General features: G+C 62.7%; 98 protein-coding genes, 1 tRNA gene and 2 riboswitches (2 of these 101 cut by a window edge). Of the genes, 47 read left to right on the top strand and 52 right to left on the bottom strand.

Annotated elements, in window-relative coordinates:
* The 3 genes in view from RAS12_RS26695 to pyrF are tightly spaced (at most 49 nt apart) and all read left to right on the top strand, a layout consistent with a single transcriptional unit that may run on beyond the window.
* Positions 1-364, top strand: the 3' portion of a protein-coding gene (locus tag RAS12_RS26695; protein WP_306943135.1) for a diacylglycerol kinase. 35 nt of this gene lie to the left of the window's left edge; 364 of the gene's 399 nt are visible here — the last part of the coding sequence; the start codon falls outside the window, past its left edge; its stop codon occupies positions 362-364.
* Between the two features lie 49 nt (positions 365-413).
* On the top strand, positions 414-1,733 hold the full coding sequence (locus tag RAS12_RS26690) for an NAD(P)/FAD-dependent oxidoreductase (RefSeq protein ID WP_306943133.1): 1,320 nt from the start codon (positions 414-416) through the stop codon (positions 1,731-1,733).
* Positions 1,734-1,740: 7 nt separating this feature from the next.
* Complete coding sequence (gene pyrF, locus RAS12_RS26685; RefSeq protein WP_306943132.1) at positions 1,741-2,559, top strand: orotidine-5'-phosphate decarboxylase; 819 nt, start codon at positions 1,741-1,743, stop codon at positions 2,557-2,559.
* Between the two features lie 75 nt (positions 2,560-2,634).
* Here the strand turns inward: pyrF and RAS12_RS26680 are convergent, their stop codons facing one another.
* The 6 genes from RAS12_RS26680 to ribBA form a co-directional block, all read right to left on the bottom strand.
* On the bottom strand, positions 2,635-3,201 hold the full coding sequence (locus tag RAS12_RS26680; protein ID WP_306943131.1) for a CinA family protein: 567 nt from the start codon (positions 3,199-3,201) through the stop codon (positions 2,635-2,637).
* The gene (locus RAS12_RS26675; RefSeq protein WP_306951632.1) at positions 3,198-3,704 is read right to left on the bottom strand and encodes a phosphatidylglycerophosphatase A family protein; all 507 of its coding nucleotides are present in this window, start codon (positions 3,702-3,704) and stop codon (positions 3,198-3,200) included. The genes RAS12_RS26680 and RAS12_RS26675 overlap by 4 nt, the downstream gene beginning before the upstream one ends.
* A gap of 66 nt (positions 3,705-3,770) precedes the next feature.
* Positions 3,771-4,736, bottom strand: a complete 966-nt coding sequence (gene thiL, locus RAS12_RS26670; protein ID WP_306943129.1) for a thiamine-phosphate kinase — start codon at positions 4,734-4,736, stop codon at positions 3,771-3,773.
* Positions 4,737-4,873: 137 nt separating this feature from the next.
* Positions 4,874-5,383 (bottom strand): transcription antitermination factor NusB, encoded by a 510-nt coding sequence (gene nusB, locus RAS12_RS26665; RefSeq protein ID WP_306943127.1) that lies wholly within the window; start codon positions 5,381-5,383, stop codon positions 4,874-4,876.
* Positions 5,352-5,885 carry a 6,7-dimethyl-8-ribityllumazine synthase gene (gene ribH, locus RAS12_RS26660; RefSeq protein WP_306943125.1) on the bottom strand — a complete coding sequence of 178 codons (534 nt, stop codon included), beginning with the start codon at positions 5,883-5,885 and terminating at the stop codon, positions 5,352-5,354. Before ribH ends, nusB begins: the two co-directional genes overlap by 32 nt.
* 10 nt (positions 5,886-5,895) lie before the next feature.
* Positions 5,896-7,071, bottom strand: a complete 1,176-nt coding sequence (ribBA, locus tag RAS12_RS26655) for a bifunctional 3,4-dihydroxy-2-butanone-4-phosphate synthase/GTP cyclohydrolase II (protein WP_306943124.1) — start codon at positions 7,069-7,071, stop codon at positions 5,896-5,898.
* A 227-nt stretch (positions 7,072-7,298) separates the two neighbouring features.
* Between ribBA and RAS12_RS26650 the strand changes: the two genes are divergently transcribed.
* The 7 genes from RAS12_RS26650 (at position 7,299) to RAS12_RS26620 (ending at position 14,488) form a co-directional block, all read left to right on the top strand.
* A complete protein-coding gene (locus RAS12_RS26650; RefSeq protein ID WP_306943122.1) occupies positions 7,299-8,126 on the top strand; it encodes an HAD-IIB family hydrolase in 828 nt (275 codons plus the stop codon).
* Positions 8,127-8,139: 13 nt separating this feature from the next.
* Positions 8,140-8,958, top strand: a complete 819-nt coding sequence (locus tag RAS12_RS26645) for an IclR family transcriptional regulator (protein ID WP_306943120.1) — start codon at positions 8,140-8,142, stop codon at positions 8,956-8,958.
* A 156-nt stretch (positions 8,959-9,114) separates the two neighbouring features.
* Positions 9,115-10,113: a phosphate/phosphite/phosphonate ABC transporter substrate-binding protein gene (gene phnD / locus RAS12_RS26640; protein ID WP_306943118.1), complete on the top strand. Its 999-nt coding sequence runs from the start codon at positions 9,115-9,117 to the stop codon at positions 10,111-10,113.
* 6 nt (positions 10,114-10,119) lie between these two features.
* A complete protein-coding gene (phnC, locus tag RAS12_RS26635; RefSeq protein WP_306943115.1) occupies positions 10,120-10,890 on the top strand; it encodes a phosphonate ABC transporter ATP-binding protein in 771 nt (256 codons plus the stop codon).
* On the top strand, positions 10,887-11,771 hold the full coding sequence (gene phnE / locus RAS12_RS26630; RefSeq protein WP_306943113.1) for a phosphonate ABC transporter, permease protein PhnE: 885 nt from the start codon (positions 10,887-10,889) through the stop codon (positions 11,769-11,771). Before phnC ends, phnE (RAS12_RS26630) begins: the two co-directional genes overlap by 4 nt.
* Positions 11,768-12,592 (top strand): phosphonate ABC transporter, permease protein PhnE, encoded by an 825-nt coding sequence (gene phnE / locus RAS12_RS26625; RefSeq protein ID WP_306943111.1) that lies wholly within the window; start codon positions 11,768-11,770, stop codon positions 12,590-12,592. The genes phnE (RAS12_RS26630) and phnE (RAS12_RS26625) overlap by 4 nt, the downstream gene beginning before the upstream one ends.
* Positions 12,593-12,829: 237 nt before the next feature.
* Positions 12,830-14,488 (top strand): CYTH and CHAD domain-containing protein, encoded by a 1,659-nt coding sequence (locus RAS12_RS26620; protein WP_306943109.1) that lies wholly within the window; start codon positions 12,830-12,832, stop codon positions 14,486-14,488.
* Positions 14,489-14,558: 70 nt separating this feature from the next.
* Here the strand turns inward: RAS12_RS26620 and ftsY are convergent, their stop codons facing one another.
* Positions 14,559-15,608 carry a signal recognition particle-docking protein FtsY gene (gene ftsY, locus RAS12_RS26615; RefSeq protein WP_306951631.1) on the bottom strand — a complete coding sequence of 350 codons (1,050 nt, stop codon included), beginning with the start codon at positions 15,606-15,608 and terminating at the stop codon, positions 14,559-14,561.
* A gap of 436 nt (positions 15,609-16,044) precedes the next feature.
* Between ftsY and rsmD the strand changes: the two genes are divergently transcribed.
* The 4 genes from rsmD to RAS12_RS26595 all read left to right on the top strand — a co-directional run bounded on the left by rsmD (position 16,045) and on the right by RAS12_RS26595 (position 18,753).
* Entirely contained in the window at positions 16,045-16,611 is a 567-nt protein-coding gene (gene rsmD / locus RAS12_RS26610; protein WP_306951629.1) for a 16S rRNA (guanine(966)-N(2))-methyltransferase RsmD, read from the top strand.
* A gap of 58 nt (positions 16,612-16,669) precedes the next feature.
* Positions 16,670-17,173, top strand: a complete 504-nt coding sequence (coaD, locus tag RAS12_RS26605) for a pantetheine-phosphate adenylyltransferase (RefSeq protein WP_006227601.1) — start codon at positions 16,670-16,672, stop codon at positions 17,171-17,173.
* 108 nt (positions 17,174-17,281) lie between these two features.
* The gene (locus RAS12_RS26600) at positions 17,282-17,533 is read left to right on the top strand and encodes a YfhL family 4Fe-4S dicluster ferredoxin (RefSeq protein WP_306943107.1); all 252 of its coding nucleotides are present in this window, start codon (positions 17,282-17,284) and stop codon (positions 17,531-17,533) included.
* Positions 17,530-18,753 carry a benzoate/H(+) symporter BenE family transporter gene (locus tag RAS12_RS26595; protein ID WP_306943104.1) on the top strand — a complete coding sequence of 408 codons (1,224 nt, stop codon included), beginning with the start codon at positions 17,530-17,532 and terminating at the stop codon, positions 18,751-18,753. Before RAS12_RS26600 ends, RAS12_RS26595 begins: the two co-directional genes overlap by 4 nt.
* A gap of 24 nt (positions 18,754-18,777) precedes the next feature.
* Here RAS12_RS26595 and RAS12_RS26590 read toward each other — a convergent pair whose 3' ends face one another.
* On the bottom strand, positions 18,778-19,164 hold the full coding sequence (locus RAS12_RS26590; RefSeq protein WP_306943102.1) for an MOSC N-terminal beta barrel domain-containing protein: 387 nt from the start codon (positions 19,162-19,164) through the stop codon (positions 18,778-18,780).
* A complete protein-coding gene (locus tag RAS12_RS26585; protein ID WP_306943100.1) occupies positions 19,161-21,656 on the bottom strand; it encodes an AsmA family protein in 2,496 nt (831 codons plus the stop codon). Before RAS12_RS26585 ends, RAS12_RS26590 begins: the two co-directional genes overlap by 4 nt.
* 474 nt (positions 21,657-22,130) lie before the next feature.
* On the opposite strand from RAS12_RS26585, the gene RAS12_RS26580 reads away from it, so the two are divergent.
* Positions 22,131-23,729, top strand: coding sequence for an MDR family MFS transporter (locus RAS12_RS26580; protein WP_306943098.1), 1,599 nt, complete (start codon positions 22,131-22,133; stop codon positions 23,727-23,729).
* Between the two features lie 3 nt (positions 23,730-23,732).
* Complete coding sequence (locus tag RAS12_RS26575) at positions 23,733-24,176, top strand: MarR family winged helix-turn-helix transcriptional regulator (protein WP_306943096.1); 444 nt, start codon at positions 23,733-23,735, stop codon at positions 24,174-24,176.
* Here RAS12_RS26575 and RAS12_RS26570 read toward each other — a convergent pair.
* From RAS12_RS26570 to RAS12_RS26525, 10 genes are all read right to left on the bottom strand, one after another.
* Entirely contained in the window at positions 24,173-24,298 is a 126-nt protein-coding gene (locus RAS12_RS26570; protein WP_306943095.1) for a hypothetical protein, read from the bottom strand. The genes RAS12_RS26575 and RAS12_RS26570 overlap by 4 nt on opposite strands.
* Before the next feature lie 285 nt (positions 24,299-24,583).
* The gene (ychF, locus tag RAS12_RS26565; RefSeq protein ID WP_306943092.1) at positions 24,584-25,675 is read right to left on the bottom strand and encodes a redox-regulated ATPase YchF; all 1,092 of its coding nucleotides are present in this window, start codon (positions 25,673-25,675) and stop codon (positions 24,584-24,586) included.
* A gap of 96 nt (positions 25,676-25,771) precedes the next feature.
* A complete protein-coding gene (locus RAS12_RS26560) occupies positions 25,772-26,551 on the bottom strand; it encodes a CPBP family glutamic-type intramembrane protease (RefSeq protein ID WP_306943090.1) in 780 nt (259 codons plus the stop codon).
* The gene (pth, locus tag RAS12_RS26555) at positions 26,551-27,147 is read right to left on the bottom strand and encodes an aminoacyl-tRNA hydrolase (protein WP_306943088.1); all 597 of its coding nucleotides are present in this window, start codon (positions 27,145-27,147) and stop codon (positions 26,551-26,553) included. The genes RAS12_RS26560 and pth overlap by 1 nt, the downstream gene beginning before the upstream one ends.
* 99 nt (positions 27,148-27,246) lie before the next feature.
* Positions 27,247-27,861 carry a 50S ribosomal protein L25/general stress protein Ctc gene (locus tag RAS12_RS26550; protein ID WP_306943086.1) on the bottom strand — a complete coding sequence of 205 codons (615 nt, stop codon included), beginning with the start codon at positions 27,859-27,861 and terminating at the stop codon, positions 27,247-27,249.
* 143 nt (positions 27,862-28,004) lie between these two features.
* Positions 28,005-28,955 (bottom strand): ribose-phosphate pyrophosphokinase, encoded by a 951-nt coding sequence (locus RAS12_RS26545; protein WP_006227587.1) that lies wholly within the window; start codon positions 28,953-28,955, stop codon positions 28,005-28,007.
* A 151-nt stretch (positions 28,956-29,106) separates the two neighbouring features.
* Positions 29,107-29,183, bottom strand: a tRNA-Gln gene (locus tag RAS12_RS26540).
* A 1-nt stretch (position 29,184) separates the two neighbouring features.
* Positions 29,185-30,084 (bottom strand): 4-(cytidine 5'-diphospho)-2-C-methyl-D-erythritol kinase, encoded by a 900-nt coding sequence (gene ispE, locus RAS12_RS26535; protein ID WP_306942997.1) that lies wholly within the window; start codon positions 30,082-30,084, stop codon positions 29,185-29,187.
* A gap of 95 nt (positions 30,085-30,179) precedes the next feature.
* A complete protein-coding gene (gene lolB / locus RAS12_RS26530) occupies positions 30,180-30,740 on the bottom strand; it encodes a lipoprotein insertase outer membrane protein LolB (RefSeq protein ID WP_306951627.1) in 561 nt (186 codons plus the stop codon).
* A gap of 38 nt (positions 30,741-30,778) precedes the next feature.
* Positions 30,779-32,665 (bottom strand): tetratricopeptide repeat protein, encoded by a 1,887-nt coding sequence (locus RAS12_RS26525; RefSeq protein ID WP_306942995.1) that lies wholly within the window; start codon positions 32,663-32,665, stop codon positions 30,779-30,781.
* On the opposite strand from RAS12_RS26525, the gene mutM reads away from it, so the two are divergent.
* From mutM to RAS12_RS26505, 4 genes are all read left to right on the top strand, one after another.
* On the top strand, positions 32,664-33,491 hold the full coding sequence (mutM, locus tag RAS12_RS26520) for a bifunctional DNA-formamidopyrimidine glycosylase/DNA-(apurinic or apyrimidinic site) lyase (RefSeq protein ID WP_306942993.1): 828 nt from the start codon (positions 32,664-32,666) through the stop codon (positions 33,489-33,491). The genes RAS12_RS26525 and mutM overlap by 2 nt on opposite strands.
* 149 nt (positions 33,492-33,640) lie before the next feature.
* Positions 33,641-34,594: an MBL fold metallo-hydrolase gene (locus RAS12_RS26515; RefSeq protein WP_306942992.1), complete on the top strand. Its 954-nt coding sequence runs from the start codon at positions 33,641-33,643 to the stop codon at positions 34,592-34,594.
* 120 nt (positions 34,595-34,714) lie between these two features.
* Positions 34,715-36,394: an FAD-dependent oxidoreductase gene (locus RAS12_RS26510; protein WP_306942991.1), complete on the top strand. Its 1,680-nt coding sequence runs from the start codon at positions 34,715-34,717 to the stop codon at positions 36,392-36,394.
* 19 nt (positions 36,395-36,413) lie between these two features.
* On the top strand, positions 36,414-36,611 hold the full coding sequence (locus tag RAS12_RS26505; RefSeq protein WP_306942988.1) for a DUF2783 domain-containing protein: 198 nt from the start codon (positions 36,414-36,416) through the stop codon (positions 36,609-36,611).
* A gap of 62 nt (positions 36,612-36,673) precedes the next feature.
* On the opposite strand, the gene RAS12_RS26500 is transcribed toward RAS12_RS26505, so the two are convergent.
* On the bottom strand, positions 36,674-37,582 hold the full coding sequence (locus tag RAS12_RS26500; protein WP_306942986.1) for a LysR family transcriptional regulator: 909 nt from the start codon (positions 37,580-37,582) through the stop codon (positions 36,674-36,676).
* Between the two features lie 164 nt (positions 37,583-37,746).
* On the opposite strand from RAS12_RS26500, the gene hmgA reads away from it, so the two are divergent.
* Both hmgA and fahA read left to right on the top strand, forming a co-directional pair.
* Positions 37,747-39,045, top strand: a complete 1,299-nt coding sequence (gene hmgA / locus RAS12_RS26495; protein WP_306942984.1) for a homogentisate 1,2-dioxygenase — start codon at positions 37,747-37,749, stop codon at positions 39,043-39,045.
* A gap of 130 nt (positions 39,046-39,175) precedes the next feature.
* Positions 39,176-40,495, top strand: a complete 1,320-nt coding sequence (gene fahA, locus RAS12_RS26490; protein ID WP_306942982.1) for a fumarylacetoacetase — start codon at positions 39,176-39,178, stop codon at positions 40,493-40,495.
* A 599-nt stretch (positions 40,496-41,094) separates the two neighbouring features.
* Here the strand turns inward: fahA and RAS12_RS26485 are convergent.
* Both RAS12_RS26485 and RAS12_RS26480 read right to left on the bottom strand, forming a co-directional pair.
* The gene (locus RAS12_RS26485) at positions 41,095-42,990 is read right to left on the bottom strand and encodes an LTA synthase family protein (RefSeq protein WP_306942980.1); all 1,896 of its coding nucleotides are present in this window, start codon (positions 42,988-42,990) and stop codon (positions 41,095-41,097) included.
* Positions 42,991-43,201: 211 nt separating this feature from the next.
* On the bottom strand, positions 43,202-43,930 hold the full coding sequence (locus tag RAS12_RS26480; protein ID WP_306942978.1) for a FadR/GntR family transcriptional regulator: 729 nt from the start codon (positions 43,928-43,930) through the stop codon (positions 43,202-43,204).
* Between the two features lie 129 nt (positions 43,931-44,059).
* Between RAS12_RS26480 and RAS12_RS26475 the strand changes: the two genes are divergently transcribed.
* The 5 genes from RAS12_RS26475 (at position 44,060) to RAS12_RS26455 (ending at position 48,724) form a co-directional block, all read left to right on the top strand.
* Positions 44,060-44,899 (top strand): NAD-dependent epimerase/dehydratase family protein, encoded by an 840-nt coding sequence (locus tag RAS12_RS26475; RefSeq protein ID WP_306942977.1) that lies wholly within the window; start codon positions 44,060-44,062, stop codon positions 44,897-44,899.
* Positions 44,900-44,908: 9 nt separating this feature from the next.
* Positions 44,909-45,787 (top strand): SMP-30/gluconolactonase/LRE family protein, encoded by an 879-nt coding sequence (locus RAS12_RS26470; protein WP_306942975.1) that lies wholly within the window; start codon positions 44,909-44,911, stop codon positions 45,785-45,787.
* 114 nt (positions 45,788-45,901) lie between these two features.
* On the top strand, positions 45,902-46,879 hold the full coding sequence (locus RAS12_RS26465) for a TRAP transporter substrate-binding protein (RefSeq protein WP_306942973.1): 978 nt from the start codon (positions 45,902-45,904) through the stop codon (positions 46,877-46,879).
* 7 nt (positions 46,880-46,886) lie between these two features.
* Complete coding sequence (locus RAS12_RS26460) at positions 46,887-47,450, top strand: TRAP transporter small permease (RefSeq protein WP_306942971.1); 564 nt, start codon at positions 46,887-46,889, stop codon at positions 47,448-47,450.
* Entirely contained in the window at positions 47,441-48,724 is a 1,284-nt protein-coding gene (locus tag RAS12_RS26455) for a TRAP transporter large permease (RefSeq protein ID WP_306942969.1), read from the top strand. The genes RAS12_RS26460 and RAS12_RS26455 overlap by 10 nt, the downstream gene beginning before the upstream one ends.
* Here RAS12_RS26455 and RAS12_RS26450 read toward each other — a convergent pair.
* The 5 genes from RAS12_RS26450 to RAS12_RS26430 all read right to left on the bottom strand — a co-directional run bounded on the left by RAS12_RS26450 (position 48,721) and on the right by RAS12_RS26430 (position 53,796).
* Entirely contained in the window at positions 48,721-49,395 is a 675-nt protein-coding gene (locus RAS12_RS26450; protein ID WP_306942968.1) for a phosphatase PAP2 family protein, read from the bottom strand. The two genes, RAS12_RS26455 and RAS12_RS26450, sit on opposite strands and share 4 nt — an antisense overlap.
* Positions 49,396-49,533: 138 nt before the next feature.
* The gene (locus RAS12_RS26445; protein WP_306942966.1) at positions 49,534-50,904 is read right to left on the bottom strand and encodes a sensor histidine kinase; all 1,371 of its coding nucleotides are present in this window, start codon (positions 50,902-50,904) and stop codon (positions 49,534-49,536) included.
* Complete coding sequence (locus RAS12_RS26440) at positions 50,901-51,614, bottom strand: response regulator transcription factor (RefSeq protein WP_306942964.1); 714 nt, start codon at positions 51,612-51,614, stop codon at positions 50,901-50,903. The genes RAS12_RS26445 and RAS12_RS26440 overlap by 4 nt, the downstream gene beginning before the upstream one ends.
* A gap of 40 nt (positions 51,615-51,654) precedes the next feature.
* On the bottom strand, positions 51,655-53,070 hold the full coding sequence (locus tag RAS12_RS26435) for an FAD-binding oxidoreductase (protein ID WP_306942962.1): 1,416 nt from the start codon (positions 53,068-53,070) through the stop codon (positions 51,655-51,657).
* A gap of 96 nt (positions 53,071-53,166) precedes the next feature.
* The gene (locus tag RAS12_RS26430; RefSeq protein ID WP_306942960.1) at positions 53,167-53,796 is read right to left on the bottom strand and encodes a BPTD_3102 family carboxylase-like protein; all 630 of its coding nucleotides are present in this window, start codon (positions 53,794-53,796) and stop codon (positions 53,167-53,169) included.
* A gap of 322 nt (positions 53,797-54,118) precedes the next feature.
* On the opposite strand from RAS12_RS26430, the gene RAS12_RS26425 reads away from it, so the two are divergent.
* Complete coding sequence (locus RAS12_RS26425) at positions 54,119-55,510, top strand: phosphomannomutase/phosphoglucomutase (RefSeq protein WP_306942957.1); 1,392 nt, start codon at positions 54,119-54,121, stop codon at positions 55,508-55,510.
* A 7-nt stretch (positions 55,511-55,517) separates the two neighbouring features.
* Complete coding sequence (gene pgi / locus RAS12_RS26420; protein ID WP_306942955.1) at positions 55,518-57,071, top strand: glucose-6-phosphate isomerase; 1,554 nt, start codon at positions 55,518-55,520, stop codon at positions 57,069-57,071.
* 65 nt (positions 57,072-57,136) lie between these two features.
* On the opposite strand, the gene RAS12_RS26415 is transcribed toward pgi, so the two are convergent.
* The 10 genes from RAS12_RS26415 to coq7 all read right to left on the bottom strand — a co-directional run bounded on the left by RAS12_RS26415 (position 57,137) and on the right by coq7 (position 69,982).
* The gene (locus tag RAS12_RS26415) at positions 57,137-58,270 is read right to left on the bottom strand and encodes a glycosyltransferase family 4 protein (RefSeq protein ID WP_306942953.1); all 1,134 of its coding nucleotides are present in this window, start codon (positions 58,268-58,270) and stop codon (positions 57,137-57,139) included.
* A complete protein-coding gene (locus RAS12_RS26410; protein WP_306942952.1) occupies positions 58,267-59,424 on the bottom strand; it encodes a glycosyltransferase family 4 protein in 1,158 nt (385 codons plus the stop codon). The genes RAS12_RS26415 and RAS12_RS26410 overlap by 4 nt, the downstream gene beginning before the upstream one ends.
* Positions 59,421-60,536 (bottom strand): glycosyltransferase family 4 protein, encoded by a 1,116-nt coding sequence (locus RAS12_RS26405; RefSeq protein ID WP_306942949.1) that lies wholly within the window; start codon positions 60,534-60,536, stop codon positions 59,421-59,423. Before RAS12_RS26405 ends, RAS12_RS26410 begins: the two co-directional genes overlap by 4 nt.
* A gap of 3 nt (positions 60,537-60,539) precedes the next feature.
* Complete coding sequence (asnB, locus tag RAS12_RS26400) at positions 60,540-62,471, bottom strand: asparagine synthase (glutamine-hydrolyzing) (protein WP_306942947.1); 1,932 nt, start codon at positions 62,469-62,471, stop codon at positions 60,540-60,542.
* 45 nt (positions 62,472-62,516) lie between these two features.
* Positions 62,517-63,659, bottom strand: a complete 1,143-nt coding sequence (locus tag RAS12_RS26395; RefSeq protein ID WP_306942946.1) for a glycosyltransferase family 4 protein — start codon at positions 63,657-63,659, stop codon at positions 62,517-62,519.
* On the bottom strand, positions 63,660-65,009 hold the full coding sequence (gene murJ, locus RAS12_RS26390; RefSeq protein WP_306942944.1) for a murein biosynthesis integral membrane protein MurJ: 1,350 nt from the start codon (positions 65,007-65,009) through the stop codon (positions 63,660-63,662).
* 1 nt (position 65,010) lies between these two features.
* Positions 65,011-66,036, bottom strand: a complete 1,026-nt coding sequence (locus RAS12_RS26385; protein WP_306942942.1) for an SDR family oxidoreductase — start codon at positions 66,034-66,036, stop codon at positions 65,011-65,013.
* A gap of 10 nt (positions 66,037-66,046) precedes the next feature.
* The gene (gene tviB, locus RAS12_RS26380) at positions 66,047-67,324 is read right to left on the bottom strand and encodes a Vi polysaccharide biosynthesis UDP-N-acetylglucosamine C-6 dehydrogenase TviB (protein ID WP_306942940.1); all 1,278 of its coding nucleotides are present in this window, start codon (positions 67,322-67,324) and stop codon (positions 66,047-66,049) included.
* A 94-nt stretch (positions 67,325-67,418) separates the two neighbouring features.
* Positions 67,419-68,525: an MraY family glycosyltransferase gene (locus tag RAS12_RS26375; RefSeq protein WP_306942938.1), complete on the bottom strand. Its 1,107-nt coding sequence runs from the start codon at positions 68,523-68,525 to the stop codon at positions 67,419-67,421.
* A 779-nt stretch (positions 68,526-69,304) separates the two neighbouring features.
* Positions 69,305-69,982: a 2-polyprenyl-3-methyl-6-methoxy-1,4-benzoquinone monooxygenase gene (gene coq7, locus RAS12_RS26370; RefSeq protein WP_306942936.1), complete on the bottom strand. Its 678-nt coding sequence runs from the start codon at positions 69,980-69,982 to the stop codon at positions 69,305-69,307.
* A gap of 121 nt (positions 69,983-70,103) precedes the next feature.
* On the opposite strand from coq7, the gene RAS12_RS26365 reads away from it, so the two are divergent.
* The 4 genes from RAS12_RS26365 (at position 70,104) to RAS12_RS26350 (ending at position 74,711) form a co-directional block, all read left to right on the top strand.
* Entirely contained in the window at positions 70,104-70,547 is a 444-nt protein-coding gene (locus RAS12_RS26365; RefSeq protein ID WP_306942933.1) for an OsmC family protein, read from the top strand.
* A gap of 114 nt (positions 70,548-70,661) precedes the next feature.
* Positions 70,662-71,633 (top strand): thymidylate synthase, encoded by a 972-nt coding sequence (locus RAS12_RS26360; RefSeq protein ID WP_306942930.1) that lies wholly within the window; start codon positions 70,662-70,664, stop codon positions 71,631-71,633.
* Between the two features lie 415 nt (positions 71,634-72,048).
* The gene (locus RAS12_RS26355; RefSeq protein ID WP_306942928.1) at positions 72,049-74,112 is read left to right on the top strand and encodes a putative bifunctional diguanylate cyclase/phosphodiesterase; all 2,064 of its coding nucleotides are present in this window, start codon (positions 72,049-72,051) and stop codon (positions 74,110-74,112) included.
* A gap of 113 nt (positions 74,113-74,225) precedes the next feature.
* Positions 74,226-74,711 (top strand): dihydrofolate reductase, encoded by a 486-nt coding sequence (locus RAS12_RS26350; RefSeq protein ID WP_306942926.1) that lies wholly within the window; start codon positions 74,226-74,228, stop codon positions 74,709-74,711.
* A 4-nt stretch (positions 74,712-74,715) separates the two neighbouring features.
* On the opposite strand, the gene RAS12_RS26345 is transcribed toward RAS12_RS26350, so the two are convergent.
* The gene (locus RAS12_RS26345; RefSeq protein ID WP_306942924.1) at positions 74,716-76,134 is read right to left on the bottom strand and encodes an aminotransferase-like domain-containing protein; all 1,419 of its coding nucleotides are present in this window, start codon (positions 76,132-76,134) and stop codon (positions 74,716-74,718) included.
* A 162-nt stretch (positions 76,135-76,296) separates the two neighbouring features.
* On the opposite strand from RAS12_RS26345, the gene aptA reads away from it, so the two are divergent.
* From aptA to RAS12_RS26295, 10 genes are all read left to right on the top strand, one after another.
* On the top strand, positions 76,297-77,622 hold the full coding sequence (gene aptA, locus RAS12_RS26340; protein WP_306942923.1) for an omega-aminotransferase AptA: 1,326 nt from the start codon (positions 76,297-76,299) through the stop codon (positions 77,620-77,622).
* A 137-nt stretch (positions 77,623-77,759) separates the two neighbouring features.
* Entirely contained in the window at positions 77,760-79,253 is a 1,494-nt protein-coding gene (locus RAS12_RS26335) for a CoA-acylating methylmalonate-semialdehyde dehydrogenase (protein ID WP_306942921.1), read from the top strand.
* 138 nt (positions 79,254-79,391) lie between these two features.
* A complete protein-coding gene (locus RAS12_RS26330) occupies positions 79,392-80,900 on the top strand; it encodes a M81 family metallopeptidase (RefSeq protein ID WP_306942919.1) in 1,509 nt (502 codons plus the stop codon).
* An 81-nt stretch (positions 80,901-80,981) separates the two neighbouring features.
* A complete protein-coding gene (locus RAS12_RS26325) occupies positions 80,982-82,547 on the top strand; it encodes an ABC transporter substrate-binding protein (RefSeq protein WP_306942917.1) in 1,566 nt (521 codons plus the stop codon).
* A gap of 26 nt (positions 82,548-82,573) precedes the next feature.
* The gene (locus tag RAS12_RS26320; RefSeq protein ID WP_306942915.1) at positions 82,574-83,515 is read left to right on the top strand and encodes an ABC transporter permease; all 942 of its coding nucleotides are present in this window, start codon (positions 82,574-82,576) and stop codon (positions 83,513-83,515) included.
* Positions 83,516-83,519: 4 nt separating this feature from the next.
* Complete coding sequence (locus tag RAS12_RS26315) at positions 83,520-84,425, top strand: ABC transporter permease (protein WP_306942913.1); 906 nt, start codon at positions 83,520-83,522, stop codon at positions 84,423-84,425.
* Positions 84,426-84,430: 5 nt separating this feature from the next.
* Positions 84,431-86,122, top strand: coding sequence for an ABC transporter ATP-binding protein (locus RAS12_RS26310; RefSeq protein ID WP_306942911.1), 1,692 nt, complete (start codon positions 84,431-84,433; stop codon positions 86,120-86,122).
* Positions 86,123-86,167: 45 nt separating this feature from the next.
* Positions 86,168-87,577 (top strand): amidase, encoded by a 1,410-nt coding sequence (locus RAS12_RS26305; protein ID WP_306942909.1) that lies wholly within the window; start codon positions 86,168-86,170, stop codon positions 87,575-87,577.
* A 28-nt stretch (positions 87,578-87,605) separates the two neighbouring features.
* Positions 87,606-89,081, top strand: a complete 1,476-nt coding sequence (locus RAS12_RS26300) for a M81 family metallopeptidase (protein ID WP_306942907.1) — start codon at positions 87,606-87,608, stop codon at positions 89,079-89,081.
* 256 nt (positions 89,082-89,337) lie between these two features.
* Positions 89,338-91,308: a DUF945 family protein gene (locus tag RAS12_RS26295; RefSeq protein WP_306942905.1), complete on the top strand. Its 1,971-nt coding sequence runs from the start codon at positions 89,338-89,340 to the stop codon at positions 91,306-91,308.
* 104 nt (positions 91,309-91,412) lie between these two features.
* Here the strand turns inward: RAS12_RS26295 and gcvP are convergent, their stop codons facing one another.
* From gcvP to RAS12_RS26255, 8 genes are all read right to left on the bottom strand, one after another.
* Complete coding sequence (gene gcvP, locus RAS12_RS26290; RefSeq protein WP_306942903.1) at positions 91,413-94,286, bottom strand: aminomethyl-transferring glycine dehydrogenase; 2,874 nt, start codon at positions 94,284-94,286, stop codon at positions 91,413-91,415.
* Between the two features lie 101 nt (positions 94,287-94,387).
* The gene (gene gcvH, locus RAS12_RS26285) at positions 94,388-94,765 is read right to left on the bottom strand and encodes a glycine cleavage system protein GcvH (RefSeq protein WP_306942900.1); all 378 of its coding nucleotides are present in this window, start codon (positions 94,763-94,765) and stop codon (positions 94,388-94,390) included.
* A gap of 99 nt (positions 94,766-94,864) precedes the next feature.
* On the bottom strand, positions 94,865-95,965 hold the full coding sequence (gene gcvT / locus RAS12_RS26280; protein WP_306942898.1) for a glycine cleavage system aminomethyltransferase GcvT: 1,101 nt from the start codon (positions 95,963-95,965) through the stop codon (positions 94,865-94,867).
* 89 nt (positions 95,966-96,054) lie between these two features.
* Positions 96,055-96,177: riboswitch (glycine riboswitch) on the bottom strand.
* A 33-nt stretch (positions 96,178-96,210) separates the two neighbouring features.
* Positions 96,211-96,306, bottom strand: a riboswitch (glycine riboswitch).
* An 86-nt stretch (positions 96,307-96,392) separates the two neighbouring features.
* A complete protein-coding gene (locus RAS12_RS26275; RefSeq protein ID WP_306942896.1) occupies positions 96,393-97,286 on the bottom strand; it encodes a ZIP family metal transporter in 894 nt (297 codons plus the stop codon).
* A 29-nt stretch (positions 97,287-97,315) separates the two neighbouring features.
* Complete coding sequence (locus RAS12_RS26270; protein ID WP_306942895.1) at positions 97,316-97,930, bottom strand: superoxide dismutase; 615 nt, start codon at positions 97,928-97,930, stop codon at positions 97,316-97,318.
* A 145-nt stretch (positions 97,931-98,075) separates the two neighbouring features.
* Positions 98,076-99,278 carry a BaiN/RdsA family NAD(P)/FAD-dependent oxidoreductase gene (locus RAS12_RS26265; protein ID WP_306942894.1) on the bottom strand — a complete coding sequence of 401 codons (1,203 nt, stop codon included), beginning with the start codon at positions 99,276-99,278 and terminating at the stop codon, positions 98,076-98,078.
* 23 nt (positions 99,279-99,301) lie between these two features.
* Positions 99,302-101,563 carry an arginine/lysine/ornithine decarboxylase gene (locus tag RAS12_RS26260; protein ID WP_306942893.1) on the bottom strand — a complete coding sequence of 754 codons (2,262 nt, stop codon included), beginning with the start codon at positions 101,561-101,563 and terminating at the stop codon, positions 99,302-99,304.
* Positions 101,564-101,804: 241 nt separating this feature from the next.
* Positions 101,805-102,257, bottom strand: a complete 453-nt coding sequence (locus RAS12_RS26255) for a hypothetical protein (RefSeq protein WP_306942891.1) — start codon at positions 102,255-102,257, stop codon at positions 101,805-101,807.
* A 111-nt stretch (positions 102,258-102,368) separates the two neighbouring features.
* Here RAS12_RS26255 and RAS12_RS26250 point away from each other — a divergent pair, with 111 nt between their 5' ends.
* Positions 102,369-102,887: a GNAT family N-acetyltransferase gene (locus RAS12_RS26250; protein WP_306942889.1), complete on the top strand. Its 519-nt coding sequence runs from the start codon at positions 102,369-102,371 to the stop codon at positions 102,885-102,887.
* Here the strand turns inward: RAS12_RS26250 and RAS12_RS26245 are convergent, their stop codons facing one another.
* Entirely contained in the window at positions 102,888-104,132 is a 1,245-nt protein-coding gene (locus RAS12_RS26245) for a GGDEF domain-containing protein (RefSeq protein WP_306942887.1), read from the bottom strand.
* A gap of 163 nt (positions 104,133-104,295) precedes the next feature.
* On the opposite strand from RAS12_RS26245, the gene RAS12_RS26240 reads away from it, so the two are divergent.
* On the top strand, positions 104,296-104,766 hold the full coding sequence (locus tag RAS12_RS26240) for a GNAT family N-acetyltransferase (RefSeq protein WP_306942885.1): 471 nt from the start codon (positions 104,296-104,298) through the stop codon (positions 104,764-104,766).
* Positions 104,767-104,770: 4 nt separating this feature from the next.
* Here RAS12_RS26240 and dcd read toward each other — a convergent pair whose 3' ends face one another.
* The 4 genes from dcd to apbC form a co-directional block, all read right to left on the bottom strand.
* Complete coding sequence (dcd, locus tag RAS12_RS26235; RefSeq protein WP_306942883.1) at positions 104,771-105,334, bottom strand: dCTP deaminase; 564 nt, start codon at positions 105,332-105,334, stop codon at positions 104,771-104,773.
* A 111-nt stretch (positions 105,335-105,445) separates the two neighbouring features.
* Positions 105,446-109,207: a translocation/assembly module TamB domain-containing protein gene (locus tag RAS12_RS26230; RefSeq protein ID WP_306942882.1), complete on the bottom strand. Its 3,762-nt coding sequence runs from the start codon at positions 109,205-109,207 to the stop codon at positions 105,446-105,448.
* Positions 109,204-111,093, bottom strand: a complete 1,890-nt coding sequence (locus RAS12_RS26225; RefSeq protein ID WP_306942880.1) for an autotransporter assembly complex protein TamA — start codon at positions 111,091-111,093, stop codon at positions 109,204-109,206. The genes RAS12_RS26230 and RAS12_RS26225 overlap by 4 nt, the downstream gene beginning before the upstream one ends.
* A 3-nt stretch (positions 111,094-111,096) precedes the next feature.
* Positions 111,097-112,185, bottom strand: a complete 1,089-nt coding sequence (apbC, locus tag RAS12_RS26220) for an iron-sulfur cluster carrier protein ApbC (RefSeq protein WP_306942878.1) — start codon at positions 112,183-112,185, stop codon at positions 111,097-111,099.
* A gap of 101 nt (positions 112,186-112,286) precedes the next feature.
* Here apbC and RAS12_RS26215 point away from each other — a divergent pair, with 101 nt between their 5' ends.
* Positions 112,287-112,562 carry a hypothetical protein gene (locus tag RAS12_RS26215; RefSeq protein WP_306942877.1) on the top strand — a complete coding sequence of 92 codons (276 nt, stop codon included), beginning with the start codon at positions 112,287-112,289 and terminating at the stop codon, positions 112,560-112,562.
* Between the two features lie 177 nt (positions 112,563-112,739).
* Positions 112,740-114,887: a methionine--tRNA ligase gene (gene metG, locus RAS12_RS26210; RefSeq protein ID WP_306951625.1), complete on the top strand. Its 2,148-nt coding sequence runs from the start codon at positions 112,740-112,742 to the stop codon at positions 114,885-114,887.
* 254 nt (positions 114,888-115,141) lie between these two features.
* Here metG and RAS12_RS26205 read toward each other — a convergent pair whose 3' ends face one another.
* Positions 115,142-115,343 carry the 3' end of a sulfurtransferase gene (locus tag RAS12_RS26205; RefSeq protein ID WP_306942874.1) on the bottom strand. 533 nt of this gene lie beyond the right edge of the window, so 202 of the gene's 735 nt are visible here — the last part of the coding sequence; its start codon lies off the right edge, out of view; it ends in the stop codon at positions 115,142-115,144.

Genomic DNA, 115,343 nt, shown 5'->3' with positions numbered 1-115,343 from the left:
CTCTGGTGGCGCCCGCCGCATCCTGAATGCGCTGCGCTATTCCCTGCAGGGCCTGAAAGCGGCCATCAAGTACGAAGCCGCCTTCCGTCAGGAACTGGCGCTGGCCGTACTGATGATTCCGGCCGCATTTTTTCTGGGCCGCACGACAGTAGAAGTCTTTTTTCTGATCGGCACCGTCATCATGGTGCTGGCGGCCGAGCTGTTGAATTCCGCCATCGAAGCGCTGGCCGATGCGCTGTCCGTGGAACGCCATCCCCTCTTGGGACGGGCCAAGGACCTGGGCAGCGCGGCCGTGATGCTGCTGCTGATCTTCGCAGGAACGGTCTGGGTGGGAGTGGCCATCAGCCGTTTCGTCATGCATTGACACGGGTTGGCATCCCTTGGGGGATGCGCCTCTATTTATACTGAGAGCCATGATGCCTAATTCGACGTCAGCACCCTCTCTACGCATCGTCATCGTTGGTGGCGGAGCCGGCGGCCTTGAACTGGCTGCCAAACTGGGCCGCATCCACGGCCGCCAGCACATCACCCTGGTCGACAGCCGGCCGTTCCATATCTGGAAACCCTCGTTGCACGAGGCGGCAGCTGGCACCCTGGATATCCACCAGGAAGGCCTGTCCTATCTGATGCTGGCGCACATGAACGGGTTTTCGTTCGCGCAAGGCCGGCTTTTGAGCGTGGACCGTGAACGCCGCCAAATCGTCGTAGATGCCGTCAACGATTCGCAGGGCCAGGAAGTGCTGCCCCGCCGCGACCTGGCCTACGACACGCTGGTGCTGGCATTGGGCAGCACATCCAACTTCTTCAATACCCCGGGCGCGGCCGAACACGCCGTCACGCTGGACACCACCGAAAACGCCGAGCAATTCCGCCTGACGATGCTCAAAGCGATGGCGCAGGTTGATCTGGCCAAGGTGCGCAATCCGTCGGCGCGGCTGGACCTGGTGATCGTGGGCGGCGGCGCAACCGGCGTTGAACTGGCCGTGGAGCTGACTGAAGCCAGCCACGTCGTCAGCGCCTATGGCCTGCCGAATTTCCAGGCCGAACGCGACCTGGCCATTACGCTGGTGGAAGGCGCACCGCGTATTTTGTCCGCCCTGCCCGAGAAAATCTCGGAAGCGGCCACCAACCGGCTGACTGAATTGGGCATCCGCGTGGAAGCCTCGTGCCGCGTATCGGAAGTGACGGGCGACAGCGTCAAAACGGCAGATGGCCGTGAATTCCCCGCCCAGTTGTGCATGTGGGCGGCGGGCATCAAGGGCCCTGCGCTGCTGGCCGACCTGGGCCTGCCGCTGAACAAGCTTGGCCAGCTGGAAGTCAACGAACGACTGGAAACGGCGGACCCGCACATACTGGCGCTGGGCGATTGCTGCTCGGTGCCGTGGCGTGACGGCCGCACCGTGCCCGCCCGCGCTCAGGCGGCCCACCAGCAAGCCGACTATCTGGCAAAGAAGCTCACCGCACGTCTGCGCAACACCGCCGAGCCCGCTGGCCCCTACGTCTACCAGGACCATGGTTCGCTGGTGTCGCTGGGCCAGGACGCTGGCGTGGGCAGCCTGATGGGCAAGCTCGCCGGACGGGGACTGTTCGTAAGCGGTACACTGGCGCGCTTGATGTACATGAGCCTGCACCTGATGCACCACAAAGCGGTGCTAGGCATCTCTCGTACCGCCTCCCTGGCCCTGGCCCGCCTGCTTATGCGGCGCACGCGCCCCCGGGTCAAACTGCACTGAACTCCCCATGAATTTCCTGCAAAAACTCGAACACGCCTGGACCACCAGCAACTCGCTGCTGCAAGTGGGGCTGGACCCCGACCCGCAACGCTTCCCGCGCGAACTGCAGGACAAGCCGGACGCCATCTTCCAGTTCTGCCGTGACATCGTCGACGCCACCGCGCCGTACGCTTGCAGCTTCAAGCCGCAGATCGCGTACTTTGCTGCGCACCGCGCCGAAGACCAACTGGAAGCGCTGTGCCAGCACATCCGCGAAAACCATCCTGACCTGCCCATCGTGCTGGATGCCAAGCGCGGCGACATCGGCTCCACCGCTGAAAACTACGCGCGCGAAGCCTATGAACGCTATCAGGCGCATGCGCTGACCGTCAGCCCCTACATGGGCCTGGATTCGGTCGAGCCCTACCTGGCCTGGCGCGATCGCGGCGTGATCGTGCTGTGCCGCACATCCAACCCCGGCGGTTCGGACCTGCAATTCCTGAAAATGGATAACGGCGAACCGCTGTACCTGCACGTTGCAGGTTTGGTGGCAGACAAGTGGAACGCCAACGGCCAGTGCGGGCTGGTGGTAGGCGCCACGTTCCCCAATGAACTGGCCGCCGTGCGCCAGCGCATCGGCGACGCCCTGCCCCTGCTGGTGCCGGGCATCGGCGCGCAAGGCGGCGACATCACCGCCACCGTGAATGCCGGCGCAAACGCGGCTCGCAGCGGCATGATGATCAACTCGTCCCGCGCCATCATCTACGCCAGCGGCGGCGATGACTGGCGCGAAGCCGCCGGCCGCGCGGCCATGGGCCTGCGCGACGCGATCAACGCGGTTCGCTGATTGCGCTAAAGCGCGGCACGGCGGGTGAAACGCGTTCGCAAGCCGTGTTTTTTGACGGCTCGCGAGCGCGGCTCCTCACCTACGGTTGACCGGGGCGCCGACGAACTCCAGCAATCCTCGCAGCGCAAACTCCACCGCAGCCAACCGCACTTGTGCGCGGTCGCCTGGAAAAACGTGCGTCACGGCACGGCTGCTGATGCCGTCGCCCACCCGCATCGCAAAACCGAAACACACCATGCCGACCGGCTTGCCCGGGGTCGCGCCGCCCGGGCCTGCAATACCGGTGGTAGACACGGCCACGTGCGCACCGGGCACCGCCAGCAGCACGCCGTTGGCCATTTCCAGCGCAACGGGTTCGCTCACCGCGCCAAAGTGATGCAGGGCATCGGGCGACACTTCCAACTCGGCCACCTTGGCCTCGTTGCTGTAGGTGACAAAACCCCGGTCGAACCAATCGCTGGAACCCGCCACGGCGGTTACCGCCCCTGCCAGCAAGCCGCCCGTGCAGGATTCCGCCGTGCCCAGCATCCAGCCATGACGCCGCATCGCATCGCCCAGCCGCTCCGCCAAGCCAAAAGTGGTCGCTTCCGACAGTTGCACCGCCGACAGATTGGACCGCGTGCTTTCTTGTTGTTCGCTCATCCCAAGACTCCTGTGCGCGCGACCAGCGCCATGATCAGCAAGGCATAACCGGCCGCCAAAATATCGTCCCACATAACGCCAAAGCCGCCCTTGATATGGGCGTCAAAGAACTTGATGGGAGGCGGCTTGACGATATCGAACGTGCGAAACAGCACGAACGCCAGCAACTGCGACATCCATCCTGCCGGCGTCAGCCACAGCACCAGCCAGAACGCCACCATCTCGTCCCAGACCATTCCGACATGATCCGGCTGCCGGAGTTCACGGCCCACGCGGTCGCAGGCCCAGCAGCCATACAAAAATGCCAGCGCCAGGAAGATGCCAATGGCCAGGTCTGATGCGGCCGGCGCAGCGGCCACCCAGATGCCCCAGGCCAGCAGCGTGCCCCAGGTGCCCGAGGCAGGCCGGATCAAGCCGCTGCCCAGGCCAAAAGCGATCAGACGCCCAGGGTCCCGGCACACCCAAGACAGCGAGGGATACACAGCCCGCGAGCGTTCGCGCATGGAGATCGATGGCTTTTCAGAGGGAGACATGGCGTTCCTGGGCCGTTGTAAGAGTCAGGCGGCGGATCAGGCCGCGGGAAAGTGATCAAAACCCGCCGGCAGATCGGCCAGCGGCAGCCCCTGTCCGTCCAGCACGGACAGGCCTGGCTGCGGCAGGGTCTGGCCAATACGGGTCACGCGCGCACCCGCCGACTTTGCCGCGGCCAGCACGGCCTCCCGGCGCGCGGGAGGCGCCGTAAAACACAACTGATAAACGTCGCCCCCGCCCAGCACGGCCCGTCGCTGCGGCGCATCGGCCAGGGCCGCCAAGGCGGCGCTGACAGGCATCTGCGCATAGTGCAGGCAGGCGCCAAGCCGGCTGGCGTTCAGAACATGGCCAAGGTCCTGCAAGAGGCCGTCAGACAAATCGATGGCGGCATGAGCAATGCCGCGCAACGCCAAGCCCAGCGGCACTTGGGGCTGCGGCCATTCCAGCGCGCCACGGGTTGCGGCCAGCAAAGCCGCATCGGCGGGATACTGGCCATCCAACAGGCGATAGGCCACATCGGCCGCGCCCAGCTCTCCCGACACCCAGATGTCGTCACCGGCCTGAGCGCCATCACGGCGCAAGGCCAGACCGGCGGGCACGGCGCCAAACACCGTGACACTGATCGCCAGATCATGCGCGCTACGCGTAGTGTCGCCGCCGATCAGCGGGCAGCCATGCGTCGCGGCCAAGGTATGAAAGCCTTCGGCGAAAGCGGCCAGCCAGGGCTCGTCCAGCCGCGGCAAAGCCAGCCCCAGCACGCACCCGATCGGGCGTGCGCCCATGGCGGCCAGGTCCGACAGATTCACGGCCAGCGCTTTATGCCCCAGCGCACGGGGATCAACGTCGGGAAAGAAGTGGCGGCCTTCCAGCAACAGGTCGGTGCTGGTGGCGACCTGTTCGCCGGGCGGCACGGGAAACAGCGCGCAGTCGTCTCCCACGCCCAGCAGGCCAGCGGGAGCGGCTCGGGTGAAATAGCGCGCGATCAGATCAAATTCGGACGCCACGGCAACTCCGATAGGCCGGCGCATTGGCCAGCGTTGAACAAGCCGAAGGGGTCAGGCGCAGACCACGCCTGCCGCACCGGATAAGGTGCGCGCAGGGCGGCATGCGCCTGACCCCTTCGGAGCCTGGCAAGCCCGGTTTAACGCCGTTGCTGCGCCGCGGCCTGAACCTCGGTGGCGCGCACGTCGGCAGCCAGCTTATCGAGCACGCCGTTGACGAACTTGAAGCCATCGGTGCCGCCAAACGACTTGGCGAGCTCAACGGCTTCGTTGATGGCAACCTTGTACGGCACTTCGACGTGATGAATCAGTTCGAAGCTGCCGATCAGCAGGATGCCATGTTCAACGGGCGACAACTCGACCAGCGGGCGGTCGACGTAAGGCGTGAAACGTTCGCGCAGAGCGGGCGCTTCGCGCAGGACGCCGTGCAACAAGGTCTTGAACCACTGCGCGTCAGCCTCGGAAAAATCCTCGGTGTCGCGCAAATGGGCATCGATCTCGCCGGCGTCTTGCGTGCCTTCGCCACCGCGCAGCAGCCATGCGTAAACGCCTTGCAGCGCGAATTCGCGTGCACGGCGGCGGGCACTGCGCGCGCTGGCGCGGGCTTGCGCCGCGCTATCAGCGCTTGTCGTCGTCTTCTTCGTCGTCAAAATCTTCGTCCTCGTCGTCTTCGTCGTCTTCGTCTTCTTCCTCGGGTTCCAGAGCCGCCACCAGGTTGGCCATTTCAACGGCTACCTGAGCGCAATCGCGGCCCTTGCCGGCGGCGCGGGCTTGCGCCTGCTCGTCGGTGTCGACGGTCAGCACGCCGTTTGCGACAGGGACGCCGGTTTCCAAGGAGATACGGGTGATTGCCATGGCCATTTCATTGCTGACCACTTCAAAGTGATAGGTCTCGCCGCGGATGACGGCGCCCAGCGCGATCAAAGCGTCGAATTCGAAGGTTTCGGCCATGTGGGACAGGGCCACGCCCAGTTCCAGGGCGCCGGGAACCGTGGCGACCATCACGTCGCGTTCGTCCACGCCCAGTTCGGCCAATTCCTTCAGGCACGCTTCGAGTTCGGCCTGGCCGATCTCTTCATTGAAGCGGGCGCGTACGATGCCGATGTGCAGCCCTTCGCCGTTCAGGTCGGGGGTAAGAATGTAAGGGTTCATGTGTCGGCCTTCAGTGTGTTGCGGGAGTATTCAGCGGGTCGCAATCGTAACCCGTAATGGTGAGCGAAAAGCCTGCCATGCTGGGCATCTTGCGCGGCCGGGCCAGCAGCTTCATCTGGCCCACATTCAGGTCGCGCAGAATCTGGGCGCCAATGCCGTAGGTGCGCAGCCCGAAACGATCCGCGTTGGCGGCGTTGGCTTGGGCTTTCTGATCGCTCCAGCCGGCAATCTGGGCAAACAGGTGTTCAGTAGACGATTGGCAGTTCATCAACACCAGCACGCCTGCCGGGGCAGCCGCAATGGCCTGGAGGGCTTGGGCGACACCCCAGCTGTGCGGGCTTGCGCCGGTATCCAGCACATCCAGCACGGATGCGGGCTCATGCACGCGCACCAACGTCTCTACATCGGGGCTCACGTTACCATGCACCAGCGCCAAATGCGCGGAGCCAGTGGCCCCGTCTTCATAGGCCACAGCCTCGAAAGTGCCCCAGGCCGTCTCCATTTGGCGCTTGCCCACTCGTTTGACGATGGACTCATGCTCGCTGCGGTACTGAATCAGGTCAGCGATGGTGCCGATCTTCAGGTTGTGCTCGCGGGCGAATTGCACCAGATCCGGCAGGCGGGCCATCGTGCCGTCAGGCTTGAGGATCTCGCAGATCACCGCAGCGGGCGTCAGCCCGGCCATGGCGGTCAGGTCGCAACCCGCTTCGGTGTGGCCCGCGCGCACCAGCACGCCGCCGGGCACGGCGCGCACCGGGAAAATGTGACCAGGCTGCACCAGATCCGCCGGCTTGGCGTCGCGCGCCACGGCTACCTGAATGGTCCGGGCGCGGTCAGCGGCCGAAATGCCGGTTTCCACACCTTCGGCAGCCTCGATGGACTGGGTGAAATTAGTGCCGTATCGCGTGCCATTGCGGGCCGCCATCATCGGCAGCTCCAACTGGCGGCAGCGCTCTTCGGTCAGAGTCAGGCAAACCAGGCCGCGGCCGTGAGTCACCATGAAGTTGATCGCTTCAGGCGTGACGAATTCGGCGGCCATGACCAGGTCGCCTTCATTTTCACGATCTTCTTCGTCAACCAGAATGACAATACGGCCGGCGCGCAGCTCGGCGATGATTTCGGCAACAGAAGCGATACCGAAGGATTCCGGCTCGGAGCCGGGCAAAGAGGACAACTGGACGGACATGGCGGGCACGCAAACCAGACGGGAAAGCCCGAATTTTACCGCCCCTGGCGCCAGAACCCCTATCGGGGTCCGGCGCTCCCTCCTGAAGGGGGCCATCCGGTTAAACTTTCGCCCGGAGATCCCCCTATAAAATTACGCCTCCACGCTGCGCCTTCGGCTTGCTGTCCCCCCTGGGAGACACGTTTTGCCTTGGGACGGCCCGGCAGCAAAAATCGAGGAAAAACCCCATGCAAGCCCTTGCGGCCATGCCTTTGACCGTCGCGTCGGCGGTTCGTGTTGTGCTTACCGACATCGACGACACGCTGACTACCGAGGGCCGCTTGCCGGCCGACGCTTACGCCGCGCTGGAGCGTCTGGAACAGGCTGGCATCCAGGTCGTGCCCATCACCGGGCGCCCCGCTGGCTGGTGCGACCATATTGCCCGTATGTGGCCAGTGCGCGCCGTGGTTGGGGAAAACGGCGCGTTCTACTACGCGTATGACCGCAAGGCCCGCCGCATGACCACGCATTACTGGACCGACGCCGCCTCGCGCCTGGCCAGCCGCAAGCAGCTGGACGCCATCCGCGACCGTGTTCTGACCGAAGTGCCCGGCGCTGCCGTGGCCAGCGATCAGGACTACCGGGTGGCCGATCTGGCGATCGACTTCTGTGAAGATGTGCCTGCCCTGCCCGATTCAGCCATCAGCAAGATCGTGCAGATCTTTCATGACGCCGGAGCGCAGGCCAAGGTCAGCTCGATTCACGTGAACGGGTGGTTTGGCGACTACGACAAGCTCACCATGACCCGCACCATGTTCCAGCGCGAATTCGGCGCGGACGTGGCGGGCGCCTTGGACAGCACGCTCTTCATCGGCGATTCGCCCAACGACGAGCCGATGTTCGCGTACTTCCCGATCTCGGTCGGGGTGGCCAACATCCAAGCTCAGTTGCACCGTTTGACGCACCGGCCCGCCTTTGTTGCCGCTTTTCATGGCGGAGCGGGCTTTGTCGAAATGGCCGACCGGCTGCTGGCCGCCCGCGCCGCGCCGCAACCCTCCCAAGCCCAGCCGGCCTGAAGGTCCGCACACCGTGGCCACATCCAAAACCCCCACCGCCTCCGCCGCCAATGATGGCCGCCGCAGCATTCAGTCCATCGAAGTCGGCGTACCGCTGCTGGCCGCCTTGGTCGACGCCGGCAAGCCTCTGACCTTGCGCGATCTGGCCGCAGGCGCCGGCATGACGTCCGCCAAGGCTCACCCTTATTTGGTCAGCTTCATCCGCGTCGGCCTGGTGCAACAGGACGCCATCACCGGCCAGTACGAACTGGGTCCGTTTGCCTTGCAAATGGGTCTGGTCAGTCTGCAACGCCTTGATCCGGTGCGCATCGCCATGCCGGAAATCGCCAAGCTGCAATCCGAAATTGGCCACACGCTGGGCATCGCGGTGCTGGGCTCCCACGGCCCCACCATGATCCACATGACCGAAGCCAGCTATCCGGTGCACGTGAACATGCGCAAGGGCACCGTGATGTCCATGCTGCACACCGCGACCGGCCTCGTATTTGCGGCGTGGCTGCCGCCCAAGGTCAGCGAGCACTACATTGCGCGCGAAGAAGGCGACACCGCGGTGATTGCCAGCGTCCCGCCCCCCCGCAAGGAATCACGCGCCAACATCGAGGCGCAACTGGCTGACATCCGCGTGCACGGCATGGCGCGCGCGCTGGGCAACCCGCTGCCCGGCGTAGACGCGCTGTCGGTACCGGTGTTCGATAACACCGGCAGCATCGTCCTGGGTCTGACCAGCCTGGGTCCCACCGGCTTGTTCGACGTGTCCTGGGACGGCACGATTGCGCGCCCCCTGCTGGCCTGCGCGCAAGAGATTTCGCGCAAGCTGGGCTACCGCAGCTAGCTGCCCTCCGCACTGATCGCAAATAAACGAACATAAAGCGAACAATTCGAACAAAAGGCGAAAAGAAAGGCAGGGACTTTCCCAAGTGTGCATGTCCCCTCTTGTGTGTTTGAATTCAGGAAATATTCAAATTCATCCCATAAGAGGAGACAAACAATGCACGCTTTGCGTCTGTTGCAAGCGGCCGCCGTGGCCGCATTCGCTTTTAGCGGTTCCGCCGCCTTCGCCGCCGACACCTGCGCCAACCGGGGTGATCTGGACCAAATGTATTGCGACGCGAACAACGACCTGGTGGCCGATCCCCCCACCGACGCGTCCAAGCTCAAGACTCCGTCCACGCTGGTGTTCACCTACACCCCCGTCGAAGACCCCGCAGTCTACGAAGACATCTTCAAGCCGTTCACCAAGCACCTGTCCGAATGCACGGGCAAGCGCGTCGTGTTCTATCAAGTGCAAAGCAACGCCGCCGAAATCGAGGCCATGCGCTCGGGCCGCTTGCACGTAGGCGGTTTCTCGACAGGCCCGACTGCGTTCGCCGTGAACATCGCTGGCGCCGTGCCGTTTGCCGTCAAGGGATATGCCGACGGATTTCAGGGCTACAACCTGATCGTCATCGTCAAGAAAGACAGCCCCTATCAAAAGCTGACCGACTTGAAGGGCAAGAAGCTGGCGCACACTGCGCCCTCGTCCAACTCCGGCCACATGGCGCCCGTCGCACTGTTCCCCAAGGAAGGCCTGACGCCCGACAAGGACTACAAGGTGGTCTTCTCCGGCAAGCACGACCAGTCCGTCATGGGCGTGAACTCCGGCGATTACGACGCGGCAGCCGTTGCATCCGACGTCTTCAAACGCATGGTTGAACGCGGCCAGGTCAAGGAAGCCGATTTCCGCGTGATCTACAAGAGCGAGAAATTCCCCACCTCGTCATTCGCGTACGCGCATGACCTGGAACCGAAATTCCGCGACCAGATGCTGAAGTGCTTCTACGACTACCGCTTCCCCGCAGAAATGTCGAAAGCCTTCGACGGAGCCGACCGCTTCTATCCGGTGACCTACCAGAAAGACTGGGCCATCGTCCGCCAAGTTGCGGAATCGGGTGGTGAAAGCTTCAACCGCGCCGCTTACGACCGCGAATCCGCTAAGAGCAAGAAGTAAATCAGCATGACGACGTCGCTACGCATTTCCGGCCTGGTCAAAGAATACCGGGCCGGCCGGCCGGTCTTGAACGGCATTGACCTTGAAATCGCAGGCCAGGGCCTGACGGCCATCATTGGCCCTTCCGGCACCGGCAAAAGCACGCTTCTGCGCTGCATCAACCGGCTGATCGAACCCACCCAGGGCGAGATCGTGCTGCAATCCAAGGATGGCGCCGTGGACCTGGCCCGCGTGCGTGGCGCGGCGCTGCGCCGTGCGCGCAGGCGCATCGGCATGGTGTTTCAGGAATACAACCTGGTTGAACGCCTGACCGTGATGGAAAACCTGCTGACAGGCCGGCTGGGCTATACGTCCGCCATCAAGGCATGGATGCGCCGCTTCGATCCCGAAGACATCGAGCACGCCTACAAGCTGCTGGATACGGTCGGCCTGGCGGGTTTTGCAGACCAGCGCGCTGATGCCTTGTCGGGCGGCCAGCGTCAACGCGTGGGTATCGCCCGCGCACTGATGCAACGCCCGCAACTGCTGCTGGCAGATGAACCCACGTCGTCGCTGGACCCCAAGACGTCGGTCGAAATCATGGAACTGCTGTCCGCCCAGGGCAACGCCACCGGCATCCCAGTCGTCGTGAATATCCACGACGTCGAACTGGCCCGCCGTTACGCCACCCGCATCGTCGGCATGTCCGGCGGGCATGTGGTCTATGACGGCAATGGCCAGGGGCTGGACGCCACCATGCTCAAGACGATCTACGGAGGCGAGTCTTGGCTGGAATGACGCAACCCCGGGGCAACCGCCCCTTTGCAATGTCCGGGCGCGCCAAGGCGGGCTTGGTGCTGCTGGTGGTCTATACGATTTATGCCGCAGCCCAACTGGATTTCAGCTGGGCGCGCTTTGAAACCGGCATGGGACACGCCTCCACATTTCTGGCGCGCATGTTCCCGCCCAATTTCGAAAAGCCCGCCACCCTGTGGAAGGGCATCGCGGAAAGCCTGGAAATTGCGGCATTGGCTTCAGTGCTGGGCATTCTGCTTGCCCTGCCCATCGGCCTGCTGGGTGCGCGCAACATGATGCCCGCCTGGGTGTCCTGGCCCGCGCGCTCGCTTGTCGCGCTGTGCCGCGCCTTGCACCCGGTCATCGTCGCCATCCTGTTCGTGAAGGCCGTGGGCTTTGGCGCGCTGGCTGGCATTCTGGCGCTGACCGTGGCGTCCATCGGCTTCATCGGCAAGCTTTTCACGGAAGCCATTGAAGAGATTTCGCTCAAGCAGGTGGAAGCCGTGCGCGCGACCGGCGCGTCGTTTGCCAACGTCATCATCTTTGGCGTGCTGCCGCAGGTATTTGCGCGCTTTATCGGCTTTGCGACCTACCAATTCGACTCCAACCTGCGTAATTCCACCATGGTGGGCATCGTGGGCGCGGGCGGCGTGGGCGGAACGCTCTTCTCGGCCTTCCAGCGCTTTGACTACGACTTTGTCAGCGCCATTTTGCTGACCCTGATCGCCATCATCATGCTGGGCGAAATCATCGCGAGCTTCGTGCGCGCCGTGTTCCTGGACAACCTGGGCTTTGACCGTATCCTGCAAGGCCGATTCGCTGGCGCGCGCGGTATCAGCGCGGGCAAACCGAAGGTGGCACGCAAGGCGGAGGTGGACGAATGAACGCCCATACCTCCACTCTGAACCCCGCGGGATCGCCGCGAGTCTGGCAGCGCTACAGCATGGGCCAGCGGCTGCTGCGCTTTGCGCTGTACCTGCTGGTCGTCGCAGCCATCGTCCAAGCGATTCGTGGCGTCGAGGTCATACCGGAGTTCCTGTATGACGCCCCCGAGCAAATGGCCGACCTGTTCCGCCGCATGTGGCCGATCGATTGGGCCTATTACCCGGGTGGCGTACACAATGCGCTGATCGAGACGCTGCACATCGCCACGCTCGGCACCATTTTGTCGGTGTTCATGGCCGTGCCGGTGGGTCTGCTGGCGGCCAACAACCTGACGCCCAGCAAGACCATCAACATGCTGGCCAGGCTGATCCTGGTGTCCAGCCGTTCGGTCAATTCGCTGGTGTGGGCGCTGCTGTTCATCGCCATCTTCGGGCCTGGGGCGCTGGCGGGCACGCTGGCTATCGCGTTCCGCTCGATTGGCTTTGTAGGCAAGTTGGTGGGCGAGGCCATCGAGGAAGCCCAGCGCGGCCCGATCGAAGCCGTGACCGCCACAGGGGCCAGCAAAGCTTCCGTGCTCTGGTATGCCTACTGGCCGCAGATCCGCCCGGCGTTCTGGTCCATTGTGCTGCTGCGGTGGGACATCAACGTGCGCGAGTCTGCGGTGCTGGGCCTGGTCGGCGCAGGCGGTATCGGCATGGCGCTGGACACCGCGCTGAACCTGTTCCAGTGGGATCGCGTTGCGCTGGTGCTGGCCGCCATCTTTGTGGTCGTCGTGTTGGCCGAAATCATCATTACCCAGGCGCGCAAACGCATTCTCTGAAGCACGTCCCTGTTTTACGCTGTTCGGTTTTCCCCTGACCAGCGCTCCTTGGCGCCGCCCCGAAAAGGGCGGCGCTTTTTTCTGCAAGCGCCGCCTGCATTGCCGCCTGGGCATGGGGCCACTTGTTCATCAACGGGGATCGCGTCTATGCTCAATGTGAACAAAATATGACCCGTCATCAAATCGCACCCCTTGGTTGATTAAGATCTCGGCTTTTGCCGTTGGACACCCATTGCCATGTCGGAACAGGAATTGAAACTGCACGTGCCGACGGCTTCGCGCCAGGCTGTGCTGCGCGAGATCAAGCAACGCGAAGCCACGCGCATCCGTTTGCATGCCATGTATTTCGATACGCCCGAACGCGAACTTGCGCGGGCGCGCATTGCCATCCGCTTACGTCAGGAAGGCTCCGACTGGGTGCAGACCCTGAAGATGCCTGGCATCAACGCCATCACCCGCATTGAACTGAACCACCCCCGCCCCGGCCCCGTACTGGATCTGTCCGTATATGCCGGCACCGAAGTGGAAGCCGCGTTGTCCGCCATCAAGGGCGAACTGGGCCTGCGCTATGAAACGGACGTACTGCGCCTGCTGCGCAAAGTCCGCACTCGGTTCGGCACCGTGGAACTGGCCTACGACACCGGCATTTTGCGTGCGGGAGCGCTAGAGCTGCCAATCTCGGAACTGGAGTTCGAATTGGTTTCGGGGCGCCCCGCTGCTATCTTCGCCACTGCTCGCGGCTGGCAGCAACGCCACAGCCTGGTGCTGGACCCGCGCAGCAAGTCCGAACGCGGCGATGCCCTTGCCCAGCTGGCGCAGCGGCTGGCCGATGTGGACGCCGTTGCCGGCGACGATCTGGAAGCCCGCCGCGCCCAAGCCATTGCCCAATTCTGGGCGCCGCGCAGCGCGGCTGGCGTCAAGCTGCGTGATGACATGACACCCGCGCAAGCGATGGGCCGTATCGCTGCGGAATGCCTGGATCAGATCGCACGCAATGCCTCGGTCCTGGCCGAGGTCGATACCGAAGGGGTGTACCGCGCGGGCAATTCCGAACACGTGCATCAGTTGCGTGTGGGCATACGCCGCTTGCGTTCCGCCTGGAAACTCTTTGACGGCTGGATCGCACCCGTGCCGGACGCCATGCTGCAAGGCGTGCGCGCGCATTTCGCCGCATTCGGCGCCAACCGCGATCAAGACGTGTTGAACGAAACCGTGGCGCCCGCGCTGATTCGCGCGGGTATGCCCGTCATCCCGATGGAAGCCGAGCCGCCCGAACAGGACGCACAAGCCATTGCAGGCGGCAAAGCCTTCCAGGCCTGGCTTTTGGAACTCCTGGAATGGAGCCTGGACGTGCCGTCCGCGCTGCCCTCAAATGACGGGCAGGCGATCGCCAACGGCATGCCCAGCGACGCCGCACCTGAACCCGCTATCCGGCTGGAAGGCGGCGTGGCTGGCCCGAGCATTAAACCCACCATCATTCCGATGCTGGCGCCCGAACCCGACCCGCAACACTTGCACAAGCTGATCGCCCGGCGCCTGCATCGCTGGCACAGCAAAGTGGCTGACCAGGGCACGCAATTCGCAACGCTGGACATCCCCACGCGCCACGAACTGCGCAAACGAGGCAAGCGCCTGCGCTACTGCCTGGCCTTCGCAGAGTCATTGTTGCCCTCGGCCAAACTGCGCAGCTATCGCAAACTGCTGTCCAAGGTGCAGGACGTGCTAGGCGAGATCAATGACCTGGCTGTCGCCCGCGACTATTACGAGTCGTGTACGGCCACGCATCCGCAAGCCTGGTTCGCACTGGGCTGGATCAGCGCACGCTTGGAAGAGCTAGCCGTAGAGGCGCAAAAAGCGTTCGACGACCTGGCGCGCAGCAAGCCGTTCTGGCGGTAAGGCCTTACGCAGATGAAAAAACGGGATAGCGCTCACGCGCCATCCCGTTTTTTTTTGCCCCGCAAAGGGTTTAATCGGACAGCAAAGCCGCCGCGAACTCGTCGGCGACGAAAGGCTGCAAGTCTTCCAGACTTTCGCCAACGCCAATCCAATACACCGGAATCGGACGCACGCCCTGGCTGCCCGCAGCAACGGCGGCCAAAGTGCCGCCCTTGGCCGTGCCGTCCAGCTTGGTCACGACCAGCCCTGTCAGCGTGATCGCCGCATCGAATGCGCGGATCTGCGCCAACGCGTTCTGACCCGTGTTGCCGTCCACCACCAGCAGCACTTCGTGCGGGGCGGACGCGTCCGCCTTGCCGATGACGCGGCGGATCTTTTTCAGTTCTTCCATCAGGTGCAACTGCGTGGGCAAGCGGCCCGCCGTGTCCACCATCACCACGCCCATGCCGCGCGCGCGGCCTGCGTTGACAGCATCAAACGCAACGGCGGCCGGATCACCGCCATCCTGCGAAATCACGCTGACGTTATTCCGGCTGCCCCATTCCACAAGCTGCTCGCGGGCGGCCGCGCGGAAGGTATCGCCAGCGGCCAGCAATACACTTGCCCCCTGGCGTTGGAAAGTGTGGGCCAGCTTGCCAATCGATGTCGTCTTGCCTGCGCCGTTCACGCCTGCAATCATGACAACCAGCGGCTTGGCGCTCGTCAGATTGAACGCGCGTTCCAGCGGGCGCAGGTGGTCGGCCAGCAACTGGCGCAAGGCCGTCTTGACCAGCGCGGGGTCTTCGATGCGCTCTTTTTTGACCCGGGCACGCAGTGCGGTCAGGAGCTTCTCGGTGGCTTCCAGACCCGCATCGGCCATAATGAGCGCCGATTCGAGTTCCTCGAACAGGTTTTCGTCGACCTTGACGCCGATGAAGATGCCGCCAATGCTTTGACCGGTGCGCGACAAACCCTGCTTCAAGCGGGACAGCCAGGACGCCTTTTTGGGCGCTTCGGCGACGGGGGCCGGGACTGGAGCCGTGACAGGCGTCTGCACAACCGCAGGTGCGGATGCTGTGGCCGGTACAGGCGCTGAAACCGGAGCTGTAGCGGGTGCTGGGACCGGTGCTGGCGCTGGAATTGGAGCCGGATCGGGTACGGCGGCCGAAACAGGCGCTGCAATCGGAGCTGTAGCGGGTGCTGAGATCGGAGCCTGCGGAACGACCGGCGCAGCAGTTCGCGTCGGAATGGGCGCAGCAGCCTCAACCGGCGCTGGCGTCGAAATCGGTGCTGCAACCGGAGCAGGCGCTGAAGCTGGTTCGATCACTGGCGCGGCGACGGCCGCAGACGCCGGCGTCACCGCTGGCGGCGCAACCGGAGCAGGCGTGGAAATCGGCGCTGCAACCGGTGCAACGGCCTCTGGACGAAGCACAGGCGCAGGCGGAGCCGCAACCGGAACGACCGGCGCGGCAACGGATTCGGCAGGCGCCACAACGGCGTCTACGACCTCTGGCGGCGGCGCGGGCTGGGCCGGGGCGGCGGGCGGAGGAGTTTTTTTCTTGAAGAAGCGGCTAAACATGGGTAACAAGTATATTCGTATCGTCGGGGGCCAATACAGGCGCACTCCCATCGTCGTACCCGACGTGGAGACGCTGCGCCCCACGCCCGACCGGGTCCGCGAGACACTGTTCAACTGGTTGCATCACTTGTGGGCCGGCGAATTCTCCGACAAACAGGTGCTGGATCTTTTTGCCGGCAGCGGCGCCCTGGGCTTCGAGGCGGCCTCGCGCGGCGTGGCGCATGTGCAAATGGTAGAGCGGGACAAGACCGCCGCGTCCGCCCTGCGGACACTGCGCGATAAGCTTAAAGCCGACATGATACGCATCCATGTGGGCGACGCCATGCAGGTCGCGGAACGCATGGATGCGTCCCGATTTGATCTGATCATGCTTGATCCGCCCTTCGGACAAGGCTGGCTGCCGCGCCTGTGGCCGATCCTGCCAGGCATTCTGAGCGAGCATGGGCTAGTCTACGTTGAGGCGGAAGCCCCCCTCGAAGCGCCCGAAGGTTTCCAGATCTTGCGGCAAGATAAGGCAGGCGCGGTCCACTACCATCTGCTGGAATTTGCTGCATTGCGGAAATAGATCAATAATCCGAGCTTCGGAGGATGGTGTACACCACAAATAACGGTATGGAGCTCGCATGATCATCGCTGTATATCCCGGCACTTTCGACCCGCTGACCAGGGGTCACGAAGACCTGGTCCGCCGTGCAGCCACGCTTTTCGACAAAGTCGTGGTGGGGATCGCCCTAAGCCGCAACAAGAAGCCCTTCTTCAGCATCGACGAACGCGTGGAAATCGCGCGCGAGGTGTTGGGACACTATCCCAACGTGGAAGTGCAAAGCTTTGGCGGCCTGCTGAAAGACTTTGTGCGCGACCAAGGCGGCCGAGTCATCGTGCGCGGCTTGCGCGCCGTGTCCGACTTTGAATACGAATTCCAGATGGCCGGCATGAACCGCCATCTGCTGCCCGACGTCGAAACCTTGTTCATGACGCCGTCGGACCAATACCAGTTCATCTCGGGCACCATCGTGCGCGAAATCGCCCAGTTGGGCGGCGACGTCAGCAAGTTCGTGTTCCCGTCGGTTGAACGCTGGTTGCAAGAAAAAGCCAAGGAACGGCGCGAACAGTCCTGGCCGGGCTGAACGTCCGGCGCTGCTCCATCCCCTGAAGGGCGCGATATCGCGCCCTTCTTGCGCTTTCCGGCCCGGCAGTACAATGGCAGCGCCCCAGGCTCTACACCGCTGCCCATCATGGCTCTGACCATCACCGAAGAATGCATCAATTGCGACGTTTGCGAGCCTCAGTGCCCGAACGACGCAATTTCCATGGGTGAGGACTACTACGTCATCGATCCCGACAAATGCACCGAGTGCGTCGGGCACCACGACGAGCCGCAATGCAAGGTGGTCTGTCCGGTCGAGTGCATAGAACTGCACCCGCAATGGAACGAAGGCCAAGAGCAGCTCATGGCCAAATACCGCCGCCTGACCGGTGCTGCATGAGCGACACCACGCAAGCTGGCATCCACATCCCCTCAGGTACCCACCACGCCCGCCGCGACATTTCCGCGTCGGCGATCGCGGCTGGTCTGGTTGCGGTGCTTGTCAGCTTTGGCGGAACCGCCGTGCTGATGGTGCAGGCCGGGCACGCAGCGGGCCTGGATGCGGCGCGCATCGGCTCCTGGATCGGCTCCCTCAGCCTGGCGTTCGGTTTTGGCGGCGCGTTCTACAGCCTGCGTACGGGCCTGCCGATTGTCATGGCCTGGTCAACGCCCGGCGCGGCACTGCTGGTGACCGCATTGGTCGGCGTCCCCTTCAACGAAGCGATTGGCGCTTACGTGCTGGCAGCCGCCCTGACCTTGATCTGCGGGCTATTCGGCTGGATAGATCCCATCTTGCGACGAATCCCGGGCGAAATCGCCGCCGCCATGCTGGCTGGCGTGCTGCTCAACTTCGGCATGGGCATTTTCAGCAATATCGGCAAGCAGCCTGTGCTGGTCCTGGTGATGTGCGCCACCTATCTGCTGTGCCGGCGCTGGGCGCCGCGCTACGCCGTGCTGGTGGTGATGGTGGTTGCCATCGGTTTGGCGTTTGCGCTGGACCTGATCCAGCTCAACCTGCTCAACTGGCAGCTCACGGAATTCGTCTGGACCACGCCAGTCTTTAGCGCGCAGGCGGCGGTAAGCCTGGGTATTCCGCTGTTCGTTGTCGCCATGGCATCGCAAAACCTGCCTGGCCTGGCGATTCTGCAAGCGGCAGGCTATCGCCCCCCCGCGTCGCGCGTCGTGGCAGCCACCGGCCTGTTAGGACTGCTGGCTGCGCCTTTCGGCGCGCACAGCGTGACCATGGGCGCCATCAGCGCCGCCATCTGCACCGGTCCCGAGGCTCATCCCGACCCCAGCAAACGCTATATCGCGGCAGCCACCTACGGACTGGGGTACGTGGGCCTGAGCGTCGTGGCAGGCGCCGTGGCGGTCTTCTTCCAGGCTTTGCCAGCCGCCCTGCTTGCCGCTCTGGCCGGCCTGGCGCTGCTGGGCACGATCATGGGCGGCATGGCCGCTGCGATGGTCAACCCGCAGCGGCGCGAAGCCGCGCTCATCACCTTGCTGGCAACGGCATCGGGCTTCAGTTTCTGGGGAATTGGATCGGCCTTCTGGGGCCTGGCGGCGGGCCTGCTGGCTCACACCGCGTTTGAATACAAGCGAGCCCGCAGCGTCGCTTAACCCTGCGGCCTGAACCTTGCAGGATCAGGCAGGCCAGACGGCCACGGGGGTATCGGGATGCACCTTCATGATCCGGCAAGGCACCTGGACGAAGTTGGAAATCCAGGCTGCGGCCAATTCGCCTTCATCGACCACATCGATGGTCTCAGCACCGACCTTCATGCTGTAGCGCACGCTGTCGTCATCTTCGATGACGTCCAGCGGGATATCCATACGCAGCATGCCCGGCGCTTTCAACACAAGATATCCCAAGCGCAACTCCACCGACACGTCGGCCAGCTTGGGACACAGCTCGCGATTGAGCCACTGGCCCGAATCATTGGCGATCAGCCATTGGCGGTGATAGGCGGCAGCAGATGCCTGTGGCGTGACGCCGCATTCAGCGATGGGCTGAAAGGATTCGGTGCTCATTTGCCCAGCAATCCCTTCAACGCCTTATCCACGGCGGCGCCATTTTTGCCCTTGCCAACCACGGCCTCGCGCAGCTTGTTTTCCAGGCTGCGCTTGAGTATGCCGCCAATCGCGTCCTTCCAGAGCACCGTATATGTGGGCTTGTCGAACGGCCCCTTTACATGCACGGGGATCGTCACATCTTTCAGGTCGATCAATTCCTTGCCTTCGGGGTCAGCAGCAGGATTGACGACACGCGCACGCGCCACCAGATCCAGCTCGCTCTTGACGAAGTCAATGGTGGCAGGATCGCCTTGCGTCACACGCAGCAGTGCCGACACCACATTCAGGCGCTTCACAGAGGCCACACCCTTGGCAAAGGCCAGGTCCGCATCCATCTCGGAGAACTCCGTTTGCTTGGCCGTATCGGCCGCAACGGTCTCGTCCTGCGATTCCGGCTTGAAAGCCGCCTTCAGCTCGCGCAGCGTTTGGGTCAGGTTAATGCCCTTGACCGCGCCATCGCGCAAGCGCAATTGCAGCGTGCCGCCCAGCCCGCTCTTCATGGCATAGACATTGGCGCCCGCGGTCTTGAGATCCAGCGCCAGACTGCCCGTGCCGCTCAGTACGTTCTGATGCGCCAGATCCATCAGCAGCGGTTCAATCGTGATGCCTGCCAACGACATCTTGGTGGCCAGTTGGTTGCCCTGCGCCGCATCCACCGACAAAGCGCCCGCCAGCTTGCCGCCGTACAGACCGGCGGTCAGGCTGGAGATTTCCAGCTTGCCCTTATCCAGCTTGACGACCGCGGCCACATCGTCGGCCTTCAGGCCGCGCACGACCAGTTTGCCAACCTTCAGCGTACCGTTGACGCTAGGGCCAACCAGCGCAGACAGATTGATCGAATCATCCGCAGGCGCCGCCGGCGCAGGTTGCGCGGGCTTGTTCTCGTCCTTTTTGCCGTCGGCAGGCGCCTTGGGCGCAGCAGCCGCCACCGGCGGCACCAGCTTATCCAGATCCAGCGTGTCTACCGCCAGTGCAAAACTCACGAGCGGCGCATCGGACAGCTTGGTGATGTCGGCGCTCAGGTCGAACTTGCCGCCTTCGAGCACGGCGTTGATCTTGCTGGTGGCACGATCTTTCAGCAAATCCACGGCCAGACTGCCGATCACGGGAATTTGCAGGCTGCCCTTGGGCAGGCCGGGGTCGGTGATATTCACATCACCGCGCAAAGCAGACAGGCCGCCACTGCGTTGCAGCAGGTTCAACGTCAAAGGCGACGCAAAGTTCAGCTTGACCACGCGCTCGCCGTTCTTGGAGGTGCTATCTAGCTTGGCTTCCCGGATGTCCAGCTCGCCGGCGTTGCCGCTAATGCCGTTCAGGCCAAAACTGGCATCCAGGCCACTGATACGCACGCGTCCGGTAAGGGCTTCGCCCGTGGCCGAAGCCGGCGAAATATTCAGCGCAGGCGCATCAACTGCCAGCTCAAACGGGCCGTCCGCCGAGCCGCCCTTGGCGCGCACCGCAAGCTTTTCAATCTGCAATTGGCTCTTGTGCGGATCAATCGACAGCTTGGGCATGGCCACGCTGGCTTCCACATTGGTTGCACGCGCAGCAGGATCGGTGATGTCGCCCTGGAAGACGACTTCCAGGCCAGCCACGTCCAATGCCGACTTCTGGCCGTTGAACGCCAGGTTGCCGCGCATGGCGAGGCTCTTGGCTTCAGCGCCGGGCAGCTTTCCGTCCATGCGCAAATCCAGCTTCTGAGCCGCATACCGCTTGGCGGACGGGTCCAGAGTCAACAGGGCTTGCCCCGTCAAATTGGCATCAACACGCGGATCGCCGCCTTCGACACGCGCCGTCAGACGAACATCAAATGGTTGATTGAAAGTGACTCGGCCAGTGTTCGCGTTGATCTTAGTAACCGCAACGGCCATACCCGTAATGGCATCCTGCAACTGCACTTCGCCATCCTTCAGGTCCAGGCCCGCGATGTCGATCTGCATATTGTTGCGCGACGCCGGCAGGTTGCCACTGGTAATGGCCTGAGCCGCGGTCTGGGCCGCGCCCACCAGCGCTTCGGCGGGATTGGAGGGTGCAGCGGTGTTCGCCTCAGTGCCTCCCACCAGATTGCTGAAATTGAACTGCCCGTCCTTGTTGCGGACGACGCGGGCCTTGAAACCACTGATGGCCACGTGGTCCACGACGAAGCTGTTGGACAGCAACGGCCACACGGCTACCGCAAGGCGAGTGCTTTCAATGGACGCGAAGGTATCCGTGCTATTGGGCTCGGACAGGGACACGCCCTGCACCGACAAGCCGATGCGCGGAAAGAGCGAGAGCTCGATCTCGCCGTCGATCGTAAGGGTGCGGTGATAGCGTTCCTGCACAAGCTCTTCCAGCTTGTACTTGTACGCGTTGGGGTCGAACGTCAGCAAGAAGATGGCCAGGCCAACGACGGCCACGACAACCAACACCACCAGGCCTATCAAAATGCGCTTGAACCACGTTTTCATTGCCGCCCCGTCGGTACCTCGACTGGAAATCCTTGAATGCCACCCACCGCGCCAAGCGCGGGGGAGGTGCTTTTCCGGCTGAAAAATCATCCGGTAATGATGCTGTCTGCCTTTAAGGGCGAGTCCTGTCTCCGGCCGAGCTTGGGGCTGCGGCGCCATGACAAAAAGGAACACCTTGAGGAAAGGCCTGCTGAAGACGCAAGTATGACCTGCGTGCAGATTTCGCTATCGTAACAAATCGGGCCGGGTTCGCGATGCCATGTCAGGGAAAGACACAAAAAGCTGTCTCGCCGCACAGGTTTTTTGCACGTATTGACTACAGAAATGCGCAAATTCATCTTTGCTTGGCGCGTGACAAAAACCGCTCGCTTTGTCCCCGGCCATGCCTGCACCCGTCTGCAAAGCTGACGGCTTTCTGTCTGGCGGATTGTAGGACTAGAATAATTGATCTATCAATCATTGATGCATCCAACAATGTCCGCCCCCGCCCCCAGCACCCCTCACTCGCCCGGCCAGATGCTTCCCTTCCGGCAAACGCTGCTCGCCATGCTGGGCATGTGTTTCGTCATGATGATGGTCGCGATCGACCAGACGGTGGTGGGGACCGCCTTGCCCACCATCGTGGCCGAATTGAAGGGCTTCGAGCTGTACGCATGGGTCGCCACGTCCTACCTGCTGACGTCCGTCATCACCGTGCCGATCTTCGGGCGCCTGGGCGACTACTACGGCCGCAAGCCTTTCGTCGTGGCGGCAATCATCCTGTTTACGCTGGCATCGGTGCTTTGCGGCGCGGCCAACAGCATGTTCACGCTGGTCCTGGCGCGCGCGCTGCAAGGCATAGGCGGCGGCATGCTGGTGGGCACGGCGTTCGCCTCCATTCCCGACTTGTTCCCCGATCCCCACGTGCGCCTGCGCTGGCAGGTCATGCTGAGTTCCGCCTTCGGCATCGCCAACGCGGTCGGCCCGACGCTGGGCGGCGCACTGACCGAGCACTACGGCTGGCGTTCGGTGTTCTATGTGAACCTGCCGATCGGCATACTGGGGCTGTGGTTTGTCTCGCGCTATCTACCCCACCTGCGCAACCATACCGCTGGCAAGGTCCGGCTGGACTGGCAAGGCGCGCTGCTGATTGCGCTGGCGCTGGGCAGCCTGCAACTGCTGGTGGAACTGCTGCCCAAGGAAGGCGTGAGCAGCATGATCATTCTGCTGGGCGCAGGCAGCGTTGCCGCCTTCGCCCTGCTGTACTGGTGGGAGAAACGCTGCCCGCACCCCCTGCTTCCGCTGGATATGTTCCGCAACCGCGGTCTGGCGACACTGTTCACGCTGGCCCTGCTGGTGGGCGTGACCATGTATTCGCTGCTGTTCTACGCGCCGCTGCTGTTGCAAGGCGGCTTCGGCTTGTCGCCACAAGACGCCGGCATGCTGATCACCCCTTTGGTTGTCTTCATTACCGTGGGCAGCATCATCAATGGCCGCATCATCACGCGCATCCGCAATCCCAACCGCATGCTGTACGCGGGCTTTCTGCTGATGGCGCTGTCCTGTCTGGGCATTGTCACCACGCACAGCTACACCTCGCACACGCTGATCGCCTTCTACATGATGATGGCGGGCCTGGGCATGGGGTTCATCATGCCCAACCTGACCGTGTTCGCGCAGCAGACAGCGGGCCGTACGCACCTGGGCATCGCGACGGCGCTACTTCAGTCGCTGCGAATGATCGGAGGCATGTTGGGCACGGCAGTGGTGGGCACCATGGTCAGCCATAGCTATTTCAACGGCGTCGAATCCACGCTGCGCGGCGCTTCGGCACAATGGCTGCCGGAACTCAACGATCCGCAGATGTTGGTCAACCCGGCGGCGCAAACGCAGTTCCTGGCACAATTGGCGCATCAAGGCCAGGACGGAACGTCGTTGATAGAGATTGCACGGGTCGCGTTGGTAGGCGCCATTCATGAAGGGCAGCTTATCGCTCTGGCCGTCGCCATCTTCGCGCTATGGTGCGTGCGGCGTGTACCCCTGGTGCAATTGGCCCGGGCTCCGAAACCAGAGCCCGCCAGCGTCGGAGAGTAGCTTTTGCCCAAACAACAACAAGGTCTGCAAGTCATCCAGCACATGGGGCAGACCTACCGCGTCATGCAAAGCGCGTTCAGCAGCAAAGTGGGCCACGCCCTGCCCCGCTGGCGCATCCTGCTGGCTTTGCATGAATGCGGCCAATGCTCGCAAAAGCATCTGGCGGAACGTTGCCGGCTGGACCCCGCGTCGCTGACGCGTCAATTGCAGGCAATGCAAAAACTGGGATGGATTGCACGCGCGGTGGACGCGCAAGACAACCGCCTGACCAACGCCACCCTGACACCCGCCGGCCAGGCCGTCGTGAACCAGGCCTTGCCCAAACGTGCGGCGTTCTTCGAAGAGTCGCTAAAGGGATTGTCAGGCGCCGATATCGATACGCTGAATCGCGTCCTGAGCGTGCTGGAAGAGAATTTCCTGACCGCGGCGGGCGGCAAGAGCGCCTAGTGTGCCGCTGCGCGATCCTGTTCGCACAATCCGAAGTGCGGACCGGTCCAGGAGGTGGACACCAGAAGCAGCGCGCACAGCGTCAAGCTCACGCACACAATGCGGACTGCCCAGGCTTTCATATCTCTCTGATCACTTGTTGATGACATCAATTGCCCATCGTTGCCCGGACTTGCGCAGTCCGCAGGCGATTCGCGACGGAAGCGCACCACTATAGAGATCTGATTGACACTAGTCAGTAGGAAATTTCTGAATTCGCGCTCGGTATCGATGAGTGGTCAGCCCGAAGCGATGTCTTGGTCGCCCAAGCGTTGGGGAACAGGCAATCCCTGAAGATAAAAAAAGCTCTCCGCAATATCTGCGGAGAGCTTTGTTTTATGCGTGCTCAGGCCCAGGGCCTGATGGCACTAGACGTTGAACAAGAAGTTCATCACATCGCCGTCCTGCACGATGTATTCCTTGCCTTCAGCGCGCATCTTGCCTGCTTCCTTGGCGCCCTGCTCGCCCTTGTAGGCGATGAAGTCTTCATACGCGATGGTTTGCGCGCGGATGAAGCCGCGTTCAAAGTCGGTGTGAATGACGCCTGCGGCTTGCGGCGCGGTGGCGCCGATGGCCACCGTCCAGGCGCGCACTTCCTTCACGCCAGCGGTGAAATAGGTTTGCAGGCCCAGCAGCTTGAAGGCCGCGCGGATCAGACGGTTCAGGCCCGGCTCTTCCATGCCCATGTCGGACAGGAAGGCTTGACGGTCTGCGTCGTCCAGATCAACGATTTCGGATTCGATGGCGGCGCAGATAGCCACGACCGGCGCATTGCGGGCAGCGGCGAATTCGGTCAGGCGGTCCAGCAGCGGATTGTTGGTGAAGCCATCATCAGCCACGTTGCCCACGTACATCGCGCGCTTGGCGGTGATGAAGCACAGCTGGGCGATGTCGGCTTGTTCTTCCGTCGTCAGGTCCAGTGCGCGAATCGGCTTGGCTTCGTTCAATTGGGCGATGCACTTTTCCAGCACGGCCACGATGCGCTGCGCTTCCTTGTCGCCGGAGCGCGCGGTCTTCTGGTGACGTTGCAGCGCCTTTTCGGCGGTCTGCAAGTCGGCCAGCGCCAGCTCGGTTTCAATGACTTCGATGTCGGCAATGGGGTCAACCTTGCCGGCCACGTGGATCACGTTGGGATCTTCAAAGCAGCGCACCACGTTGACGATGGCGTCGGTTTCGCGGATGTGGGACAGGAACTGGTTGCCCAGACCTTCGCCCTTGCTTGCGCCCGCGACCAGACCCGCGATGTCGACGAATTCGACGGTGGCGGACAAGATGCGTTCGGGCTTGACGATTTCAGCCAGCTTCTGCAAACGCGGATCCGGCACTTCGACCACACCGACGTTGGGTTCGATGGTGCAGAACGGATAGTTCTCGGCGGCGATGCCGGCGCGGGTCAGAGCATTGAAGAGTGTCGATTTGCCAACGTTGGGCAGGCCGACGATGCCGCATTGCAGAGCCATGGGAATCCTGTGTAAGTACGGTATTGATCGTTAACGTTCTAGTTTACCCCGGCTGGCCGAATGGCTTCTTCGGTCAACGCCGGGGATGCGGCCCCGCTAACTTGCGGCCGCAGGGACCCAGCGCATGATGGCCCAGATCATCAAAATGGGGCCGGCGTTGAAAGTCGCGTGCAAAAGCATGGCGGCGCCAATGCCGCGCCGCACCCGCATCCAGCCCAGCACCAGTCCGGTCAGCCATTGCGGCAGCACCAACAAGGGCAGTAACCAGTAAGGCACCTTGCCGTAGACAAAATTGGTCAAGTGAACGGCTGCAAATGTCAGGGCGACCAGATGAAACACCCATCCATAGTGGTTCAGATAGTAGCGCCGCCAGTTCGTATCCCAGCCCTTCAGGGGCTCGGCGCGGTGACGGGCGCCCCAACATGCCAGGATCACGAATGCGGCCAGCAACAGCCCTGTCCAGAGCTTGGGCCCCCACAGCACCACGGGCAGCATCGCCGGGATCAGCCACAGCGCTTGGCGCGGCCGCCGCAACCCGTAGCGGAACAACATCTCTTCGACCAGCGGCGCCCACAACACAGCAGTCAGCCACGGGATATTTGCCGGGTCCAGCCGGTGAGTTACGCCTGCCATTCCGGCGGCGGCCACGGCGACAGGGCCAAGCGCAAATAGATTCACCGCCCAGAGCAGCGCGGCCCAGGCAAACAGCCGCCCAGGCGTGATACCCGGCCACCAGTCCGCCACCAGCCCACTGCTTGCCGCGCGTCCGGGCAGCCTTGAAACAGGATGCGGGTGGCGAATAAAACGCCAGAAGTCGACGATCTCGCTGCGAAAGCGCGTCTTCGATCGGGCGGGAGACTGGCGGTTATCAGTCATCAGGCCGTGTTGCCGCTATGCAGCTGACGCGTAGCCAGCGCGAAGTCGCCAGCCAACATTGCTGGCACGACGGCACGGCAGCGGTCGATCACGGCTTCGATCTCTTTTTGTTCTTCACGGCGCGGCGGATGCAGCACGAAGTCCGCCACTTGTTGAGCCAGATTCAATGTACGCGGATGGCCGATGCCAATGCGCAGTCGCCAGAAATTGGGACTGCCCAGCACCGCTTGAATATCTTTCAGACCGTTATGACCCGCGTGGCCGCCGCCTTGCTTGAGCTTCACCTGGCCGGGCAAAAGATCCAGTTCGTCGTGCAACACCAGCACTTGCTCAGGCTCAAACTTGTAGAAGCGCGCCAGCGCGCCAACCGCTTGGCCGGACCGGTTCATATACGTGTTGGGCTTGAGCAGCAGCACGTTGTCCGCGCCCAGGCGCGACTTGGCCACCATGCCGAAAAATGACTTCTCAAGCGCAAAAGAAGTGCGCAGATCGTCCGCCAGATGGTCGGCCAGCCAAAAACCGGCATTGTGCCGGGTGGTTTCGTAGTCAGGACCGGGGTTACCCAATCCCACGATGAGGCGTATGGGAATAGACATGATGGAGGGTGTTTAAACCAAAAAACCCTGCGCATGCAAATGCACACGCAGGGTTTCGAGCATAAGCCGCAGGAAAGCCCAAGGGCTTTCCGGCAGAACTTAGGCGGCGGGAGCAGCCGGAGCGGCGTCGGCTTCGTCGGCGGCAGCGCCACCCTTGACGATGGCGGCAGCCAGCAGCGGGTTGTCTTCACCACCGTGGGGGACGTACGTCACGCCCATGGGCAGCTTGATGTCAGCCAGGTGGATCGAAGCGCCAGCCAGGATGTTGGTCAGGTCGACTTCGATGAACTGGGGCAGAGCCTTCGGCAGGCAGGTGATTTCCAGTTCGGTGGTCACGTGGCTGATGATGGCGCCCGACAGCTTCACGGCCGGCGAGATTTCAGCGTTCACAAAGTGCAGCGGCACCTTGGTACGCAGGGCTTGGTTGGCGTCAACGCGCTGGAAGTCAACGTGCAGGACTTGTTGCTTGTAGGCGTGCCATTGAACCGAACGCAGCAGAACTTGTTCTTCCTTGGCGCCTTCGAGCTGCATTTGCAGGATCGATGCGTGGAATTCTTCCTTACGCAGCGCGTGGTAGATCTCGTTGTGGTCGAGTTCGATATTCAGGGGGGCAGCCGTACCACCATAAACAATGGCGGGAACGCGGCCGGCGATGCGCAGGCGGCGGCTCGCACTCGATCCCTGGACGCTACGCGCAGTGGCGATGAATTTCATGGATAACTCCAAAAACAATAGGGTGAAGAGGCTTCACCGCTTAAAGGCACGGCGCGCAACATGCGCGCCGTGTTGCTTGCGCCTTGCCGCGACCAGCAAGGTGCAAAAATAGGGTTGGCTGTGACCGGCCGACGCGAAAAGCGTCAGTCGACAAACAGCGAGCTGACCGATTCCGCGTTGGAAATACGCAGAATGGTCTCGCCCAGCAGCGCGGCGCACGACAGCTGGCGGATTTTGCCGCTGGCCTGGCCTTGCTCGGAGAGCGGAATCGTGTCGGTGACGACCAGTTCGTCCAGTTCCGACGCTTCAATGCGGTCAATGGCGCCGCCCGACAGCACGGGGTGCGTGCAATAGGCGTAAACGGCGCCGGCGCCGCGGTCCTTCAAAGCCTGGGCCGCCTTGCACAGCGTGCCAGCGGTGTCGACCATATCGTCCATGATGATGCAGGTGCGGCCGTCGACTTCACCGATGATGTTCATCACTTCCGACACGTTGGCGCGCGGACGGCGCTTGTCGATGATGGCCAGATCGGCTTCCAGCTGCTTGGCCAGCGCACGAGCGCGAACCACGCCGCCGATGTCCGGAGACACCACGACCAGGTTCGAGAAATTGCGGCGCCAGATGTCGCCCAGCAAGATCGGACCGGCGTAGATGTTATCCACGGGGATATCGAAAAAGCCCTGGATCTGGTCAGCGTGCAGGTCCATCGTCAGGACGCGGTCAACGCCAGCCACTTGCAACATGTTGGCCACAACCTTGGCCGAGATGGCCACGCGCGCCGAACGCGGGCGGCGGTCTTGGCGGGCATAGCCAAAATAGGGAATCGCGGCGGTGATGCGGCCGGCCGAAGCGCGGCGCAGTGCATCGACCATCACCATGATTTCCATCAGGTTGTCATTGGTAGGAGCACAGGTGGGCTGCAGGACGAAGACGTCCTTGCCACGCACGTTCTCGTTGATTTCGACCATCACTTCGCCGTCCGAGAAGCGACCGACGGTCATCTTGCCCAGGGACATATCGAGGTGGTTGACTACGTCCACGGCCAGCCGAGTGTTGGCCGTGCCCGTGAAGATCATGAAGCTATCGTTTGCCATGATGGATGATGCGATGGTCGTTTTAAGACACTAACGAGATGATGCGAGGGTGGTGCACGGTAATGCAACAACGGACCCGGAAAATAAAAAAGCTGCTGAACCCGGGCCAGTGTCTTACAGGCGTGTTCAACAGCTTTTGTATGTATTCGGTTGGCTGGGGAAGAAGGATTCGAACCTTCGCATGCCGGAATCAAAATCCGGTGCCTTAACCAGCTTGGCGACTCCCCAACTATCTTGCAATCCAATTCCGCAACGGATGTTCAGTTAAACCAGTACAAGCCTGCACTAACCGAAACCCTGGATGCGTTGTGCTGTTTGTTTCAACAGCGCCGCGCATTATAGCGGATATTTCTGCTTTTGCCAAAACGGCTTCGGAAAGTTCGGAAAACTCGGTGAATAAACATGCACCAGATCCCGACATGCGAACAGGTATGCCCTGCTCAGCAAGCCACCGCGCGGCCCTTAAAACTTCAGGATAAAGGCGGTGAACTACCGGCTCCAAATCATTTTTGCCAAAGCAAAAATTAGGCGAAGCAAGAAAGTCCGCTATTGTGATGGAAGAAGTATCCCTTGTCAAATCGGGTGCTGAAAATATTCCTACTGTCGGCACGCTTATGTCCGGCTGCGCCACCAGATAAGCGCGATCAGGGAGCGTCACGGCAGTCAGATCTTCACCGACGCCTTCTGCAAATGCCGACTGCCCAAACACAAAGACCGGCACATCCGCGCCCAGCGGCAACGCTAGCGCCATGAGTTCCTGGCGGGATAGCCCCGTAGCCCACATTTTGTTCAATGCGATCAGCACCGTGGCGGCATCGCTGGACCCGCCGCCTAATCCCCCGCCTTGCGGAATGCGCTTTTCCAGCCCGATCTGCACGCCTTGGCGCGTTCCCGTGGCTTGCTGCAAGGCTCGGGCCGCGCGTAGGGTCAGATCATCGGCTTCGGATACACCGGGCAGCTCCGCAGCCCGGCTGATGACGCCGTCGGTGCGCAAATCAAAGTGCAGGGTGTCGCACAGATCAATAAAGCGAAAGACCGTTTGCAGCAAGTGATAGCCGTCGGCGCGGCGGCCCACAACGTGCAGAAACAGATTCAGCTTGGCGGGAGCGGGGACGTCATACAGAGTCACGAAAGACAACCAGTGCGGGACAAGCCCTCATTCTAGCGATGCGGCGCCAGACGTGTTGATGCCGGGCCCGCTCGGGCCCGGCATCAACAGAACTATCAGGATTGGTTGACGACCAGCCGCACCATGATGCGGCGGCCCGGCTCCTGGCGTTCCAGAACCAGAAGTTGCGGCCCCAAGACGTCGTAGCGTGACAGTCTGACGCGCCAGCCGCCTTGCTCGAACGCGGCGGGGCGGCCGAGCTCATCGCGCGACACTTCCGACGCCTCAGGCTCTGCTGGCAGCTTGCCGCGCAGCCAGTCACGCAGACCAGAGACCGGCATGCTGCTGCCAAAGGCGTCTTCGGCCAAGGCGTCGGGGTTATCGGCTACCAGACGCGTGCCGTCCGCCTTGGTCAGGCTGGCCGCGCCGGGCTGCCCTTCCACGCGGGCTTCCGTTGAACCCAGGGGGTTCGTCAGATCCAATATGTAGCGCCGCCCATCGTCCGACCACGAAAAGCCGCCTTGCACCGCATTTTGCTTGCCGCTTTCTTCGTTAACCGTGATGGCGAAGCGGCCAATGCGGGAAAACGCGTCGGGGCTCGCGCCCTCGATCGGCTTGGGCGTGGTCGTGCAAGCCGCCAGCGCAAAGGCCAGCATTGCCATCAACGCCCAGCGCATTACAGCCGGGATATTGCGCACGCCTTGCAGCCCTGCCCTCACAGACCAACCCCCAGGCGCTTCACAACGTCCAGGACGGTCTTGTTCTTGGGATCTTTCATCAGTGCGGCACGCAGCAGCTCAGTTGCCTGATCACGCTTACCTTGAGTCCACAGCACTTCGGCCAAGTGGGCGGCAATGTCGGCTTCCGGGCGCACGCTGTAGGCACGGCGCAGATACTGCGCGGCGGATTCAGATTCACCCATGCGGAACTTGACCCATCCCATGCTATCCAGGATGAAGGGATCATTGGGCGAGAGTTCCAGCGCCTGCGTGATCAGGTCCAGCGCTTCGGGCAGACGCTGATTGTGATCAGCCAGCGTGTACCCCAGCGCGTTGTAGGCGTGCGCATGTTCCGGATCTAGCGCAATGACCTGGCGCAGCATACGTTCGAGATCGGCCAGACGATTCTGACGCTCGTACAACATTGCCAGTTCGTATTTGATCTCGACCGTGTCGGGCAAGGCCTTGTCGGCGGCTTCCAGCGTGGTCACAGCCTGGCCCACGCGATCGGCGTCGCGCAGGATCTGCGCCTTGGTCAGCACGCCCAGAGTGCGCTCTTCTTCATCCTGAGGGCCTGCGGCGTCAATCATGGCGAGCGCGTCGTCGACGCGGCCGCTCTTGGCGCGCAACGCGGCCTGACGCATGCGCACGGAATAGCGCAGGGTCGGGTCATCAATGCGGCCGAGTTCGTTGATGGCTTCGTCGAAATTGCCTTGGTCCTCGGCGATACGGGCCAACAGCACATGCGCATCGGCGGCAGCAGCCCCGGCATCCGTGGCGCCCGGCACGGTTGCCCGTTGGCGCTGGGTCTGCACGTCCAGGTACTGCTGAAGCAGCGTCTTGGCCTGGGGCAGTTGACCTGCCTTGTATGCCAGTTGGGCCTGCATGAAGAGCAGGTCGAAATCTTCCGGCGAACGGCGCGACATGGCCTGCAATTCCGCCAGCGCGCCGTTGTAGTCGCCGCTGTCAGCCAATTGGCCGGCCAGCATCAAGCGCACCTTGCGGGCGCTGGGATTGCGGTTGATGAAGGCGCGCGCTTCGGTCTGGGCGCGCTGCGGGTCCACCTTGGAACCGTATTCCAGCACGCGCTGGGCGGCGGGTTCGGACTTGGGGTCGGCCGCAAGCGCGGCGCGGGCTTCCTGCGCGGCGCGTTCGTAGTCGCCCGCGGCGGAAGCCACGTCGGCCAGCGCCAAATGGGCGGCCGGCAGTTTGCGCACGCTGTCGCTCAAGGACTCATCAAGAATGCGCAGAGCCAAACGGCGGTCGTTCAGGCGGCTGAGGACTGCCAGAGCCTGGCCGATCGCCGCCGGTTTGTCGCGCGACGCGTCAATCCGGTTGCGCAGCGCCTGAGCCAACCCTTTGGTCTGCCCATTGGCGGCAGCCAACGCGAGCTCAGTGGAACTCGCCTCGACGTCGTTGGGCGACAGCCGTGCCCAGACGCGCGAGGCTTCCAGCGCTCCGGCCAGATTGCCGCCCGCCAATTGGAATTCCAGGCCGCGGCGGGCCAGACGGGGGTCGCCCGTGTCCCGGGCAAGCCCAACCATGGTGGTCGCTGCCGTTCCGTACATGCCCCGCTGAGCGGCGATCTCCGACGCGAGTACGCGATAGAAGATGTCTGCGGTCAGCGAGACATAAGGTAGTTGCCCTGGACGCAGGCGGATCACCTCTGTTTCAGGCTGGCGGTTCTGCGGGGCCATACGCGGCCCGGTCGCATCACGCGTCCGGCTGTCGGCCGCCTGGGCCGGCAGCGCAAAACCTGTTGCCAGCGCAAGCGCCAGCGCGGCGATCCCGATATTCATTTGTTTGAAAGACGACTTCACGCGGCCCGTCCGGTTGATGGCACAATCTTCGTACACGCAATTGATGATCTTACACTGGCTCATGCCGGAACTGCCTGAAGTCGAAACTACCCGTCGAGGAATCGACGCTGTCATCACCGGCCGGACGCTGACGCGCCTGGTTGTCCATGAATCCCGCATGCGGTGGCCCATCCCGCCTGACCTGCCCGACCTGATCGGCGGCCGGGCCGTGCTGGAATGCGCCCGCCGGGGCAAATATTTGCTGCTGCGATTTGAACACGGCACCCAGATTGTGCATCTGGGCATGTCCGGGTCGCTGCGCAGCGTTGCTCCCGGCGAATTCCTGCGCAAGCACGACCACGTCGAATGGATTTTCGACCAGGCCGTGCTGCGGCTGCATGATCCCCGGCGATTCGGCGCCGTGCTGTGGCACCCGGAGGCCGACGGCCCCATTGATACCCACCCGCTGCTGGCCAAGCTGGGCATCGAACCCTTCGATCCACGCTTTGATGGCGCTTGGCTGCATCGGCACTTTAAAAACCACAGCGCCGCCATCAAGCAAGTGCTGCTGGCCGGCATGGCTGTCGTTGGCGTGGGCAATATTTACGCATCGGAGTGCTTGTTCCGGGCGCGCATCAATCCCAAGACGCCGGCCAATAAGTTGTCGCCTGCCCGTTGCGACCGGCTGGCCGACATGGTGCGCGCCACCTTGGCAGACGCGCTGAACTCGGGCGGCAGCACCTTGCGCGACTACGTGGGCGCCACCGGCGAACCGGGCGCGTACTTTGAAATCCACGCGGCGGTCTATGAACGCGAAGGGCTGCCCTGCCGCGTCTGCGCCACCCCGATCCGACGCTTTGTTCAGGGCCAGCGCGCTACGTATTACTGCCCGAAATGTCAAAGAAACTGAGTCAAAAAGGCAGTCCAACGGCCCGTAAACCCCCGGGAAATCCCTGTAAAAACAAGGGCATTCGTTTATAGCAAACGTATTGCACAAACACTAACGTCACGCTATATTCCTTCCACACACCTATTCCTAGAACAGTGGAAGGAGCCTCCATGAGCAAGCAATTCGCGTCGCACGCCGACATGGACGACAAAGTCGTCTCGTTTGAAAAACTGTCCGACAACGCCTACGCCTACACGGCTGAAGGCGACCCCAACACGGGCGTGATCATCGGCGACGAGGCCGTCATGGTCATCGACACCCAGGCCACCCCGGTCATGGCCCAAGATGTGATCCGCCGCATCCGCGAAGTCACCGACAAGCCGATCAAATACATCCTGCTGTCGCACTACCACGCCGTCCGCGTGTTCGGCGCGTCCGCCTACAACGCTCAGGAAATCCTGGCCAGCCGCGACACCTACGACCTGATCGTCGAACGCGGCGAGCAGGACAAGGCCAGCGAAATCGGCCGCTTCCCCCGCCTGTTCCGCAACGCCGAATCGATTCCGCCGGGCCTGGTCTGGCCGACGATGACGTTCAAGGGCGAGATGACCGTCAACCTGGGCAACCTGGAAGTCAAACTGTTGCAAGTGGGCCGTGGCCACACCAAGGGCGACACTATCGCCTGGTTGCCGGAACAGAAAATTCTGTTCGCCGGCGATCTGGTCGAATATCAATCGACCCCCTACTGCGGCGACGCCTACTTCCGCGACTGGCCCACGACGCTGGACGCGCTGTCCAGCTTTGAAGCCGAAAAGATGGTTCCCGGCCGCGGCCCGGCCCTGAAGGACGCAACCGAGGTCCGCCAAGGCCTGGCCGGCACCCGCGCCTTCCTGACGGATCTGTACGGCGCCGTGAATCGCGGCGTAGCCGAAGGCAAGGACTTGAAGACCATCTACCGCGAGGTCTATGACTTCATGAAGCCGCGTTACAGCGACTGGGTGATCTTCGACCACTGCATGCCGTTTGACGTGTCGCGTGCCTATGACGAAGCCATGGGCCACACCGACCCGCGCATCTGGACCGACAAGCGCGACCTGGAAATGTGGGCGCAACTGGAAGGCTGATGTCGCGAGGCGGCCGCAAGGCTGCCTGACCCTAGCCACGCACTAACCGGTGATCGCGCGTTGCATGACGGCGCGCGACGTCGGGACATAAAAACAAAATGACCCACACAGGAGACAACCGTGGGAGACATCGACTTTCAGGCGATGGAGTTCGCCTATGAAAAACACGCGGACCAAAGCGCCACGGCGCAGCCGCGCCATCAGGTCGTCGTCGTGGGCGCTGGCCCCGTCGGCCTGACTACCGCGCTGGACCTCGCCCGCCAGGGCGTGCGCGTGGTGGTGCTGGATGACGATTACCGTTTGTCCAGCGGATCGCGGGCCATCTGCTTTTCCAAACGCACACTCGAAATCTGGGACCGTCTCGGCGTCGGCCAACGCATGATCGACAAAGGCGTGTCGTGGAACGTGGGCAAGGTGTTCTTCCGCGAACAGGAAGTGTGGCGCTTTGATCTGCTGCCTGAGCCTGGCCACCGCCGCCCCGCCTTCATCAATCTGCAGCAGTACTACGCAGAAGGCTACCTGTACGAGCAGGCGCGCCAAGAATCCAATATCGATCTGCGCTGGAAGAACAAAGTCGCGGGCGTGACCCAGGCCGATGACGGCGTGGAACTCAGCATCGAGACGCCGGAAGGTTCATACACCTTGCACGCCGATTGGCTCGTCGCCTGCGATGGCGCCCGGTCGCCCGTGCGCAAGCTGATCGGACAAGAAAGCCACGGCCGCATTTTCCGTGACCGCTTCCTGATTGCCGATGTGAAAATGAAGGCCGACTTCCCGACCGAACGCTGGTTCTGGTTTGATCCGCCCTTCCATCCGAACCAATCCGTGCTGCTGCATCGGCAGCCGGACAACGTCTGGCGTATTGACTTCCAGCTGGGCTGGAATGCCGATCCCGTTGAAGCCGTTAAACCCGAGAACGTGCTGCCGCGCATCCGCGCCCTGCTGGGCCCCGACGCGCAGTTCGATCTGGAATGGGTCAGCGTCTACACCTTTGCGTGCGAACGCATGGATAAATTCCGCCATGGCCGCGTGGTGTTCGCGGGCGACTCCGCGCACCGCGTATCGCCGTTTGGCGCCCGCGGCGCCAACAGCGGCGTGCAAGATGCGGAGAACCTCGCCTGGAAATTGAAGCTGGTGCTGGCCGGACTGGCGCCAGAGACGCTGATCGACAGCTACAGCGCCGAGCGCGAATTCGCCGCTGACGAGAACATCCTGAATTCGTCGCGCGCCACCGACTTCATTACCCCCAAAAGCGACATCAGCCGCAGCTTCCGCAATGCGGTGCTGAACCTGGCCAAGACGCATCCGTTCGCGCGGTCGCTGGTCAATAGCGGGCGCTTGTCGTTGCCCGCGACCTACGCAGCGTCACCCTTGAATACCCCCGACGCCGACGCGTTCCTTGGCCGCATGGTGCCGGGCGCTGTCGCGCTGGACGCGCCGGTCGACTGCCATGGACAGAATGACTGGTGGATGGCACAGCTGGATGGCGGCTTTGTGTTGGCTGTGTTCTGCGGCGATACGCTGCCAGGCGCGGACACATTGTCTGCGCTGCAAGCGCTGCGTCTGTCACCGGTTCCCGTCAAGATCGTGCTGGTGGCCGCAGCGCAGTGCGATTTGACCGCGCTGCCTGCGGATGTGCCTGTCGTGAAGGACAGCGAGGGTTGCCTTGCCAAGCGTTACGACGCGCAGGCTGGAACAGCCTACCTGATCCGTCCCGACCAACACATCGCCGCACGCTGGCGCACCGTCAATAGCGATGCCGTCACCAATGCCGTCAACCGCGCCATTGGCCGCGCCTGAACGCCAAGGGCTAACCACCATGCTGATTACCGAAACCAATCTGAGTTCACCGGACGACTTCTACGAAGCGCTGATTGAAACCCATCGCGACCTGACGAACGAGCAAAGCCAAGAGCTGAACGCGGCACTGATTCTGTTGCTGGCCAACCATCTGGGCGACGTGGCTCTGCTGCGCGAAGCGTTGCAACAGGCACGTGCATCGGTCGTGAATACGTAGGCTGGGTGTAGCGCGAGAGAGAACCGGCAGGAAAACGGAAATCTCGAACGCGCGAACCCATCCTACGAGCCGACGCCAAAGGTATATACGATGAGCGACCGCAGCCATTGATTGCCGCTGTCGCGGTCTACCCGGCGTTGCCAATACATGTTCGTTTGCAGCGCTGGGACTTTGACCGGTGGAGTCAGAAAGCGCAGCCCGAAATGCGGCGCAGCGCTGGCGGCGAGTTTTTCGGGGACTGTCGCCAGCAGGTCCGTGGCACTCACGATGTAGGGCACCGCTGAAAAGTGCGGCACGCTGAAATGCTCCGCCAGATCAACACCCGCGCGCTCCATTGACTGGTTCACCTGCCCATAGGGCGCGGCACGCGAGACGATCAGATGGCGTTCCGCCCGGAACGCCTTGAGGCTCATGCCCGCATGCGCCGTCGGATGCGCCTGCCGGAACAAGGTCGCATACCCCTGGCGAAACAGCATGCGTTGCAGCGTGCCTGCACCTATCTCATCAAACGCGCCGATGGCAAGATCGACCCGGCCGGCTTCCATCTCGCGCGGCAGATCCGGCCCTTGCACCCGGACCGAATCGATGCGCACGTGCGGCGCCACTTGCACACAAACTTCCATCAAGCGCGGCATGAAATGGATTTCGCCCACGTCCGTCATCGCAACGCGGAACCGCCGGCTGCTGGTGGCAGCGTCGAACACGTCCTGATCCTGCAAGGCCTGCGACAACATCGTCAAGGCTTCGCTGACGGGGCCCGCCAGCCGCTGCGCGCGCGGCGTGGGCAGCATGCCCTGCGCGGTGCGCACGAACAACTCGTCACCAAAGGCCTCGCGCAAACGGCGCAGCGCATTGCTGACCGCTGGTTGCGACAAATCCAGCCGCCGCGCCACGGCCGACAGGTTTCGATCTTCCAGCAGGTGCTGGAACAGAATCAGCAGATTCAGATCGACATTGCGCAGCTCGGCCATGATGCCCCCTACTATTCACAAAATTTATAGTCGCTATTTTTGCATTCCCGTAGCCGTAGTGGGGGTTTTTTCCGACAATAGCGAATCGGCGCCGGGTTTCCCGGACACGCCAACCTATATCGAACGCGCGGCCAAGCACCGCGCCGCCACTTTCGGAGGATTCCATGGAACTGCGCTATCAAACTGGCTTCGGTAACGAATGCGCCACTGAAGCCTTGCCCGGCGCATTGCCGTCCGGCCGCAATTCGCCGCAGCAATGCCCATATGGCCTGTATGCCGAGCAGCTGTCCGGCACGGCCTTCACCGCCCCCCGCAGCGAGAATCGCCGCTCGTGGCTGTATCGCATCCGTCCGGGCGCCCAGCACAAACCCTTTGAGCCATTTGGCGGCGCCGCTGGCTGGGAAAGCACCTTCGGCCACGGTCCGGTCACGCCGAACCAGTTGCGCTGGAGCCCGATGCCGATTCCGGCGGCCCCGACCGATTTTCTGGAAGGCGTGAAGACCTGGGGCGGCAACGGCGGACCCGACGAACAGGGTGGCGTGGCGATCCATATGTACGCCGCCAACCGTTCCATGCAAGGCCGCTATTTCTATAACGCGGATGGCGAACTGCTGCTGGTTCCGCAAGAAGGCCGCCTGCGTCTGGCAACCGAGCTGGGTCTGATCGATCTGGAACCGCTGGAGATCGCCGTGATTCCACGCGGCGTGCGTTTCAGTGTTGAACTGCTGGATGGCGCCGCGCGCGGCTACATGCTTGAGAACTTCGGCGCCGCGATGCGTTTGCCGGAACTCGGCCCCATCGGTTCCAATTGTCTGGCCAACGCCCGCGACTTCAAGAGCCCGGTCGCCTGGTACGAAGACATCGAAGGCGACTTTGAATTGATCGCCAAATTCACGGGCGGTTTCTGGCGCGCTGCCATTGACCATTCGCCGCTGAACGTCGTGGCCTGGCATGGCACGCACGCGCCGTACAAGTACGACCTGCGCAACTTCAACACCATCGGTTCGATCAGCTACGACCATCCGGACCCTTCGATTTTTACGGTGCTGACGGCGCCGTCCGACACCCCGGGCACGGCCAACATGGATTTCGCGATTTTCCCGCCGCGCATCCTGGCTATGGAAAATACCTTCCGTCCGCCCTGGTTCCATCGCAACATCGCCAGCGAGTTCATGGGGCTGATCCAGGGCGTGTACGACGCGAAAGCCGATGGCTTCGCACCCGGCGGCGCGAGCCTGCACAACTGCATGAGCGGCCACGGCCCTGACGCCGAGACCTTCGAAAAGGCCTCGCACGCGGATACGCATACGGCGCACTACATTCGTGACACCATGGCATTCATGTTCGAAACGCGGCGCGTCATCCGTCCGACCGAACAAGCGATGGCCTCGGTAGAATTGCAGGGCGACTATTACCGGTGCTGGCAAGGAATCGCAAAGCACTTCGATCCCAAGAAGGCGTGACGCCGATACCCCGGCTTTTCCATGCCCGCGGCGATGAGCGCAAGCTCATCGCCGTTTGGCTTTTGAATTTTCCGGCGTTCTGACCCCTCAGACGCCAGCCCCAAACACCCCATTAAAGAGACACGCAGCCATGACCACAACGATCAACGAAACTCACGATCCGTCCTTGAAGAGCTGGATTGTCAGCGCCAACAGCGGCACGTCCGATTTTCCGGTGCAGAACCTGCCTTACGGCGCCTTCCGCCGCAAGGGTTCGCAAGAGTCGTTCCGCCCCGGCGTGGCGATCGGCGATCAGATCCTGGACCTGGCAGCGCTTGCTGCGAAACATCCGTTTGACGGTCTGGCAGCCGATGCGCTGGCCACCTGCGCCGGCGACAGCCTGAACGCTTTGATGGCCCAGGGCCAGGCCCATTGGAGCGCCCTGCGCCTGGCGCTGTCGCGCGCACTGCGTGAAGGCGCTGCGCTGCGCGCCACCGTCGAACCGCTGCTGGTTCCGCAAGCCGACGCGGAATACACGACGCCCGCCCGCATTGGCGACTACACCGACTTCTATATCTCGGTGCACCACGCAACAGCAGTGGGCAAGCAGTTCCGTCCTGATAACCCGCTGCTGCCCAACTACAAGTGGGTGCCGATCGGCTATCACGGCCGCGCTTCCAGCATCGGCGTGGACCAGAAGTTTCCCCGCCCCGTTGGCCAAACCCGCCCCGCCAACGAAGGCGAGGCGCCGCAATTCGGTCCCTGCGCACGCCTGGACTATGAGTTGGAATTGGGCATCTTCGTCGGTACGGGCAATGCGCAAGGCGACCGTATCGGACTTGCCGATGCCGACGCTCACGTATTTGGTCTGTGCATTTTGAACGACTGGTCCGCCCGCGATATTCAGGCTTGGGAATACCAGCCCCTGGGCCCCTTCCTGTCCAAGAATTTCGCTTCCACCATTTCGCCGTGGATCGTGACGATGGAAGCGCTGGAGCCGTTCCGCACGCAGTGGAACCGCGGTCCGTCGGAACCTCAACCCATGCCGTATCTGGCGTCAGACGCCAACCGCGCGAAGGGCGCCTACGATGTGCAGCTGGAGGTTCTGCTGACGACTGAACAATCACGCAACGCCAAGCAGCCTCCGCTGTCGATGTCGCGCAGCAATTTCCGCGATGCGTATTGGAACGTGGCGCAACTGATTACGCATCACACGGTGAATGGCTGCAACCTGCAACCGGGCGATATGCTGGGCACGGGCACGCTGTCTGGTCCGCAAGCGTTTGAGGCGGGTTCGCTGCTGGAGTTGAGCAATGGGGGCAAGACGCCTATCGATCTGCCGTGGGGTGAGAAGCGCACGTTCCTGCAGGATGGCGACCAGATCATCATGCGGGCGGAGTGTGTGAAGGCGGGGTATCCGAGGATTGGGTTTGGGGAGGCGTCGGGGGTGGTGTTGCCGGCGCGGGTTTAAGGTTTGTTGGCGACCTAGGGGCGTGCGGTAGAACGGGGGGCTACGTTGGGGGTTCGCTTTGGCTTTGACGTTGGCTGAAAACAGGGGTGCGTAGGCCGCCCCTCGCCGCGAGCGCCGTGACTGCTCGCGCCCACGATTGCGGTCCGGAGCGTTCGCTCCGGACTGCCCCATCGTCATCTTCGTCCGCCTTCGGCTCCCTTCAGATTCCCTCGGGCGCATCGAGGTTGCTCGCAGCCACGTCGCCCGCGTCGAGGGGCTGTCGCTGTCTTAAGCCGGTGCGCTGCTAGGGCGCTTGTTACTGACGAAGTTTGCGTTGCCCGCCTCTGCGGCCGCCCGGGCGGCGCGCTATCGGCTTACGCGTTCGGGTGCGTCGGGGCGATGATCGCTTCGCGAATGTTTGGAAGTTTGTTTGAACCGCCTTCCCAGGTGGGGGGGAAAGCGATGGGCGGCTTACGCCGCCCATCGGTTCTTGTGGTGACGGTCCTTGGTTTGGAATGCTTGGCTGGACGCGGCGGTGGTTTTCGCCATTGCCGCCTTGCTCCATAAAGCTCACACCACCTTGTCGTGGGCTTGAACACCAGCCCCCAAAGCTCAGGAATTTACGGCAACCGGTATTTTCCTTCGCGGTAAGCCCAGCTTGCCCAAAGCGCGTGCGCCAGTGCTTCTTCGGTTAGCACGGGATCTGCAGGTTCGATTGGCGTGTAGACCTCGTCGCGTCCAACGGGGGCTGCTTCGTAGCGGAATTCTCGGGGTGCTTTTGCGGGTTCCAAGACCAGCAGTTTGTCGCCTTGCAGATATCCGAAATTGTCGGCGTACTGCATCATCGCGCGGTTGGGATCGCGTTGGGTCAGGTCTGCCCCTAGCATCGGGTTCACGTTGTCCAGCCCGATCAATGACAGCAGCGTCGGTCCCATGTCGATTTGGCTGACCAGGCGGTCATCCTGGCGCGGCGTTATGCCTGCGCCGAGCAGCAGCGCGGGGATCTGGAAGTGGCGTACCGGCACGGGGATTGAGCCGTATACGCGGGAATCGTGGTCGGCGATTACCAGGAAGACGGTGTTGTCCCAGTAGGGGGCTTGTTTCGCTTTTTCGAAGAACTGGCCTAGCGCCCAATCCGCATAGCGGACGGTGTTGTCCACGCTGGCGGGGTCGCCTACGGGTTTGATGCGTCCTTCGGGATATTCCCAAGGCGAGTGGTTGGTGACGGAGAATGCGAGCGTGAAGACGGGTTTGTCGCCGTCGGCGCGCAGCAGGCGGTCTACCTGGTTGAACATGTCTTCGTCCGAAGCGCCCCATGATCCCTCGAATACGGGGTCGACGAATTTCGGGCGGTCTATGACTTCGTTGAAGCCGTTGCCCAGGAAGAAGGCGCGCATGTTGTCGAAGTGGGACTCGCCGCCATACACAAAGCGCGAGTGGTAGCCGTGTTTACCCAGTACCTGCGCCAATGTGAAGAAGCCGGTTTGCGAACGCGGCAGCTTTACTACGGCATCCGCTACGCTGGGCAAGAAGCCCGCAGTCACTGCCTCGATGCCGCGCACCGAACGGGTGCCCGTCGCGTAGGCGCGATGGAACATCCAGCCTTCCTTGGACAGCTTGTCGATGTTCGGGGTGAGGTCGCGGCCGCCCAGGCTGCCCACATATTGAGCGCCCAGACTCTCTTGCAGAATGATCACCACGTTCAGCGGTTTATCGCGCCGTACCGTGGCCTTTTGTTCGTGCAGGCTGGGGTAACGCGCATCCAGCGGCGCGCCGGTCAGGCCGGCCTTTTCACGCACGATGGTATTCATCCGGTCAACCGGCATGCTGGGATACATGGCTGCCGACGAGCGCTCGTCACGCATGCGATAGGCTGCGTCGAACACGCTGTAGAGCGAATTCAGCGCCAGCGAATTGACCATGGAATCCGAGCTGAATGCCACCTTGGCGGGATTGATGGGCCGGTGTTCGAGTGTGCCGCGCGCGCCCAGAAACACCACGGCCGCGATCAGGATCGACACGATTGGCCGCTTCCACCAGGACATGAACGGATCACGAGTCCGCGTGGGAAACAGCTTGAACGCCATCCATGCCGCCACCACCAGCACCACAAAGGCCGCCAGGAGCACGCCCTTGTATCCCTGCCACAGCATCGAGCCCACTTCCTTCGGGTTCAGCAGGTAGATGAAATAGAGACGGTTCGGGCGCGTGTCGTATTCGGCGATGAACTGGGGCGTGGAGACTTCCAGCAGCACATACAGCATCCACCAGATACGGAACCACCAGGCAGTGATGCGGGCAGCCAGCGGGCGGTGGCCGAACCATGGCGACAACAGCGCGGGCAGCGCAATCACCATCGACAGCAGGCAGACATCAATGCGCAGGCCGCCGAACAGCACCGGCCACAAGCCGCCGGCGGCTTCGACGCGGTCCCACATCCAGAACGAAAGGCCCAGCCGCGATAGCGTCAGCAGCGCCAGGATGGCGAGAATAAATCGTACTGTCAGGCGGCGCATGAGGCGGCCCTCCGCTGGCGAAGCGTCGCCTGCCGTGATGAAAGAATGCCGCTAAGTGTGCCGAGCAGAACCATGCCGCCTCGTCGTCCGAAAATGAAAACGGGCCAAGGTTAACGCGGTTTTGCGTCTATCACTTGCGCAGAGCGGCGGACCAAACGTTGTACGACAACTTATTCCACGCTTGGGCGCCATCAGACGCCCTGACGGCTGCCTACTGCGCGCGCCGCAGACGTTCGCGGCTATTGCTCAGGTGGGTGCGCATGGCCGCGCGGGCTGACTCGGCATCTTGACGCACGATGGCGCTGTAGATGTCTTCATGCTCCAGGTTCACACGCGCCAGATAGGCCGCGCGGTCTTCGTGCGCGAACTTGGCGGAATTGATGCGCGTGCGCGGAATGATCGCCGACCCAAGATGCGACATCAGGTCTGCAAAGTAACGATTGTCGGTGGATTGCGCCACCAGCAGATGGAACTGAAAATCTGGCGTAATCGTGTCGCCGCCAGTCTCCAATGCGATTTTGAACAGGTCGAGCGCACGGCGCATATCTTGCAGTTGCGTTTCACTGCGACGGGTCGCTGCCAGGCCAGCAGCCTCGCTTTCCAGGCAGATGCGCAGTTCCAGCAACACCAACACATCTCGCACCGTGGCGATGTCGGCCGGGTCTACGCGGAAGTCTCCGCTGCCGCTGGGCTCAAGCGCATACGTGCCCACGCCATGATGCGTTTCCACCAATCCCGATGCTTGCAGACGGGACAGCGCTTCACGCACTACGGTCCGGCTGACGCCAAACTGACGCATGATCTCGGACTCGGTCGGCAGCTTGTCGCCAGGACGGATATCACCGCTGCGGATGCGTTCCGAAATGCTCTCGACCAAACCTTGGGCCAGGTTCCGGGGACGACGCTGCGGCAAAACAGGGGTATCGACAGGAGCGTTCATCAGGGATTATCCGAAGGCGGTTGCATAGAGCTTGACGCTCAAAATTGGCGCTCATTATACTTTGGTCAAGTTGTACGATAACGTACCAGATAAGTCCACTCCCACCGCGCCATTACTGAGCGTTGCGTCATGAGCCGAACTGTCAATAACTTGCCCACATCCGCCCGCTGTCATCGTTTGTTATTGACCGGCGCTGCGGGCAACCTGGGACTAGTGCTGCGCCCGCGTCTGAAGGCCCATGCCGACGTGCTGCGCGTATCGGACGTAGCGGCCCTGGCGCCTGCGGCCTCGGGCGAAGAAGCCATTCCCTGCAATCTGGCCAACGCCGCCGAGGTATCCAGGCTGGTCCAGGATGTGGACGCGATTGTGCACCTGGGCGGCGTATCGGTAGAACGTCCATTTGAAGAAATACTGCCGGCCAACATCCAGGGCATCTACAACCTGTACGAGGCCGCGCGCATCCATGGCGTGCGCCGCGTTGTATTCGCAAGCTCCAACCACGTCATCGGTTTCTACGAACAAGGGCAGCAGCTGGATGCAGACGTGCCGCTGCGGCCAGACGGTTATTACGGACTGAGCAAAGCCTACGGCGAACACTTGTCCCGCTTTTACTTCGACCGCTATGGCATCGAAACCGTTTGCCTGCGCATCGGTTCGTCGTTCCCGGAGCCCAAAGACCGCCGCATGATGGTCACCTGGCTCAGCTACGACGACCTGACCGATCTGGTGACGCGGTCGCTATTCACGCCGCAAGTCGGCCACTTGATTGTGTACGGCGCGTCCGCCAACCGCGACAGCTGGTGGGACAACCATGCGGCCGCCGTGCTGGGCTTTGCGCCCAAAGATTCTTCGGAACGCTTTCGCGCCCAAGTCGAAGCGCAAGCGCCATTGCCAGCGGATGACCCAGCCGCCCGCTACCAGGGAGGCGCGTTTGTGAAAGCCGGCCCGTTCCCCTTTCCTTCCGCCTGAGCCAAACTCATGACCGCGACCGCCGAACGTATTGGGACCTTGTTGTGCGGCGTTGGAGAAAGCCCGGTCTGGCGCGCCGCTGACCAAGCCTTCTATTGGACAGACATTCCCGGTCGCGCACTGTGGCGCTGGCATCCCTCAAGCAACGCCACCACGCAATGGGAATTGCCCCAGATGGCCGGCTGCATCGCCATGCGGGGAGCGGGCTGGTTATTGGCCATGGAAGACGGCATCTATGCCTGCGATGCACTGCAAGCCGGCGCGCCGTGCATTCCAAAACGCCTGTGCAGCGTGGCGCACAGCGCCCCCGGCATGCGCTTTAACGATGGACGTTGTGATCGCCAGGGCCGTCTTTTGGCGGGCACCATGGTCATGGATATGAGCCTGGCAGCGCCGGCCGGCCGCCTGTACCGCTACGGCGCCCAGGCTTTGACCGTGTTGCTGGATGATCTGGTCGTTCCCAACGGCATGGCGTTCAGCCCCGACGGAAAGACGATGTACCTGTCTGATTCGCACCCATCGCGCTCCACTGTCTGGGCATTCGACTACGACACCGATACCGGTACCCCGCACAACCGCCGCGTTTTTATCCCCGCGCTACCCGCAGGCCGGCCTGATGGCGCCGCCGTCGACGCCGAAGGCGGCTATTGGATCTGCGGCAACGAGGCAGGCCGCATCTACCGCTACACGCCCACCGGCCAATTGGACCGAACTCTCACCGTGCCCGCCGCGCGCATCGCCATGTGCGCATTTGGCGGCGCTGGCATGGACACGCTCTTCGTCACCTCAATCCGTCCCGTCAACGCCGCGCCCGATTCACTGGAAGGCGCCGTGTTCGCTCTGCACCCCGGCACGCAGGGCCTGGAGGAAACCGCAAGCACCGGTTAGCACCCGACCGCGGCGCCAGTCGCGCGCCCATGCCAGTCAGTCTGAATACATCGAAGAGCTTCGAGGCCGTTTCCGGCCACTAACGAAACGCCGTACTCCCAACCGGAGGTAGACATGCTGCGCCCCAACCTGACCCGCGCCATTCTGGCGGCGGCTGCCTTGCTGACGCTGATTCCCGCCACCCAGGCTGCCGAGCTCCGCTCCGCGGACATCCATCCCGACGATTACCCCACCGTTCAAGCCGTGCGCCAGTTCGGCGAACTGGTCAAACAACGCACTAACGGCCGCATCACCATCAAGGTGTACGCGGGCGGCTCGTTGGGCAACGAAGACGATTCGATTGAGCAGGTGAAGATGGGCGCGCTGGCTATGGCCCGCGTATCCAGCGCGGCCATGCACAACATCTGCCAGACCACCCGCGTGCCATCGCTGCCCTTCCTGTTCCGTTCCAAGGACCATTTGCACAAAGTGCTGGACAGCGACATTGGCGACCAGATCCTGCGCTCATGCGAAGCCGCCGGATTTGTGGGGCTGGCCTGGTACGACAGCGGCTCGCGTTCGATGTACACGCGCAACAAGCCGATCAAAACGCTCGCTGACGCCAAGGGGCAAAAGATCCGCGTACAGCAATCGGACCTGTCCGTGGCCATGGTCGAGGCCATGGGCGGCAACGCCACGCCCATGCCGATGGGCGAGGTCTATACCTCACTGAAGACAGGGCTGGTCGACGCGGCCGAGAACAACTTTCCCAGCTACGAAAGCGCGCATCACTACGAAGTCGCCAAGAACTACGCGCTGACCGAGCACACCATGACACCGGAAATCCTGATCTTCTCAAAACGGCAATGGGACAAGCTGCCGGCCGAAGACCAGAAGATCTTGCGCGAAGCTGCGCGTGAGTCCGTGCCCTATATGCGCAAGCTGTGGGACGAGCGCGAGCAGAAATCGCGCGCAGTCGTCGAGAAGGCAGGGTCGCAGATCGTCGAAGTGGACAAGGCGTCTTTCCAGGGCGCGATGAAGCCCGTGTACGACCGCTTTGTCACCACGCCCGAAATGAAAGACCTGGTCGCAAAGATCCAGGCTGTCCAGTGAGAACTCCATGTTGGCCACACCCACGAATGACCCAGATGTGACCGCGGGGGGCCGGGCGCAAGCCCTGGCTGCCCCGCTGGATGCCTACACCCGCGGCTGCGCCTGGCTTGCGCGCATGTGCATGTGGACCAGCGTGTTCGGGCTGGTCTGCCTGATCATTGCGGTCACCTTGCAGATTGTCGGCCGCCACGTGCTCAACAACACGCCGACCTGGGCGGAAAGCCTGGCACTGCTGCTGGTGCTGTACGTGACGATGCTGGGCGCGGCAGTCGGCGTGCGCGATGCGGGCCATATCGGCTTTGAGTCGCTGCAGGACGCACTGCCCGCCACCGCTCAACGACGGCTGCGGATCTTCATCCATCTGCTCGTGCTGCTGTTTGGCGTGCTGATGGCCTGGAACTGCGCCATGCTGGCCGAGTCCGTCGCGGCCTACAAGATTCCCAACCTGGGAATTTCCAACGCCTGGAAGTACATCCCCGCAACCCTCTCGGGCACCTTGATTGCGCTCTTTTCCATCGAGCACATCATCGCCATCCTGCGCAACCAAAAGGTGGTACCAGCATGGCGCTGACACTGCTTTCCTTTACGTTCATGGGGTTCCTCGTGATCGGGGTGCCGGTGGCTTTCGCCATAGGCCTGTCGTCCATCACCGCGATCATGTATGAGGACCTGCCGCTGGCAGTGGCCTTCCAGCAGATGACGTCAGGCATGAACGCCTTTTCGTTCCTGGCCATCCCGTTCTTCATCTTCACCGGTGAACTGATGCTGTACGGCGGCATCGCCGACCGTATCGTGACGTTCGCCAAATCGCTGGTGGGACATGTGCGCGGCGGTCTGGGTATGTCCAACGTGGTAGCTTGCACGCTGTTTGGCGGCGTATCGGGTTCCCCAGTGGCGGATGTATCGGCCATGGGATCAGTCATGATTCCGATGATGAAGCGCGAGGGCTATCACGCAGACTACGCGGTGAACGTCACCACGCACGCAGCGCTGGTTGGCGCGTTGATGCCCACCAGCCACAACATCATCATCTATACGCTGGCGGCCGGCGGCAAGGTGTCGATCGCGGCGTTGATCGCGGCCGGCGTGGTTCCAGCGGTGATCCTGACCCTATGCAATCTGGCAGCGGCGTATTTCGTGGCGCGCAGCCGCGGGTATCCGGCAGGCACCTTTCCCGGTTGGCATATCGTGCTGCGTTCGTTGGTTGCGGCGGCGCCCGGCCTGTTCGTCGTCGTGCTGATCATCGCGGGCATCCTGAGCGGCGTGTTCACCGCCACGGAATCCGCAGCAGTGGCGGTGCTGTATGCGCTGGCGTTGACGATCTTCGTGTATCGCTCGCTGACCTGGGATCAGTTCGTGCGAGCTGCCAGCAAAGCCGTAAAGACGACCGGCGTGGTGTTGCTGCTGATCGGCATTTCGGCAACCTTCGGCTACCTGATCAGTTTCTACGGTGTGGCGGAGAAAACCGGCGAACTCATGGCGTCGGTGTCGACCAGCCCCTGGGCCATCTTTCTGATGGTCAACATCATCCTGTTCGTGCTCGGCACGTTCCTGGACATGGCCGCCACCATCCTGATCTGCACGCCGATCTTTCTGCCGATATGCATGCAGTACGGCATGGGGCCCGTGCAATTTGGCATCGTCATGCTCTTGAACTGCGCATTGGGGCTGAACACGCCACCCGTGGGCACCACGCAGTTCGTGGGGTGCGCGATCGGCGGTGTGTCGGTCGGGACAGTGATGCGCACCATTTGGCCGTTCTACGGGGCGCTGCTGGCGGCGCTGGCGCTGGTGACGTATGTGCCAGCGTTTTCGCTCTGGCTGCCTGGGGTGCTGTTGAATTAGGCGGATTGGGCACGGGACGGACCGCGCGCGGCGGTTCGTCCTGCAATGACCGGATAGAAGAATAGAGCCGCCAAAAACCACATCAGAGCGGCGGACCACAGTGTCTGGCTCAGGAAATGGGCTCCTTGCAGAATGCGCACCACCGAGAAGCCCACACCCGCCGTCACACCAACTGCCAATCCCCACCAGCGCCAGGCCGGCCGGCCGAGCGCCCAACCGACGAAATACAAAGTCAGCATTGAATAACCCGCGCCGGCGTGCCCGCTAGGCAATGCGCCCCCCGCCCGCTCACGCGCCCAGGTCCACCAATGCAGTGGATACGGCGTGTAGCCGCCCAAGGTGTCCAGGTCATAGGGCCGAGGCAATGTGGTGTAGTGCTTGAGCACGTTCACCGCCAGTTGACCTACGACACAGGTGGCGGCCAACGCCAAGGCGGCGCCCCGCCACGGACGCCAGGCGGGAATGCGGAAACTCGCGCCCGCCACGCCGACGGCGGCCAGCGCCACGCCGATCGGCACAGCCAGAACCATTCGGTGGCCCACCAGCTCCAGCCAGCGGTTCATATGCAGTGGAAAGTCGTCCAGGACCGGATCGAACAGCGCCCTGCCGATCCGCAAGTCCAGCCCGGACACGTTGGCCCACCAAGCCAGGCAGGCCAAGACCAGTGTCACCCCGACTATCTGACTGAAAAAATACGAGACTCTCGTCGGCGCGCGGGCCGCGGACAGCATTGAGGACGACATGGGGTCGAGAGGCGAAGGCCGATTCGGATAAGCGACGAGCTTAGAACGCCAATAGTTGAATATTCGTCAAATTTGACCCTGTCCGCCCGTCGGCTTGCTGCGTGGCGGGGTATCAGCCGTCGCAATGGCGCTACCAAAATCCAAAGAGAATCGCGTACCACGGGGTTCGGCTTCGCGTGATGATTCCACTGTGAGCGACCATCCCTGCATGTCACAGACACGCTTGGCAATAGCCAGCCCCAGCCCGCGGGCCGTCTCGTCACGGCTGCCGGCCGTTGAATCGCGCATACGGCCGCTGTAGTAACGGCGGAATAAAAACGGCAGATCGTCGGCATTAATGCCCTTGCCGTTGTCCCCAAGCTCAAGCACGCCCTGCGCGCTGAAGCTCGCCGTCAGAGTCGCCGGAGCGGCATGTTCCACCGCGTTTCGGACCAGATTGCGCATCACGGTCAACAAGGCATAGCGGTCCAGGGTAAGCACATGCCCTTGCGCAATCTGATTGTCAAAACGCAACTCTGCCAAACCGGCTTGCGCCTCATAACCGCGCCAGGCATCTTCCATGCACTCCGCGATGTCCACGGGCTCGGGCGGACGCAACTGATCGCGTGCCATCGCCCGGGCGCTTTCCAGGCAGACAATCACGTCATCTACGTTATCCACAATCCGGGTCAACCGCTGGCGCTGATCGGGCGTCAACGCCTGCGTCAGCAGCATCAATTCGCTATCGGAGCGTATGGCGGCGAGCGGCGTGCGCACCTCGTGACTCAGGTTGCCGGCAAATTCCCGTTCGCGGGCGATGGATCGGTCGACCTGATTCTGCACCCGGTTGAAAGCCTCAATCAGCCGGCCCGCCTCGTCGTCGCGCGTCACCGCCATATCGGGAGATCCGGGGGCCCAAGTCGCCAGCCGATCGGTCAGATCCAGCAGCGGCCCCACCGCCACGGCCGCCACGCGCCGAGACAGCGAGTAGGCGCCCACCACGCAAATGGCGCCCACGCCCAGCACGATCAGGCCAAAGTCGTGAACCCGCTCTTCGTTGTCGGTCGCGTCGTACAGCAAATACACCTTGCCCCGGCCGGTCTCGGCCACCATCACATGCCAGGTATAGGCGCCGGGTTCAATCAGATGCAGCCCACTGTCCAGAGCCAGCACCTCGTCGGGAATGCCGGCCGGCCGCTGACCGTCCACACTCATCCAGGCCCGCATCGAGCCGCCCAGTTCGCGTACCCCTTGGCGCGGCATGAATTCGTCGCTGGCACGCGCATGCTGCACCAGGCGATCCATCTCGGTATTCAAAATATCGTTGACCAGATCGTCTTCCATCTGGTCGAACGTCAGGTAAGCCAGCAAGGCAAGCGCTGTCACGAACAACGCGACGGTCCCCGTCAGCGCCCACACCACACGCTGGGTCAGTGTGCCTCCAGCCGCGCGAGTCATGAACTGGCTCCGCTCAAGGTCAGCCGCCAGCCCGTGCCGTGCATGGTCTCTATGCCGTCAAAGCCGGCTTCCGCCAAGGCGCGGCGCAGCAGGTGCACCTGACTGCGCAGCGCATCCGAGGAAGGCGGCTCGTTGCCCCACAGCATCGACTCCAACTCTTCACGCGCCACCACCCTGCCAGGATCACGCATCAACGCTTCCATGATGAGGCCAGCCTTGCGCGTAAGATGTACCGGGTGGCCATTGACTGACACGCTGCGGGTACGCGTGTCGTACTGCACCGGACCAAACTCGCGTACCGAATCCACCGTTGCGCCTTTGGCTCGCTGAATCAGAGCCAGCAAGCGGGCCTCGACTTCCAGCAACGCAAAGGGTTTGGTCAGATAGTCGTCCGCGCCGTGGGAAAACCCCGCAAGCTTGTCTTCCAGGCTGTCGCGCGCGGTCAGCATCAACACAGGCACCGCCACGCGCATCTCGTTGCGCAAGGTATGCAGCACCGCATTGCCGTCCATGCCTGGCAGGCCGATGTCCAGAATCAACGCATCAAAGCGCTGCTCCTTGATCCGCTCCAACGCAGAGTGTCCGGTGTAGGCCGCGTCAGGCAGGAAACCCCGCGCCTCCAGGAAGGTATACAGATTGCCGGAGATGATGGGATCGTCTTCAACGATCAGTATCCGGTGATTCCCACCCGCCGCAGGGCTGACTGCCATGGTTAGGCCTCCGAATGTAAAGTGACGGCGTTGCGGCGCACTAGGATTGCAGCACTTTGCCAGGATTCATGAGTCCTTGCGGGTCCAGCGCACGCTTTATCCGGCGCATCAGCGCCAGTTCCACAGGGCTTTTGTAGCGCGGCAATTCGTCGCGCTTGAGTTGACCCACGCCGTGCTCGGCGCTGATGGACCCGTTATGCGCGTGGACGCTGTCATGCACCACGCCATAAATCTCGTTTTGCAGCGCCAACAGTTCGGCCTCGGTCTGACCGGCCGCGTTAGCCACGTTGTAATGCAGGTTGCCATCGCCTAAATGGCCGAAGATCACATGACGTACGCCGGGGAACCGCGCTTGCAGCAGGGCGTTGGTCTTGTGCACAAACCCGGCAATGGACGAGATCGGGATCGACACGTCGTGCTTAACCGATTTGCCCAGTTCGGCCTCGGCCAGCGGAATGCTCTCGCGCAGATGCCACAGAGCCTTGCTCTGCGCCACATTGGCAGCAATGGCGGCATCGTTCACCAGGCCGTCATCGATGGCGTCGCCCAGCACGGTCTCAAAGCGTTCACGCGCATGGCTTTCGCTTTCGCTATCGGAAAGTTCAAGCAGCGCAAACCAGGGAGATGCCGCGGACGCGCCATCAAAGGGCAGACGCTGCTGCGGGAACAGGCGCACAACGGCTTGCAGGCAAGCGCCGCTCATGAGTTCAAAGCCCGTCAATGCGGCGCCAAACCCCGAGCGGGCGCGCGACAGCAGTTCTACCGCATTGTCGATGCTGTCCAAAGTCAGCAATGCCGTGCAAGAGGCCACCGGGCGCGGAAACAATTTCAGCGTGGCCGCGGTAATGATGCCCAGCGTTCCTTCGCTGCCGATATACAAGTCACGCAGGTCGTAACCCGTGTTGTCTTTGCGCAAGCCCCGCAGCCCGTTCCAGATTTCGCCTTCTGCTGTGACGACTTCCAGCCCCAAGGTCAGATCGCGGGTATTGCCATAGCGCAGCACCTGGGTGCCACCGGCGTTCGTAGCCAGGTTGCCGCCAATCGTGCAACTGCCTTCGGCGGCCAGGCTGAGGGGAAACAGTCGGTTGGCCGCAGCGGCGGCTTCTTGCACGGCTTGCAGAATGCAGCCCGCTTCCACGGTAATGGTGTCGTTGTCGGGGTCCAGCGCGCGGATGGCCGTCAGGCGGGCCGTGGACAGCACGATAGCGGTGCCTGAATCATCCGGGGTTGCCCCGCCGCACAGGCCGGTGTTCCCGCCCTGCGGCACCAATGGCACGCCATGATGCGCGCACAGCTTCACGGCGGATGCCACCTCTTGGGTCGAACCGGGCCGGATCACGGCCAACGCGCTACCGCGATAGCGGCGGCGCCAGTCCAGCACATAGTTTTCGGCATCCGCGCCGGTCAACACGTGGGTAAAACCCAGCAGGGACTGAAGATCGCTCAGCAAAGTCATAAACACCGCACAAGGATGGCCTGGGTCGCGTCCAGGCGCAGTGAAAGGGATGTGCGGTCTATTGTAGGGTCGGAATCGCCCGGCAGAAGTGCCGGGCTATCCCACCGCCTGATCCAGGCGCGTGCCCGTCAGGCCCGAGCAAAAAGCGCGGGACGCAATGCGGTTCATCAGAAAGGCGCGATCTGTGCCGGCTGGGCCAGGCATTTCCGAGAGTGCGCGGTAGGCGCGCCGCAAGACCTCGCCACGCGTTGCCCCGCAAACCAGCAGGCGCGTGCACGGCAAGCGCCGGTCCACACAACCATCAATTCGGACCTCCAGCGCGTGGGCAGCGCCCGGTTCGTGGCTGTCCACCGTGGCCCCCGAATGCGGCTGGGCTTCGGCGCCAATCACGCGGAACACTCCGCTGCGGTCATCCAGCGAAAAGGCCACCGTGCCCATGCCTTGCCACCCGCGATCCCGCGCCACACTGGACGCGACGGTGCGCAATGCGGTCTCGATGGAAGATGGCAGATGGGGGGCCGGACATTCGGCGATCAGCACGCGGGCCTCGCGCCAGACGCTGCGCTCCCAGGCGCGGCTGGTCGCCAATTCGCCTGTTTCCGAGACGCATACGTGGATATCGAGCCTGCGTTCGCGGCCGGCTGCGGGACCCGCATAGTCCGTGGGAGGGCCTCGCCTGCTGGTGGCGCCTCTTGATGACATTACGGTAGAAACTTTGGCGCCCATGGCCCCTCCTGGTCTTTCTGCTTGCATAGCAAGCGTATCACCTTCGGATGACGAGCAAGTTTTGTGCCACCGCACGCCCCCCGGGCAATGACTTTCCAGCCCCTTATCCGCCGCACCGGATCAAAGCAGAACATGCCCCCTACGCACCAAATCAGGGCGCGCGCCACCCCTTAGACGCCGTACACCTCCCGTCGGATGAAGGGATCGCCGCCAATGGAGGATAATTCGCCTTTGACCCTCTTGCCAGACGGGTTTTGATATCTGGGTTTACCATTACCTCCCATCAAAATTCGCGCTGTAACTCCCTCTCCAAGGATTCGCCGTGGGCAACAACACGCAATTTCCGGCCTCGGTATTCAAGGCGTATGACATCCGCGGCACCGTGCCGGACCTGATCGACGCCTCATTCGCCCGCGCGCTTGGCGTGGCGCTGGCCGCCCGGGCGCGTGCCGAAGGCGTGCAGACGCTGGTTGTCGGCCGCGATGGCCGCCTGAGCAGCGAAATGCTGTCCCTGGCATTGCAGGAAGGCATGCTGGAAGGCGGCGTGGACACGCTGGACATCGGCATGGTCCCCACCCCGCTGGTCTATTTCGCGACGCACATCATGCAAACGGGCTCTGGCGTCGCCATTACGGGCAGCCACAATCCGCCGAAATACAACGGTTTCAAGATGATGATGGGCGGGCGCGCCCTGTACGGCGACGATGTGCAAGCGCTGGGAACGGCAATGAACGGCGCCAGCCCCGCCCCGGCGGCGCGTGCCGGCACCCGCCGCCAGCTTGACTTGATAGAGGCTTACATCGCCCGCGTGGCATCGGGCATCAAGTTGGCCCGTCCCATGAAGATCGCGATCGACTGCGGCAACGGCGTCGCCGGCGCAGTCGCTCCCCAATTGTTCCGCGCCCTGGGCTGCGAGGTCACCGAGCTGTTCTGCGACGTGGACGGCACCTTCCCGAATCACCATCCCGATCCGGCTGAACCGAAAAACCTGCAAGACCTGATCAAGTGCGTGGCCGAGACCGACTGCGAACTGGGGCTGGCATTTGACGGCGACGGCGACCGCCTGGGCGTCATCACAAAATCGGGACGGATCATCTGGCCTGACCGCCAACTGGTGCTGTTCGCCCGCGATGTGCTGGAACGCAACCCCGGCGCCACCATCATCTATGACGTCAAGTGCAGCCGCCACGTCGGCCTTTCGGTTGAAGCCGCAGGCGGTGTGCCGCTGATGTGGAAAACCGGGCACTCGCTGGTCAAGGCCAAGCTGGCCGAAACCGGCGCGCCTTTGGCGGGCGAAATGAGCGGCCACATCTTCTTCAAGGAGCGCTGGTACGGCTTTGACGACGGCCTGTACACCGGTGCGCGCCTGCTGGAAATCGTGTCGCGATTTGCCGATCCGTGCGCGCCGCTGGAAGCCTTGCCTCAAGACGTTTCGACGCCCGAACTGAAGTTGGAAATGGAAGAAGGCCAACCGTTCGCGCTCGTCAAAGCATTGCAAGAGCAAGGGCAGTTCCCTGGCGCCAAGCAGGTCATCACGATCGATGGCGTGCGCGCCGAATACCCGGACGGTTTTGGTCTGGCCCGCCCCTCGAACACTACCCCCGTTGTCGTGCTGCGCTTTGAGGCGCAGACCGCCGAAGCGCTCGAACGCATCCAGGCCGATTTCCGCCGCGAGTTGAGCAAGCTCGCGCCGGACGCGGCGCTGCCTTTCTGACCCGCCTATGTCTTTGACCAATAGCCCGGCATGGCAACCGTTCGCCGCCGCAGCGTCCGCGGCATCGCTGCGTGGCGAACAATTGCGGCTAGTCAATGCCCCGGGCCTGCGCCTCGATCTCAGCGCTCAGGCGCACTCCCCTGCATTGCAAGACGCATCGGCCGCATTGCTGACCCAGCAGGGCTTTGACGCGGCGCGCGCCCAGCTGTTTGATGGGGGCAATGCCAACTGGACCGAGGGCCGCGCAGCCTGGCATACCGCTTTGCGCGCGCCTGTTCCGCCCGCGATGGTGGCCGGTGCGATATTGGCCGAGCGCGAGCGTCTGCGGCAGTTCGTGCGCGATGCGGATGCTGCTGGCCGTTACGGCTGCGTGCTGCACCTGGGCATCGGCGGCAGCGATTGGGGTCCGCGGTTGGTGACGCGCGCATTGCGTCACGGCAGTACGCGGCGCGAAGTGCGCTTCGCCTCGAACGTGGACTCGCATTCCGTCGCCGACGCTATGAGCCGGCTGGACCCGCACGATACCTTGGTCATTGTTGCCTCCAAGTCCTTCACCACTACCGAACCGCTGGCCAACGCCGAAGTCGCCATGAATTGGCTGCGCGACGCTGGCGTGGCAGACCCGATCAAGCAGGTCGTGGCGATCACCGCCAATGTCGAAGCCGCACTGAATCTGGGCATTCTGCCCGACCATATCTTCCAGATCTGGGATTGGGTGGGCGGCCGCTATTCGCTGTGGTCGGCCATTGGTCTGCCGATCGCCCTGGCGCTTGGCACCGATGCGTTTGATCAGTTGCTGGCGGGCGCCGCCGCGATGGACGAACATTTCCGCACCGCGGAAATAGCCGACAACGCTCCCGTGCAGCTGGCGTTGGCGGGCGTCGTCAACCGCAGCGTGCTGGGCTATGACTCGCTGGTCATTGCCCCGTACGACTCACGGCTTTATCACATCGTGCCTTGGGCGCAGCAGCTGGAAATGGAATCGCTGGGCAAGGTCGCTACCGCTGACGGCAGCCCCACGGGCGTGCCCACCGGCCCCGCCGTGTGGGGCATGTCGGGCACCGACTGCCAGCACACCTTCTTTCAATGGCTGCACCAGGACAGTATGGGCGCGCCCGTGGACTTCATCCTGTGCGAGCAGCCGGATCATGCGTACGCACGTCACCATGAACTGCTGATCGCTAATTGCCTGGCCCAGCGTTCCGCGCTTCTGCGTGGCAAAACCTTCGACGAAGCGCTCGCGGAAGCCTCGGCAACGGAAAGTGATCCGGCCCGCGCCCGAGTGCTGGCGCAACATCGCGTCCACCCGGGAGGCCGACCGTCATCGCTGATCGTGCTGCCCCGCCTGGAAGCCTTTACCCTGGGCGCCTTGCTGGCCCTGTACGAACACAAAGTCTTCACGCAAGGCGTGATCTGGGGCATCAACCCCTTCGATCAATGGGGTGTTGAGTTTGGCAAAGTGTTGGCCAAGAACATCATGCGCGAACTCGACTCGCCGCAAACCAGCCGCCAGGACCCGTCCACCCGCTTCTGGATCGACGCCATCTCCCGCAAGCATTGAAGCGGCTTGTACACGGCTGATGTCAAAACGGACCCTTGCGGGTCCGTTTCTTCTAGCGTGGCAGATCAAGCGCTAAGTGTGTCGTACAGGTCAACATGAATGCGGGCCACTCGCTCGATGTTGAACTCGCGTTCAGCCAGGGCACGGCCGGCCGTGCCCATGGACTGCCGCAATGCCGGGTCTTGCGCCAAGCGAGCAATCGCGTCCGCCAGCGCCTCTGCATCACGCACGGGCACGAGCAAGCCGGTGGTTCCGGGTTCGATGGCATCCCGGCAACCCGGCACGTCCGTCGTCACCACGGCGCGCGCGCACGCTGCGGCTTCGATCAGTGACTTGGGCAGACCTTCGCGGTAAGAGGGCAGCACCGCGATGTGCGACGCCGCATACAGTGCAGCCACATCCGACCGCTCGCCCAACGCTCGCACGGCGCCATCGCGCTGCCAGGCGTCCACTTCATCTTGCGTGGCCGAAGCGGGATTGCCCGCATCCACGCCACCTACCAGTTGCATCGTCACAGGCACTGCACGGTCACGCAACAGACGGGCGGCCTGCACAAATTCCTGCACGCCTTTGTCGCGCAACAGGCGCGCCACCATGGTCACCACGATGGGCGGTGCAGGTGGCTCTGGCAAGGCGCGATAAGCATTCAGGTCCACGCCCGCGCCACGAATCATGACGACCTGCTCATCGCGCACGGCGCCCATCTTCTTGAGCAGGTCGCGATCGTTGGCATTCTGAAAGATCACGCGGCTGTTCGGGTGCCCAAGCGCGATCCGGTACAAACGCGCAACAACCGAACGCACCATCCGCATCTTCAGCGAATTGGACAAGAAAACAAACCCAAGCCCCGAGATCGCAGCCACCATGCCCGGCACGCGGGCAAGGCGCGCCGCGATGCCGCCATACAGCACAGGCTTGATAGTGACCAGGTGCACCACCTGTGGACGCAAACGGCGGAACAGACGCAGCAAAGCCATCAAGGTGCCCAGCTCTTGCAAGGGATGCTTGCCGCTGCGCGTCATGGGAATGACGTGATGCGTCATGCCCAGCGCCTGGATATCGGCCACGGCCGGACCATCCATCGTCGCCACATGCACGTCGTAACCCGCACGCTGCGCAGCCAGCGCCACCGGTACTCGGTGCGACATGAAGAACGCCGGGTTATTGACGACAAACAGCAGGCAGCGTCCTGCGCTCATGCTTGAACTCCAGAAATTCGGCGCCATACGTCCATATAGCGCTGCACCATGCGGGCAAGATCAAAGTTTTCCATCACGCGCGCGCGCCCGGCTTCGCCCGCGCGCTGGCTGCCGCGTGCGGCCACATCACACAGCGCGGTCTCAATGCCCCGGGCCAAAGCTTCCGCCTGTTCAGGCGGCACCACCACGCCGGTATCGCCGACGATGTAGGCCGCGTCGCCAACATCGGTTACCACGCAATAAACACCGCAGGCCATGGCCTCGGCCACCACATTGGGAAACCCTTCCGCGCAGCTGGAAAGCACGTGCAGATCCAGACCGTTCATGACGGCAGGCACATCGTCGCTAGGGCCGGCCAATACCAGCCGATCGCGCAGGTTCAGCTTGTCGATCAGTGCGGCAAGCTCGGCGTTATCCGCCGTCATCCCGCGGCCGATCAGTACGCAACGCAAGCCGCCGTCACGCCCATCACGCACCAGAGCCGCCACGGCGCGCAACAGATTTGCGTGATCCTTCAAGGGGTCCCAACGCGCCACGCAGCCTATGACCGGCGCATCTTCAGACACGCCCCATTGCGCGCGCACGCGTGAGCGGGCAAGTGCATCCGGCGCGTAGCGCGACAGGTCATAGCCATTGGAAATCACGACCATGCGGTCGCGCCGGTATCCCTTTTCCGCATGACGTTCCGCTGCATTCTGCGCCGCGCAAACGATGGCACGCGGCACACTGCCCGACAACATCGAACACAAGCGCAACACGATGCGCGCCGAACGGCTGCTGCGTTCCAGATGCGCTCCAGAATTGCGTATGCCCCATGCGATTGCGCGCACACCCGCCAAACGGGCGGCCAAGCCGCCGATCAGGTCGGCGTGATACATCCACGTCTGCACCGCGTCGGGCCGCGTCTTGGCGATCAGGGCGCGCAAGGCCAGGAATCCCCCCAGACTCACACGACCGCGCTTCATACCCAAGGCGTGCACAGCAACGCCGGCCTCCCGCAACCGTTCACCGTAGATGCCTTCGTCGGTCAGCGACACAACGATGTGCTCCACGCCAGGCTCAGGATAGGTTGTCAGGCGCAGCAGAACAGATTCCGCGCCCCCTTGCCCCAGGCCGGTAATCACATGCAGGATGCGCAATGCCGGGGTGCTCATCGCCCCTCCCGCACCGCTTCGAACAACTCGTCCCACTCGGACAGCACGCTGGCCAACGCATAACGCTGGCGCACAGCCGCCGCGCCGCGCGCACCCAGCTGACGGCGCAGGGACACATCGCCCAATACCCGGTTCAGCGCATCGCGCAAGGCATCCCGATCACCCGTAGGCACCAGCAAAGCATCCTGGCCATCACGCGTCATTTCGCGCGGGCCGCTGGGGCAGTCGAACGCCACGCAGGGCAGGCCCAGCGACATGGCTTCCAGCAGCACATTCGGAAACCCTTCCACCAGCGAACTCAACACAAAAGCCTGACCTCGGGCCAACTCTTCCCACGGCGTTTCAGTGCGGCCAGGCAGACTGACCCGCGTTTGCAGGCCCAGACGTTCAACCTGTTGCTCCAGTGCACCACGCTCAGGGCCTTCGCCCCAGATACGCAGATTCCAGTCGGGATGCGACGGCGCCAATTGCGCAAACACATCGATCAACAGATCAAACCGCTTGTCGGTGACAAGACGCCCCATCGCGAGCAGCTCACGCGGGCCATCGCTATCACGCTGCTGCACGCGCGGAGCATCCAGCAACGGTGCGGGCAAAGGATTGGGAATGACAGCCAGACGCTTGATACCGGGCACCTGACGAGAGAACGGACCGGCGGTATCTTCAGCCTGAACGGTCACCATGTCGGCGCGCGGGTAAAGAATGCGGCGCAGCCTGCGCCACACCGAACCCGTGGTGGTTTCGGCCACCGGGTTGGTACGTTCACAAACGATGAGCGGCACGCCCAGGCCGCGAGTGGCCAGGATTGCGGCCACATTGACGTTGGTCAGAAAGGACACCACCACATCAGGTTTGGTATCGCGGATATGCTTGCGCAGCACCAGCAGGCGCTTGAAGGCCGCAAAGCCCCCGGATGCCCGTGTACCCGCCAAATCCGCCAGCCAGACAAGGTTGACCTTGTCAGACAGCGGATAAAAACACGTGCCCTTGGACGAGTAAGTGGGCGTCAAGGTGACGGAATCCCCGCGTTCGGCCCATGCGCTCACCAATGTGGCAGCCACCCGTTCGGCGCCGCCTGCATGCATCGAACTGACCAGCATCAATATTTTCATTCGTCAAAGACTCCCAATCGTTCCCCCTTGATCTGCCCCGGTGCGATAACGATCCAGCCAGGCTTGCATCATGAGTACGCCCCACAGATGGCTGTCCCAGTTGCGATGGCCGGACGTGTGTTCGCGCCACTTGCGCAGGATGGGTTCCGGTTCAAACCAGCCTTCCTGGCGCAAGCGCGCCGGGTCCAGCAACGCATCGGCCCATTCCCGCAGCGGGCCGCGCAACCACGCGGCCAGCGGCACGGCAAACCCGCGCTTGGGCCGATCGACCAGTGCCTGCGGCACATGGCGATGCAGCACCTGACGCAGCAGCCATTTGCCCGTATTGCCTCGCACCTTGTACTGGTGCGGCAGGCTCCAGGCGAATTCATAGACTCGGTGATCAATCAGCGGCACACGCGTTTCCAAACTGACGGCCATGGCCGCGCGGTCCACCTTGACCAGGATGTCGTCGGGCAGGTAGGTCACCGTATCCAGCTTCATCATGGCTTCGAATGTGGTGCCCTGCATGTCTTGCGCAAATTCAGAAACCGGCTCGACCCCGCCCTTCACTACCGAAGTCGGATCAGCCCAATACGACACGAAGTGGCGGTAGAACTCGCCCCGCGTATCGGCGCGCAACAGCTCACCCAGTTTGCCGACTTTGCCGCGCCAGGCGCCGCGTCCAGGCAGATGGGTGGACGCGCTGAGCAAGGCGCCCGCGGGCTTGCGCAGCAACGCAGGGAAGCGCTCGCATTGCTGCCACCAGTTGTTCACGCGGAAGTAGCGTGAGTAACCGCCGAAGAGTTCATCGCCACCGTCGCCGGACAAGGCCACGGTGACGTGTTGACGCGCCATGCGTGTTACCAGCGACGTTGGAATCTGCGACGAATCGGCAAAGGGTTCGTCGTACATATCCGCCAGGGACGGCACCACGGCCAGCGCATCAGCGGCGGTCACGTACAACTCGGTGTGATCCGTGCCCAGGTGCGTGGCCACAGCTTTGGCGTGCTGGGCCTCGTCGTAGCCCTTCTCGTGAAAACCGATTGCAAACGTGCGGACCGGCTTCGAGCTTTGCGCCTGCATCAACGCGACAATCGTCGACGAGTCGATACCGCCCGACAGGAACGCGCCAAGGCTCACGTCTGCGAGCATCTGTCCGCCAACCGCCTTGGCCAGCACGCCTTCCAGCGCCTCTGTTGCTTCGGCATCGGACTGGAATGACAGAGGTGATCGCGCGGCGGTGTCGGCGGCTTCGCGTGCCGACCAGTACACACGCGGCTGGGGCATGCGGCGGCTACGGGTGTCGTCGGCCGTGAATTCCACCCAGGTGCCCGGAGGCAGCTTGGCAATGCCTTCGTAGATGGACTGCGGCGCCGGAATGTAGTTGTGGCGCATGAACGACGCCAACGCATTGCGATTCAAGTCACGGCCGAATCCTGGTATGGGCATCAGACCCTTAAGCTCTGACGCAAACACCAGCTCGGCGCCTGAATAGCCGTAGTACAGCGGCTTTTCACCCATGCGATCGCGTGCCAGCACCAGCTTGCGCGATGCGCGGTCCCACAGGGCAATGGCGAACATGCCAACGGCCGCCTGCAACGTGGCTTCAATGCCCAACGCAGTAAAGCCCGCCAGCAGCGTTTCAGTGTCTGAGTGCCCGCGCCAGGACGGCGCCAGCGCCGATTGCTCAAGCTGCTTACGGATGTCCAGATGGTTATAGACCTCGCCGTTGAACACCATCACGAAGCGGCCGCAAGCGGACGTCATGGGCTGATGACCGGCTTCAGTCAAGTCCAGGATCGCCAGACGGACGTGCGCCAGCGCCAGCTCGGCCTCTGGATCTTCCCAGAAGCCGTTGCTGTCCGGCCCGCGGTGACGGATGCGCCGGCAGCTTTCCGCCAGTACGCGTTCCTTATTCCCGACCGGGCCCCAAATTCCGACTATTCCACACATGATGAGGTTCTCGTGATCACCGTAGGAACGGCATGCGGCGCGGGCCTATCGGCCCTGGGCACGCACACCGTCAAAAAGTTCTTGCCACTTTTGCAGCACGCGCGCAGCCGAAAAACGGTCGCGCACGTCGGTTGCCGCCTGCGCCATCCGCTGACGGCCGCTATCGTTTTCCATGACGGCGGCCATCGCCTTGCTCAAGGCAGACACATCGCCATTGGGCCGCACCAGCACACCGTCAATTCCCTCGCGCACGATTTCGCGCGGGCCTGTGTCGCAGTCAAAAGATACGGCGGCCAATCCGCTAGCCATGGATTCAAGCAAGGTGTTGGACAGCCCCTCGAAACGCGAGGTCAGCACATACAGATCGGCGCTTTGATACCAGTCGCCGACATTGCCGGCGCGGCCTGGCATCGATATACGTGACGCCAGCCCTGCCTGTTCCACCTGCGCTTCCAAGGCGGCGCGCTCGTTTCCTTCGCCCAGAATAACCAGATCCCAGCCGGGATGCGATTCAGCCAGCAACGCGTAGGCCTGAATCAGCAGGTCAAACCCCTTGTCTGCATGCAGACGGCCAACCGCCAACAAACGTTTGCGGCCATCACCGGATACCGGCGTCAAGATGGGTTCCGCGCGCGGCAACGGCCAGTGCACCGGGTTGGGGATAACAGCCAGGCGCGAACCAGGCACATGCTGTTCGATCCAATCAGCTGTGCCGCGGGTCAGCGCCACGACACGCGCGGCGCGGGGATAGGTAAGACGGCGCAAACGCTGCCACAAGCCCGACAGGGTCTGTGACGGCGGATGCGTATGCTCGGTCGCGATGACGCGGCAGGACAGGCCCGTGCAAGCCAGCACAGACAGCACGGACGCTGTCGTCATCATGCCCAGCACGATGTCGGGGCGAAACGCCTTGACCACCCGGCGCAAGGCGCGCACACGCTGCACATTGCTCCAGATGCCCCGCAAACCGCCGCCCTCTCCTGCCGTATGCAGCACTTCGCGGCGCACGTTCGGGTGCAACGCATAGACGTCGCCTTCGGCGCTGGCCTGCGTGACAACCATCACGTCGCGGCCCATACCAGCCCAATGCGCACTCAAGTCGGCCGCGACGCGTTCAGCGCCGCCACCATGCAGCGAATGGATAAACAGCAGGACACGCGGCGCTCGGCCGGACTCGGCTACGGACATTCAATCGGCCTCTTTGGGTTCCGCCTTGCGCAATGCCACCACCAGATAGCAGGCGAAAGACAACACATACATCAGGCTCGTTGCCAACATGATGCCGGCCGCGCCCATCTTAGGCGCCAGCACGGTATTCAACGCAGCCTTCAACGCAAAGTTGGCAACTGCGATGGCGGCCATGATGCGGTAGCGGTTCTGGCTGGCCAGCAATTGCACCAGAATCAGCACGCCAAAATAGAACGGCAATTGCAGCAGCCCCCAGCGCAGCACATGTGCGACGGCCTGCGTGTTTTCAGCAGTGAAGGCGCCGCGCTGGAACAGTACGGAAACGCCCCACGGCGCCAGCACCCAGCCAATCGCCACCGCCACGGCGCCGGCACCTACCATCAGTACCGACCATTTCAGCGCCATTGCCCGCGCGCGCGCGGTGTCGCCACGAGCCTGCACATCGGCCAGGACGGGCAATGCAGCACGCCCCACTGACACGGCGCCAATGCCCAGTATCAGGGACAGCAGCCGGCTGGCGTAGCCTAGCGTTGCGTTGGCATTTGCCCCCAGATTGGCGGCGGCGTATTGATCCAGCGGACCAACAAAACTCATCGCCACCTGGCCGATCAACATCACACCGGCCGCGCTCATCAATTCAGGCCAATGGGGCGATTGCAAGGTCAGGCGCGGTGCGCCCCAGAACCCGCCATCGGCCCGCGCTGCCAGCCATGCCAGCCAGACGGTCTGAATGGCATAACCTACCAGCGTGCCCCAAAGCAGCGGGCCCACGCCATCGGCACTGACGGCCAGCATGACCCAAGCCAGTGTCGCCACTGCGGGCACGCTATCGAGCAAGGTGTTGACGTGGCGCTCATGCGAACGCAGGCGCGCAGCGCTGATACCGGCAATCAGCAGCAATGCCGACACAGGAGCGAACGCAATGAGCAGGTCGCCCGTCATTTCGCGCACGCGAGCTGGCAACCCCTTGCCTAGCGCATCCACCACATACGGCCAGGCGAACCAGGTAATGATGGCCAGCGCGATACCCGCCGCAGCCACCCAGCCTTGCAGTTCCCGGATGAATTGGTCGCGTTCGACGTTGTCCGCGCGGCGCAGCCGCACCAGCACCGGAATCAAGACCACCGACAGCACGCCCACGATCGTGACCGGCAGCCATGTCGCCATGGTCATCGTGAACTGGTAGGCGTCCACGGCGTCGCTGACGCCATAGCGATACGCCACCGCCATCTCTTTGATGGCGCCTGCGGCCTTGCCCAACAACAAGAACACCGCCACCCGGAACGCGCCTTTGAAGATGCGCTGATGGTCCGGGTGGATGTTGCCGAGTTTTCGGATAAGCGCTTTCAAATCAACGCAGGAATTGCGTGTACCAGGGCATGGCTACTTCCAGGCCTTGCAGCACCGAATGCGTGGGCTCGTAGCCCAGCAGACGGCCAGCCTTGCTGACGTCTGCCTGCGAATGGCGCACATCGCCCGCGCGGAAATCGGCATAGACCGGTTTCTTGCCATAGTTCACGCTCTGGTTGCCCAGCGCTTGCACCAGGAAATCAAACAGTTCGTTCAAGGTGCTGCGGCCGCTGACGGCCACGTTGTAGACCTGATCGCGCGCTTCCGGCGGCGCCATCGCGGCCAGAATATTGGCCTGCACCGCGTTATCCACAAAGCAGAAGTCGCGGCTGGTTTCGCCGTCGCCATTGATGGTGACGTCCTGGCCCTGGATCATTGCGGCGGTCCACTTCGGGATCACGGCAGCATAGGCGCCGTCCGGGTCCTGACGCTTGCCGAACACGTTGAAGTAGCGCAGGCCGACGGTCTGGAAACCATACGACCTGGCAAACACGCTTGCATACAGCTCGTTTACGTACTTGGTCACGGCGTACGGCGACAAGGGATTGCCGATGTTCTCTTCAACCTTGGGCAACGCAGGATGGTCACCGTAAGTGGAACTGGAGGCCGCGTACACGAAGGACTTCACGCCAGCATCGCGCGCGGCAACCAGCATGTTCAGGTAACCACCGATATTCACGTCATTGGTGGTGATCGGATCTTGCAGCGAACGCGGCACCGAACCCAGCGCGGCCTGATGCAACACGAAATCCACGTCCTGCACTGCGCGCTGGCAAGCGTCCAGATCGCGGATATCGCCCTTTACGAAGGTGAAGCGTGCCCATTCTTCGGGCGACACCGATGCGCGCACTTCGTCCAGATTGCGTTGATAACCAGTGGAGAAATTATCCAGACCGGTGACGGACTGGCCCAACTTCAGAAGGGTTTCCAGCAGATTCGAACCGATGAAGCCGGCGCAGCCGGTCACGAGCCACTTACGCGGCTCGGCCGTCAGTTCCTGCTTGATAGCGTCAAAGCGAGTAGTCATATCGAAATCCTTACAGGCGCAGGTCGGACTCAGCGGACGACAGCACGTACTTCAAGTCGTACAGAATGTGTTGCGCCTTGCCCAGCTTGCGGATGCCTTCGGCACCCATGGCTTTGAACTGATTGTGAGCGACGGCCAGAATGACGGCGTCGTACTTGCCCTCTTCGGGTTTGGCGATCGGAGTCAGGCCGTATTCATGCACGGCTTCTTCCGCATCCACCCACGGGTCATAGACGTCCACATCAACGTTGTAGTCGCCCAGTTCACGAACGATGTCGACAATGCGCGTGTTGCGCAGATCAGGGCAGTTTTCCTTGAACGCCAGACCCATGACGAGGACGCGCGCGCCCTGAACATGGATGCGGCGCTTGGTCATCGCCTTGACCAGTTGCGACACGACATACCCGCCCATCGAGTCATTCAGGCGGCGGCCCGCCAGGATGATCTCGGGATGGTAGCCAATCGATTGCGCCTTGTGGGTCAGGTAATACGGGTCAACGCCAATGCAGTGACCGCCCACCAGGCCCGGACGGAACGGCAGGAAGTTCCACTTGGTGCCGGCGGCTTGCAGCACGGCTTCGGTATCGATGCCCATCTTGTTGAAGATCAGGGCCAGTTCATTGATCAGCGCGATGTTCACGTCGCGCTGCGTGTTCTCGATCACCTTGGCGGCTTCGGCGACCCGGATGCTGGACGCCTTGTGCGTGCCCGCGGTGATGATCTGCTTGTACAGCTGGTCGACCAGTTCAGCGATTTCGGGCGTGGAGCCGGAAGTGACCTTCTTGATCGTGCTGACGCGGTGATCCTTGTCGCCCGGGTTGATGCGTTCGGGGCTGTAGCCCGCGTAGAAGTCCACATTGAACTTCAGGCCGGACACACGTTCCAGCACCGGCACGCAATCTTCTTCGGTGGCGCCCGGGTAAACGGTGGACTCATAAATAACGATGTCGCCGCGCTTGAGCACCGCGCCAATCGTTTCGCTGGCCTTGACCAGCGGCGTCAGATCCGGCTGCTTGTATTCGTCGATGGGCGTGGGCACCGTCACGATGAACACATTGGCTTCGCCCAGTTCGGCGCGGTCAGCGGTGTAGGTCAGGTGTGCAGCTTCAGTGAGCTCGGCATCGCTGACTTCCAGCGTGTGGTCATGACCCGCGCGAAGCGCGTCAATACGGCGCGTATTGATATCGAAACCGATGACCGAGCGCTTCTTGCCGAACTCTACCGCCAGGGGCAGACCGACGTAGCCAAGGCCAACAACCGCAAGTTTGACATCTTGAATTCGCAACATAACTCTCCCTTCACCGTATAACGATTACGGCATTTAAATATGGTCGGGTGATAGATAACCGAGCCCCCGGCGGCTATCGCCGGGGCACTCAAAACTAATCGGAGGTTCGCAAGACGGATGGCAACAGAAGCCATCCCGGACGCCGCCAGGACACCAGCCTCGCATACAGCCAGATATAGACGCTGGCAAATACGACCAAGCTGGCGCTGAGCGCCCAAGGGTTGTCCCACCAGATGGTGGCGGGCACCAGACCGATCAGCGCCAGCACCCACATGTACGGTGAAGCCAGCGCATTGCACAGCGCCGGCACGGCATGACGCCGGCCGCGGCTGAACGTCACGCGCACCAGGCGGCGGAAGACCAGTTGGTGCAAGTGCAGGGCATCGGGCTGATCAACGGGTACGCCACGCTTGAAGCGGCGGCGCCAGATCGAAAAGCCCGTTTCAAATACGGGGTAGAACAACACGGCCAGGGCATAGAACGGCGACACCGACGGATTGCGCACCACCAGCAACACGGCCAATTCAGCCAGCATGAAGCCCAGGAAGTACGCGCCGCCATCGCCCAGGAAAACCCGGCCGAACGGAAAATTCCAGACCAGAAAACCCAGCGTTGCAGACGCCAGCGCAGCCGCCACCAGGAAAATCGGCACATCGCCGACTTGCAGCGCAACCAGGCTGATCGACACAGCCATCAGCGTCGCAACCATACCGGCCAGGCCATTCATGCCGTCAACGATGTTCAGGGCATGAGTACAGCCGCCCACCGCGAACATGGTGAACAACAGCGAAACGGGCCAGAACGACAACACATAATCCACCGGCGCCATACCGACGCGGCTGACACCGCCCAGCAACCACCAAGCAATTGCCGCTGATAGAAAGGCAGCCAGCAAACGCTTGCTGGCGCCAATGTCTTTGGTGATGTCTTCCAGCAAGCCAGCGACGAACACGGGCAAAGCGGCGACAAACAGCGCGGGCCACAGCCACGTCAGCGTCATGTTGCTGGGGCCAAGCACCAGCAGGCCAGCGAGCGTACCGGCGAGCACGGCCAATCCGCCGACGCGAGGCGTAGCGCGGGAATGGTTGGCTTGGGGTTTATTAAGGTCGCTATCGCCGGTGAAAGCGCCGTGCCAGCGCTCTGACGCAACGATGAGTCCCCCCACCGTGAACGCGACCACGCAGATATACAGCCAGGTCACAGCATCACCTCTGGTTGGTCTATCGAGACAAGCCCGCCATTATCGGAGGCAGGTGTAACGCCCATATATGGCAGGGATAAGGAAGTGCAATTCCCGGGCACAGAACGTAACGCGCGTGACCGGCCCGTGCATCCGCCGTGAGGCCGCTGATTTATAGGGGCTTGCGCAACAAAACCGCGGACGCGCGGATGCATAGGTTTCATGCGGTGATTGTAGAGCTTTCCGCCCTGGCGCACGCGAAATATCCAAGGGAAAACGCGAAGACCTCCATAGGGAGGATGCGAAGGGGAAATCGCAAATTAACCTGCTTTCCCCAACAAATGGGGACGGATTAATTTGACGTAAAAAAAAGCCCGAGATCGTAAGATCTCGGGCTAAATCCACCAAAGGAGGAGGGTGGAGGAGACAACCGTGGCATGTTGGGAGCTGGCCTTCTGCTCACTACGCATTCGGGGTTTTGCACCGCGCCGACTGCGTTTCAACATCCGATGAATGAATAGTACCGAGGTTTTTTGTGCGATGCAAGAATTTTTTTATCCTCTTTGACAGGGCTGAACTCTCGTTGCATTTTTGCCGCAAATTCTGCGCCGCCCCTCTGGAGACCCGCGCAAACACATGGCCTTGTCGAAAAAAGGGTTTTTGCCGAAGGGGTAAACCCACACGGGACTAACCCTAGAGCCCATCGGGTAATCCCACCCTATCAAATGCACCAAATCAGTGCGCAAAGCACCAAGATGCGGCCGATTTTGCGCACTGCAACATTTTTGCCGCCGAGCGCGTCAGATCCAATACGCGGTCTTGGTCATCACCTTGGACATCGCCCTCATGGCCGTCTTTACAGGGCCGGGCAACGGTACGCCCCCTGCCCGCTCGGCGCTGGCGCGGTGCTCGGCTTCGTCGTCTTTCATCTTCCGCACGATCTGACGTGACCGTTCGTCCTGCACCGGTAAGGTGCGTAGATGTTCTTCCAGATGGGCTTCAACTTGCCGCTCGGTCTCGGCCATGAACCCCAGATTGCGAGGAACACCCGCATAGCTGGCCAATACGCCCAACGCGAAAGATCCCGCGTACCAGACCGGATTCAGCAAACTAGGGCGGCTGCCCAGTTCGGTCAAACGTTCGTTGCACCAGACCAGATGGTCGACTTCCTCGGAAGCAGCGTTCAACAACAGCGCGCGCGGAGCGGGTTCACGGCAGACCGACGCTTGGCCGCGATACAGCGCCTGCGCGCAGATCTCACCCACATGGTTGACACGCATCAGCCCCGCAGCATGGCGTTTTTCCTGTAAGGACAGAGCATCCGGCGCTTCCTGGACGGTTGCCGGATAGGGCCGGCCAGCAGTGGCGCTGCCGGACAAGACCCTTAGCGCGCGGTCCGCTTCGGCCAGCAAGGCATCCAAGGGATTTGCGCGGCGCAGAAAAGAAACGGGGCCGGATTGAGACAGGGCGGTGGACATGGACTACTCCTCGACAAGACTGGCGCACACACCCCTAATGCGGGGCGGGGCTCTCGTGCCTGGAATTGTACGCAACAGGTATCATCGATTATTGACTGCGCTCAAGCTCAAGGACACACGAATGGAATGCACGATCGACTGGGGCGGCCCCAACGGCATGCTCTTCACGGCAAGCACGGGTAGCGGCCACGTGGCCGTCATGGATGGCGCCGTTGACGGCGGCGGACACAATCTGGCTCCCCGCCCGATGGAAATGCTGCTGGCCGGCACTGGCGGTTGCACCGCCTATGACGTGGTGCTGATTCTGAAGCGCGGCCGCCATGCGGTCACCGGTTGCAGCGTCAAGCTGCACGCCGATCGCGCCGATGCAGACCCCAAGGTCTTTACGCGTATCCACTTCGCCTTCACGGTCACGGGCCGCAACCTGCCGCAGGCTGCGGTGGAACGCGCCGTACAGCTATCGCACGAGAAATACTGCTCGGCGTCGGCCATGCTGGAGAAAACCGCGGCACTGACTTTCTCGGTCGAGATCGTTGATACGCAAGAAGCGCCGCCCGCCGCCTGAGCCGCGCTCAGCGTGGTGTAATTCAGCTAATCCCTATCTTCTATAAGCGCCGCCGCGACCTGACGCGGCGGCCAGTTTGCGTCACCCGCGGGGCGGGCGAACACAAGGACCGCCATGAAACAATACCTGGACCTCGTTCAATCCATCCTGGACACCGGCGCGTGGCAGGAAAACCGGACGGGCATACGCACCCTCAGCATGCCGGGCGCTTCGCTGCGCTTTGACCTGCAAAAGGGTTTCCCGGCCGTCACCACCAAAAAGCTGGCGTTCAAGTCAGCCATTGGCGAAATGGTGGGTTTCATGCGCGCCTCGCGCAGTGCTGCCGAGTTCCGCGAACTGGGTTGCAAGGTCTGGGACCAGAACGCGAACGAAAACAGCCAGTGGCTGGCGAATCCGTACCGCGAAGGGCCAGACGATCTGGGCCCGGTGTACGGCGTCCAATGGCGTCAATGGCCGGCGTACAAGATGCTGGACGCCAGCCGCCCGGCGCAGATCGCCGACGCGCTGGCGCGCGGCTATGCCCAGGTGGCCGAGCTGGAAGAAGGCGGCGTGCCGAAGGTGCTGATGTACAAGGCAGTGGATCAATTGCGCCAGTGCCTGGACACCATCCACGAACGTCCGGGCGATCGCCGTATCCTGTTCCATGGCTGGAATTGGGCCCAGATTGAAGAAATGGCCTTGCCGCCTTGCCATCTGCTCTATCAGTTCCTGCCGAATGCGACCACCCGCGAAATCTCGCTTTGCCTGTACATCCGTTCCAATGATGTGGGTCTGGGCACGCCGTTCAATCTGACCGAAGGCGCGGCGCTGCTGCATCTGGTGGGCCGGCTGACCGGCTATACCCCGCGCTGGTTCACGTACTTCATTGGCGACGCGCACATTTACGAAAACCACCTGCCGATGTTGCGTGAGCAACTGACCCGCGAGCCCTACGAGTCGCCCAAGCTGGTGCTGTCCGACCGCATCCCAGACTTCGCTGTGACAGGCCGGTACGAGCCCGAGTGGCTGGAAAAAGTGGAGCCCAGCGATTTCTCTCTGTCTGGCTACACCCATCACGCGCCGCTGACGGCGGCCATGGCCGTGTAAGGCCGCCCCGGGCGCGGCAACCCGGGATGCCATCCAAACACCCACCATCAGCGGCAGTTGACCGCGGATTTTTCATGCTCGCCGGGCGCAAGTGAAGATTGGTGAGCATCTTGGGGCGCGATTTCGGTATAACCCATCCCTTAGCCGTGGACGCGCGTCCAGCAATTCTCGCGCCCCTAGGCTTCCGACCGGCCCATGCCGCGCCGCGCCTGTCGCTCGCAATGAGACCAGGCAGCCCGCCGGTAGCGCCGAACGCAAGCGTTGTTCAACGCCCTTCATCCCGACTAGAGAGTATGTGCATCGCCAGCATCGACAGCAGGATTTGCCTTGCGATCGAAATGCAACTGTTGACTACTAATTGAATTGATTTGAGGCCGGCGCGAGAGCGGTTTGCGCTAAGGACAGGACCCCACAAATGCTCGTTGGAACTTATAACCCTTCGCTCGTCCTCGTATCTTTAGGGGTCGCCATCCTGGCGTCGTATACGGCGTTGGGTATGGCCAATCGTGTCCGGGCCGCCAACGGGCTGCCAGCCGCGCGGTATTGGCTGACGGGCGGTGCCGTCGCCATGGGCATCGGTATCTGGTCCATGCACTTTGTGGGGATGCTGGCCTTCAGCCTGCCGATCGCAATGGGCTATGACCTGGCGCTGACCATCCTGTCGCTGGGTATCGCCATCGGCTGCTCGGCCTTCGCGCTTTGGATCGTCTGCAAGGACGAACTTCCGTGGGGCAGACTGGTCTGCGGCGCCTTGCTGATGGGCGCAGGCATCGCTGCCATGCACTATCTGGGCATGGCAGCGATGCGCATGTCGCCCGGCATCATCTACGACACCAAGTGGTTTGCCCTGTCCATCCTGATCGCCGTCGCCGCGTCGGGGGCCGCGCTGTGGATCACCTACCGTTTGCGCCACGATGGGCCCCGGGTGGCGCTATCGCGGCCGCTCGCGTCGGTCGTCATGGGCATTGCCATCGTGGGCATGCACTACACGGGCATGGAAGCAGCGAGCTTTCCGTACGGCAGCATCTGCATGGCGGCCGATGTCGGTATCTCGGCGGGTTGGCTGGCCATCGCCGTCACCGCTGTCACCCTGAGCGTGCTGGCCATTGCCCTTGTTGTAGCCGTGCTGGACAACCGCCTGGAAGCGCGCACCTCGGCGCTGGCCTCGTCCTTGGCGGAGGCCAACGAAGAACTGGTCCAGCTGGCGCTGCACGACACCCTGACCAAACTGCCCAACCGCATCCTGCTTGAAGACCGGATGGAGCAAGCGATCGAAGGCGCCAGCCGCCGCAAAGGCTATTTCGCGGTGCTGTTCTTCGACCTGGACGGTTTCAAGGCAGTCAACGATGCCTATGGCCATCACACAGGCGACGCCCTGCTGATCGATCTGGCCCAACGCATCCGCCAGACGCTGCGCACGCAGGACACCGTGGCGCGCCTGGGCGGCGATGAGTTCATTGTGCTGAGCGAAGTGATAGAACCCACCGACGCGGCCAACGTCGCGGATCGCCTGATCGAAGCCATCGCGCGCCCAGTCATGGTGTACGGACATGAAGTACTGGTGACGTCCAGCGTGGGCATTGCCATTTACCCGAACGATGGGGAAGACACCCATTCGCTGCTGACCAACGCCGACGCCGCCATGTACCACGCCAAGCGCCTGGGCGGCACCGGCTACAGCTTCTTCGAACCGTCCATGAATGCGGATGCGCACGAACAGATCGAACTGCTGCATGACCTGCGGCTGGCGCAAGAGCGCGACCAGTTCGTGTTGCACTATCAACCCAAGTACGAAGCGCCCGCCGGCCCCATCATGGGCGCCGAAGCCTTGCTGCGCTGGAATCATCCGACTCGCGGCCTGGTCGGGCCGGATCAATTCATCCCCACGGCAGAAAAAACGGGCTTGATTCTTCCCATAGGGGAATGGGTCATCAACGAAGCCTGCCGCCAGATGCGCGAATGGATCAATGCCGGGCAAGGGCACTGGACGATCGCCGTCAATATTTCGGCGCTGCAATTCGCCCATGCCAGCTTGGTTGAAACCGTGCGCTCGGCCTTGGCGCGCCATGATGTGCCGCCCGCATGCCTGACGCTGGAAGTGACGGAATCAACCGCCATGCGCGATGCCGAAGCCAGCCTGGCCGTGCTCAAGCGCCTGTCGGGCCTGGGCGTGACAATCTCCATCGATGACTTTGGAACCGGCTATTCCAGCCTGTTGTATCTGAAACGTCTGCCAGCGACCGAACTGAAAATCGACCGCGGTTTTGTGAATCAGCTGGAAAACGACAACGAAGACGCAGCGATCGTATCGGCCATCGTTGCGCTGGCGCAGCAACTGAATCTGCGCATCGTGGCCGAAGGGGTGGAAACGGCCGCGCAGCAGAAATTCCTGACTGGACTGGGCTGCGATTCGTTGCAGGGTTTCCTTCTTGGCCGCCCCATGCCAGCCACCGAATTCCTGGAACACGCGACGGGTTGATCCCCAGGGCCGCCCTGGCCCGCGCTTGAATTTGCTACGATTTCGCCGTCTGACACGCCCCGTCGCGGCCAAATCGCGGCGCTACCCCGCCGCTCCTACCGTAGCCCATCCGCATGCCCGCCAGCCTTACCCTGATCGTTGCCTATTCCACCAATCGCGTCATTGGACGCGACAACGCCCTGCCCTGGAAGCTTCCGGGCGACCTGGCGCATTTCAAACGCAGCACGCTTGGCCACCCCATCATCATGGGCCGCAAGACCTGGGATTCTCTGGGACGCCCCCTGCCCGGCCGCAGCAATATCGTGATCAGCCGCAATCCGGACTTCCATGCTGCCGGCGCGATCCTTGCTCCTACGCTGGAAGCCGCCATCGCAGCCTGCGGCGATGTAGAACACGCCTATGTGATCGGCGGCGCGCAGATTTATGCGCAGGCCCTGCCCCTGGCGCGCCGCGTGCTGGCAACCGAAGTCCACGCCCAGGTCGATGGCGACGCCTTTTTCCCGCTGTTGCCCGCCTTCGAGTGGAAGGAAACTGCGCGCGAATCGCAAGCCGCTGAAAACGGCTACGAGTACGACTTCGTTACCTACGAACGCGCCTGAAGTATCAGGCGGCGCCCGCATTGCGCATAAAGCGCCATAACGCGGGCGCCTCGGAATACGCCACGTTAAAGCGTACCCAGGGGGTGTCGGCTTCGTCCGCCTCAAAATAAGAGCCCGGCGCGAGCCAGATACCGTCCTTCAACGCCAGTTCGGCCAGACCGTTGGCGCCGCGTTCGCGCCAGCTGCCAGCCACCTTGGCCCACAGGAACAAGCCGCCTTGCGGCCGTCCATAGATCTCGAACCCGTGTTCGCCCATCAGCCGGGCCACGCCCGCATGCGCCTCGGCCAGCCGCTCGCGGGTGCGTGCTATATGCGCGCGGTACCGGCCTTCGCGGATAACCTGATGCACGATGCGCTCCATGATCTCGGGCGAGGTCAATCCCACCGCCATCTTGGTCCGCGCAATATCGCGCGTCAGATCTCGATGCGCCACGACATAACCGACTCGCACTGACGGGCTGATCACCTTGGAGTATCCGCCCAGATAGACGACGCGCCGCCCGCCGTCCAGCGCGGCAAGAATCGGCGTCACGCCAGGCGCGAGCTCGCGTGAAATATCGTCTTCGATCACCCACAAGCCATGGCGTTCAGCGACTTGCAGAATGCGGAATGCATTGGCCATGCTGATGCTGGCGCCCGAAGGGTTCTGCAAGGCGGTATTGATGAATAGCGCACTGGGCCTGTGCTGGGCCGCCACACGCTCCAGCGCATCGCAATCCAGACCTTCAACGGTCCGCGGCACCGGCACCACTCGCAAACCCGCCAGGCGCAGCATTTGCAGCAGGTTGGCGTAGGCGGGCTGCTCAACGACCACCGTGTCACCGGGACGCAGCAAGGTGCGGATCACCATATCCAGCCCGTGCGTCACGCCCTGGGTCAGCAGCACCTGCGAAACATCCACCTCCATCCCCTGGGCGCTAAGGCTGGCCGCGATCGTTTCGCGCAGGGGCGCATAACCGTAGGGATGGCCGTAATTGGCGATGCGCATGGCCGGCACCCGGCCCATGTGGCGCAACGCCACATGCAGCCCTTCTTCGTTCAACCATTCCCCTGGCAGCCAGCCGCACCCGGACTTGATGGGAATGGAGTGGTCCGCAAAGATATCCGACAGCAGCCAACCGGCATTCAGTCGGGGCGGCTCCCAGGATAGCGGCTCACCCCGGCGCGCAGGCGCGTCAGGGTGAGCCACCCGATACCCCGCGCCCGGACGCGCCGCCAGCCACCCCAGCGATACCAACCGGCTGTAAGCGCTGGCCACGGTGAACGTGCTGACGCCGTACTGGCGCGCGAAGTCGCGCACCGAGGGTAGGGACATACCCGGACGCAGTGTCTGTTCTTCAATGGCGCGCAGAATCGCCGCCACCAGTTGCTCGACCAGAGTGGGCGCTAGCCCGCGAGCGCGGTTGGGCTGGAAATCAATCACGGAGATAACTGTACAGTTGTGCTGCCCTCGACTATACAGTTAGCCGCATTTGCGCAGATCGTATATTTTCATTCCCTTCAGGACGTACCAGAATCGTTTGCATCCCGCCGGCTGCGCCCTTTGCATGCAGACTCCGGCGGTTGTCCTTCCCCTGGAGCCGCCATGAATGCCCCCGCCGAGTTGCCCGATCTGTCCCATCTCTGGATGCCCTTTACTGCCAACAAACAGTTCAAGGCCCATCCGCGCATGTTGGCAACGGCCAAAGGCATGTACTACACCTCGGCCGATGGCCGTCAGATCCTGGACGGCACCGCCGGCCTGTGGTGCGTCAACGCCGGCCACGGCCGCCAGGAAATCGTCGACGCGATTTCCCGCCAGGCCGGCATCATGGATTACGCCCCGGGTTTCCAGCTGGGCCACCCGCTGGCCTTCGAAGCCGCCACGGCTGTGGCCGGCCTGATGCCCCAAGGGTTGGACCGCGTCTTCTTCACGAACTCCGGTTCCGAGTCGGTCGACACATCCTTGAAGATCGCCCTGGCCTATCACCGCGCCCGTGGCGAAGGCCAGCGCACCCGCCTGATCGGCCGTGAGCGCGGCTACCACGGCGTGGGTTTTGGCGGGATCTCGGTCGGCGGCATCTCGACTAACCGCAAGACCTTCTCCGGCGCGCTGCTGCCCTCGGTGGATCATCTGCCGCACACGCACAACCTGGAACAAAACGCCTATTCCAAGGGCCAGCCCGCCTGGGGCGCCAATCTGGCTGAAGAGCTGGAACGCATCGTTGCCCTGCACGACGCGTCCACCATCGCCGCCGTCATCGTCGAGCCCATGGCGGGCTCAACCGGTGTGCTGATTCCGCCCAAGGGTTATCTGGAAAAGCTGCGCGAGATCACGTCCAAGCACGGCATCCTGCTGATTTTTGATGAAGTCATCACCGCCTACGGCCGCCTGGGCGCCGCTACCGCGTCCGAATTCTTTGGCGTCACGCCGGACATCATCGCGATGGCCAAGGGCGTCAGCAACGCTGCCGTGCCCGCAGGCGCGGTCGCCGTCAAACGTGAAGTTCACGACGCGATCGTGAACGGCCCCGCCGGCGGCATCGAATTCTTCCACGGTTACACCTATTCGGCGCACCCGCTTGCCGCCGCTGCCATTCTGGCCACGCTGGACATCTATCGCCGCGACGACCTGTTTGGCCGCGCACGCAAGCTGTCTGGCGCCTTCCAGGAAGCCGCGCACAGCCTGAAGGGCGCACCGCACGTCATCGACGTGCGCAACCTGGGCCTGGTGTCCGGCATCGAGCTGGCGCCGCGTGCAGGCGCTCCTGGCGCGCGCGCCTCGGAAGTCTTCCAGAAATGCTTCGATAGCGGTCTGATGGTGCGCTATACGGGTGACATCATCGCCGTGTCGCCCCCGTTAATCATCGAAGAAGCCCAGATCGGCCAGATTTTTGAACAGATCGGCAAGGTGCTGAAAGAGGTAGCCTAGTTTCGCTCCGCTACGCGGGCCAGCCGCAAGGCGGGGTTCAGCCCCCGCCGCGGCCGCCGCGAGCATTGACCCAGTCTACGGGCGGCCGATGGCCGCCCTAGGACGTTTTTGACGAATCCCGCTTCGAGCCTCCATCCATGAAGAAGATCCCCCATTTCATCAACGGCCAGCAATACGACGGCCGCAGCAGCCGCTACGCCGACGGCTTCAACCCCGCCACGGGCGAGATTTGCTCGTCCATCCCGCTGGCCTCTACCGAAGACGTGGCGCTGGCCGTGGCCTCGGCCAAGGCGGCTTACCCGGCATGGTCTGAAACCCCGGCGCTCAAGCGCGCACGCATCCTGTTCAACTTCAAGGCGCTTCTGGACAAACACCAGGACGAACTTGCCGAACTGATCACCCGCGAACATGGCAAGGTCTTCTCCGACGCCAAGGGTGAAGTCATGCGCGGGATCGAAATCGTGGAATTTGCCTGCGGCATTCCGCAACTGCTGAAGGGCCAGTATTCGGACCAGATCGGCGGCGGCATTGATAACTGGAGCATGCGCCAATCGTTGGGCGTCGTGGCGGGTATCACTCCGTTCAACTTCCCGATGATGGTGCCGTGCTGGATGTTCCCGGTGGCGATTGCCTGCGGCAACACCTTCGTGCTCAAGCCCTCGGAACGCGACCCCTCCGCGTCCCTGCGCCTGGCCGAACTGCTGACCGAAGCCGGCCTGCCTCCCGGCGTGTTCAACGTCCTGCATGGCGACAAGCTGGCCGTGGACGCGCTGATCAGCCATCCCGACGTCGAAGCCTTGTCGTTCGTGGGTTCGACTCCCATTGCGGAATACATCTATTCCGAAGGCACCAAGCGCGGCAAGCGCGTGCAAGCATTGGGCGGCGCCAAGAACCATCTGGTCGTCATGCCCGATGCCGACCTGGACCAAGTGACCGATGCACTGATGGGCGCGGCCTACGGCTCCGCCGGCGAACGCTGCATGGCCATTTCGGTGGCCGTGGCGGTCGGCGATATTGCCGACAAAGTGGTCGAACGCCTGATTCCCCGCGTCAAGGCGCTGGTGGTCAAGGACGGCATGCAAGCGGATGCCGAAATGGGCCCGCTCGTCACCGCGCAGCATCGCAACAAGGTCAAGGGCTATATCGAAGACGGCATCGCATCTGGCGCCGATCTGCTGGTGGACGGCCGCAACCTGACCGTGCCCGGCAACGAAAAAGGCTTCTTCATGGGCGGCACGTTGTTCGACAACGTGAAGCCCGCGATGAACATCTACCGCGAAGAGATTTTTGGACCGGTGCTGTGCATTGTGCGCGTGCCCGACTTCGCCAGCGCAGTCGAATTGATCAACGCGCATGAGTTCGGCAATGGCGTGGCTTGCTTTACGTCGGATGGCGGCGTGGCGCGCGCTTTTGCCCGCCAGATCAAAGTGGGCATGGTTGGCATCAACGTGCCGATCCCGGTGCCCATGGCCTGGCACTCCTTTGGCGGCTGGAAACGCTCGTTGTTCGGCGACCACCACGCCTATGGCGAAGAAGGCATCCGCTTCTATTCCCGCTACAAGAGCGTGATGCAGCGCTGGCCTGACAGCATTGCCAAGGGCGCGGAATTCACCATGCCGGTCGCAAAGTAAGCCAGACGCCCTGGCACACTTTTAGCGCATGAATACTTCAAGAAGGACGCATTACCCCGCTTGAGCACAGGGCGCGGCAGTTGCCGCGCCCGCCCAGCATGACGACACAGCGACATCACACATAACAAGGGAATCCCGATGCGCATCGGTATTGGCGGCTTTCAGCACGAAACCAACACGTTTGCGCCCTCGCGCGCGACGTGGGAAGACTTTGCAGAGAAAGGCGGAGGATGGCCGAAGCTGGTCAGCGGCCCCGCCCTGTTCCAAGCAGTCGCAGGCGCAAACATACCGGTGGCGGGCTTCATTGAAGCCATGGCGCAGCACACGCTGGTGCCTACGACCTGGGCTGCGGCCAGCCCTTCCGGACTCGTCACCAAAGACGCCTTTGAACGCATCACTGCGATGATCCTGCAAGGGCTGTCAGAAGCATTGCCGCTGGATGGGGTCTATCTGGATCTGCATGGGGCGATGGTCACCGAGCATCTGGATGACGGTGAAGGTGAATTGCTCAAGCGTGTCCGTGCGCTGGTGGGGCCTGATGTCCCCGTCGTAGCCAGCCTGGACCTGCACGCCAACGTGACCCGCGCCATGGTGCGCCATGCCGACGCCCTGGTCTGTTACCGCACCTATCCGCATATCGACATGGCCGAAACGGGCCAGCGCGCAGCCTCCTTGTTATCGCTGCGGCTGGCAGGCATGCCGCGTCCCTTTTCAGCGCTGCGCGATCTGCCCTACCTGATCTCGCTGTGCTGGCAATCGACCGACATTGAACCGTCGCGCAGCCTATACCAGCAGGTAGGCGATATTGAGGCGCGCGGCGCCACCAGCCTGTCTTTCGCCACGGGTTTTCCGGCGGCGGACTTTCCGGAATGCGCGCCCACAGTATGGGCGTATGGCGCAAGCCAGGCCGAGGCCGATGCCGCCGCTGACGAAATGAAACGCGCGGTACTGAACGCGGAGCGCGATTTTGGCGGCACGCTCTACACACCCGACCAGGCAGTCCAGGAAGCGATGCGGCTGGCGCGGGACGCGCATAAACCTATTGTCATCGCCGACGCCCAGGACAACCCCGGCGCGGGCGGCAGTTCCGACACCACCGGCGTGCTGCGCGCACTGATCCGGCACGATGCGCGCGACACCGCAATCGGTCTGATTGTGGACCCCGCAGCGGCCCTGGCCGCGCATCGCGCGGGAGTGGGAAACAAGGTACGGATTGCACTGGGTGGACACTCGGGTATTCCCGACGACGAACCGCTTGAAACCGAATTCATCGTTGAGAAAACGTCGGATGGCCGCTTTGATACGCACGGGGCGTTTTATCGCGGATTTCACATGGATCTGGGTCCAAGCGCCTGCCTGCGCATCGGCGGCGTACGCATCATCGTCGCCTCTAACAAGGTGCAGATGGCGGACCAGGAAATGTTCCGCTTTGCAGGCGTCGAACCCAAGCGCGCCGCGATTCTCGTGGTAAAGAGCTCCGCGCACTTTCGCGCTGATTTCACACCGATTGCGCAGACGATCCTGGTTTGCGCCGCCCCTGGCTCGATGCTGATGGATGCGGCAAAACAACCATGGACACGGTTGCGTCCCGGCATCAGAATGGCGCCTTGCGGACCGGCGTTTTCCGGCCGGCCCGCGATCGCCTGACCCTCGCACGCCGCCCTTGCGCGGCGCGTTAACGACGTAGCGGCCAATAGCGCCGCTCACTACGAATCAAGGGGAAATTCCATGCTCAAGTTTGTCCGAGCGGCCGCATTGGCCGGTGCAACCCTGATGATGGCTCATGGCGCTTATGCCGAGACCGTCATCAAGTCGGTCATGCACTCGCCGCTGCGCCTGACCGATCCGCACGCCACCACCGCGTACATCACGACGTGGCACGGCTACATGATCTACGACACGTTGCTGGCCACCGACGCCGACAACAAGATCCAGCCGCAGATGCTTGAGAAATGGGAGGTCTCGCCCGATGGCAAGACCTACACGATGACATTGCGCGCGGGCCAGAAATGGCATGACGGCAAACCCGTGACTTCGGAAGACTGCGTGGCATCGATCAAGCGCTGGGCTGCCGGTGACGGCATGGGCCGCACGCTGCTCAAGTTCACGGACAAGATTGAAGTCATCGACGACAACAGCTTTCGCATCGTCATGAAAGAACCCACGGACCTGGCGCTGCGCGCTCTGTCCAAGCCCACCGGCACGGCGCCCTTCATGATGCCCAAGCGCATCGCGGAACAAGCCATTGGCCAGCCCATCACCGACATGACCGGTTCCGGCCCGTTCAAAGTCATCGAGTTCAAACCGGGCGTGAAGACCGTCTACGCCAAGAACGCCGACTACGTGCCGCGCAAGGAACCCGCAAGCGGCCTGGCCGGCGGCAAGGTCGTCAACGTGGACAAGGTCGAGTGGGACGTCATGCCGGATGCGCTGACAACCGCCAACGCGCTGCTGGGCGGCGAGATCGATTTCGTCGAACAGTTCCCGTATGACCTGCTGCCGATGATCGAAGGCAATAAGGACTTGAAGGAAGAGTCGTTAAGCCCGGTCGGCTATTTCACGATGTACCGCTTTAACTTCAAGTATCCGCCGTTCAACAACAAGAAAATCCGTCAGGCCGCGATGTACGCCATCGGTCAGGAAGACGTGATGAAGGCGTTGGTGGGCAATCCCAAGTACTGGAAGACCTGCGCCTCGCTGTGGGGCTGCGGCACGCCGTTCGAAAGCGATATCGGCAAGGACATCGTGGTCCCGTCGAACATCGAGAAGGCCAAGGCGCTGCTGAAGGAAGCCGGTTACGACAACACCCCCATCCTGGTCATGCACGCGACCGACGTGGGCACGCTGTCGGCGCAACCTGTTGTGATGGCCCAGGCGCTGCGCAAGGCGGGCTTTAACGTCAACCTGGCCGCGATGGACTGGCAAAGCGTGGCCACGCGCCGCGCATCCAAGGCAGCCCCCGCAGAAGGCGGCTGGAACATTCACAACACCAACTGGTACGCCACCGACGTCATGGACCCCGTTCGCTCGGCGCCTGCCGCGGCCAATGGCGACAACGCCTGGTTCGGCTGGCCTGACTTCCCGCAAGTCGAAGAACTGCGCACCAAGTTCGCGCTGACTTCCGACCCGGCGGAACAAAAGAAGATTGCCGACGAATTGCAGCGTATCGGCATCGACGAGGGTCTGTACGTGCCGCTGGGCCAGATGTCCGTGCCCACGGTGTACTCGACCAAGCTCTCCGGCCTGGTGCATGCACCGGTCTTTGCGTTCTGGAACGTCAAGAAAGCCCCTTAAAGGGCTGGTAGTTCAGGGGGAAATATATGCTGGCATTTGTCTCACGCCGGCTCCTCGCGACCATCCCCGTTCTGGTGATGGTCGCGGTGGTGGTCTTCGCGATATTACGTTTGAGCCCGGGTGATCCGGCCATCATCATGGCAGGCGACGGCGCCACGCCTGAACGTATCGTCCAGATACGGCAGACGATGGGGCTGGACCAGCCGGTCGTCAAACAGTTCTTCATCTGGGGCGCCAAGCTTGTGCAAGGCGATCTGGGCACATCGCTGATGTCTGGCGTGCCCGTCACTACACTGATTTCTCAGCGCTTGGAACCGTCTTTGAGTCTGGCGGTGCTGACCTTGGTCTTCACGCTGCTGGTCGCCATTCCGCTGGGTGTTCTGGCGGCATGGCGGCAAGGCCGTCTGCTGGATCGCGCCGTGATGGGATTTTCGGTACTGGGTTTCTCGGTGCCGGTGTTCGTCACGGGCTACCTGCTGATCTGGCTGTTTGCCATCAAGCTGGGCTGGTTCAACGTGCAGGGCTACACGCCGCTGGAAAAGGGCTTCTGGCTCTACCTGCACCGCCTCATTCTGCCGTCGCTTGCCTTGTCCACGGTCTATGTTGCGCTGATTGCACGCATTACCCGCACCAGCGTCATCGAGGTCATGGGCGAAGACTTCATCCGCACGGCGCGTTCCAAGGGCCTGGGTGAAACCGGAGTGCTGCTGGGTCACGCGCTGCGCAACGCCGCCGTGCCCATCGCCACGGTGGTGGGCCTGGGGATCGCGCTGTTGATCAGCGGCGTGGTCGTGACGGAATCGGTGTTCAACATCCCCGGCCTGGGCCGGCTGGTGGTCGAAGCCGTGCTGGCGCGCGACTACCCGGTTATTCAGGGCCTGACGTTGTTCTTCGCGTTCGTCTACGTGTTCATCAATCTTGTTGTCGATTGCGCCTACACGGTGTTCGACCCGCGGATCAGGTACTAACGCCATGCAAACGCCAACCGATGCCGCCGCGCAAGCGGCCGCCGACCTTCCCGGAGGCGGCAACCCCCAAGTGACTGCCTGGCGGCAAGTCCGCCAAGGCTTGAAGAGCTGGCCCGTGATGCTGGCGCTGATCGTGCTGGCGGTAATCATCGCCATTGCGCTCTTCGCGCCGTTGCTGAGTTCGGTGGACCCGACGCTCATCAACCCCAGCGCTCGTCTCAAGCAGCCCTTTACCGACTACCTGTTCGGCACCGACGCATTCGGCCGCGATGTCTGGTCGCGGGTGGCTCACGGCGCCCGCATTTCGCTGATCGCCGGCTTGGGCGCCGCGGTCGTCAGTGTGGTGATCGGGCTGGTCATCGGCGTGATTGCCGGCTGGTTCCGATCACTGGACGGGATCATCATGCGCACCATGGACGCCATCATGGCCATCCCCGGCATTTTGCTGGCGATTGCCCTGGTGTCCGTCACCGGCGCCAGCATCATGACCGTGCTGGTCGCGATCACCATTCCCGAAATTCCCCGGGTAGTGCGGCTCGTGCGCGGCCAGATTCTGACCGTGCGCGAAGAACCCTATGTTGAAGCCGCGCTGGCGCTGGGCACGCCGCTGCCCCTGCTGCTGTGGCGTCACATGGTGCCCAGCACGATCGCGCCGCTGACAGTGCAGGGTACGTATGTCTTTGCGTCCGCCATGCTGACCGAGGCCATCCTGAGCTTTCTGGGAGCGGGCATCCCGCCCGAGATCGCCTCTTGGGGCAACATCATGTCCGAAGGCCGCATGTACTTCCGCATGCTGCCGGGGCTGATTCTCTTTCCCGGCTTGTTCCTGTCGCTGACGGTGCTTAGCGTGAACATTCTGGGCGACGCCCTGCGCGATGCGCTGGACCCGAAAATGGTGCGCAGGATCTGATGCCGATGACCTACTCCCCTATCCCTCCTGCGGGCGATACCTCGCCCGCCATCCTGGCCATCCGCAATCTGTCGGTGGAAGTGGCCGGCGCGGGCAACCGCGTCGTGCGCAACCTCAGCCTGGATGTGCATGCTGGCGAAACGGTCTGCGTGGTCGGTGAATCCGGCTCGGGCAAGTCTGTCACATCACTGGCAGTGATGGGCCTGCTGCCGCAAGGCATTCTTTCCATCAGTGCGGGGTCGATTCGCGTTGAAGGCGAGGACGTCGCCACCGCTACCCCGCGCCGCTTGCGCGAGATGCGCGCAACCCGCATGGCCATGGTGTTCCAGGAACCCATGACCGCGCTGAATCCCGTGCATACCGTGGGCCAGCAGGTCGACGAAGTGCTGCGCCTGCATCGCAAGAAAATGAACGCGGCCGAACGCCGCGCCAAGGTGCTGGAGATGTTCCGGTCCGTGCACCTGCCGGATGTAGAACGCATTTTCCAGGCATATCCGCACCAATTGTCGGGCGGCCAGCGCCAGCGCATTGTGATCGCCATGGCGCTGATCCTGGAACCCAAGCTGTTGATTGCCGACGAGCCGACCACGGCGCTGGACGTCACGACCCAAAAACAGATCCTGGCCCTGATCAAGGAACTGCAAGTCAAGCATCAGACGGCCGTGCTGTTCATCACCCATGACTTCGGCGTGGTTGCCGAGATCTCGGACCGCATTGTCGTCATGAACCGCGGCGATCTGATCGAAAGCGGCACGCGCAACGAGATTCTGGCCGAGCCCAAACAGTCCTACACCCGGCGCCTGGTGTCGTCCGTGCCCAGCCTGATACCCAACCGGCGCGACGCGCCTACAGGCCAGCCGGTACTGCACGTCAAGGGCCTGGGCCGCACCTACGGCGGCAAGACTTCGCTGTTTTCACGCAAGGCGGCGCACAACGTCATCGCCGCGACCGACGTCAACCTGACTTTGCGCAAGGGCGAAATCCTGGGCATTGTCGGCGAGTCCGGTTCCGGAAAATCGACGGTGGCGCGCTGCATTGTGCGACTGATCGAACCCACTGCCGGCCACATGATGATGGGCGGAGAAGACCTGAGCACCCTGTCCGGTTCCGCGCTGCGCCCCGTGCGCCGCCGCATCCAGATTGTGTTCCAGGACCCCTACCGGTCACTGAATCCGCGCCGCACCGTTGGCGAGTCCATTATTGAAGGGCTGCTGAACTTTGGCATGCCGCGCGACCAGGCGTTAAAGCGCGCCGGCGAAACGCTGACCGTGGTGGGACTGAGTCCGGATGCCATGCGCCGCTACCCGCATCAATTCTCAGGCGGCCAGCGCCAGCGCATCTGCATTGCGCGTGCGCTGGTCATGGACCCGGAGATCCTGGTGGCCGACGAAGCCGTGTCGGCCCTGGACGTATCGGTCCAAGCCCAAGTGCTGGAGCTGCTGGAACAAGTGCGGCAGCGCACTGGCGTGGGCGTGCTGTTCATCACGCACGACCTGCGCGTTGCCGCGCAGATCTGCGACACCATCATGGTCATGCAGCGCGGAAAGGTCGTCGAGACCGGTTCTGCCGAGACCGTGCTGACGGAACCGCGCCATGAATACACCCGCGCCCTGATCGACGCCGCCCCCGGACGCGACTGGGACTTCCGCAACTTCCGGCCCATTGCCGCCGGCCTGACCCACGCCCCCGCGCCCTGATGCCCTGAAGGCCCGTCGCCTAACGAATCAACGACTGGAACCGAGATGCCACAACCGCATGAACTGTCCGCCCAGGAACTCCTGCAGGCGTATCGCAACAAGACCCTCTCGCCCGTTGAAGCTACCCGCTCCGTGCTGGAACATATCGAGCGCTGGGAACCCAAGCTGAAGGCCACCTACGCATTGGAGCCCGAACAGGCGCTGGCCATGGCTAAAGCGTCCGAAGCCCGCTGGATGAAGGGTGAGCCGCAATCCTGCGGCGGCTACACGCTGGATGGCGTGCCTGCCACCATCAAGGAAAACATTGCCACGCGCGGCACGCCGATTCCGCTGGGCACGGCCGCAACCGACCTGACCCCGGCAGCCGCCGACGCGCCCCCCGCCGCCCGCATGCGTGAAGCCGGCGCGGTGCTGCTGGGCAAGACCACCATGCCCGACTACGGCATGCTGTCCTCGGGACTGTCCAGCTTCCATGAGTTGACTCGCAACCCCTGGGACCTGACCAAGAACCCCGGCGGCTCCAGCGCGGGCGCGGGCGCTGCGGCAGCAGCCGGTTATGGCCCGCTGCACATCGGCACCGATATCGGCGGCTCCGTCCGTTTGCCCGCCGCCTGGTGCGGCGTTGCTACGCTCAAACCCAGCCTGGGCCGCATTCCGATCGACCCGCCCTTCATGGGCCGCTGCGCAGGCCCCATGACGCGCACCATCACGGATGCCGCGCTGATGATGGGCGTGCTGTCCCAGCCTGATGCGCGTGACCACATGAGTCTGCCGTTTCAAGACTTTGACTGGCTGAATCTGTCGCAAGAGGTTCGCGGCCTGCGCATTGGCCTGCTGATGGATGCTGGCTGCGGCCTGCCCTTGGACCCCGAAATCCGGCAGGCGGTAGAAGAGGCTGCACGCGCCTTCGAAGCCGCTGGCGCGATCGTCACGCCGATGTTGCCATGGATGACGCCCGACATGCTGGAAGGCGTGGACAGGTTCTGGCGCACGCGCTCGGCCATCGATCTGGCGGCGCTGCCCGAGGCGCGCCGTGCCAAGATTCTTCCCTTCATTCGTGCCTGGGCGGAAAGCGGCGGCGGCCAATCGGGCGAAGCTGTGTTCCGCAGCTATTACGAAACCTTGAACGTGCGCGCCAAGACCGTCGCTGCGTGCGCGCCGTTTGATTACGTGCTGTCGCCCGTGGCGCCTGTCGTGGCCTACAACGCCGAATGGCCGTCCCCCACCAATGAAGTTGCGACGACCATGCACCACATCGGTTTCACGCTGCCTTTCAACATGAGCGAGCAGCCAGCTGCCTCCGTCAATTGCGGCTACATGCGGGCGGGCCTGCCCATCGGGCTGCAAATTGCCGGCGCACGCTTTGACGATCTGGGCGTATTACGCGTGGCCCACGCCTGGGAACAGATGCGTCCTGCGCAACACCCCTGGCCCCAGCCCCCGAAGACGATCTGACTTTCCACAGCAACCCACAGGAATTCCCATGCGTTGGCTTTTGGCAATGATCAAGCACGAGACGAATACCTATTCGCCCGTGCCGACCCCTCTCGAACGTTTTTTCCGCGGCAATCCCGAAATCCTGGCTGGCGAGCGCGCCATCAAGGCTTACGAAAACACCGACAGCGGCTTGGGCGGCTACATCGAAGTCGCGCGCCGCGTCGGCGCCGACATGGTGGTGCCGGTAGCGGCTGAGTCCTGGCCCAGCGGCCCCACCAGCGCCGAGACCCACGAACTGCTGTGCAAGCTGATTCTGGACCAGGTCAAACAGGGCGGCTTCGATGCCATCTTGCTGGACCTGCATGGCGCAATGGTGGCCGAAGGCGTGGAAGATGCAGAAGGCGATCTGCTGCGCCGCTTGCGCGAGATCGATCCCAAGACGCCGGTGGCCGTGACCTTGGACATGCACGCCAACATCTATGACGACATCGTGGACAACGCCACGGTCATCAGCGGGTTCCACACCTATCCTCACGTAGACATCCGCGACGCAGGCGTGCGCGCCGCCAACGTCATCGTGCGCACCTTGGCTGGCGAAATCAAACCGGTCATGACGTGGGCCAACAAGCCCATGCTGCCGCACATCATGTGCCAGGGCACGCACGCGGCGCCCAACAAGCCCCTGCAGGAACGCTGCAAGGAACTGGAAGCCAACGGCGTGCTCGCGGCGTCGGTGTTTGTGGGTTTTCCGCATGCCGACATTCGCGAAGCGGGTCTGAGCGCCGTCGTCTGTACTGACGGCAAATTGGCCGAGGCCGAGCAATACCGCGACGAATTGCTGGAACGCGCCTGGGCCGGCCGCGCCGACTGGGTCTTCCACCCCGAACCGCTTGCGCCCACCATCGCGCGCGCCAAACAGATTGAGCAAGGCCCCGTCGTGTTGCTGGACCACTTCGACAACACGGGTTCGGGCGGCACCATGGACACCACGGCCGTGCTGGCCGAAGTGCTGCGCCAGGAACTGGACAACGTCGTCTTCTATGCGATCTGCGACCCGCAGGCGGCGCTGGAAGCCGCCACAGCGGGCGTAGGCAAGACCATCACCTTGAAGCTGGGCGGCAAGTTGCCCATGCCAGCCATCAAGCAGCCCAGCGAGCCGCTGGAAGTCACCGGCCGCGTCAAACTGATATTTGACGGGGTCTATCTGAACCGCGGCCCTATGTACCGCGGCGTGCGTAACGACACCGGGCTGACGGTTGTGATTGATACAGGCCGCGTGGAAATCGTGGTAGTTTCCCGCCACCAGGAACCCTTCGACATCAATTGCCTGCTGTCGGCTGGCATCGATCCGCTGCAAAAGCGCTATGTAGTGCTCAAGAGCCGCGTGCACTGGCGGGCGGGTTTCTCCGACATGGCAACACAGGTGATCGAATGCACTGGCGTGGGCGTCACTACGTCTGACTACAGCCAGCTGGAATTCAAACACGTGCGCCGCCCGATTTATCCGCTGGACCCGCTGTAAACTACGGAAAATTCGGGATTCTGAACATTGTCGACAAAAAGGCCGGCGCCAAAAAACGCCGGCCTTTCATTTTGAAATCTTCGGTAACGGTCCGCACGGTTGAGGGATCACGCCCCCCCGTATACTCCGCCGCTGGCCCTTACAGGCCGATGAATATGTGTATGCCGGTGGCAGACCAGGGCGAGAGAGTGATCGTAAAGGTCCGAACGCCTCGCCTGCCGGATATGACTCGATAATCAACGACTAAAGCACAACGATGAAAAAGAGCGTAGCGATCACCCTGGGTGTGGTCATTGTGGGAGCGGGAAGCTGGATCGGCGCCACGTGGTACACCGGCAAGCGCATTGAAGAAAGCTCGCAGCGGCATTTGGCCGAAGCGAATGAGAAGCTGGCCAAGCTGACGCCGCTGTTTGGTGTGCGTATCGACCAGCTCAAATACGAACGCGGCCTGTTTTCGACCCAGGCACGTTATGGCGTGTCGCTCGTAAAGAACGACAAGAGCCCTGATTCCATGCCTGCGGGCATGATCGAATTCGACGCGGTCGTCGAACACGGTCCCTTCCCCAAGAGCGCACTCGCGCGCGGCGCCATTGCACCCAAGCTGGCCTTCGTCCATACCGAAGTGGCCAAGACGGACAACCTCAAGCCAGTGTTTGAACTGACCAAGGGCGTCTCGCCGCTGGTCACCGATGGTGTCGTCAGCTACAGCGGTCTCACGACCTCCACCGGCAAGATCGCACCCGTGCAAACCGCGGTGGATGGCAACTCGGTGGATTTCAGCGGTTTCGTGATCAACGGCACGTTTGATCGGGCCCTGCAATCCGTCACCGCCCACGGCGTGATGGACAAGCTGGCGATCGATGGCACGAAAAGCCGTGATCCGGTCGTGATGAACTTGACCGGCATGACCATTGATATCAACAGCAAGATGGGCAAGTTCGGTCTCTCGACCGGCGATTCCGATCTGAAGATCAAGCGCGTCGAAGCCACCCGTGCTGAAGACGACATCAAGTTCTCGCTCGACAACTTCGGCTACGGCGTCAAGGTGACCGAAGACGACAAGTCGATGAACGTGCAGGCCGCCTACCAGACAGGCGACATCACGGTGAACGACGTCGCACTGGGCAATGGGCAAGCAGTCATCAAGCTGGCCAAGCTTGATGGCCAGGCTCTCAAGCAATTGTCGGACACGTACAACCAGCTCATTCGTCAATACATGGCCAGCGCGGAAGACGAAGGCCTGAAGGACGAGCAATTCCAGTCGTTGCTGGATAACGCGGGCAAGCTGCTGGCGGGCAATCCGTCTTTCAGCATTGATCCGATCAGCTGGAAGACGCCCAAGGGTGAAAGCAAGCTGACCTTCACGCTGGACATGGCCAATCCGCCCGACGTCAAGAATCTGACGCCGCAGGAAATCGTGGTTCAAGCCATCAAGCGTATCGACGCCACCCTGATCATCTCCAAGCCGATGGTTCAGGACCTGGTCGCGCAATACGCCATCAAGAAAGAAAACGTGCCCGCCGCCAAGGCTGCCGAAGAGGCCGCAGAGTCCGTGCGCCAAATGTCTGGCATGGCCGAAATGTTCAACGTCGGCAAGAACGACGGCGACAACATCGTTGGCAAGTTCACCTTTGCCGACGGCATGGGCGATCTGAACGGCAAGAAGATCCCCGCCGATGAGCTGTTCAGCGGTCTGCTTGGCGCTGCCGGCATGGGTTCGATGGACCATGATGACGATGACGAAGAAGACGAGCCTGCTGGCACGAGTCTCGGCCAGGAAGACCCGGCCGCGACCGCTGCTGCTGTAGGCATGCTGCAGGACTTCGACTTGGAGTCGGTGTCCGCCATGCTGGATGACATGGGCTACACCGTGGAAAAGAGCGACGGCGATGAAGGCCCCGTTCTGGTCCTGAGCCCGGGCAGCACCGGCGCGACCGAGCTGCGCCTGGATTTCCTGTGCAACGACTTCACCGAGAAGTGCCTGGATCTGGTGGTGACGGCGACCTACAACACGAAGAAGCCGATGTCGCTCAAGACCATTAACACCTGGAACCAGGAATACCGCTGGACCCGCGCATACCTGGATGGCAAGAACCAGGCCGTGCTGCAAATGGACATGAACGCGGAAGGCGGAATCGGCAAGGAAAACCTGCAAATCCTGCTGAACACGTTCATCAGCATTGCCGAAGACTTTGGCAAAGCCGCCAAGGGCGTGCCGGCGAAGTAAGCCAGCCGATTCAACGGTCAAAAAAAACCCCCATCGTTTTTATTCGATGGGGGTTTTTTATCGCCTGAACCGCCCGGTTTGCGCCGGACGGTTTCCACTAGCGCTTACGCGTAGGCTTCGATCGGCAAGCAAGCGCAGATCAGGTTGCGGTCGCCATAAGCGTTGTCCACACGAGCCACCGGCGGCCAGTACTTGGCGTCGCGCAGCGAAGCCACCGGGTAGGCGGCTTGCTGGCGCGGGTAGTCGTGCAGCCATTCTTCGGCCAGCAGCATTTGCGCGGTGTGCGGCGCGTTCTTCAGGACGTTGTCCTCGCGGTCGCGTTCGCCACGCTCAACCTGGGCGATCTCTTCGCGGATCGAAATCATTGCCTCGACAAAGCGGTCCAGCTCGGCAATGCCTTCGGATTCCGTCGGTTCGACCATCAAGGTGCCCGCGACCGGGAAGCTCATGGTGGGCGCGTGGAAACCATAGTCCATCAGACGCTTGGCGATGTCTTCGGCGCTGATGCCGCTGGTTTCCTTGAGCGGACGCACATCCAGAATGCACTCGTGCGCCACGCGGCCGTTGCGGCCCGCGTACAGCACCGGGTAATGGTCGCGCAGGCGCGTAGCGATGTAGTTCGCGTTCAGGATCGCGACTTCGGTTGCGCGGCGCAGGCCGTCAGCGCCCATCAGCGAGATGTACACAAACGGAATCGGCAGAATGCCAGCCGAACCAAAGGGCGCGGCCGAAACCGGACCCACCTTGGCGTCGCCAGGCAGCTTGCCCTGCTCGTTCACAATGCCCGGCAGATATGGCGCCAGGTGGGCGCGCACTGCCACGGGACCCACGCCGGGTCCGCCGCCGCCGTGCGGAATGCAGAAGGTCTTGTGCAGGTTCAGGTGGGACACGTCCGAACCGAACTTGCCCGGCTGCGCAACGCCGACCATCGCGTTCATGTTGGCGCCGTCCAGGTAGACCTGGCCGCCCGCCTTGTGCACCAGATCGCAGATCTCGGTCACGGCTTCTTCGAACACGCCATGTGTGGACGGATACGTGATCATCAGCGCGGCCAGCTTGTCGCCAACCTGCTCGATCTTGGCGCGCAAGTCGGTCAGATCGACGTTGCCGTTGGAATCAGAAGCCACCACCACCACGTCCATGCCAGCCAGTTGGGCCGAGGCAGGATTGGTGCCGTGCGCCGACGACGGGATCAGGCAGATGTTGCGCTGATGCTGGCCGTTGGCCTGGTGATAACCACGGATGGCCAGCAGACCAGCGTATTCGCCCTGCGCGCCCGAGTTGGGTTGCAGGCTGATGTTGTCGTAGCCGGTGATCTCGCACAGCGCGTCCGACAAGCGGGTGATCAGCTCGTTATAGCCCTGGCTTTGCGACGCGGGCGCGAACGGGTGGATCAACGCGAACTCGGGCCAGGTGATGGGGATCATCTCGGCCGTGGCGTTCAGCTTCATGGTGCACGAACCCAGCGGGATCATCGTGCGGTCCAGGGCCAGATCCTTGTCGGCCAGACGGCGCAGGTAGCGCAGCATGTCGGTTTCGGATTGCACGCTGGAGAAGACCGGGTGCGACAGGATCGCACTTTCACGCGCCACGCCAGCGGGGATACCGCCAGCAGCCGCGGCGTCCAGCGCGTCAATGTCGAGTTCGACATCATCGCGTTCCAGGCCGGCGGCAAAGACATTGACCAACGCTTGCAGGTCTTGCACGGTCACGGTTTCATCCAGCGACACCGCCAGACGCGCGCCGTCGACACGGCGTAGGTTGATGTGCTCGCAATCGGCGGCGGTCAGGATGGCCGGGGTGGTCGCGCCCGTTTCCAGCAGCAGCGTATCGAAGAACGTGTCGTTGACGACCTTCACGCCCAGCTTGACCAGCTCGGCGCGCAGGATCGCGGTGCTGCGCTGCACGCGCTCTGCAATGCGGCGAATACCCGCGGGACCATGCCACACGGCGTACATACCGGCCATCACGGCCAGCAGCACTTGCGCGGTGCAAATGTTGGACGTGGCCTTTTCACGGCGGATGTGCTGTTCACGCGTTTGCAGCGCCAGACGCATAGCCGGGTTGCCTTGCGCGTCCTTGGACACGCCGACCAGACGGCCAGCCATGTTGCGCTTGAACGAGTCCTTGCATGCCATGAAGCCAGCGTGCGGGCCGCCAAAGCCGAACGGCACGCCAAAGCGCTGTGCCGAACCGATGGCAATGTCCGCGCCCCATTCACCCGGAGCGGCCAGCAGCGCCAGCGCCAGCAGGTCAGTGGCGCAGGCAACGACAGCGCCTTGCGCATGAGCGGCTTCGGCCAGCTTGCGGTAATCAGATACAGAGCCCGTGCTGTGCGGGTATTGCAGCAGCACGCCAAAGCACTCGGGCAAGCCTTCGGCCTCGTCGCCCACCGCGATCTCGATGCCCAAGCCTTCGGCGCGCGTGCGCACGACTTCCAGGGTCTGAGGATGTACGTGGCGCGAAATGAAGAACACCGGGCTTTGCGACTTGGCGCCGCGGCGAGCCAGCGTCATGGCTTCGGCAGCAGCGGTGCTTTCGTCCAGCAGCGAGGCGTTGGAGATATCCAGCCCGGTCAGGTCGGCGACCATGGTCTGGTAGTTCAGCAAGGCTTCAAGACGGCCTTGCGAGATTTCCGGCTGGTACGGCGTATAGGCCGTGTACCAGGCGGGATTCTCAAGAATATTGCGCAGCACGACGTTCGGCGTCTGCGTACCGTAGTACCCCTGGCCGATGTAGTTGCGGTAGACCTTGTTGCGGCCCGCGATCTGCTTCAGTTCGGCCAGCACATCGGTTTCGCTGCGCGACTGCGGCAGCGCCAACGGGGCTTGGCTGCGGATCTTGGGAGGCACGACTTCTTCGATCAGAGCGTCCAGGCTGGCGCTGCCAATCACGCGAAGCATGGCGGCCTGGTCGGCGTCGGAGGGGCCGATGTGGCGGGGAAGAAAATCGGTATGGGTGTCTAGGGCGCGCGACATGGGGGGATCTCGGGGGTAGCGGGTGTCCGTCCAAGGGCGGACGGTAGTGCGTCTGGCAAGGCGGGCGCGGGACGAGGGCCGCGCGCCCGCCTTGAGCCGGATTAGCCGTTAGCGACGGCTTCGTAGCCGGCAGCGTCCAGCAGCTTGTCGGCGTCGGCGGCGTTGACCGGCTTGATCTTGTAGATCCAGGCGGTAAAGGCCGATTCGTTGATCAGGTTGGGGTTGTTTTCCAGCTCTTCGTTGAAGGCGACGATTTCGCCATCCACGGGCGCGTAGATGTCGGAGGCGGCCTTGACCGACTCAACAACACCTGCAGTTTGGCCAGCGGACAGCTTGGCGCCAACCTTCACGTCGCCAACGAAAACCAGGTCACCCAGCTGATCCTGGGCGGTGTCGGTGATGCCAACGACGAACACGTCGCCTTCGGCTTTGACCCATTCATGGGATGCGGTGTACTTGCGATCGGTGGGCAGACTCATGGGAACTCCTGAGGGTATACGGGTAGGTGAATGGTGTTGCGCGCCTCGCGCGGGCGTTCCTGGCCCTGACCGGGCCGGCGCTCGCGCGAAGCTTCGAGTTTACGAGTGTTCGACGGCTTTGCCGTTACGGACGAACGGCAGTTTGCAGACCAGGGCGGGCACCCACTTGCCACGGATGTCGACCTCGGCGGTGTCACCCGGACGCACACCTTGCGGCAGGCGGGCAAAACCGATCGACACACCCAAGGTGGGCGACATGGTGCCGCTGGTCAGCTCGCCCGTGCCGGCCGCGGTACGCACGGCCATATGGGCGCGCATGACGCCGCGCTCTTGCAGTTTCAGGCCGATAAAGGTGGCGGGGGTGGCGAACTGTTCCAGCGCGTCGCGGCCGATAAAACGGCGGTCGGCGTTTTTCAGCGACACCGTCCAGGTCAGACCTGCCTGATCCGGCTGGGTCAGTTCATCCATGTCCTGGCCGTACAGATTCATGCCGGCTTCCAGGCGCAGCGTGTCGCGCGCGCCCAGACCGGCGGGACGCACGCCTTGGGCAACCAGGTCGCGCCACAATTGCACAACCTCGGTTGCGGGCAGCACGATTTCAAAACCGTCTTCACCGGTGTAGCCGGTACGAGCAACCAAGGTCTCATCGGCGACGCGGGCAGCGACAAACGGGGTCAGCGGTTCGGTAGCGGCTTGCCAGGCAGGACGCGCGGCCCAGACCTTGGCCCGGGCGTTCGGGCCTTGCACGGCCACCATGGCCAGGTCGCGGCGCGGCGTGATGGCGACGTCGAACTGGCCCGCCTGCTTCACGCGCTGCATCCAGGCGATGTCTTTGTCGGCCGTGCCAGCGTTGACGACCACGCGCCACTCATCGGCAGCGAAGTAATAAATGATCAGGTCGTCGATGACCCCGCCCTGCGGGTTCAGCATGCAGCTGTAGAGCGCTTTGCCAGGCACCGTCAGCTTGGCCACGTCGTTGGCGACCAGGCGTTGCAGGAAGGCGAACGCATCGGGGCCAATCACGTCCACGTTCAACATGTGCGACACATCGAACATCCCGGCGTCCTGGCGCACCGCGTGGTGCTCCTCCAGCTGCGAACCATAGGCCAAGGGCATATCCCAGCCGCCGAAATCGACCATTCGGGCGCCAGAGGCGATATGTTCTTCGGCCAGCGGGGTGCGTTTGAGGGTTGCGGACATGCGCGGGAACTCCGGGACGGCAGTAATGCCAGGGTTACGGAATGCCGGTCGTAATAGGCGCAATGCGCCCGCACGGCTACGGCTGAATCTTCCGCCCCTCTGTCCTTTTGCCTGAGAGTTGCCCCGCGTAGCGGGTTTGCACCTTCGGCGCCTGGGCTGCTCGCTTTGTCCCTAGTTCAGGGGCGGCGCCAGGTCTCTCCAGAGTACTGTTTTGCCTTATCCACACGGTAAAAACCGGGACGGGGCAAGCATGTGCGATATCGGTTACCTGAGCGATTCTGGGCGAATTGCGCCTTCGGCGGCGACCCTGATAAAAGGCCGCTCTCTCCCGCAAACATGCATGACAGCGGCGCCAAGCATACAACGAAAACAAGCACCGGAAAAGCAGGATTTCCCGGGGCTAAATGCCCGGGAAGCGGCGTCAGGCCTACCCCAGCGCCGTATCCAGCAGCATCATCAATACAAAGCCCAGCATCAGGCCGCAGGTTGCATAAACCTCATGGCCCTTGCGGTGCGATTCGGGAATGATCTCGTGGCTGATGACAAACAACATGGCGCCCGCAGCAAAACCCAGTCCCCACGGCAAAAGCGGCGCAGACCAACCGACAATGGCCGCACCCAACACAGCGCCCAAGGGTTCGACCAGGCCGGACAACATGCCCAGCGCCACCGCGAACGCACGTTTGTAGCCAGCGGCCAGCAAGGCTACGGCCACGACCAGCCCTTCGGGGATGTCCTGAATGGCGATACCGGTTGCCAGCGCCGTGCCCCGGACGGGATCACTACCGGCATAACCCACGCCAATCGCCAACCCTTCCGGCAGATTGTGCAAGGTGATGGCAAACACGAACAGCCAGGTGCGGCGCAGCCGATGGGCTTCAATGCCTTCGCGGCCTTTGATGAAATGTTCGTGCGGCAGCGTGCGATCCATGAGCAGCAAGACCGCAGCGCCCAGCAATACGGCGGCGCCCACCGTCAGGCCGGCGCCCCAGGGGCCATAGCCCAACTCACGACCCGCAGCGATACCAGGGGCCACCAACGAAAACGCGCTGGCGGCCAGCATCACGCCGGCGCCAAAGCCGAACATGCTGTCTTGGACCTTCTGCGGGATCGTTCTGGCAAAGAGGATGGGCAACGTGCCCAGCGCCGTGGCGCCAGCGGCCACCAGCCCGCCCAGCAGCGCATCCGCGACGTGCGGCGCGCGCACGTCCAGGTACGCCCACAGCTGATGCAAGGCCAGGCAAGCCACCATGACGGCCAGCGTCCACACACTGATGCTGGTCGCCGCTGGCCGCACGCGATGTCGGCTAAACGTGTTCATAGGCCGCTACCCTCCTTCGAGAGATGCGCTCAGCCCTTAGCAGCCGCGTAGCGGCGAGCCACTTCGGACCAGTTCACAACGTTGTAGAACGCGCCGATGTATTCCGGCCGGCGGTTCTGGTACTTCAGATAGTAGGCGTGTTCCCACACATCCAGGCCCAAAATCGGCGTGTTGCCCTGCATCAGAGGGGTGTCCTGGTTCGCGCTGCTCTCCACCACCAGCTTGCCGGCGGGGGTCACCGACAGCCAGGCCCAGCCGCTGCCAAAGCGGGTCAGGGCGGCCTTGGTAAAGGCGTCGCGGAAGGCGGCCAGACCGCCCAATTCGGATTCAATGGCGGCTGCCAGCGCGCCATCGGGCTCGCCGCCGCCTTCAGGCGACATGACGGACCAGAACAGGCTGTGGTTGGCGTGACCGCCGCCGTGGTTGCGCACCGCGCCACGGATGGCTTCGGGCAACTGGTCCAGACGCGCCACCAGGGCTTCGACGGGTTCGCCGGTGCTGATTCCGGCGCTGTCCAGCGCGGCGTTCAGGCTGGTGACATAGGTTTGATGATGCTTGGTGTAGTGGATCTCCATCGTCGCGGCGTCGATGTGAGGCTCCAGGGCGTCATAGGCGTATGGCAGGGTCGGAAGGGTGTAGGCCATGCATGTCTCCGGTGGACCCGCCCTCCCGGTGGAGGGCGAAAGTCAATAGCGAAAACATAAATGATATGTATTTTTATTTAATATCACAATGGCAGCGTTTCAATTCGTGCCATAGCGCTCTGCTATGGCACCGCAGTTGCCCTGCTTACAACGCTTTGCCGCAGGCCACGCCCGAGGCCCAGGCCCACTGAAAGTTATAGCCGCCCAGCCAACCCGTGACATCCACGGCCTCGCCAATGAAATACAGCCCTGGGGTGGTCTTGGCCTGCATGGACTTCTGATCCAGCCCGCGCGTGTCCACTCCGCCGCGCATCACTTCGGCTTTTTTGTAGCCAGCGGTGCCGCTGGGCACGAGCGACCACTGATGAATATCTTGAGCCAGCCCGCGCAACGTCTTGTCCGGGGCATCCGCCAGGCGCAGCGCCGCCAGACCGGGCTTGCCGCCCTGCTCTGCCAGATGCAGCCAGCGGTCGGCAAGGCGTTTGGGCCACAGCCCCGCCAGCACCGTGTGCAGTTGCTGCCGGTTGCCCGATTTGGACGCCAGCAGCTCTTCGGCCAGATCACGGCCGGGGGCAAGATCCACCACAATGGGTTCGCCGGGCTTCCAATAGCTGGATATCTGCAAAATCGCCGGGCCGGACAGGCCACGGTGCGTGAACAGCAGGTCTTCCAGGAATTCGCCGCGCGTCTTGCCCTGCCCCGTCTGCAGATTGACTTCCAAGGCCACGCCCGACAACTCGGACAGCGGCTGCCACATCACGGGATCAAAAGTCAGCGGCACCAGCGCGGGCCGGGGTTCGACCACCTTCAGGCCAAATTGGCGCGCGATTTTCAGGCCAAAGTCGGTGGCGCCCAATTGCGGGATTGCCATGCCGCCCGTTGCCACCACCAGCTTTGCGGCGCGTATCGAACCCTGGCTCGTGCGCAGTTCAAAACCTTGCTCGCCATGGGCGATCTCGGTCACCGAACAGCCCATGCGCCATTGCACCTTGCCCGCGTCGCACTCGGCACGCAGCATGTCGATAATGGATTCGCTGGAATCGTCGCAGAACAGCTGGCCGCGATGCTTCTCGTGCCAGGCAATATGGTGACGCTTCATCAACGCCAGAAAGTCCTGCGGCGTATAGGCCGACAGGGCAGACCGGCAAAAGTGCGGATTTTCAGATAGAAAATTGGCGGGTCCGGTCCCGATGTTCGTGAAGTTGCAGCGGCCGCCGCCAGAAATGCGGATTTTCTCCGCCAGGCGTTCGGCATGGTCGACCAGCACCACGCGCAAGCCGCGCTGGCCGGCTACCGCTGCACACATCATGCCAGCGGCGCCGGCGCCGAGTACGGCTACATCAAACATCAGAACTCCAGACCCGCCAGGGATCAGTCTTCGATCAGGCAATCAACGTAGTAGCGCTTCTCGCCATCCGGACCCAATTCGTCGGCCAGGCCGTGAATATAGGTTTCGAAGCCTGGGAAGCGTTCGTTGAATTCGCGGGCAAATTGCAGGTACTGCACGATGGTGCGGTTAAAGCGTTCGCCCGGGATCAGGAGCGGAATGCCCGGGGGATACGGCGTCAGCAGCACACCGGTCACTCGGCCTTCCAGCTTGTCGATATCAACGCGCTCGACCTCGCGGTGCGCCATGCGGGCAAAGGCGTCCGACGGCTTCAACGCCGGCACCATGTCGCTCAAGTACATCTCGGTGGTCAGGCGGGCCACGTCACGCGAGCGGTAGGCTTCGTGGATCTCTTGGCAGAGATCACGCAGGCCCATGCGCTCGTATCGGCGATGTATCTTGCAAAAGTCCGGCAAGATGCGCCACAGCGGCTGGTTGCGGTCGTAGTCGTCCTTGAATTGCTGCAAGGCGGTCAACAACGTGTTCCAGCGGCCCTTGGTGATGCCGATGGTGAACAGGATGAAGAACGAATACAGGCCGGTCTTCTCGACGACAACGCCGTGCTCGGTCAGGTACTTGGAGACCAGCGCGGCCGGGATACCGGTTTCGCCAAAGCTGCCCGACATATCCAGCCCCGGCGTAATCACCGTAGCCTTGATCGGGTCCAGCATGTTGAAGCCTTCGGCCATTTCGCCGAATCCATGCCAATGGTCGTTGGATTCCAGAATCCATTCGTCGCGGTTGCCGATGCCTTCGGACACCAGACGGTTCGGGCCCCAGACCTTGAACCACCAGTCGTTCTTGCCGAACTCGGACTCCACCTTGCGCATGGCGCGGCGGAAATCCAGGGCTTCGCGTATGCTTTCCTCGACCAGCGCGGTGCCTCCGGGCGGCTCCATCATGGCAGCGGCCACGTCGCAAGACGCGATGATCGCGTACTGCGGGGACGTGGACGTGTGCATCAGATACGCTTCGTTGAAGACGTTGCGGTCCAGCTTGCGGGTCTCGGACTCTTGCACAATGATCTGCGAGGCTTGCGAAATGCCAGCCAGCAGCTTGTGCGTCGAGTGGGTCGCGAACACCATCGCGTCCTGGCTGCGCGGGCGGTCAACGCCAATGGCGTGCATGTCCTGGTAGTACTCGTGGAACGAGGCGTGCGGCAGCCAGGCTTCGTCAAAGTGCAGCGTATCGACATAGCTGCCAAGCTGCGCCTTGATCATTTCCACGTTGTAGATGACGCCGTCGTACGTGCTTTGCGTCAACGTCAGAATGCGCGGATTCTTGTTCACGGCTTCGCGCGCGAAGGGGTTGGCTTCGATCTTCTTGCGGATGTTGTCCGGGTGGAACTCTTCCAGCGGGATCGGGCCGATGATGCCCAGGTGGTTGCGCGTGGGGCGCAGAAACACCGGGATCGCGCCCGTCATCGTAATCGCGTGCAGAATCGATTTGTGGCAGTTACGGTCCACCACAACCACGTCGCCGGCGGCCACGTTGGCATGCCACACGACCTTGTTCGAGGTCGAGGTGCCGTTGGTCACGAAGTAGCAGTGATCCGCATGAAAAATGCGGGCGGCATTCAATTCGGACTCGGCGATGGGGCCGGTATGGTCCAGCAACTGGCCCAGTTCGTCCACGGCGTTGCAGACGTCAGCGCGCAGCATGTTTTCACCGAAGAACTGGTGGAACATGCGGCCCACGGGGCTCTTCAGGAACGCCACGCCACCGGAATGGCCCGGGCAGTGCCACGAGTACGAACCGTCTTGCGCATACTTGACCAGCTCGCGGAAGAACGGCGGCGGCAACGAGTCCACATAGCTGCGGGCTTCGCGGATGATATGGCGCGCCACGAATTCGGGGGTGTCCTCGAACATGTGGATGAAGCCGTGCAGTTCACGCAGGATGTCGTTCGGAATGTGCTCCGATGTGCGCGTTTCGCCGTACAGATAGATGGGGATGTCAGCGTTGCGAAAGCGCAGTTCGCCGATGAACATGCGCAGGTTCTTGATCGCGCTGGCCACGTCCTCGGGCGAGTCCACGTCGAACTCTTCATCGTCAATCGACAGGATGAAGGCGCTGGCGCGGCTTTGCTGTTGCGCAAACGAACTCAGGTCGCCATAACTGGTCACCCCGATCACCTCGACGCCCTCGGCCTCGATCGCAGCTGATAAGGCACGAATACCCAAACCGGACGCGTTCTCTGAACGGTAGTCCTCGTCGATGATGAAAATGGGGAAGCGAAATTTCATGCAGGCGCTCCTGGGGGCAAGGCGAAACGGACGCGTATAGCGGCGCGAGTGTACTGCGAGTAAAAAACCGTCCGATGACAGACGGCGCGAGCACCCGCCGGGCGGCGGGAATGGCCGAATTGTAGGGCCGTTTTTCTTACAGTCCTACGGGAAATCCCCGAAAAGGCGGGCACAGCCGTTGTCATCACGCCAAAAGCCGGGGCTTTCAGCACAGAGACAGCGGCCGCGACGGGGAGCAAACCTAGCGGATGGTCTGGGCCTCGCCGGTCTGCAAGGCGGAGGTGAAGAGCTCGAAGTAGGCCGGAATGGCCTCAGCGGACCCGTAGCGGATGCGCCGTTCGACCTTGGCGATAGCGCCAAAACACACCTCGGCGCCTGGTTCGCCGCAGACCAGCACAACCGGATCTTCGTCGTCGCAAACCTCGTACAGCCCGCCATGCGCGCGGCGGCCGACCTCGTAGAGATAGGCGGCAGCGCCAACGGTTTGCATGGGAGTAAGCGGCAACGTCCCGAGATGGGCGGCCTCCAGCGCGTCATCCAACGCGTGGACGCTGGACAGGGAGTAGTCCAGCACGGCGCCGGTGGAACCGGCTGCCTGTACAAAGTCTTGCGCGGCGTCCGCCACACGCGCCACGAATTCGTCTTGAACTTCGTCGCGCTTGGCGTCCTGGTTTATCTTGAGGAAACCGAACATCAGTGGCTCCTTTGTGAAAACCGCAAGCGGCAATGAATCCATTATAGGCAGCCCTCCCCCTATACTGCCCAAACTTCCCGAACCGTGCCGTATTCCCAACACTTGCCGAACATGCCCAACAACCTTGTCAGACGTCTGACCGCCCTGGACGCCGCGTCCCTGCGTCAATTGCGCCTGGATGCGTTGGTAGAAACCCCCGAATCGTTCGGATCAAGTTACGAAGAGGAACACACGCTGACACTGGAAGACATCCGGGGCTGGATTGCGCCACTGGATGACGGCGCAATGTTTGGCGTATTCACAAACGGCACACTGGCCGGCATGGTGGGCGTGGGCCGCCAGCGCAAGCTGAAGATGCGCCACAAGGCGCATATTTGGAGCATGTATGTGGCGCCGGCAGGACGCGGCCAAGGGCTGGGCCGCTTGCTGATGCACGCGGCGATCGCGCACGCGCAGACCATGCGTGGCATCCGTCAGGTGCAGTTGAGCGTAACGTCCAACAACATGGCGGCCGCCACGCTTTATGCCAGTCTGGGGTTTGCCGAGTACGGCCGGGAAATCGAAGCCCTTTGCGTCAACGGTGAACTCTACGATGAAACCCTGATGGCCCTGGCGCTGACCGGAAAATAGTCAGTTGCCGCCCGAGCGCCGGCGAGCGCCATACGCGCACACCTGATTGCGGCCGCTGTCCTTGGCCTTGTATAGCGCCTGATCGGCGGCCTTGATCACTGCATCCGGCGCGCGCAAGGCGTCGCCGCGCTCGGCCACCCCGATGCTGACCGTCACGCGCAGCGGCCGCGAACTGCGCCCGCCACGTGCGCCGCCACGCCGGCGTTGTCCGACCTGATCGGCCTTGGGCCGGGCAGGCTTGTCCCGCAGACGCATTTGATAGGCCTCGATGGCCCGCCTGACGCTTTCCAGGTGCGGCATGCTTTCGGCTGCCGTTTTGCCAGGAAAAATCAGCGTGAACTCTTCTCCGCCGTAGCGGTAAGCGTGGCCACCGCCCGGCACGCGCCGCAGCTGCGATGCGACCATGCGCAATACCTGATCGCCCACATCGTGGCCATGCGTGTCGTTGAACACCTTGAAATGGTCCACGTCGGCCATTGCCAGCGTATAAACCCGGCCCATGCGCTGCAAGCGTTCGTTCAGCGCGCGCCGGCCCGGCAACCCGGTCAGCTCATCGCGAAACGCCATGTGGAAGCCTTCATGCGCCAGAGAGATACACAGCGCCGTCAATGCCGCAGCGGACATCAACGCCAATTCGATGGGATGCTCCGCGCCGCGCGGCAAGGCCCACGCCATGCAGACGAAGCCCAGCCACTGGCCTGCCTGCTGCGGGCGTCCATAGCGCAACAGCAGCAGAGTCAGCGTCAAACCGGTCGCCAGCAGCGCGACCAGCGCTTCAACAGGCACACCCAGGCGCGCCAGCTTGCCCTGCAAGGCCAGCGTGCCAAATACGTCTATCAACCCTTCTTTGCCAATCAGCGCGATGACCGCCGCGCCCGCTGCCATCAGCGCGATGCGCGCGGCCATGTCCAGCAACATGCTGGATCGCTCGGACCACAGCGCGTTGATGGTGTAAATCAGCGACCACCAGGCCAGCGCCGGGCCCAGCGCCCAGGGCGCCTGCCGCGCCAGCGTCGGCCAGACCGCCGTGGCAACCAGCACGCACAGCATGAGCGCCATCGTCTGCGAGCGTTGGTACATCAGGCAGATGGCCGCCCCGATCAGGGCCATGACCCATGGCACGAACGGGACGATCAGCGTCAGCGCCGGCGGCCATTCGCGCCACAACAGCAGGCCCACCGCGGCGGCCACCGGCAGCGCGGGATAGAACAACAGGGGCAGCCAGGGAATATGGGGGTAACGCACGGGTCGGGGCCTTGCTCCGCTTGCAGAGATGACGTCGCCAAATCGGCAAACATATATATCCTTTTTACGGACGCGGCGGGGGGTTCTTTAGCGCGGCGGCCCTTACCGTGCAAGGCGTCAGGGCCATGATATGTTTCCCAACTGGTCCCAAAGGAAAGACCCCATGCAGATCCAGGTCAATATTGATGTGCCGGTGCAGTACCGGCCGGTGTCAGCCGCTGACTTCGAATCGCTCTTGGCGATACGGATAGCAGCCATGCGAGAAAGCCTGGAACGGCTGGGCCGATTTGACCCGGAGCGGGCGCGTTCGCGCCTGCAAAAGACCTTTGAGCCGGAGCGTACCTGGGCGATCAACCAAAACGGCCAATGCGTGGGGTTCTACGCCCTGCGCCCGGATGGCCAGGACTTGAGGCTGGACCATTTGTATATCGTGCCCGCGGCCCAGGGGTTGGGACTGGGCGGACAAGTCCTGCGGCACATTTTGCAAGACGCCGACAGCCGAGGGCTGCACGTGCGCGTGGGCGCGCTGCGAAACAGCGATTCCAACCGCTTCTACCGGCGGCACGGATTTGTGCAGACCAGTGAAAGCGAATGGGATATCGAGTATCTGCGCGCGCCACTGCGCGCAGAATGACGGATCAGGTGCGCGGCAGCGTGACGCCGCGTTGCCCTTGATACTTGCCGCCGCGGTCGGCGTACGAGGTCTCGCACACTTCGTCGCTTTCCAGGAACAGCATCTGCGCGCAGCCTTCGCCCGCATAGATTTTGGCCGGCAGCGGCGTGGTGTTCGAGAATTCCAGCGTAACGTGGCCTTCCCATTCGGGTTCAAGCGGGGTCACGTTGACGATGATGCCGCAACGGGCGTAAGTGCTTTTGCCCAGGCAGATGGTCAGCACGCTGCGCGGAATACGGAAGTATTCAACCGTGCGGGCCAGAGCGAACGAATTCGGCGGAATGATGCAGACATCGCCCTTGAAGTCCACGAACGAGCCTTCGTCGAAATTCTTGGGATCGACGATGGTGGAATTGATGTTCGTGAAAATCTTGAATTCGTCGGCGCAGCGCACGTCATAGCCGTAGCTGCTGGTGCCATAGCTGACAATACGCCCGCCATTGGCAGTGCGGACCTGGCCCGGTTCAAAGGGGTCGATCATGCCGGTTTCGGCCTGGCGGCGGATCCAGCGGTCGCTTTTGATGCTCATGGTGGGAATGGTGCTAGGGGATGAAATGGACTTCATTTTATCCCGAGCGCGGTGACCCTGCCCGCAGAGGCGGCAGGACGGGTTTGTCCCGCCCCGCCGGCCCGCCGTAAATCAGTTCCCCCAGAACGTCCGGTACACCAGCGCAATGCCGTTGACCGAGCCGCCCTTCAGGTCGACCGACAGCCCTCGCGCCAGCCGGTAACTGGCCCGCCCGACAGTGTCGCTGCCAGCCAGCGCCTGCTCGACGCTGAGCGTAATGCCATTGGCAAACGACTTGCTGGCCACCAAGAACTGGGTTGCGAGCTGGCTGTCGCTGTCCCGGTTGATGTCGCCTGCCACCGTGCGGTCAGGCAGGATGCTGCCGGAACTGCCGATATTGCCGGTGCGCACGCTGACGTCATCCAGGCCGAACTGCTTGTAGAACGGCTGCCCGCCCCCCAGCAGCGCCGTGCCAACGGACACCAGCAAGGCGGCGTCGCTGCCGCTTTCATCCGGCCCGCGGCCCAGCAGCAGCCAGGACAGCTTTTCCACGTCGCTGACGTCTGGGTAAGACACCAGATCGATCCGCGGGCGCTGGGCCGTGCCCACGACCTTGACGCCCGCCTCGACCTGTTCGCCGGTGCGCAAGGCTTCGATATCCAGAAGCGGGTTATCCAAACGACCCTGGAAGGTCAGCGTGCCGCGGCTCAGGCGCAGTTTCTGGCCATAGGCTTCAATCCCCCCGCCCCGCGTACGCAGCGCGCCCACGCCTGTCAGCCGGCCGTCATTCAGCAGAATTTGAATGGAGCCCAGCAGCCCGGCGTCCAAGCCCATGCCGGTGATGTAGAAGCGCGGACCCATGTCGAATTTCAGGTTCATGCTGGTTTGCAGCGGTGTGGAGACGGCAGTGGGGTCCTGCCCCGCCCGCACCACGCGCACATCGTCATCCAGCGACGGCACCCCTTGCAGGATCTCCAGGCTGAACCAGCCCGCGTCGGCTTTCAGGTCGCCCACGATATCGATCCGGGGCATGGCTGCCTTCAGGTCGATAGTGCCGGACACCATGGCGTAGCGGTCCGAGCGCTGCAAGGCCGGGAAACGGTACAAGACCAGGCGGATGTTGCCGCCGCCTTCCATGATGTTCCACTGGCCCTTGGCCTCGGCGTACCCGCCCTTGGCCTCCGGATTGGTCGTGATCCATTCCTTGGTGCGCCATTCGGCGGGCATGACCCGCAGCGTCGCCGGAAAACGCAGGCTGTCCAGCACCAGCTTATCGCCGTCCAGGCGCGCGGACAGAGTGCCGTCGATCAGACGCACCCCGTCGTCAATACGCACAACGCGCAGCTTGTCGCCCCGGATATTGCCGCTGGCGGACCATTTCCCAGCAAGCGTTCCCTGCGCTTCCAGATTGGCTTTCAGTGTGCCGCCGACTTCCATCGAATCGCCCACGAACAGGCTGACCCACGCCAGGTCGGCGACGTCGGCGTCCAGCTTGGCGCGCAAGGGCTGACGCGAATCCAGCGACATGCCGCCTTTGGCATCGACCAGCAAGATCGCTGTGGCCGACGCATTGACGGTGCCCATCGTGTTGGTGGCCAGATTGATCTTGGCATCCAACCTGCTGGCATTGGCGGCGCTAGGCGTGGCCGTCACGTCCAGCACCAGCGCCTTCACGCCCAGCGGGATGGGAGGGTCGCCTGGAATCAGCAGGTCGCCATCACGCCGGGAAACGCGTGCCTTGCCCGCCAGCCGGCCGTCAAAGGTCAGATCCCACAGCACATCCAGCGCAATACGGCGCTGCCCTTCCGGAATCATGGCGTTCACGCGGCTGGGGCCTTTGCCTAGTTTGGCGGCCGCTTCGGGGTCCACGGCACCGATTACCTGGCGCGCCATCGCAGCCGTAATGACCAGATTGTCTGCCTGGCCAGCGGTTTCCCAGCGCTTGCCGCCGCCGCGTGAGCCCTTGTGGGCCACGGTCAGGCGCTCCTTGCCGGGCAGGGTAAGACTTAGGGAGGTCTGGCCGACCTGCCATTGCCATTGCGGCGCCACGGCTGATGGCAGAAAGGCCAAGGTGACCGGCCGGTCCGCCGCTACGGTAAACCCGGCGGTGTCCGCCGTCAGACGCGAGAACGCGCCGCGCCAGCCCGCCAGAGCCGCGTCGGGCTGGCCTGCCGGGCCAACGCCCCAGCCACCCGCGAAAACAATATTGGCTTTAGCGGGGGCTTCGCCCAGCACACCGGCACGCGGTTTGGCCGGGGTATAGCTGGCGGTTACGTCGCCGCGATGCGCGGCCATCGTGCCGCCGAACTTGCCTTTTAAGTCCGCACCGCCTGGAATTCCAGGCCAAAACGCGTCCAGCTGAGGCGCTTGGGCGTCCAGCGTCAGCTTGCCGTCTGCCGCATCCAGTTCGCCTTGGGCCTGTACCCGGTTGCGGCCCAATTTCAAATCCACCGCCAGCCCATGGATACGCAGTCCGGCCAAGGGATCGGGCGCGGCGGCCGCCGGTACCGCAGGCGCCGCTGCATCTGGCGCGGCGATGTCCACCTGGGCTTTCAGCCCGCCGGTCAACGGCTGCTTATTCCAACGCGTGCCCTCTTCAAAACGCAGGTCCACGGCCGCATGGCGTAGTTGACTCAAATTCTCGATATCGGCTTGCAGGTCGCCGCGTACGGTCAGCACGGCCGGCGGAATGGCATCGCCTAACCACGGCGCCAGATCCAGGCGCTGGCCGCTGAACGAGCCCACGATGCGGTCGCGTCCCTTGCCCTGCGCGGTGTCGGATTGCAGATCGAACTGCGCGGTCAGGGTGGACTTGTCGGGCAGTTGCGCCTGAGCCCGCGCGCTGCGCAGCACCAGCGCCGTGCGCGGCGCCAGGTCGGCAACCACGTCTAGCAACATTCCAGAGCCCGAACCATCCAGCTTGGCCTGAATGCCTTCCATAGAACCGGCCGCATCTGCCCGCAGCACTACCTGGCAGGCGGGCGCAGGCGGTCCGGCCAGCTCTGGTGGACGCGCCTTGGCGTTGGCTGCGGATTTCGGGTCGGCAACTACGCCAGAATTGGGTCCAGACGCGCTTTTGCCGTTCTTATTGGCTACGCCCTTGTCGGCCTTGCCGGCGCCCGCTTTGGGTTCGACTTTGGCGTCAGTCTTGATATCGGCCGTCTTGGCCCCCGCCGTTGCCCGGGGATCAAAAACACCACTCAGCTTTTCGGCCTGGCACAGCGGAGACTCCGGACCCGCGCCACGCGCGGTCACGTCCAGACGCGCAGCGAATGGCCAGGGGTCCGCCATGCCTTGCAGTTCGGCCTGACCGGATACATCCGCCTGCCCGATCTCATGACCTACACGCAGGCTCGCTATGCGCAGTTGCGCGCTTTGTTTACCCGCCGCGAAGGTCGCGTTCAAATTGCCTAGCGTCACGGGCAAGGGCTGGCCGTCTTGCACGAGCTGGAATTCACCCAGCGCCAGACGATCCACGGCGATGTCCACAGGCAAGGACGGCAGCGTGAATGGCGCGCTGTCTTCCTGCGCCGCAGACGGCTCGGAGCTTGGCGCCAGCGTCACATGAACCGAACTGGCCGACAGGTCGCGCACGTGCAGCAACCGGTCGCCCAGCGCGCGCCAATGCACATCCAGGTGCAAATCACTGATGTCGATGCGCGTACCGCCCGCGTCCAACTCCAGCTTGCCGACCGAAACGCCCCGCAGAATTGAGCCCTTTACGTCCAGCGCTTGCCCGTTGAGCTGCTGCGCCGCCGTGGTCAGCAATAGGCGTGTGCCGTTTTGCGACCCCACCAGCCAAAACAGAAATCCGGCCGCCAGCACGGCCAACATAGCCAAACCCGGCAACCACCAGACCAGGACCTGCCGCAGAAATTTTCGCAGCGCCTTCAAAACGCAATCCCTAACGAAAAGTGCAGGCGCAAGTCGCGTTCGCGCTGGCCATAGGCCAAATCCAGGAACAAGGGGCCGGCCGGTGTGCGCACCCGGGCGCCCACGCCATACCCCACCGCCAGGGACATATCGCCAAACGACTCGGCCGCATCCCCCGCGTCCACGAATACGCCCATGCCCCAGCGCTCGTTGAAATAGTGGTCGTACTCAATACTGCCGACCACCAGCGTGGGCGCGCCCACGACAGCGTTGTCGCGTTTCAAGCCAATGCTCTGGTATTTGTAGCCTCGGATCGATCGTGCGCCGCCAGTACGGAAACCAAAATCGTCCGGCACTTGCACTCTGCTGCTGGACCATACCCGGCCGACTTCACCGCGCACCGTCAACACATCCAGCTTGCCGATGGGCCACCATTTCTGGGCCCGGAACCGGGCGCGCGTATAGGGTTCACCGGTATCCAGCGTTACCCCCACACCGCCGCCCAACGCGATCAGGTTGCCCTCACGCGGGTCGTACTTGTTGTCCACATCGCGGCGCAGCCACTCGGCGGTTGCGGTCAGTGTCGGCAAGGTGTATTCGTCGCCGCCATCGATTTTGACGTGATCCTGGGCCAGCAACAGGCCCCAGCGGGTTTCGTAGTCGACCCGGCTATCGCCCGCCCCCTTGCGTTCCTGCAAGCGGGTCGCGCCAATCGCGTAACGCGTTACGTCCAGCCCCTGAATGTCGGAATGGTCCGCCAGGATGCCGAAAGAATCCTTATAGCCGCGCTCGGTCGGCGGCAGCAGAAAGTCGGCATAGGCGCGTTGGCGCAGCCGGTCCACGCTGAAACCCGTCTCCATCGTGAGCGGCTGGCCAAACACCACGTTCTGGCGGTACAGCGATTCCACGCGTACGCCCGCCTCGTCGTCCACCCCCAACGAGGCCGTAAACCGTTTTGGCGGCGCTTCAACCACCCTCACCTGTACGGGCAAGGTCACTTCGCCATCGGAATCGTAGACCGCCGGCGGCGGCGGCACGCCGCCCGATACAGACGGGTCGCCCGCAGGCGTGGCAGCGGCCAGATCGGTCGACCCCGGCGCGCGCGCTCGGTCCGCATTGGGCTCGGGGGCCTGTTGCAGCCCCGGCTGCTCCAGCGACACAAAGGCGCCGCGAAAGAAGGCGGTGGACTGCAAGTCCTGCTGCCAGGTGTCCAGACGGTTCTGGTCGTAAGCGGCGCCCACGGAATAGCGCACATAGCGCTGAATCAGCTTATCGGGCACCCGCTTCAAGCCTTCGGTGTTCAGTTCGCCCATGCGGACCTGCGGGCCGCTATCGATGGTGACGCGCAAGGCGGCCGAGGCTGCGTCGGCCTGAATGTCGGCCAGTGACGCCGTCATCCGCGCAAGCATGAAGTCGCGCGAGGACACTTCGTCCAGCAGGTTTGACTTGGCTTTGTTCCAATCGCTATTGATGAACGGCTGGCCTGTCTTGAGTTGCCAGTCGTCGCGCAGTTTCTGTATGCGCGCGGCATACTCCGGGCGAGTGATGCGGCCGGTGAATTTAAGGTCTACGGACGAGACTGTCGTGCGCTTGCCGGAAACGATGCCGATATCCCAGGTTTCCCCGCCGATGTCGGTTCCAGCTTCCAGCGTCACCGTAGGCGAAAAATAGCCTTGAGTGGCAAGCGCCGCCAGCGTCGCGTCGCGCGCGCGCCGGCGCAGGCGGTTTATTTCACCGCCGTCCTGGTCTTCGGCCAGCCGCGCAATGGCATCCACGGCCTCGGTGATCGCCTGCAGGGCGGCCGGCGGCACGCCGCCGGGGTCCACAATGATTTCCGGGCGCTTGGCCAACGCCTCGCCCGACACCACGCAAAGACCAGCCAAGAAGGCTCGGGCAGCCCACCGCATGCGTCAGGTCGGCTGCTGCACGACGATGGACGGGAATTTCCCGGCCATGTCGCGCGGAAGCGCCGCGACGCCCGCTGCGAGCTTTCTGGCAATACCGCGGTAAAGCGAAGCGGCTTCGCTGCCCGCGTCCGACACCACGGTCGGGGTGCCCGCATCCGTTTGCTCGCGAATCGCCAGCGTCAGGGGCAGGCTGCCCAACCAGGGGGTCTGGTACTGCTCGGCCATGCGCTGGCCACCGCCTTCGCCGAAGATGTGCTCGGCGTGCCCGCATTGCGAGCAGATATGGATAGCCATGTTTTCAACCACGCCCAGAATCGGCACGTCCACTTTCTGGAACATGCGCAAACCTTTGCGTGCATCCAGCAGCGCCACGTCTTGCGGGGTGGTGACAATGACCGCCCCCACAACCGGCACCTTTTGCGCCAGAGTCAGGGCGACATCACCCGTGCCCGGGGGCATATCGACGATCAGGTAGTCCAGATCGCGCCAATTGGTTTGACGCAGCAGTTGCTCCAGCGCCTGCGTGACCATCGGGCCGCGCCAGATAGCGGGGGAGTCCGCATCAATCAGAAAGCCGATGGAATTGGCTTGCAGGCCATGGCCCGTCAGCGGTTCCATGCTTTTGTTGTCCAGGCTTTCCGGACGGCCGGAAATTCCAAGCATGGTCGGCACGCTGGGCCCGTAGATATCCGCATCCAGAAGACCGACCTTGGCGCCCTCGGCAGACAGGGCCAGCGCCAGATTCACGGCGGTCGTGCTCTTGCCTACGCCGCCCTTGCCGGACGCCACTGCAATAATGTTGCGCACATTGGGCAACGGCTTCAAGCCTTTCTGCACGGCGTGCGCCGCTACTTTCCACGTCACCGTCACCTGCGCGTCCGCCGCGCCGGCTTGGGACAACGCCGCAACCGCGAGCGCACGGATCTGGTCGCGGACGCTTTCCGCCGGATAACCCAGCTCCAACGTCAGCGCGACGCGGTCGCCAGCCAGCTGAATGTCACGATCTTTTACAGAAACGCCCAAATCCAAACCGGTATTCGGGTCTTGCGCCGCGCGCAGTGCAGCGCGAATATGTTCTATCGTTATACTCATGTCACTATGGTTCCGTAGGCAGCGCGGCTTCTGCGGGCCGCCATCCCCTAAAGGATAGCGGATACACGGGAACCTTTCGCTGCGTTTTGCATCCCAACTTCATGACCAACACACTTATCCGCTTCTTTCGTGCCGTCCTATTCGCCGCCCTGGCCTTGATCGGTATGGCAATGGCGCTGGTATTCATGTTGTCCACGGCACTCGCCGTGGCGATCCTGTACGTGGTCGCCAAGGTGCGCGGCAAACCTTTCGGCGTTCGCGCCTATTGGAGCCAGCGCCAAGGCGTCCGCCCGGGTCCGTTCCAGTCCGCCACTGCCCCATTCGCTACGCAACCGCGTGGTGATGTGATCGACGTCGAAGCACGCGAAATCCGCTAATAGCGGCGGCTGTGCTTCTTGCCTGCCCCGCTAGCGGCGCAGGCGGGCGAATGCTTGACACGCTGTTACGGCAAACCACGCCGCATCAGCCGCATGAAAGCGTACGCTGCGCGCACTGCCCGCCCCCTCTTCAACCCGCCTGATTCGCGCCCATGCGCCAGGCGGGTTGCGTCATTATTGGCCCGGCGCGGGCAAGTCTGCGCCGTTGTCCTAAAATGGCCGGCAAATTCCTTTTTCCCTCAACCTCTATTGACGACCATGTCTCGCACCCTTTTTGTCACCACTGCGCTGCCCTACGCCAACGGATCTTTCCACATCGGCCACATCATGGAGTACATCCAGGCTGATATCTGGGTTCGTTCGATGCGAATGGCGGGCCACACGGTGCACTTTGTGGGTGCGGATGACGCGCACGGCGCGCCCATCATGTTGAAGGCTGAAAAAGAAGGCATCACGCCGCAGGCGCTGGTTGCCCGCTACGCGGCCGAGCGGCCGCAGTACCTGAATGGCTTTCACATCCGGTTTGACCACTGGCATTCCACGGATTCCGCCGAGAACATCGCGTTGTCTCACGACATCTACCGCGCGCTGAAGGCCCAGAACCTGATCGAAACCCGCTCTGTCGAGCAGTTCTACGATCCGGTCAAGGGCATGTTCCTGGCCGACCGCTACATCAAGGGCGAATGCCCCAAATGCCATGCCAAGGATCAGTACGGCGATTCCTGCGAGGTCTGCGGCGCGGTGTATGCGCCCACCGAGCTGATCAATCCGTACTCGGCCCTGACTGGCGCCACGCCCGTGCTGAAGTCGTCGGACCATTTCTTCTTCAAGCTGTCTGATCCGCGCTGCGTGGAATTCCTGCAGGAATGGACTACCGGCTCGAACGCAGCTGGTATTAAACACCTGCAACCTGAAATGCTGGCCAAGACCCGCGAATGGCTGGGTGGCGAAGACGGCGAAGCCAAGCTGGGCGACTGGGACATTTCCCGCGATGCGCCCTACTTCGGCATTGAAATTCCGGATGCGCCGGGCAAGTACTTCTACGTCTGGCTGGATGCCCCGGTCGGCTACCTGGCGTCCCTGAAGTCGTACTGCGAGGTCAAGGGCCTGGATTTCGACGCCCTGCTCGACCCCAACGGCACCACCGAACAAGTGCACTTCATCGGCAAAGACATCGTTTACTTCCACGCGCTGTTCTGGCCCGCAATGCTGAAATTCGCCGGCCGCAAGACGCCTGACGCCGTCAACGTGCACGGTTTCATCACCGTCAGCGGTGAAAAAATGTCCAAGAGCCGCGGCACCGGCATTTCGCCGCTGCGCTACCTGGAAGTCGGCATGAATGCCGAATGGATGCGCTACTACATCGCCGCCAAGCTGAACGCCCGGGTCGAAGACATGGACTTCAACCCCGAGGACTTCATCGCCCGCGTCAACAGCGATCTGGTCGGCAAGTACGTCAATATTGCCAGCCGCGCCGCCAGCTTCATCACCAAGCATTTTGACGGCGTGCTGGGCTATTCGGGCGACACGGCCGCGCTGGCCGCCGAATACGCGCAACAGGCCGAGTCGATCCGCGCCGACTTCGAGGCCCGCGAGTACAACCGCGCCATCCGCGAAATCATGGCCTACGCCGACCGCATCAACCAGGCGTTCGATACAGCCCAGCCCTGGGTGCTGGCCAAGGGCCTCGCCACGGCCGACGACGCGCAAAAGGCAGCGTTGCAAGATATCTGCTCACGCTCGCTGGCGGGCTTCAAGGCATTATCCGTGATGCTGGCGCCGGTGCTGCCGCAATTGGCGGAACGCGTCGCACAAGAACTGTTCGGCGCCGACGCTCCATTCACGTGGGCCGACGCTTCGGTGCTGCCGCAGCGCATCGCGCCGTTCAAGCATCTGATGCAGCGCGTAGAACCGCAAATGCTGGAAGACCTGTTCGAGCCGCCCGCAGCCCCTGTTGTCGTGCCCGGCGGCGAGCCCATCGCCGAAACGATCTCGATTGACGACTTTGCCCGTGTCGACTTGCGCATCGCGCAAATCGTCAACTGCGAGCACGTCGAAGGTTCGACCAAGTTGCTGCGCCTGACGCTGGACGTGGGCGAAGGCCGCCACCGCAACGTGTTCTCGGGCATCAAGTCGGCCTATAAGCCCGAAGACCTGATCGGCAAGCTGACCGTCATGGTGGCCAATCTGGCCCCGCGCAAAATGAAGTTCGGCATTTCCGAAGGCATGGTGCTGGCAGCCAGCCACGCGGAAGAATCGGTGGACGCTGGCATCTACGTGCTGGAACCGTTCCCCGGCGCCAAGCCCGGCATGCGCGTGCGCTGATCGCGTAACACCCGCCAGGCCAAACGGCCAGTTCGCGAGTTCAGCGAGCTGGCCGTTTTTTCATGGATGGGACGAATTACGCAAAGTCCGCCGCTTTCGCGAGCCTCTGCCGTTTCGGGAGGTCGAGTTTGATGTCAGCCTCACCAGGCATGGCCAGCAAATCGGCGAGAGAACCTACTGCGGCAGTGATCGTTCCGCGACGATGTCAGGAAGGCAAAGCGGACGAACTAGCGTCCGTAGTCACCGTGGCAGCTTTAGTGGCTGGGTGCCAGCTCCGGGTCCAGCGAACGACGCTCGTCAAAAACGAAACACTTGCCCTCGTAGCCGGGGCCGCCAGTTTCTTCAAAGTACTTGAGGATGCCGCCGTCCAGTTGGTACACGTTCTGGATGCCCGCCTCGTTCATATAGATGGCCGCTTTTTCGCAGCGGATGCCGCCGGTGCAAAAGCTGACGACG

The sequence above is a fragment of the Achromobacter seleniivolatilans genome, from assembly GCF_030864005.1.
In the GTDB taxonomy this organism is placed as follows: Bacteria; Pseudomonadota; Gammaproteobacteria; order Burkholderiales; family Burkholderiaceae_B; genus Achromobacter; species Achromobacter seleniivolatilans.
This window is presented reverse-complemented; position numbering and strand designations above follow the sequence as displayed.

Excerpts from the sequence above, each read along its gene's own strand:
- dcd (WP_306942883.1), bottom strand. The coding sequence starts at position 105,334 with ATGAGCATCAAAAGCGACCGCTGGATCCGCCGCCAGGCCGAAACCGGC.
- RAS12_RS26360 (WP_306942930.1), top strand. The coding sequence starts at position 70,662 with ATGAAACAATACCTGGACCTCGTTCAATCCATCCTGGACACCGGCGCG.
- gcvH (WP_306942900.1), bottom strand. The coding sequence starts at position 94,765 with ATGAGTCTGCCCACCGATCGCAAGTACACCGCATCCCATGAATGGGTC.
- RAS12_RS26470 (WP_306942975.1), top strand. The coding sequence starts at position 44,909 with ATGACCGCGACCGCCGAACGTATTGGGACCTTGTTGTGCGGCGTTGGA.
- RAS12_RS26395 (WP_306942946.1), bottom strand. The coding sequence starts at position 63,659 with ATGTCCGTAGCCGAGTCCGGCCGAGCGCCGCGTGTCCTGCTGTTTATC.
- asnB (WP_306942947.1), bottom strand. The coding sequence starts at position 62,471 with ATGTGTGGAATAGTCGGAATTTGGGGCCCGGTCGGGAATAAGGAACGC.
- RAS12_RS26320 (WP_306942915.1), top strand. The coding sequence starts at position 82,574 with ATGCTGGCATTTGTCTCACGCCGGCTCCTCGCGACCATCCCCGTTCTG.
- RAS12_RS26590 (WP_306943102.1), bottom strand. The coding sequence starts at position 19,164 with ATGAGCACCGAATCCTTTCAGCCCATCGCTGAATGCGGCGTCACGCCA.
- phnD (WP_306943118.1), top strand. The coding sequence starts at position 9,115 with ATGCACGCTTTGCGTCTGTTGCAAGCGGCCGCCGTGGCCGCATTCGCT.
- RAS12_RS26350 (WP_306942926.1), top strand. The coding sequence starts at position 74,226 with ATGCCCGCCAGCCTTACCCTGATCGTTGCCTATTCCACCAATCGCGTC.
- phnE (WP_306943111.1), top strand. The coding sequence starts at position 11,768 with ATGAACGCCCATACCTCCACTCTGAACCCCGCGGGATCGCCGCGAGTC.
- RAS12_RS26440 (WP_306942964.1), bottom strand. The coding sequence starts at position 51,614 with ATGGCAGTCAGCCCTGCGGCGGGTGGGAATCACCGGATACTGATCGTT.
- RAS12_RS26485 (WP_306942980.1), bottom strand. The coding sequence starts at position 42,990 with ATGCGCCGCCTGACAGTACGATTTATTCTCGCCATCCTGGCGCTGCTG.
- RAS12_RS26480 (WP_306942978.1), bottom strand. The coding sequence starts at position 43,930 with ATGAACGCTCCTGTCGATACCCCTGTTTTGCCGCAGCGTCGTCCCCGG.
- apbC (WP_306942878.1), bottom strand. The coding sequence starts at position 112,185 with ATGAGTATAACGATAGAACATATTCGCGCTGCACTGCGCGCGGCGCAA.
- RAS12_RS26410 (WP_306942952.1), bottom strand. The coding sequence starts at position 59,424 with ATGAGCACCCCGGCATTGCGCATCCTGCATGTGATTACCGGCCTGGGG.
- pgi (WP_306942955.1), top strand. The coding sequence starts at position 55,518 with ATGTCTTTGACCAATAGCCCGGCATGGCAACCGTTCGCCGCCGCAGCG.
- RAS12_RS26690 (WP_306943133.1), top strand. The coding sequence starts at position 414 with ATGATGCCTAATTCGACGTCAGCACCCTCTCTACGCATCGTCATCGTT.
- aptA (WP_306942923.1), top strand. The coding sequence starts at position 76,297 with ATGAATGCCCCCGCCGAGTTGCCCGATCTGTCCCATCTCTGGATGCCC.
- RAS12_RS26385 (WP_306942942.1), bottom strand. The coding sequence starts at position 66,036 with ATGACTACTCGCTTTGACGCTATCAAGCAGGAACTGACGGCCGAGCCG.
- RAS12_RS26310 (WP_306942911.1), top strand. The coding sequence starts at position 84,431 with ATGACCTACTCCCCTATCCCTCCTGCGGGCGATACCTCGCCCGCCATC.
- RAS12_RS26430 (WP_306942960.1), bottom strand. The coding sequence starts at position 53,796 with ATGGGCGCCAAAGTTTCTACCGTAATGTCATCAAGAGGCGCCACCAGC.
- pyrF (WP_306943132.1), top strand. The coding sequence starts at position 1,741 with ATGAATTTCCTGCAAAAACTCGAACACGCCTGGACCACCAGCAACTCG.
- RAS12_RS26515 (WP_306942992.1), top strand. The coding sequence starts at position 33,641 with ATGAGCAAGCAATTCGCGTCGCACGCCGACATGGACGACAAAGTCGTC.
- RAS12_RS26295 (WP_306942905.1), top strand. The coding sequence starts at position 89,338 with ATGAAAAAGAGCGTAGCGATCACCCTGGGTGTGGTCATTGTGGGAGCG.
- RAS12_RS26505 (WP_306942988.1), top strand. The coding sequence starts at position 36,414 with ATGCTGATTACCGAAACCAATCTGAGTTCACCGGACGACTTCTACGAA.
- RAS12_RS26475 (WP_306942977.1), top strand. The coding sequence starts at position 44,060 with ATGAGCCGAACTGTCAATAACTTGCCCACATCCGCCCGCTGTCATCGT.
- coq7 (WP_306942936.1), bottom strand. The coding sequence starts at position 69,982 with ATGTCCACCGCCCTGTCTCAATCCGGCCCCGTTTCTTTTCTGCGCCGC.
- RAS12_RS26675 (WP_306951632.1), bottom strand. The coding sequence starts at position 3,704 with ATGCGCGAACGCTCGCGGGCTGTGTATCCCTCGCTGTCTTGGGTGTGC.
- RAS12_RS26620 (WP_306943109.1), top strand. The coding sequence starts at position 12,830 with ATGTCGGAACAGGAATTGAAACTGCACGTGCCGACGGCTTCGCGCCAG.
- RAS12_RS26405 (WP_306942949.1), bottom strand. The coding sequence starts at position 60,536 with ATGAAAATATTGATGCTGGTCAGTTCGATGCATGCAGGCGGCGCCGAA.
- RAS12_RS26325 (WP_306942917.1), top strand. The coding sequence starts at position 80,982 with ATGCTCAAGTTTGTCCGAGCGGCCGCATTGGCCGGTGCAACCCTGATG.
- tviB (WP_306942940.1), bottom strand. The coding sequence starts at position 67,324 with ATGTTGCGAATTCAAGATGTCAAACTTGCGGTTGTTGGCCTTGGCTAC.
- RAS12_RS26265 (WP_306942894.1), bottom strand. The coding sequence starts at position 99,278 with ATGTTTGATGTAGCCGTACTCGGCGCCGGCGCCGCTGGCATGATGTGT.
- RAS12_RS26275 (WP_306942896.1), bottom strand. The coding sequence starts at position 97,286 with ATGAACACGTTTAGCCGACATCGCGTGCGGCCAGCGGCGACCAGCATC.
- RAS12_RS26455 (WP_306942969.1), top strand. The coding sequence starts at position 47,441 with ATGGCGCTGACACTGCTTTCCTTTACGTTCATGGGGTTCCTCGTGATC.
- RAS12_RS26525 (WP_306942995.1), bottom strand. The coding sequence starts at position 32,665 with ATGAGCCAGTGTAAGATCATCAATTGCGTGTACGAAGATTGTGCCATC.
- RAS12_RS26250 (WP_306942889.1), top strand. The coding sequence starts at position 102,369 with ATGCCCAACAACCTTGTCAGACGTCTGACCGCCCTGGACGCCGCGTCC.
- RAS12_RS26600 (WP_306943107.1), top strand. The coding sequence starts at position 17,282 with ATGGCTCTGACCATCACCGAAGAATGCATCAATTGCGACGTTTGCGAG.
- phnE (WP_306943113.1), top strand. The coding sequence starts at position 10,887 with ATGACGCAACCCCGGGGCAACCGCCCCTTTGCAATGTCCGGGCGCGCC.
- RAS12_RS26335 (WP_306942921.1), top strand. The coding sequence starts at position 77,760 with ATGAAGAAGATCCCCCATTTCATCAACGGCCAGCAATACGACGGCCGC.
- fahA (WP_306942982.1), top strand. The coding sequence starts at position 39,176 with ATGACCACAACGATCAACGAAACTCACGATCCGTCCTTGAAGAGCTGG.
- RAS12_RS26465 (WP_306942973.1), top strand. The coding sequence starts at position 45,902 with ATGCTGCGCCCCAACCTGACCCGCGCCATTCTGGCGGCGGCTGCCTTG.
- mutM (WP_306942993.1), top strand. The coding sequence starts at position 32,664 with ATGCCGGAACTGCCTGAAGTCGAAACTACCCGTCGAGGAATCGACGCT.
- RAS12_RS26215 (WP_306942877.1), top strand. The coding sequence starts at position 112,287 with ATGACCAACACACTTATCCGCTTCTTTCGTGCCGTCCTATTCGCCGCC.
- RAS12_RS26650 (WP_306943122.1), top strand. The coding sequence starts at position 7,299 with ATGCAAGCCCTTGCGGCCATGCCTTTGACCGTCGCGTCGGCGGTTCGT.
- RAS12_RS26580 (WP_306943098.1), top strand. The coding sequence starts at position 22,131 with ATGTCCGCCCCCGCCCCCAGCACCCCTCACTCGCCCGGCCAGATGCTT.
- hmgA (WP_306942984.1), top strand. The coding sequence starts at position 37,747 with ATGGAACTGCGCTATCAAACTGGCTTCGGTAACGAATGCGCCACTGAA.
- RAS12_RS26445 (WP_306942966.1), bottom strand. The coding sequence starts at position 50,904 with ATGACTCGCGCGGCTGGAGGCACACTGACCCAGCGTGTGGTGTGGGCG.
- RAS12_RS26500 (WP_306942986.1), bottom strand. The coding sequence starts at position 37,582 with ATGGCCGAGCTGCGCAATGTCGATCTGAATCTGCTGATTCTGTTCCAG.
- RAS12_RS26225 (WP_306942880.1), bottom strand. The coding sequence starts at position 111,093 with ATGCGGTGGGCTGCCCGAGCCTTCTTGGCTGGTCTTTGCGTGGTGTCG.
- RAS12_RS26330 (WP_306942919.1), top strand. The coding sequence starts at position 79,392 with ATGCGCATCGGTATTGGCGGCTTTCAGCACGAAACCAACACGTTTGCG.
- RAS12_RS26355 (WP_306942928.1), top strand. The coding sequence starts at position 72,049 with ATGCTCGTTGGAACTTATAACCCTTCGCTCGTCCTCGTATCTTTAGGG.
- ribH (WP_306943125.1), bottom strand. The coding sequence starts at position 5,885 with ATGAACCCTTACATTCTTACCCCCGACCTGAACGGCGAAGGGCTGCAC.
- RAS12_RS26680 (WP_306943131.1), bottom strand. The coding sequence starts at position 3,201 with ATGAGCGAACAACAAGAAAGCACGCGGTCCAATCTGTCGGCGGTGCAA.
- RAS12_RS26270 (WP_306942895.1), bottom strand. The coding sequence starts at position 97,930 with ATGGCCTACACCCTTCCGACCCTGCCATACGCCTATGACGCCCTGGAG.
- RAS12_RS26550 (WP_306943086.1), bottom strand. The coding sequence starts at position 27,861 with ATGAAATTCATCGCCACTGCGCGTAGCGTCCAGGGATCGAGTGCGAGC.
- coaD (WP_006227601.1), top strand. The coding sequence starts at position 16,670 with ATGATCATCGCTGTATATCCCGGCACTTTCGACCCGCTGACCAGGGGT.
- RAS12_RS26240 (WP_306942885.1), top strand. The coding sequence starts at position 104,296 with ATGCAGATCCAGGTCAATATTGATGTGCCGGTGCAGTACCGGCCGGTG.
- RAS12_RS26305 (WP_306942909.1), top strand. The coding sequence starts at position 86,168 with ATGCCACAACCGCATGAACTGTCCGCCCAGGAACTCCTGCAGGCGTAT.
- RAS12_RS26435 (WP_306942962.1), bottom strand. The coding sequence starts at position 53,070 with ATGACTTTGCTGAGCGATCTTCAGTCCCTGCTGGGTTTTACCCACGTG.
- pth (WP_306943088.1), bottom strand. The coding sequence starts at position 27,147 with ATGTCTATTCCCATACGCCTCATCGTGGGATTGGGTAACCCCGGTCCT.
- gcvT (WP_306942898.1), bottom strand. The coding sequence starts at position 95,965 with ATGTCCGCAACCCTCAAACGCACCCCGCTGGCCGAAGAACATATCGCC.
- RAS12_RS26260 (WP_306942893.1), bottom strand. The coding sequence starts at position 101,563 with ATGAAATTTCGCTTCCCCATTTTCATCATCGACGAGGACTACCGTTCA.
- RAS12_RS26415 (WP_306942953.1), bottom strand. The coding sequence starts at position 58,270 with ATGAGCGCAGGACGCTGCCTGCTGTTTGTCGTCAATAACCCGGCGTTC.
- lolB (WP_306951627.1), bottom strand. The coding sequence starts at position 30,740 with ATGCGCTGGGCGTTGATGGCAATGCTGGCCTTTGCGCTGGCGGCTTGC.
- RAS12_RS26255 (WP_306942891.1), bottom strand. The coding sequence starts at position 102,257 with ATGTTCGGTTTCCTCAAGATAAACCAGGACGCCAAGCGCGACGAAGTT.
- RAS12_RS26300 (WP_306942907.1), top strand. The coding sequence starts at position 87,606 with ATGCGTTGGCTTTTGGCAATGATCAAGCACGAGACGAATACCTATTCG.
- RAS12_RS26585 (WP_306943100.1), bottom strand. The coding sequence starts at position 21,656 with ATGAAAACGTGGTTCAAGCGCATTTTGATAGGCCTGGTGGTGTTGGTT.
- rsmD (WP_306951629.1), top strand. The coding sequence starts at position 16,045 with ATGGGTAACAAGTATATTCGTATCGTCGGGGGCCAATACAGGCGCACT.
- ribBA (WP_306943124.1), bottom strand. The coding sequence starts at position 7,071 with ATGTCCGTCCAGTTGTCCTCTTTGCCCGGCTCCGAGCCGGAATCCTTC.
- RAS12_RS26315 (WP_306942913.1), top strand. The coding sequence starts at position 83,520 with ATGCAAACGCCAACCGATGCCGCCGCGCAAGCGGCCGCCGACCTTCCC.
- phnC (WP_306943115.1), top strand. The coding sequence starts at position 10,120 with ATGACGACGTCGCTACGCATTTCCGGCCTGGTCAAAGAATACCGGGCC.
- RAS12_RS26595 (WP_306943104.1), top strand. The coding sequence starts at position 17,530 with ATGAGCGACACCACGCAAGCTGGCATCCACATCCCCTCAGGTACCCAC.
- RAS12_RS26560 (WP_306943090.1), bottom strand. The coding sequence starts at position 26,551 with ATGACTGATAACCGCCAGTCTCCCGCCCGATCGAAGACGCGCTTTCGC.
- RAS12_RS26570 (WP_306943095.1), bottom strand. The coding sequence starts at position 24,298 with ATGAAAGCCTGGGCAGTCCGCATTGTGTGCGTGAGCTTGACGCTGTGC.
- ychF (WP_306943092.1), bottom strand. The coding sequence starts at position 25,675 with ATGGCTCTGCAATGCGGCATCGTCGGCCTGCCCAACGTTGGCAAATCG.
- RAS12_RS26460 (WP_306942971.1), top strand. The coding sequence starts at position 46,887 with ATGTTGGCCACACCCACGAATGACCCAGATGTGACCGCGGGGGGCCGG.
- RAS12_RS26365 (WP_306942933.1), top strand. The coding sequence starts at position 70,104 with ATGGAATGCACGATCGACTGGGGCGGCCCCAACGGCATGCTCTTCACG.
- gcvP (WP_306942903.1), bottom strand. The coding sequence starts at position 94,286 with ATGTCGCGCGCCCTAGACACCCATACCGATTTTCTTCCCCGCCACATC.
- RAS12_RS26545 (WP_006227587.1), bottom strand. The coding sequence starts at position 28,955 with ATGGCAAACGATAGCTTCATGATCTTCACGGGCACGGCCAACACTCGG.